This is a genomic window from Lentzea nigeriaca (assembly GCF_016907955.1).
Lineage (GTDB): Bacteria > Actinomycetota > Actinomycetes > Mycobacteriales > Pseudonocardiaceae > Lentzea > Lentzea nigeriaca.
This window is the reverse complement of record NZ_JAFBCX010000024.1, coordinates 1-96,804: the sequence shown is the minus strand read 5'-3', so window position 1 is coordinate 96,804 and position 96,804 is coordinate 1. Positions and strand designations below refer to the sequence as shown.

Annotated in this window: 93 protein-coding genes and 3 pseudogenes; 53 read left to right on the top strand and 43 right to left on the bottom strand. The window is 68.6% G+C overall.

What is annotated here, in order from left to right:
• Positions 1-484: 484 nt before the first annotated feature.
• The 6 genes from JOD27_RS41595 to JOD27_RS41570 all read right to left on the bottom strand — a co-directional run bounded on the left by JOD27_RS41595 (position 485) and on the right by JOD27_RS41570 (position 8,771).
• The gene (locus JOD27_RS41595; protein WP_204767887.1) at positions 485-1,381 is read right to left on the bottom strand and encodes a hypothetical protein; all 897 of its coding nucleotides are present in this window, start codon (positions 1,379-1,381) and stop codon (positions 485-487) included.
• 685 nt (positions 1,382-2,066) lie between these two features.
• Complete coding sequence (locus JOD27_RS41590; RefSeq protein ID WP_204767886.1) at positions 2,067-2,930, bottom strand: immunity 49 family protein; 864 nt, start codon at positions 2,928-2,930, stop codon at positions 2,067-2,069.
• Positions 2,927-7,378 (bottom strand): DUF8616 domain-containing protein, encoded by a 4,452-nt coding sequence (locus tag JOD27_RS41585; protein WP_204767885.1) that lies wholly within the window; start codon positions 7,376-7,378, stop codon positions 2,927-2,929. The genes JOD27_RS41590 and JOD27_RS41585 overlap by 4 nt, the downstream gene beginning before the upstream one ends.
• The gene (locus JOD27_RS41580) at positions 7,378-7,683 is read right to left on the bottom strand and encodes a type VII secretion target (RefSeq protein WP_204767884.1); all 306 of its coding nucleotides are present in this window, start codon (positions 7,681-7,683) and stop codon (positions 7,378-7,380) included. Before JOD27_RS41580 ends, JOD27_RS41585 begins: the two co-directional genes overlap by 1 nt.
• Positions 7,684-7,718: 35 nt before the next feature.
• Entirely contained in the window at positions 7,719-8,252 is a 534-nt protein-coding gene (locus JOD27_RS41575) for a YbaB/EbfC family nucleoid-associated protein (RefSeq protein ID WP_204767883.1), read from the bottom strand.
• A 144-nt stretch (positions 8,253-8,396) separates the two neighbouring features.
• The gene (locus tag JOD27_RS41570; RefSeq protein WP_204767882.1) at positions 8,397-8,771 is read right to left on the bottom strand and encodes an FKBP-type peptidyl-prolyl cis-trans isomerase; all 375 of its coding nucleotides are present in this window, start codon (positions 8,769-8,771) and stop codon (positions 8,397-8,399) included.
• A 171-nt stretch (positions 8,772-8,942) separates the two neighbouring features.
• On the opposite strand from JOD27_RS41570, the gene JOD27_RS41565 reads away from it, so the two are divergent.
• On the top strand, positions 8,943-9,749 hold the full coding sequence (locus JOD27_RS41565) for a S1 family peptidase (protein WP_204767881.1): 807 nt from the start codon (positions 8,943-8,945) through the stop codon (positions 9,747-9,749).
• A 63-nt stretch (positions 9,750-9,812) separates the two neighbouring features.
• On the top strand, positions 9,813-11,765 hold the full coding sequence (locus JOD27_RS41560; protein WP_204767880.1) for a beta-propeller domain-containing protein: 1,953 nt from the start codon (positions 9,813-9,815) through the stop codon (positions 11,763-11,765).
• Here the strand turns inward: JOD27_RS41560 and JOD27_RS41555 are convergent.
• Positions 11,762-12,526, bottom strand: a complete 765-nt coding sequence (locus JOD27_RS41555; RefSeq protein WP_204767879.1) for an EI24 domain-containing protein — start codon at positions 12,524-12,526, stop codon at positions 11,762-11,764. The genes JOD27_RS41560 and JOD27_RS41555 overlap by 4 nt on opposite strands.
• A gap of 154 nt (positions 12,527-12,680) precedes the next feature.
• On the opposite strand from JOD27_RS41555, the gene JOD27_RS41550 reads away from it, so the two are divergent.
• The 3 genes from JOD27_RS41550 to JOD27_RS41540 all read left to right on the top strand — a co-directional run bounded on the left by JOD27_RS41550 (position 12,681) and on the right by JOD27_RS41540 (position 14,513).
• Positions 12,681-14,009 carry a helix-turn-helix domain-containing protein gene (locus JOD27_RS41550; protein WP_204767878.1) on the top strand — a complete coding sequence of 443 codons (1,329 nt, stop codon included), beginning with the start codon at positions 12,681-12,683 and terminating at the stop codon, positions 14,007-14,009.
• An 82-nt stretch (positions 14,010-14,091) separates the two neighbouring features.
• A complete protein-coding gene (locus tag JOD27_RS41545; protein ID WP_204767877.1) occupies positions 14,092-14,250 on the top strand; it encodes a hypothetical protein in 159 nt (52 codons plus the stop codon).
• Positions 14,247-14,513 carry a hypothetical protein gene (locus tag JOD27_RS41540; RefSeq protein ID WP_239571359.1) on the top strand — a complete coding sequence of 89 codons (267 nt, stop codon included), beginning with the start codon at positions 14,247-14,249 and terminating at the stop codon, positions 14,511-14,513. Before JOD27_RS41545 ends, JOD27_RS41540 begins: the two co-directional genes overlap by 4 nt.
• Here JOD27_RS41540 and JOD27_RS41535 read toward each other — a convergent pair.
• On the bottom strand, positions 14,496-15,215 hold the full coding sequence (locus tag JOD27_RS41535) for a GNAT family N-acetyltransferase (RefSeq protein ID WP_204767876.1): 720 nt from the start codon (positions 15,213-15,215) through the stop codon (positions 14,496-14,498). The two genes, JOD27_RS41540 and JOD27_RS41535, sit on opposite strands and share 18 nt — an antisense overlap.
• Before the next feature lie 82 nt (positions 15,216-15,297).
• Between JOD27_RS41535 and JOD27_RS41530 the strand changes: the two genes are divergently transcribed.
• Entirely contained in the window at positions 15,298-15,666 is a 369-nt protein-coding gene (locus JOD27_RS41530; RefSeq protein ID WP_204767875.1) for a hypothetical protein, read from the top strand.
• Here JOD27_RS41530 and JOD27_RS41525 read toward each other — a convergent pair.
• On the bottom strand, positions 15,637-16,557 hold the full coding sequence (locus tag JOD27_RS41525) for a YihY/virulence factor BrkB family protein (protein ID WP_204767874.1): 921 nt from the start codon (positions 16,555-16,557) through the stop codon (positions 15,637-15,639). The two genes, JOD27_RS41530 and JOD27_RS41525, sit on opposite strands and share 30 nt — an antisense overlap.
• Positions 16,544-16,729 carry a hypothetical protein gene (locus JOD27_RS41520; protein ID WP_189257397.1) on the bottom strand — a complete coding sequence of 62 codons (186 nt, stop codon included), beginning with the start codon at positions 16,727-16,729 and terminating at the stop codon, positions 16,544-16,546. The genes JOD27_RS41525 and JOD27_RS41520 overlap by 14 nt, the downstream gene beginning before the upstream one ends.
• Positions 16,730-16,822: 93 nt before the next feature.
• Between JOD27_RS41520 and JOD27_RS41515 the strand changes: the two genes are divergently transcribed.
• On the top strand, positions 16,823-18,424 hold the full coding sequence (locus tag JOD27_RS41515; RefSeq protein WP_204767873.1) for a hypothetical protein: 1,602 nt from the start codon (positions 16,823-16,825) through the stop codon (positions 18,422-18,424).
• Here JOD27_RS41515 and JOD27_RS41510 read toward each other — a convergent pair.
• The 3 genes from JOD27_RS41510 to JOD27_RS41500 are packed head-to-tail and all read right to left on the bottom strand — an operon-like array spanning position 18,417 to position 20,830.
• On the bottom strand, positions 18,417-19,559 hold the full coding sequence (locus tag JOD27_RS41510) for a cysteine desulfurase-like protein (protein ID WP_204767872.1): 1,143 nt from the start codon (positions 19,557-19,559) through the stop codon (positions 18,417-18,419). The two genes, JOD27_RS41515 and JOD27_RS41510, sit on opposite strands and share 8 nt — an antisense overlap.
• Positions 19,560-19,563: 4 nt before the next feature.
• Positions 19,564-20,160, bottom strand: coding sequence for a TetR/AcrR family transcriptional regulator (locus JOD27_RS41505; protein ID WP_204767871.1), 597 nt, complete (start codon positions 20,158-20,160; stop codon positions 19,564-19,566).
• A gap of 13 nt (positions 20,161-20,173) precedes the next feature.
• Complete coding sequence (locus JOD27_RS41500) at positions 20,174-20,830, bottom strand: YqeB family protein (RefSeq protein WP_204767870.1); 657 nt, start codon at positions 20,828-20,830, stop codon at positions 20,174-20,176.
• 79 nt (positions 20,831-20,909) lie between these two features.
• Here JOD27_RS41500 and JOD27_RS41495 point away from each other — a divergent pair, with 79 nt between their 5' ends.
• The 3 genes from JOD27_RS41495 to JOD27_RS47340 all read left to right on the top strand — a co-directional run bounded on the left by JOD27_RS41495 (position 20,910) and on the right by JOD27_RS47340 (position 23,612).
• Complete coding sequence (locus JOD27_RS41495; protein ID WP_204767869.1) at positions 20,910-21,413, top strand: DinB family protein; 504 nt, start codon at positions 20,910-20,912, stop codon at positions 21,411-21,413.
• Between the two features lie 79 nt (positions 21,414-21,492).
• A complete protein-coding gene (locus JOD27_RS41490) occupies positions 21,493-22,407 on the top strand; it encodes an NADP-dependent oxidoreductase (RefSeq protein WP_204767868.1) in 915 nt (304 codons plus the stop codon).
• Between the two features lie 71 nt (positions 22,408-22,478).
• The gene (locus JOD27_RS47340) at positions 22,479-23,612 is read left to right on the top strand and encodes an endonuclease (protein WP_204767867.1); all 1,134 of its coding nucleotides are present in this window, start codon (positions 22,479-22,481) and stop codon (positions 23,610-23,612) included.
• Here the strand turns inward: JOD27_RS47340 and JOD27_RS41480 are convergent.
• Positions 23,599-24,045, bottom strand: coding sequence for an NUDIX hydrolase (locus JOD27_RS41480; RefSeq protein ID WP_204767866.1), 447 nt, complete (start codon positions 24,043-24,045; stop codon positions 23,599-23,601). The two genes, JOD27_RS47340 and JOD27_RS41480, sit on opposite strands and share 14 nt — an antisense overlap.
• Before the next feature lie 42 nt (positions 24,046-24,087).
• Between JOD27_RS41480 and JOD27_RS41475 the strand changes: the two genes are divergently transcribed.
• The gene (locus JOD27_RS41475; protein WP_204767865.1) at positions 24,088-25,149 is read left to right on the top strand and encodes a DNA polymerase IV; all 1,062 of its coding nucleotides are present in this window, start codon (positions 24,088-24,090) and stop codon (positions 25,147-25,149) included.
• Positions 25,150-25,177: 28 nt separating this feature from the next.
• Entirely contained in the window at positions 25,178-25,393 is a 216-nt protein-coding gene (locus JOD27_RS41470; RefSeq protein WP_204767864.1) for a hypothetical protein, read from the top strand.
• 1 nt (position 25,394) lies between these two features.
• On the opposite strand, the gene JOD27_RS41465 is transcribed toward JOD27_RS41470, so the two are convergent.
• A complete protein-coding gene (locus tag JOD27_RS41465) occupies positions 25,395-26,123 on the bottom strand; it encodes a class I SAM-dependent methyltransferase (RefSeq protein WP_204767863.1) in 729 nt (242 codons plus the stop codon).
• A gap of 17 nt (positions 26,124-26,140) precedes the next feature.
• On the opposite strand from JOD27_RS41465, the gene JOD27_RS41460 reads away from it, so the two are divergent.
• From JOD27_RS41460 to JOD27_RS41445, 4 genes are all read left to right on the top strand, one after another.
• The gene (locus tag JOD27_RS41460) at positions 26,141-27,025 is read left to right on the top strand and encodes a hypothetical protein (protein ID WP_204767862.1); all 885 of its coding nucleotides are present in this window, start codon (positions 26,141-26,143) and stop codon (positions 27,023-27,025) included.
• Positions 27,026-27,243: 218 nt separating this feature from the next.
• The gene (locus JOD27_RS41455) at positions 27,244-27,441 is read left to right on the top strand and encodes a DUF397 domain-containing protein (protein WP_204767861.1); all 198 of its coding nucleotides are present in this window, start codon (positions 27,244-27,246) and stop codon (positions 27,439-27,441) included.
• A 232-nt stretch (positions 27,442-27,673) separates the two neighbouring features.
• A complete protein-coding gene (locus JOD27_RS41450) occupies positions 27,674-28,528 on the top strand; it encodes a helix-turn-helix domain-containing protein (RefSeq protein WP_307830624.1) in 855 nt (284 codons plus the stop codon).
• A gap of 287 nt (positions 28,529-28,815) precedes the next feature.
• Entirely contained in the window at positions 28,816-30,411 is a 1,596-nt protein-coding gene (locus JOD27_RS41445) for a toll/interleukin-1 receptor domain-containing protein (protein ID WP_204767859.1), read from the top strand.
• 1 nt (position 30,412) lies between these two features.
• On the opposite strand, the gene JOD27_RS41440 is transcribed toward JOD27_RS41445, so the two are convergent.
• Positions 30,413-31,294 carry an SRPBCC domain-containing protein gene (locus tag JOD27_RS41440; protein WP_307830623.1) on the bottom strand — a complete coding sequence of 294 codons (882 nt, stop codon included), beginning with the start codon at positions 31,292-31,294 and terminating at the stop codon, positions 30,413-30,415.
• A 3-nt stretch (positions 31,295-31,297) separates the two neighbouring features.
• Positions 31,298-31,609 (bottom strand): ArsR/SmtB family transcription factor, encoded by a 312-nt coding sequence (locus tag JOD27_RS41435; RefSeq protein WP_204767858.1) that lies wholly within the window; start codon positions 31,607-31,609, stop codon positions 31,298-31,300.
• A gap of 53 nt (positions 31,610-31,662) precedes the next feature.
• Between JOD27_RS41435 and JOD27_RS41430 the strand changes: the two genes are divergently transcribed.
• Complete coding sequence (locus tag JOD27_RS41430) at positions 31,663-31,851, top strand: hypothetical protein (protein WP_204767857.1); 189 nt, start codon at positions 31,663-31,665, stop codon at positions 31,849-31,851.
• 104 nt (positions 31,852-31,955) lie between these two features.
• Positions 31,956-33,092: an aminotransferase-like domain-containing protein gene (locus JOD27_RS41425; RefSeq protein WP_204767856.1), complete on the top strand. Its 1,137-nt coding sequence runs from the start codon at positions 31,956-31,958 to the stop codon at positions 33,090-33,092.
• A 258-nt stretch (positions 33,093-33,350) separates the two neighbouring features.
• On the opposite strand, the gene JOD27_RS41420 is transcribed toward JOD27_RS41425, so the two are convergent.
• Entirely contained in the window at positions 33,351-33,773 is a 423-nt protein-coding gene (locus JOD27_RS41420; RefSeq protein ID WP_204767855.1) for a PPOX class F420-dependent oxidoreductase, read from the bottom strand.
• Positions 33,774-33,875: 102 nt separating this feature from the next.
• Here JOD27_RS41420 and JOD27_RS41415 point away from each other — a divergent pair, with 102 nt between their 5' ends.
• A complete protein-coding gene (locus JOD27_RS41415; protein ID WP_204767854.1) occupies positions 33,876-34,568 on the top strand; it encodes an SDR family NAD(P)-dependent oxidoreductase in 693 nt (230 codons plus the stop codon).
• 8 nt (positions 34,569-34,576) lie between these two features.
• Positions 34,577-35,359: a helix-turn-helix transcriptional regulator gene (locus JOD27_RS41410; protein ID WP_307830622.1), complete on the top strand. Its 783-nt coding sequence runs from the start codon at positions 34,577-34,579 to the stop codon at positions 35,357-35,359.
• Positions 35,360-35,606: 247 nt separating this feature from the next.
• Here the strand turns inward: JOD27_RS41410 and rnhA are convergent.
• The 3 genes and pseudogenes from rnhA to JOD27_RS41395 form a co-directional block, all read right to left on the bottom strand.
• Positions 35,607-36,044: pseudogene (gene rnhA, locus JOD27_RS41405) on the bottom strand (ribonuclease HI); the annotation flags it as partial.
• A gap of 11 nt (positions 36,045-36,055) precedes the next feature.
• Positions 36,056-36,439 (bottom strand): DUF1801 domain-containing protein, encoded by a 384-nt coding sequence (locus JOD27_RS41400; protein ID WP_204767852.1) that lies wholly within the window; start codon positions 36,437-36,439, stop codon positions 36,056-36,058.
• A gap of 4 nt (positions 36,440-36,443) precedes the next feature.
• The gene (locus tag JOD27_RS41395) at positions 36,444-37,034 is read right to left on the bottom strand and encodes a TetR/AcrR family transcriptional regulator (RefSeq protein ID WP_204767851.1); all 591 of its coding nucleotides are present in this window, start codon (positions 37,032-37,034) and stop codon (positions 36,444-36,446) included.
• Positions 37,035-37,096: 62 nt separating this feature from the next.
• Here JOD27_RS41395 and JOD27_RS41390 point away from each other — a divergent pair, with 62 nt between their 5' ends.
• Entirely contained in the window at positions 37,097-37,642 is a 546-nt protein-coding gene (locus JOD27_RS41390) for an NADPH-dependent FMN reductase (protein ID WP_204767850.1), read from the top strand.
• Positions 37,643-37,677: 35 nt separating this feature from the next.
• Here the strand turns inward: JOD27_RS41390 and JOD27_RS47030 are convergent, their stop codons facing one another.
• A complete protein-coding gene (locus tag JOD27_RS47030; protein WP_204767849.1) occupies positions 37,678-38,613 on the bottom strand; it encodes an amidase in 936 nt (311 codons plus the stop codon).
• Positions 38,614-38,623: 10 nt separating this feature from the next.
• Between JOD27_RS47030 and JOD27_RS41380 the strand changes: the two genes are divergently transcribed.
• On the top strand, positions 38,624-39,208 hold the full coding sequence (locus tag JOD27_RS41380; protein ID WP_204767848.1) for a DUF7711 family protein: 585 nt from the start codon (positions 38,624-38,626) through the stop codon (positions 39,206-39,208).
• 32 nt (positions 39,209-39,240) lie between these two features.
• Here the strand turns inward: JOD27_RS41380 and JOD27_RS41375 are convergent, their stop codons facing one another.
• The 3 genes and pseudogenes from JOD27_RS41375 to JOD27_RS41365 all read right to left on the bottom strand — a co-directional run bounded on the left by JOD27_RS41375 (position 39,241) and on the right by JOD27_RS41365 (position 41,931).
• Entirely contained in the window at positions 39,241-40,317 is a 1,077-nt protein-coding gene (locus JOD27_RS41375) for a beta family protein (RefSeq protein ID WP_204767847.1), read from the bottom strand.
• 165 nt (positions 40,318-40,482) lie between these two features.
• A pseudogene (locus JOD27_RS41370) lies at positions 40,483-40,677 on the bottom strand (MBL fold metallo-hydrolase); the annotation flags it as partial.
• Between the two features lie 576 nt (positions 40,678-41,253).
• Positions 41,254-41,931: an MBL fold metallo-hydrolase gene (locus tag JOD27_RS41365; protein WP_204767846.1), complete on the bottom strand. Its 678-nt coding sequence runs from the start codon at positions 41,929-41,931 to the stop codon at positions 41,254-41,256.
• Between the two features lie 138 nt (positions 41,932-42,069).
• Between JOD27_RS41365 and JOD27_RS41360 the strand changes: the two are divergent.
• Positions 42,070-43,029, top strand: a pseudogene (locus JOD27_RS41360) (acyltransferase family protein); the annotation flags it as partial.
• A gap of 47 nt (positions 43,030-43,076) precedes the next feature.
• Here the strand turns inward: JOD27_RS41360 and JOD27_RS41355 are convergent.
• Positions 43,077-43,829, bottom strand: coding sequence for a maleylpyruvate isomerase family mycothiol-dependent enzyme (locus tag JOD27_RS41355; protein WP_204767845.1), 753 nt, complete (start codon positions 43,827-43,829; stop codon positions 43,077-43,079).
• A 281-nt stretch (positions 43,830-44,110) separates the two neighbouring features.
• On the opposite strand from JOD27_RS41355, the gene uvrA reads away from it, so the two are divergent.
• Together uvrA and JOD27_RS41345 are read left to right on the top strand one after the other, a co-directional pair.
• Entirely contained in the window at positions 44,111-46,990 is a 2,880-nt protein-coding gene (gene uvrA, locus JOD27_RS41350) for an excinuclease ABC subunit UvrA (protein ID WP_204767844.1), read from the top strand.
• 107 nt (positions 46,991-47,097) lie between these two features.
• Positions 47,098-47,559: an SRPBCC family protein gene (locus JOD27_RS41345; protein ID WP_204767843.1), complete on the top strand. Its 462-nt coding sequence runs from the start codon at positions 47,098-47,100 to the stop codon at positions 47,557-47,559.
• Between the two features lie 2 nt (positions 47,560-47,561).
• Here the strand turns inward: JOD27_RS41345 and JOD27_RS41340 are convergent, their stop codons facing one another.
• The 3 genes from JOD27_RS41340 to JOD27_RS41330 are packed head-to-tail and all read right to left on the bottom strand — an operon-like array spanning position 47,562 to position 50,547.
• A complete protein-coding gene (locus tag JOD27_RS41340; protein WP_204767842.1) occupies positions 47,562-48,752 on the bottom strand; it encodes a vWA domain-containing protein in 1,191 nt (396 codons plus the stop codon).
• Entirely contained in the window at positions 48,749-49,915 is a 1,167-nt protein-coding gene (locus tag JOD27_RS41335; RefSeq protein WP_204767841.1) for a VWA domain-containing protein, read from the bottom strand. Before JOD27_RS41335 ends, JOD27_RS41340 begins: the two co-directional genes overlap by 4 nt.
• Before the next feature lie 35 nt (positions 49,916-49,950).
• Positions 49,951-50,547, bottom strand: coding sequence for a TetR family transcriptional regulator (locus JOD27_RS41330; RefSeq protein WP_307830621.1), 597 nt, complete (start codon positions 50,545-50,547; stop codon positions 49,951-49,953).
• A 75-nt stretch (positions 50,548-50,622) separates the two neighbouring features.
• Here JOD27_RS41330 and JOD27_RS41325 point away from each other — a divergent pair, with 75 nt between their 5' ends.
• Both JOD27_RS41325 and JOD27_RS41320 read left to right on the top strand, forming a co-directional pair.
• Entirely contained in the window at positions 50,623-51,798 is a 1,176-nt protein-coding gene (locus JOD27_RS41325) for an FAD-dependent oxidoreductase (protein WP_204767839.1), read from the top strand.
• A gap of 68 nt (positions 51,799-51,866) precedes the next feature.
• Positions 51,867-53,018 carry a hypothetical protein gene (locus JOD27_RS41320; protein ID WP_204767838.1) on the top strand — a complete coding sequence of 384 codons (1,152 nt, stop codon included), beginning with the start codon at positions 51,867-51,869 and terminating at the stop codon, positions 53,016-53,018.
• Positions 53,019-53,071: 53 nt separating this feature from the next.
• Here JOD27_RS41320 and JOD27_RS41315 read toward each other — a convergent pair whose 3' ends face one another.
• From JOD27_RS41315 to JOD27_RS41300, 4 genes are all read right to left on the bottom strand, one after another.
• On the bottom strand, positions 53,072-55,159 hold the full coding sequence (locus tag JOD27_RS41315; protein ID WP_204767837.1) for an alpha-galactosidase: 2,088 nt from the start codon (positions 55,157-55,159) through the stop codon (positions 53,072-53,074).
• A gap of 98 nt (positions 55,160-55,257) precedes the next feature.
• A complete protein-coding gene (locus JOD27_RS41310; RefSeq protein ID WP_204767836.1) occupies positions 55,258-56,655 on the bottom strand; it encodes a GntP family permease in 1,398 nt (465 codons plus the stop codon).
• Positions 56,652-58,250, bottom strand: coding sequence for an N-acyl-D-amino-acid deacylase family protein (locus JOD27_RS41305; protein ID WP_204767835.1), 1,599 nt, complete (start codon positions 58,248-58,250; stop codon positions 56,652-56,654). The genes JOD27_RS41310 and JOD27_RS41305 overlap by 4 nt, the downstream gene beginning before the upstream one ends.
• Positions 58,251-58,261: 11 nt before the next feature.
• Positions 58,262-59,542 (bottom strand): amino acid deaminase, encoded by a 1,281-nt coding sequence (locus JOD27_RS41300; protein ID WP_372441797.1) that lies wholly within the window; start codon positions 59,540-59,542, stop codon positions 58,262-58,264.
• A 97-nt stretch (positions 59,543-59,639) separates the two neighbouring features.
• Between JOD27_RS41300 and JOD27_RS41295 the strand changes: the two genes are divergently transcribed.
• From JOD27_RS41295 to JOD27_RS41270, 6 genes are all read left to right on the top strand, one after another.
• The gene (locus JOD27_RS41295; protein ID WP_204767833.1) at positions 59,640-60,605 is read left to right on the top strand and encodes a sugar kinase; all 966 of its coding nucleotides are present in this window, start codon (positions 59,640-59,642) and stop codon (positions 60,603-60,605) included.
• Positions 60,606-61,352 (top strand): IclR family transcriptional regulator, encoded by a 747-nt coding sequence (locus JOD27_RS41290; RefSeq protein WP_204767832.1) that lies wholly within the window; start codon positions 60,606-60,608, stop codon positions 61,350-61,352.
• A 29-nt stretch (positions 61,353-61,381) separates the two neighbouring features.
• Complete coding sequence (locus JOD27_RS41285) at positions 61,382-61,762, top strand: RidA family protein (protein ID WP_204767831.1); 381 nt, start codon at positions 61,382-61,384, stop codon at positions 61,760-61,762.
• Positions 61,763-61,861: 99 nt separating this feature from the next.
• Positions 61,862-62,506 (top strand): hypothetical protein, encoded by a 645-nt coding sequence (locus JOD27_RS41280; RefSeq protein ID WP_204767830.1) that lies wholly within the window; start codon positions 61,862-61,864, stop codon positions 62,504-62,506.
• 61 nt (positions 62,507-62,567) lie between these two features.
• Positions 62,568-63,158, top strand: coding sequence for a hypothetical protein (locus JOD27_RS41275; protein WP_204767829.1), 591 nt, complete (start codon positions 62,568-62,570; stop codon positions 63,156-63,158).
• Entirely contained in the window at positions 63,155-63,811 is a 657-nt protein-coding gene (locus tag JOD27_RS41270) for a hypothetical protein (protein WP_204767828.1), read from the top strand. Before JOD27_RS41275 ends, JOD27_RS41270 begins: the two co-directional genes overlap by 4 nt.
• On the opposite strand, the gene JOD27_RS41265 is transcribed toward JOD27_RS41270, so the two are convergent.
• Positions 63,805-64,146 carry a DUF1844 domain-containing protein gene (locus JOD27_RS41265; RefSeq protein ID WP_112230138.1) on the bottom strand — a complete coding sequence of 114 codons (342 nt, stop codon included), beginning with the start codon at positions 64,144-64,146 and terminating at the stop codon, positions 63,805-63,807. The two genes, JOD27_RS41270 and JOD27_RS41265, sit on opposite strands and share 7 nt — an antisense overlap.
• A gap of 287 nt (positions 64,147-64,433) precedes the next feature.
• On the opposite strand from JOD27_RS41265, the gene infC reads away from it, so the two are divergent.
• The 5 genes from infC (at position 64,434) to JOD27_RS41240 (ending at position 67,507) form a co-directional block, all read left to right on the top strand.
• On the top strand, positions 64,434-65,039 hold the full coding sequence (infC, locus tag JOD27_RS41260) for a translation initiation factor IF-3 (RefSeq protein WP_204767827.1): 606 nt from the start codon (positions 64,434-64,436) through the stop codon (positions 65,037-65,039).
• A 49-nt stretch (positions 65,040-65,088) separates the two neighbouring features.
• Complete coding sequence (gene rpmI, locus JOD27_RS41255; RefSeq protein WP_109640906.1) at positions 65,089-65,283, top strand: 50S ribosomal protein L35; 195 nt, start codon at positions 65,089-65,091, stop codon at positions 65,281-65,283.
• 74 nt (positions 65,284-65,357) lie between these two features.
• Positions 65,358-65,747 carry a 50S ribosomal protein L20 gene (rplT, locus tag JOD27_RS41250; RefSeq protein ID WP_189259280.1) on the top strand — a complete coding sequence of 130 codons (390 nt, stop codon included), beginning with the start codon at positions 65,358-65,360 and terminating at the stop codon, positions 65,745-65,747.
• Positions 65,744-66,583 carry a TrmH family RNA methyltransferase gene (locus JOD27_RS41245; protein WP_204767890.1) on the top strand — a complete coding sequence of 280 codons (840 nt, stop codon included), beginning with the start codon at positions 65,744-65,746 and terminating at the stop codon, positions 66,581-66,583. The genes rplT and JOD27_RS41245 overlap by 4 nt, the downstream gene beginning before the upstream one ends.
• Positions 66,584-66,619: 36 nt before the next feature.
• Complete coding sequence (locus tag JOD27_RS41240) at positions 66,620-67,507, top strand: S41 family peptidase (protein WP_204767826.1); 888 nt, start codon at positions 66,620-66,622, stop codon at positions 67,505-67,507.
• Here JOD27_RS41240 and JOD27_RS41235 read toward each other — a convergent pair whose 3' ends face one another.
• Both JOD27_RS41235 and JOD27_RS41230 read right to left on the bottom strand, forming a co-directional pair.
• Entirely contained in the window at positions 67,508-70,210 is a 2,703-nt protein-coding gene (locus JOD27_RS41235) for a tetratricopeptide repeat protein (RefSeq protein WP_204767825.1), read from the bottom strand.
• Positions 70,211-70,212: 2 nt separating this feature from the next.
• Positions 70,213-71,964: an HSP90 family protein gene (locus JOD27_RS41230; protein WP_204767824.1), complete on the bottom strand. Its 1,752-nt coding sequence runs from the start codon at positions 71,962-71,964 to the stop codon at positions 70,213-70,215.
• A 134-nt stretch (positions 71,965-72,098) separates the two neighbouring features.
• Here JOD27_RS41230 and pheS point away from each other — a divergent pair, with 134 nt between their 5' ends.
• The 3 genes from pheS (at position 72,099) to JOD27_RS41215 (ending at position 76,694) form a co-directional block, all read left to right on the top strand.
• On the top strand, positions 72,099-73,166 hold the full coding sequence (gene pheS, locus JOD27_RS41225; protein ID WP_204767823.1) for a phenylalanine--tRNA ligase subunit alpha: 1,068 nt from the start codon (positions 72,099-72,101) through the stop codon (positions 73,164-73,166).
• Positions 73,167-73,170: 4 nt separating this feature from the next.
• A complete protein-coding gene (gene pheT, locus JOD27_RS41220) occupies positions 73,171-75,648 on the top strand; it encodes a phenylalanine--tRNA ligase subunit beta (RefSeq protein WP_204767822.1) in 2,478 nt (825 codons plus the stop codon).
• A 548-nt stretch (positions 75,649-76,196) separates the two neighbouring features.
• A complete protein-coding gene (locus JOD27_RS41215) occupies positions 76,197-76,694 on the top strand; it encodes a hypothetical protein (RefSeq protein WP_204767821.1) in 498 nt (165 codons plus the stop codon).
• Positions 76,695-76,902: 208 nt separating this feature from the next.
• Here the strand turns inward: JOD27_RS41215 and JOD27_RS41210 are convergent, their stop codons facing one another.
• Positions 76,903-77,562, bottom strand: a complete 660-nt coding sequence (locus JOD27_RS41210; RefSeq protein WP_204767820.1) for a DNA alkylation repair protein — start codon at positions 77,560-77,562, stop codon at positions 76,903-76,905.
• Between the two features lie 146 nt (positions 77,563-77,708).
• Between JOD27_RS41210 and JOD27_RS41205 the strand changes: the two genes are divergently transcribed.
• Entirely contained in the window at positions 77,709-78,713 is a 1,005-nt protein-coding gene (locus tag JOD27_RS41205) for a hypothetical protein (protein ID WP_204767819.1), read from the top strand.
• Here the strand turns inward: JOD27_RS41205 and JOD27_RS41200 are convergent.
• Entirely contained in the window at positions 78,679-79,722 is a 1,044-nt protein-coding gene (locus JOD27_RS41200) for a 2-oxoglutarate and iron-dependent oxygenase domain-containing protein (RefSeq protein WP_204767818.1), read from the bottom strand. The two genes, JOD27_RS41205 and JOD27_RS41200, sit on opposite strands and share 35 nt — an antisense overlap.
• Positions 79,723-79,807: 85 nt before the next feature.
• Between JOD27_RS41200 and sthA the strand changes: the two genes are divergently transcribed.
• Positions 79,808-81,223 (top strand): Si-specific NAD(P)(+) transhydrogenase, encoded by a 1,416-nt coding sequence (gene sthA, locus JOD27_RS41195; protein WP_204767817.1) that lies wholly within the window; start codon positions 79,808-79,810, stop codon positions 81,221-81,223.
• Here the strand turns inward: sthA and JOD27_RS41190 are convergent, their stop codons facing one another.
• The 3 genes from JOD27_RS41190 to JOD27_RS45605 are packed head-to-tail and all read right to left on the bottom strand — an operon-like array spanning position 81,224 to position 84,925.
• Positions 81,224-81,865 (bottom strand): response regulator, encoded by a 642-nt coding sequence (locus JOD27_RS41190; protein WP_204767816.1) that lies wholly within the window; start codon positions 81,863-81,865, stop codon positions 81,224-81,226.
• A gap of 10 nt (positions 81,866-81,875) precedes the next feature.
• Positions 81,876-83,357, bottom strand: a complete 1,482-nt coding sequence (locus JOD27_RS41185; RefSeq protein ID WP_204767815.1) for a sensor histidine kinase — start codon at positions 83,355-83,357, stop codon at positions 81,876-81,878.
• On the bottom strand, positions 83,354-84,925 hold the full coding sequence (locus tag JOD27_RS45605) for a sensor histidine kinase (protein WP_204767814.1): 1,572 nt from the start codon (positions 84,923-84,925) through the stop codon (positions 83,354-83,356). Before JOD27_RS45605 ends, JOD27_RS41185 begins: the two co-directional genes overlap by 4 nt.
• Before the next feature lie 91 nt (positions 84,926-85,016).
• Here JOD27_RS45605 and argC point away from each other — a divergent pair, with 91 nt between their 5' ends.
• Genes argC through JOD27_RS41135 form a run of 9 tightly spaced genes read left to right on the top strand, consistent with a single transcriptional unit; the run spans position 85,017 to position 92,893 of the window.
• On the top strand, positions 85,017-86,030 hold the full coding sequence (gene argC / locus JOD27_RS41175) for an N-acetyl-gamma-glutamyl-phosphate reductase (RefSeq protein WP_204767813.1): 1,014 nt from the start codon (positions 85,017-85,019) through the stop codon (positions 86,028-86,030).
• The gene (gene argJ / locus JOD27_RS41170; RefSeq protein ID WP_204767812.1) at positions 86,027-87,199 is read left to right on the top strand and encodes a bifunctional glutamate N-acetyltransferase/amino-acid acetyltransferase ArgJ; all 1,173 of its coding nucleotides are present in this window, start codon (positions 86,027-86,029) and stop codon (positions 87,197-87,199) included. Before argC ends, argJ begins: the two co-directional genes overlap by 4 nt.
• The gene (gene argB / locus JOD27_RS41165; protein ID WP_204767811.1) at positions 87,196-88,065 is read left to right on the top strand and encodes an acetylglutamate kinase; all 870 of its coding nucleotides are present in this window, start codon (positions 87,196-87,198) and stop codon (positions 88,063-88,065) included. The genes argJ and argB overlap by 4 nt, the downstream gene beginning before the upstream one ends.
• 20 nt (positions 88,066-88,085) lie before the next feature.
• Entirely contained in the window at positions 88,086-89,219 is a 1,134-nt protein-coding gene (locus JOD27_RS41160; RefSeq protein WP_204767889.1) for an acetylornithine transaminase, read from the top strand.
• A complete protein-coding gene (gene argF / locus JOD27_RS41155; protein ID WP_204767810.1) occupies positions 89,216-90,148 on the top strand; it encodes an ornithine carbamoyltransferase in 933 nt (310 codons plus the stop codon). Before JOD27_RS41160 ends, argF begins: the two co-directional genes overlap by 4 nt.
• Complete coding sequence (locus tag JOD27_RS41150) at positions 90,145-90,630, top strand: arginine repressor (RefSeq protein WP_204767809.1); 486 nt, start codon at positions 90,145-90,147, stop codon at positions 90,628-90,630. Before argF ends, JOD27_RS41150 begins: the two co-directional genes overlap by 4 nt.
• Positions 90,623-90,889 carry an argininosuccinate synthase gene (locus JOD27_RS47335; protein ID WP_204767808.1) on the top strand — a complete coding sequence of 89 codons (267 nt, stop codon included), beginning with the start codon at positions 90,623-90,625 and terminating at the stop codon, positions 90,887-90,889. Before JOD27_RS41150 ends, JOD27_RS47335 begins: the two co-directional genes overlap by 8 nt.
• Before the next feature lie 14 nt (positions 90,890-90,903).
• Positions 90,904-92,295: an argininosuccinate lyase gene (gene argH / locus JOD27_RS41140; RefSeq protein ID WP_204767807.1), complete on the top strand. Its 1,392-nt coding sequence runs from the start codon at positions 90,904-90,906 to the stop codon at positions 92,293-92,295.
• Positions 92,285-92,893 (top strand): DNA-3-methyladenine glycosylase, encoded by a 609-nt coding sequence (locus tag JOD27_RS41135; RefSeq protein ID WP_204767806.1) that lies wholly within the window; start codon positions 92,285-92,287, stop codon positions 92,891-92,893. The genes argH and JOD27_RS41135 overlap by 11 nt, the downstream gene beginning before the upstream one ends.
• 331 nt (positions 92,894-93,224) lie before the next feature.
• Here the strand turns inward: JOD27_RS41135 and JOD27_RS41130 are convergent, their stop codons facing one another.
• A complete protein-coding gene (locus JOD27_RS41130) occupies positions 93,225-94,259 on the bottom strand; it encodes a toll/interleukin-1 receptor domain-containing protein (protein WP_204767805.1) in 1,035 nt (344 codons plus the stop codon).
• 237 nt (positions 94,260-94,496) lie between these two features.
• Positions 94,497-94,934, bottom strand: coding sequence for a hypothetical protein (locus JOD27_RS41125; protein WP_239571348.1), 438 nt, complete (start codon positions 94,932-94,934; stop codon positions 94,497-94,499).
• 67 nt (positions 94,935-95,001) lie between these two features.
• On the opposite strand from JOD27_RS41125, the gene tyrS reads away from it, so the two are divergent.
• Positions 95,002-96,276 (top strand): tyrosine--tRNA ligase, encoded by a 1,275-nt coding sequence (tyrS, locus tag JOD27_RS41120; protein WP_204767804.1) that lies wholly within the window; start codon positions 95,002-95,004, stop codon positions 96,274-96,276.
• Positions 96,277-96,804: the final 528 nt, after the last annotated feature.

The window sequence follows — 96,804 nt, the reverse complement described above, 5'->3', positions numbered from 1 at the left end:
TGATGTCTTCGCAAACACCAGTTTCCCTTACAGGACAGGCACTTCCGCGCGTTCAGGGGCGTGTCACCTCAAATCACGCGAAATTCCGAGGCTAGTAGCGTGTCGCAGCTATCTCTTGGGATGTGACAGCGAGGGTGTTTTCGGCAGGCAGCCGCGCTTCGATCATGAAGATCGCGCTCTCATCGCTGCCAACTGCACGGTTGGCAGCCATCTCGGCAGCGACGTGCGTGAGAACGCGACCATCCGGGCTTTCGGAGACGAGCACCAGACCGCCCAGCCCCCTGCCCGACTCAACGGAGCACAACCAAGCCGCGACGCTCTACCAGTGATGTGGCGCGGGATGTTGCCGGGGGAATTTGCGGTCGGACGGGTGCATCGTGGTGCCGCTCCCACGCCGTCGTACTGGTTGTACGGGGGCGTGGGAGCGGTGCCGCGAGAGCGTGAATTACCTCGCCAACGTTCCGGGTCGCACCACGAGGTTGCGTCAGCCCTGGCCGGTGATGATCGAGACCGCGCGGTCCTGCGCCTGGTCGCTGACCTCGCCGATCTGGAAGCCCCGCGCCACCACGTGCGCGACCAGCTCGGGCTCCGGCGGCAGGCCGTACTTGCGCAGGTAGTGCGGCACCGCGCCGGCCCAGATCCAGGTGCCGTCGGTGCGGAAGTTGAGCGGCACGTCCTGCTCACCGCTCTGCGAGAACTCGTCGAGGTCGTAGCTCCGCGCGGCCAGCACGACCGGCGCCGACTCGAGGTAGTTGAGCAGGCCGTCCATCAGCTGCGGGTCGACCGGCTGACGGTTGACGATGATGCGGCCGTCATCGTTCTTGCCGTCGTACACGCGCGCCGTCCGCAGCTCGCCGGACTGCTGCGGCTGGTCCTGCGGCGCCTGGCTCGGCGGCGGAACCTGGTACTCCTGCTGGGGTTCCGGCTCCGGCGCGGGCAGCGGCGGAAGGCCGACGCGCTGCCGCCACCAGTCCGGGATCAGCTGGTCCGGACGCGGGAACGTCTGCAGCTCGTCGCGGAAACCGATGGGCGGCGGCGTGTTGCGCCAGCGCGGCTCGTCCTCGGCGTTGAAGTCGACCGTGAACGCCGCGGGGGCCTCGATCTCGTACAGCGCGCTCAGCCACGTGCCGCGCTCCGGGTGGTACATGCCCGCGCGCAGCTGCCCGAACATCTGCACCACGTCCATCGGCGGACGCACCGGCCGCAGCTGGCCGTCGGGACCCGAGAACGCCAGGTCGACCTCGATGTGCCTGCCCGCCGCGCGGTACTCGGCCCGGATGCGCTGCCAGCCCTGCGGTACGGCCGGCAGCATGGCACGGCCGATCTGCCGCACCAGCTGCTGCTGGTCCTGCTCGCTCAGCGGTGTCGCCGGCTGGCTCATGTGGTCCTCGCCCCTCTCCCCGTGCACAACACGCTGATCTTATCGGGCGGCTGATGTCCGTGCGGGCGGGTCGCGGACCTCCACCGGTTCACCCTGTTCCGAGCGGGTGCGAGGGGACGCGGTCAGTCGCCCAGCCCGCCCAGTCTGGTGCGCAGCACGTCCACCGAACCCGCCCGGCGCAGCTCTTCCCGGTCTGCGGGCCGTCATGGACCGGCGTCGTAGCGCTCGGCCTGAGAAGCCCGGGGGTCGGGCATTGTCGTGGCTCCCGTGCTGGACGACGGGCTGGTCAGAGCGCGGACTCGCGATAGACGTTCAGCAGGTTGTCCTTTTCTCGCGCCAGATGTCGTGCAGCTCAGGACATGTCCAACGGCTGGCCCGACCGTGATCCGTTCGGCGCCCTCATGCCCACGGTTGGTGGAAACATCCAAGCCTGCTGGCGCCAGGGCGTCGTGCCCGAGTTCTCGGATGTCAGGAGCGGGACATGACCACCTTGGGCCCTCGACTTGCTTGATCGCGCCGAGCTTGCCCTCGACGTGTTCGATGAACATGCCTTGTCCCATCGGGCGACCTCAGCCGGCTGCTTTTCGTCGACCCAGGTTGCGTCGAGGAGGTGTTGGGGCAGGTGGTCGGATTCGACGTTGTCGCGAACACCGGAATATCAGTTGTGGATCTGACTTCGGCCGCGTCAGCGGTTCGACCACGTGCCGTTCAGCAGGTTCTCCGGCAGGTAGTCGGACACGACTTCTACGGGGAAACCTTTGTCCTTGCCGCAGATCGCCATGGCGAGCGCGGCGAGCGCGATGTAGCCGTCCGGGTTGTCGGCGAAGTCTGCCTGGTGCCAGTAGTCGCGGTGGGCGGTGGTCGCTTGCATGAGCGCGTCGTTGAACTGCTCCGCCGTGCCACGCAGAACGCGGAACAGGATGTTCGCCGGGGGGTAGGCGACGAACAGCATGAAGTCACGCGTTGCGAACTTGGCCTGTTCCGGGTTGGTCAGGTCGATCACGGACTCGAGCAGCGAGGGTGGTACCTGGTCGCCGGCGAGGTAGCGCTGCAGCGTCTCGACCCAGGGATGCACGTAGTCCTCGACCTGCGCACCGCTGCCGCGCAGCGTGTACTTGCCGACCTTGCACAGCTCGGCGACGCGTTCCTGGCTGCGCGTGATCACGGCGAGGTACGCGGCGGTGATCCAGTCGACCGGGGTGGCGTGGTGGTTCGGGCCGAGCACCGGCAAGGCGTACTCCCGCTCACCCAGCCGGTAGTGGATGTTGTCCTCCGCCTTGGACGTCCGGGCGAACACCGCGCTCGCCGTCTGGGAAGCGAACACAGCCGCCTGCCACGTCTCTTCCTTGCCCGCCGCCGGGTCGAGCGCCGTGAGGTACTCGAACCGCATCAGGGCACGCCTGCGCACGGCACTCAGCGCGTCGGGGTCCGTCTCGACGTCCTCGAGCGCGGACTCGATCAAGCGCTGCAGCGTGTCCACCTGTGTGCGGGCGAACTCCACATTGATCTCGTGCCGGGGAATCTCGTGCATCGTGTTGCCGGTCCTCACCTAGGCATCAATGGCAGACGTGGTTGGTAATCGTAACCCTCGAAAGGACGGTACTTCCATCCGGTCAACTCGTGGCTGGCGCCTGTTTCGTTCGTCTGCGCGCGCACCTCGAGATAGTCGAGCCGGTTGTCCTTCTTCGCTTTTCGCAATTCTTCGGCGAGTTCTGCCTCTGCGCCGCCGCGGCGCTCCATCGCCTGCAGGGTGTCCTCGAAGTACGCGGGGTGCCCCTGCTTGTACACCTTCGGGCCTTCCGCGGTCTGGACGATGCGCTCGCTGGCAGGGCCGCTGGGCGCCTTCGCCTCGTGAATGACGTAGTCCGGCTTCTGCCCGTCCAGGTAGTCGACCTTGTAGACCTGGTCGAAGTTGCTGTTGCCAGGCGTGCCGGGGCGGTGCATCGGCTCGATCTCGGCCAGCACCCTGCCGGTCTTCGCGTCATAGACCTCGAGCACGTCGCGGCTGGTGTGCGACGAGTCGAAGTCGCCGCCACCCTTGGTGCGGAAATCGACCTCGGCATCCGGGAACGCATGGGCGAACTGCGAGTGCACTCGGTCGCGCAGGGCGTGAACGGAGACCTGCTCGCCGAAGTGCTCGGAGGCGGTGGTCTGCGAGCCGATGGCCTCCGAACGCTCCGGAGACCCCTTCGGCGTTTCGTCCATCGCCTTCTGACGCTGCTCCATCGCCTCCTGGCGCTGCCGGGTCTTCTCGTCGATTCGCTGGTCGTCCGCGGCCTTCCAGTCCTGATCCTGCCGGTAATCGTCGGCACGCGGTTCCGGGGAATCCGGGTCGACGTCCGCGCCGTCCCTCGGGATGTCCTTCGAGCGGTTTTCGTCGAATCCGAGTGATTCCGCAGGCGGCCGGTCGGACTTCAATTCCGGCTTGCCGTCCTTGAGGTCGACGGGGGGCGGCGCCATGCCGTCGACGTCGGGACTGCGGTCGGCCCGGACCACCAGTTCCGTGCGCCCGTTGGTCGTGCGCTCGTAGTAGTGGTGCTTGATGTAGTCATCGTCGGCGATCTTTTCGCGTGGCGACATGCCACTCGTCTCGCCGGGCTTGTTGCTCCAGTGTTCGGGGTCGTCGTTCGGGCTGCTGTCGCCGCGGTCGAGCGCGCCGTCGGTGTCGGCGTCCGCATCGGGGTCGTGGTGGTGGGTGTCCGGGGCGTAGCCGTCGTCGCCGGTCCTGGTCTTGGTGCCGTCCGGGTGGTGGGTCTCCCATTCGCCGTTGGGCGGGATCTTGGGCTGGCGGGTGCCGTCGGGGCGGATCTCGGGGTCGCTCGTGAAGACGCGGCCGTGGCTGTCGGTCCAGGCCGGCTTGGTCGGGGCCAGGACCGGGGCGTCGAGGTGCTTGGACAGCTGCTTGGCGAAGTCGTTGCTCGCCGCGTCACAACCGATGAGGCGAACCGGCTTGCTGCCGTCGTAGCCCGAGCGGCGCAGCATGTCGGCGTACTCGGCGGGCGTGTAGTCGTGGCCGCCGATGCGGGCCTTGCCGTCCGGGGTGATGTGGACGTCGGCGGTGAAGTAGCGCGGGTCGTTGGGGACCTTGTGGGGTAGGTCGCCCATGTCCGGGTCGCCGCCGTGGTGGCTCACGCCGGCCGGGGTGGTTTCGGCGTGACGCTGGTGCGCTTCTTCCGGGGACGGGCGGTCCGCGGGTGGGGCGTCCGGGTCGTGGCTGTTCGGGGTGTCGGGTTCGCCGTCGTGTGGCTTGTCCGGGGTGTCGTGCGGCTTGTCTGGTGCGTTGTCGTGCGGCTTGTCCGGCGTGCCGTCGTGGGGCCTGTCGGCGTCCGGACCGTGGTGTGGGGCGCCGGGGCGGTGCGGGGTCGCGGCTTCCGGGTGGGTCGCGTCCGGGGCGCGGTGCGGTGCTTCGGCCGTGCCGGTGCCGCGGGAACGGGGGCCGTCCGGGCTGTGGGGGCGTGAGCCGTCCGGCCTGGCGCCGTCCGGGCGTGGGCCGTCGGGCCTGGTGCCGTCGGGCCTGGTGCCATCGGGACGGTTGCCGGGGCCGTTGCGGTCCGGGCGGGACGGGCTGTCGGGCCGGTGCGGCGCGTCGGGGCGGTGGGGAGCGTCCGGGCGGGACGGCGAGTTGGGGCCGCCGTGTGGTGCGTCCGGACGGGACATCGGCGCGTTCGGCCCGCCGTGCGGAGCGTTGGGTGCGTGCGGGGCGTTCGGGCCGTGGGGCACGTTCGGGGCGTCAGGCCGCGACGGGGCAGACGGGCCGCTGTGGGGCGCGTCCGGACGCGTTGGTGCGTTCGGGCTGTGGGGAGCGTCGGTTCGCGAGGACGGCGTGGTGGTGCTGTTGTGCGGTGCGTCCGGGCGTGACGGCGCGTTGGGTGCGTCGGGACGTGATGGTGCGTTGGGTCCGCCGTGGGGCACGTCGGGGCGCGAGGGGGCAGACGGGCCGCCGTGTGGTGCGCCGGGGCGCGAGGGGCCGCCGTGTGGGCCGTCCGGACGGGACGGGGTGTTGGGGCCGTGAGACGAAGCGCCTGGGCCGTGTGGCGTGAAGGGGCCGGCCTGTGGCGTGTTCGGGCGGGACGGGGCCTGCGGGGCGTCGGTTCGGGCCGAAGGTGTGTGTGGTGCGGTCGGGGCTGGGGACTGCGGGCGCATCGGGGCGTCCGTGCGTGGGGCGCCTGGCGATGGGGTGTTTGGGGCGCCCGCGGAAGGGGCGTGTGGGGCGCCTGCCGGGGGCATGTTCGAGGTGGACGGTGCCGTTGGTGCGTGTGGGGCCGCTGACGAGGGTGCTGTGGCGCGGCTTGGGGGAGTTGCGTCCGGGCGGTTGATGTTCGGGGAGCCTGCGGACGGGCTGCCTGCAGAAGGGGCGTGCGGGGCGCTGCCCGAAGGCATGCCGCTCGACGGGGAGAAAGGTGTCGACGGGGCGGAAGGGGCCGTGGGCATCGAGGTTGGGCGCGCCGGGGCGTCTGCTCGTGAGGCCGAGGTCGACATGTCCGGGGTGCGTGGGGCGGACGGCGCGGCCGGGGCTGGGCTGCCCGGGGTGCCGGTCCAGCCCTGGCCGCCGGTCGAGGGGCGGGCTGCTGCTGGGGACGACGGGGCGTTGCCGGCGGCGTTCGGGGTGCCGCCGCCCATCGGGGCGGCCTGGGGTGGGGTGGACGACGGGGAGCTGTCCGGGGTGCGTGACGGGGCGTGTGGGGCGTCGGCGCGGTGTGGGGCGTCGATCGGGGGTGCCACCGAGGACTGGACGGTTTGGCCCGTGTTGCGCGGCGGAGCCGGAGCGTCCGGAGTGGACGGTGTGTGCGGGGCGCTGGACGACGGGGAGCTGTCCGGCGTGCGTGAAGGCGCGTCGGGGGGTGAGCTGTCCGGCGTTCGGGACGGCGTGTGCGGGGAGTTGGGCGGTGGGGAGCCGTCCGGCGTGCGGGCGGACGAAGGAGAGACGTCCGGGGTATGGGGCGGCGTCGACGGGCTGTCTGGGGTGCGCGGGGAGGAAGGCGCGTCCGGCGTCGACGACGAAGAAGGCGAAGGCGGCGAAGACGGCGACGAAGGCGAACTGTCCGGTGTGGACGGAGAAGACGGCGACGACGGCGAAGAGTCCGGAGTGGGCGAAGAGGACGGCGTGCCGTGTCCACCTGAGGGTGAGAGGTCCGGCGCGTCGGTGTGGTGGAACAGGCCGCCCGGCTTGATGGACTTCGTGGAGATCACGTCGAGACCGGTCACCTTGCCGACCAGCTTGCCGACGACCTTCATGATCTTGGTGAAGATCTCGACCAGACGGCCCAGCAGCGGCGAGACCTTCTTGATGGTCTTGATGAGCTTCTGGATCAGCTCGCCGATCCGCGTCGCCCACTTGGAGATCGCGGTCACGGCCTGCGCGACGATGACCGGTGTGCCGAAGCCCAGCGAGAAGACCGCTTCCAGCACCCACGTGATCAGCTTGGCGACGAGGTCGGCGATCAGGTCGCGCACCATCTCGCGCACGAAGCCGACGACCATGCCCATCACGCCGACGACGGTGCCGACCGAGCCCGCGGTGGAAGCCGCGCCGGACAACGCGTCCAGCTGCTCGCCCGCCGCACCGCGGTAGGCGTCGGCGGCCGCGCCGGTCCACGGTGCGGTCTTGTCGACGGCGGCCTTGTAGTCGGTCGCGATCTTGCCGAGTTCCTGCGAGACGTTGTTCCACGTCGTCGAGTACGACTGGATCACCGGCGGGTCGCCCGCCAGCCAGTCGAGGGCTTCCTTCAACGGCTGCATGTGTTCCATCAGGAACGACGCGGCCGAGGACAGCAGGGTGCCGAACGGGTCGATCGCCATCGAGGCGGCGTCGGCGACCAGGCCGACGACACCGAGGCCGCCCTCGATCCAGCTGCCCTCCGAGATGCCCTTGTAGGCGTCGACCGCGGAGTCGGCGATCGAGAAGCCCGTCGCCCAGCCGTTGTCACCGGTGCCGGCGTTGAAGAAGCCGGACGGTTCCGCGGGAGCCTTCGCCACCAACGGGTTCGGTGTGGACATCAGAGGCCCTTCATGGTCTGAGCGATCTGGTCCTCGACGGCCTGGTAGTGCTTCGCGGTCTCGGTGACGCGTTTCGCCGTGGCGTCCATCGCCTCGGCGGCGCCCTTCAGCGCGTTCAGGCCCCACTGCTCGACCGGGTCGAGCAGCATCCGGAACGGCTGGCAGATGATCCCGTACGCGTCGGTCGGCATCGACACGGTGTTCGCCGCGTCCACTGCTCCCTGCAACCGCCCGTGCAGGCCCTCCAGGGCCTTGGCGTGTGCTTCCAGCACGTCCGAGGTGACGTTGAAACCGCCGGCAGTCATCGAACCCCCTCAAGTTCGAGCAGTGGACAGGAAGATCAGGAGAGCACCGACTCTCCGCCGAAGTCGTCGTCATCCGACGGCGGACGGCGGCGTGCGGGCGGCGGAGTCGAGCGCGGAGGAGGCGGTGGTGCGTCGTCGTCCTCGACCCGGAAGTTGATTTCGTTGTTGTCGTACGGAGAACGCACTGGAGCGTCCTCCGGCGGCGGCGCCGGGAAGTTCTTCTTCGCCTCGTCGAACAGCACGTTGGCCGTCTCGTCCTGCGTGCCGATGGTCTCCGCCATCGCCTCCTGCAGCAGGGCGGGGATCTTCGACTGCGCGCGCTGCAGCAGCTTCATGATCTCGCCGCTGATCTCGGACATCCGGCGACCCGCGGCGGACTCGTTGATCACGAGGTTCTGCAGGATCCCGTTGGAACCGATGGTGAGCTCGACCGCGCCGTCGGAGGACCGCTCGGAGATCGTCATGCCCTGAACTCGCGTCGCCATCTCCTGGTAACGCGCGGCGCGTTCCTGGATGTTCTGGTTCCAGTTCGCGAGCATCTGCTCGGATCCGGCGATGTCCTCGGGCACCAGCGTTCCCTCTCTCCAGCGGCGGCGGACTCAAAGGATGACGCAGCCGTGCGTGATCCAGTTCCCCTGACTTGGCAAATCCACCACACAGACCAGCGGCGTTCCACTGAGCGGACCAGTGGAACGCCGCGAGGTCGGGTGTTCTTACGAAACGCCCAGCAGGTCGACGACGAAGATCAGCGTCTCGTTGGGCTTGATCACGCCACCGGCACCGCGCGAGCCGTAGCCCAGGTGCGGCGGGATGACCAGCTTGCGGCGGCCACCGACCTTCATGCCGGCCACGCCCTGGTCCCAGCCCGCGATGACGCGGCCGCCACCGAGCGGGAACTCGAACGCCTCACCGCGGTCCCAGGACGCGTCGAACTGCTCACCGGTCGAGTGCGAGACACCGACGTAGTGCACCTTGACGCGCTGGCCGGCCTTGGCCTCTTCGCCGTCACCGACCGTGAGGTCCTCGACCAGCAGGTCGGCGGGCGCCGGGCCCTCGTGCGGGTCGACGACGGGCTTCGTGGCAGCCATCACAACTTCCTCTCGGAACGGGATTGTTCGCGCTCGATCCAATCACGCGCGCGCGGAGACGGCCGAATGGCCTACGAAGACCAGCCCTACCCCGTCTCGAAATTGCGTGTTGATCTATATAGAACTCCCGGCCCTGCACCGGGGGTTCACAACAGAAGAAGGAGAATGATCATGGCGGCAACCCTGCACCGCCTCCGGTCATGGCTCGGCGCGGCATTGGCAGCAGCAACGCTGTCAATGGCGTGCGTCAGCGTGGCCGAAGCAGCTCCGACCCCCACGACCGACGGCGAGTTCGGCGCCCAGATCGTCGGCGGCACCCGCGCGAGCACGTCCACCTACCCGTGGGTCGTCTACCTGGCGACCAGCAGCGGGTCCCAGTACTGCGGTGGCACGCTCGTGGCTCCCAACAAGGTCGTCACCGCGGCGCACTGCACCGTGGGTGACTCGGCGTCCGCGGTCCGCGTCGTGGCCGGCCGCGACGACAAGCAGTCCACCGCGGGCACCGTCGCCCGCGTCACGAAGATCTGGATCCACCCGAGCTACACCGACGCGACCAACGGCTACGACGTCTCGGTGCTCACGCTCGACCGCAACCTGTCGCAGACCCCGCTCTCGTTCGCGACGAGTACGGACAGCGGGCTGTACGCGGCGGGCACCAGCTCGACGATCCTCGGCTGGGGCACGACAAGCTCCGGTGGTTCGGCCTCGCGCTACCTGCTCAAGGCCACCGTGCCGCTGACCAGCAGCGCAACGTGTTCGAGCGCCTACGGCAGCGACTTCAACGCCACGGCCATGGTCTGCGCCGGGTACTCACAGGGCGGCACCGACACTTGCCAGGGTGACTCCGGTGGCCCGCTCGTGGCCGGCGGGAAGCTGATCGGCATCACGTCGTGGGGTCAGGGGTGCGCGTCCGCCGGTTACCCCGGCGTCTACACCCGCGTCGCCACCTACGCCGCGCAGATCCGCGCGCAGCTGTAACAACGAGGAACAAGGCCGGGAAGGTCGCGCAACCCTTCCCGGCCCTGTTTCCGTCCTGGTGGCATGAACGGCAGAAAGCTGTTGGCCGGCGCCGCCGTGCTGGCCGTCGCCGGAGTGTGTGTGAGCTCCGCGGTGCGGGACGAAACCTTCGCACCACCACCGATCGTGGACTACGGGCCGGTGCGCCTCGTCGCGTTCGATTCGTGCGACAACGCACTGACCGAACTGCGCCGCGCCATGGCCCCGTACGTCAGCGCGTACGGCCTCGGGGGCAACGACCGTCTCCTCACCATCGAGGGCACGGCGACGGACTCGAGCGCGGGCGTCGCGCAGAAGAGCACTCCCGACGCGCCGGTCGCCGCCACGCCTCCCGCGCAGCAGCAGGAGCACTCGACGACGAACGTCCACGAACAGGGCGTCGACGAGCCGGACATCGTGAAGACGGACGGAAAACGCGTCTTCTCGATCGCCGACGGCAAGCTGCGCGTGATCGACGTCGCGAGCAGGGCCGTGACGGGCACGGTCGACCTCGGTGAGCGTCGTGCGAGCCAGCTGCTCGTCGCCGGTGACCGCGCGCTGGTGGTCGTCGACGGCCCCGGTCAGGTCATGGAGAAGATGTTGCCGCCCGACCGCCCGTACCACCCGCAGACCGGTACCGAGCTGGTTCTCGTGGACCTCAAGGCGCTCAAGCAGATCGGCAGCCTCTCCACCGACGGTTTCTATCTCGACGCCCGCCAGATCGGCGGCACCGTCCGCGTCGTCGTCCGTTCGCAGCCGCGCCTGCCGTGGGTGTACCCGAACGACACGTTCAACGAAGCGGGAGCCTTGCGCCGCAACAAGGAGATCCTGCAGAGCGAGCCGATCACCTCGTGGCTGCCGCGCTACGAGCTCGACCAGAACGGCGCCAAGAGCAGCGGAACCCTCGTCGACTGCGCGAACATCAGCCACCCGGCCGTGCACTCGGCGACGTCGATGCTGACGGTGCTCACGTTCGAGCTGTCCGGTCAGCTCGGCACCGGTCAGCCGGTCTCGATCGTCGCCGACGGTGACACGGTCTACGGCACCGACCGCAGCCTCTACATCGCCGACGACCACCGGCTGCTGCCGGAACTTCCCGGCAAACCACCGGTCCAGCGCCCGATCACCACGGCGATCCACCAGTTCGACATCAGCCAGGCGGGCCCGCCGAAGCACGTCGCGTCCGGTGACGTCAACGGCACCCTGCTGAACCAGTACTCATTGTCCGAACACGACGGTGTTCTGCGCGTCGCCACCACAACGGGCACGGAGACCCGTTGCTGCTGGCGCATCCAGTCCGACGTCGCGCCACGGCAACAGCAACCTCCGCAGTCGGAAAGCTTCGTCACGACGTTGCGCCGCAACGGAAACCAGCTGACGAAGGAGGGCCAGGTCGGCGGGCTCGGCAAGGGCGAGCGCATCTACAGCGTCCGCTTCATCGGCAAGCTCGGCTACGTCGTCACGTTCCGGCAGACCGACCCGCTCTACACGCTGGACCTGAGCGATCCCAAGCAGCCCAAGGTCACGGGCGAGCTGAAGATCACCGGTTACTCCGCCTACCTGCACCCCGCGGGCGACGGGAAGCTGATCGGCGTCGGCCAGGAGGCGAACGGCCAGGGCCGCACCACCGGGACACAGGTGTCGCTGTTCGACGTGAGCAACCCCGCGTCACCGCAACGACTCGCGCAGTACCACCTGCCGGACTCGAACTCCGAGGCCCAGTTCGACCCGCACGCGTTCCTGTACTGGCCGCCCGACGGCACGCTCGTGATCCCGGTGGCGCAGTACAGGACGAACTACGAGGCGTCCTCGCTGGTGCTGAAGGTCGAGGGCAACCAGCTGCGCGAGACCGGCAGGATCGTCGAGCCGTCCAGCCAGAACTACGGCGGTGCCAGGCGGACCATCGTGATCGGCGACCAGCTGTGGTCGGTCTCCGCGGCCGGTGCGCAGATCAACGCGCGCAACGGCCTGGCGCAGCAGGCCTGGCTGCCGTTCTAGCCGTTCTGGGCGACCGGATGGTCGCCGGTGAGCAGGCGGTACGACAACACCGTGCCGCCTGCCATCGCCGCAGGGAGCACGACGATCGCGGCGAGCGGGATCAGGCACAGCAGGTACGCGGGCACGGCGAACCCGAGCACCATCGCCCGCCGCGTCGCGAGGACCTGCCTGCGCTGCTTGAACGACTTGCCGCGCCGCGTGAACGGGATGCCGGTGAGCTCGATGCCCAGCAGGTAGCCGTTGATGCACACGGCCAGAACCGGCACCACGGTCTGCCCGACCACGGGGATGAACCCGCAGAAGAACAACGGGATCGCGAACAGGATCGACATGCCGACCAGCATGATCGTGCTGCGCAGCCCGACTCCGAACCCGCGCCACCAGCCGACCTGCTCCGCACCGGGCACGCCGCCGAGCTCGTCCTCGACCTCCTCGGCGATGTACTCGTAGAACGGTCCGCCGATCATGATCGTGATCGCGGTGAACAGCAGCACGCTCAGGCCGAGCGTCACCGCGATCACCGAAATTCCGACGGCGACCTCGACGACGTCCCGCCAGGTCTCGCTCCACGAGTCCGCGAACCCCGTGAGCCAGTCGGCGATCGAGTCGATGTAGGCGAAGAGCAGCGCCCAGCCGGTGATCATCAGCACAGCGGTGATGACCGCGGGCAACGCCCCGATGAGCACGCGCTTGGGTGAGCTGAAAACCAGCTTGAACCCGCGCAGCAGGAGTGCGATGCCAGCCCCGAAGTCCTTGATCACGCGCGCAGGATAGTCCGTGACGGCCCAATTGAGATGGAGGAAGCGCGAATTCGGCAGGGCGGGCATGATGCGAGACCAGTGCCGCGACAGCCAACCATCGCCGCGTCTTCGACGCTCAGCGGGCCACCTCGCGGCACTTGGGGAGGCGTTGAGGTTGAGCAACCCGGCTAAGAACGCCGTCGTCGTCCCGGACGGGCCGCTGCCTGTGTTGCCGCCCGCCATCTGGGAGTCGAAGGAAGTGCGGGACGCGGTCGCCGCGGAGTCGCCCGGCGCCGTGGTCGCGATCGCGCGGAAGGCACACGGCCTGCGCCAGGACGAGCTCGGCACGCTGGCCGGGTTCTCCCAGTCGGCGATCTCGCGCCTGGAGGCCGGCAGCAACATCGCCTACGACATGCGCGTGCTCAGGACGATGCAGCGGCTGCTCGGCATCCCCGCCCACCTGCTCGGCCTGACCGACCGCACGGTGCCGATGCGGTCCCGCGAGGCCAGGAGCCTGGGCGCCGGAGGGCTGGAGGCCTTGGCGAACGACCTGGTCGTCGGCATGGAGGGCAAGGCGTTGATGGCGTTGTGCGCCTCCGCTGTCTTCGGCACAGGCAACAGCAACGGCGTGATGACCGGCGATGCGGTCAGTCAGCTGCTCGTGCTGCGCCGGATCGTCAACGACGCGCACAACTGGCGTGGCACCGGCGCGCTGATGCCCGCTGTTCGCAACATGTACGACTTCATCGACGTGTTGCGCCGCAACGCGCGCGGGGAGGTCCGTCGGCGGTTGCTCGGCACCGGCGCGATGTACGCGGAGTTCTACGGCTGGCTGCACGAGGAGATCGGAGACCTGCGCGGCGCGGCCGCGTGGACGTCGAGGGCCCTTGAACAGGGTCAGGCCGCGGACGACAGGGACGTCGTCGCGTACTGCTACGTGCGGATGAGCCAGCTCGCCGAGGTCGACGGCGACGACGACCGCGTCATCGGTCTGGCGCGCGCCGCCCAGCGCGAGACCGGGCTGAGTCCGATCGTGCGTGCGATGGCGTTGCGGCAGGAAGCACGTGGTCTCGCGCGTGCGGGTCAGGACGCGTGCATGCCGCGGTTCGACCTCGCGCAGTCGTTGGTGCTCAGCGCGGAACGGCCGCAGACCGACGAGTACTCCATCGGCTACTGCTTCACCGAGCTGCACGTGCAGATGCAGCGCGCCGCCAGCATGGTCGACCTCGCCGACCACGGGCGAGCGATCGACGCGTACGCCGAGCTCATGCCCAGATGGGGCAGCATCTGCCAGTGGGAGCAAGGTGTGCACACGGCCAGGCTGGCCTACGCGCACGCCGCCAACGGTGACGTGGAGCAGGCCGTCGACTTCGGCTTCGCGGCGCTGGATCTCGCTCGGGCGACCGGGTCGCAGCTGATCGTGAACGAACTGGAGCGGCTCGACCCGTGGAGCGCGACGCCGGCTATCGCCGAACTCGCCGCCGAGGTCACCCAGCTGCGGTAACGCGTATGCGAGTTCCGCATACGCCACCCGCAATCCGTCTGCGACCCTCCCCATTTCCCGTGACACCCCGCACGATCTAGGTGTGATCGACCTGACCGAACGAACGCCGCGCTCGGAAGAGGTCAACGAACGGTTCTGCGCGGCGGTGGCAGAGCGGAACTCGGGCCCGTACCGGCTCAGGTTCTACGCGACCACACACGCTGTCGTGTGTGTGGTCGACGACGTCGAGGTGAAGGCATGAGCATTCAGGAACGAACGGAAGCGCGCATGCCCGTGTTGCTGGTCCGCAAGCGTGCGGGTGTCGTGGGGGAGACACAACGCACGTGCCACCTCGTTCCCGTGCCCGACGACGACCGCACGCCGCTCGCGTTGACCGCGTACTGCGGCGAACTGATCCACCGCGGCGAAGCCGAACTGCTGACGCAGCCGTCCGGAATGCCGTGCGTCAGTTGCCTTTTCCGTGTGCCGATGCCCCGTGACGGTGAACTAGCCTACGACTGGTGACGCGATGCAGGCCGTCCCGACGTGCCTGAACCCGACCCGCTCGTAGACACGGGCGATCTCCGGGCTCCCGGCCGACAGGAACACGAGCTTCGCGCCCCGCTCCAGGGCGTCCCGCGCCAGTTCCGCAGTGACCGCACCACCGAGGCCACGTCGCCGTGCCGCCGGCAACGTGCCGATGCCCGCGATCTCCACGACGTCACCCGCCCGTTGCGCGGTGCCTACCGCCAGAACGCCCTCGCCTGGCAGGTCGGCCACCGCGTGCCGGTGCCGGGTGCTCAGCGGAACGGCCTCCGCGAGCGCCGCGTCCCGTTCCGCCACGCCGACCTCGCCCGTCGAGGTGCCCGGCGACGAGAACGCCAGCTGGGCCACCACCGACACCTCGGCCGGCCGCGTGTCGAGCACGCGGACGTGCGGGTGCGGCTCCGGGAGCTTCTCCGGGTCGAGCACCAGCAGCGGCGCCCGCAGCACCTCAAGACCCGCCGCGACCGCCGCGTCGTAGAGGTCCGGCGTGGTCTCGTGGACCCACTCCAGCGCCTCGGGCACGCCGAGCTCCCGTTGCCGCGCGCGCATCTTCACCACGTCCGCGACCGTCGGCCTCCCACCGGGGAAGCGCGGTCGGGCGTAGTACGGATAGCCGTCGCCCGCCTGGAGGAAGAGCACCAGCTCGCCGTGATCCTCGACGCGAGATCCCGGTCGGGGCACAGAGTCGTAAAACTCCTCGAGAACATCCCACACGGACGATCACGTTAGTTAGCTTGGGGCGCATGACGCACGGCATTTCCTCATGAGAGTCGTGGCGGCGCTGGTCGCCCTCCTCGTCGTCCTCGCGGGCTGCGGTGACGACCGCGAGGACAGGTTCGCCCGTCCCGGCGCGCCCAAGACGTCTCCCAGCGGGAAGTTCGTCGCGCACGCCGAGAGCGAGAGCGAGGTGCGGGTCACCGGCCGCGACGGCGGTGAGGTGTTCAGGAAGTCCTACGAGTACGCCACCAGCTACCGCAACGACGGCATCGGTGTGGTGTGGCTGTCCACGAAGGACCAGCTGTGGGTGCTCGTGCCGGGCGGACGCATGAGCGAGCGCATCGAGCCTGGGCCGGACGGGGTCTGGACCGCGGTCGAGGCCGAACTACCCGGGGAGATCACGCGGCTCGGCTGAGGCGTCCTTCTCGCCCTGCGCGAGCCGGCGGCCGCGCTCCAGTTCCGCGTCGAACTCGGCGCCGAGCAGCACCGCGATGTTCGAGATCCACAGCCACACCAGGAAGACGATCACACCGCCGAGCGAGCCGTACGTCTTGTTGTACGAGGCGAAGTTCGCGACGTAGACGGCGAAGCCGACGGTCGCGAGCGCCCACAGCACGATCGCGAGGAGGCTGCCGGGCGTGACCCAGCGGAAGGCCGGTTGCCGCACGTTCGGCGCCGCCCAGTAGAGCACCGCGAACGCGAGCGCCACCAGCAGCAGGATGACCGGCCACTTCACGATGTCCCACACAGTCACGACGGTGTCGCCGAGCCCCAGCAGTCTGCCGGCCGCGTCCGCGACCCCACCGGTCAGCACGAGCGCGCCGAGCGTCAGCGAGATCACCAAGACCGAGCCCAGCGTCAGCAGGAGACGCAACGGCACGGTCTTCCAGAACGGCCTGCCCTCTTCGACGTCGTACACGGCGTTGCATGCGCGCATGAACGCGCCGAGGTAGCCCGAGGCGGTCCAGAAGGCCGTCAGCAGACCGATGATGCCGAGCAGTCCCGCGGCTCCCTGGCCTTTCCGCAGTTCCTCGATGGACGACTTCACCAGGTCACCGGCCTGGCCTGGCGCGATCTGGTCGACGTACTTCATCAGCTCTTGCGTGGTTGTGTCGCCGAGCAGCGCCAGCACGGATGTCAGCACGATGAGCCCAGGAAACAACGACAGCACCGCGTAGTAGGTGAGCGCTGCCGCCCAGTCCGTCAGGTTGTCGTCGTTGAACTCTTTGACCGTCCGTTTGAGAACGCCCCACCAGGCGCCCTTGGGCAGCTTGGTGGGGCGTTCGATTGTTTCACCTGCGGGCACGGCGCCAGCTCCACGACCGCGTGCCGGCTCCGACGCCGGCCATGTGCAGGGCGAGGAGCAGCAGTCCGAGCACCACCAGTGTGTTGGCGGTGATGACGTCACCGAGCGCGGTCTTCGCGAGGTCGAGGATCAGGGCGAGACCGAACGCGACTGCGGCGATGAGGGCCAGCATGTCCACCTCCGAGTTCAAGTGACCTGCGGATACCCGTTTCGTTGCGGGGGAATCGCACCGATCGGAGCAATGGGCGTGCCATGATCGGAGACCATGGACGTCCAGCGGTGGCAAGCGGCCGCGGTTCCGTGGTGGGTGACCAAGGTCGGGCTGGTCGGTGGCTGGGTCGTCGCCTTCTACTTCGCCGCCAGTGCGAACGAGGTGCCGTGCACGACCGCACACCCGTGCGTGCCGGACCCGACGTTTTCGCTGGCCGTAGTGCCGTTGCTGGCCACACCGCTGCTGTTGTTGTTCGGTCGTGTGCTCACTGGCTGCGCGATGGGCGTGGTGTTCGGCGCGCTGGACATCGTCCTCGACGGTTCGGCGGCCGCCAACGTCGCGTTCGGTCTGCACGCGGGTGCGTGCGCGATCGTGGCGGCGTGGACCCTGAGGTCGCGCGCGGACCAGCACGCGGCGGCGGGCGCCACCCTCGTCTCGTTGCCGGACATGCCTCCGCAACGAGGGGTTCTGCGGATCATCGCGGTGTTGCTCGTCATCTTCGGCTTTCTGACGTTCGTGCAGTACGACCTCACGAACGGCGAGATCGAGGGGCACGTCGCGAGGGCCAGCCGGGTCGAGGCCGAGGTGGTCGAGATCAAGAACGGCTACGAGGTGTGGGTGGAGCTGCCGGACCGGCAGCGCACGGGCCTCGAGCCGACCGCACCGGAGACGTACCGGGTCGGCGACACCGTGCCGGTGCTGGAGGACGGCTCGTGGGTGCGCATGGCGAACGAGCCCGAGGACGTCACGTGGTGGCTCACGCTCGGTGGTGCCGCCGTGTTCCTCGCGATCATGCTGGCCGCGCGGGAACGCCGCCGCCGCGCGTTGTGGACGGGCCCGGTGAAGGCGATCCGGCTGCAGGCGCATCCCGTCGGCCCGCGCCGGATCCTGTTGCGGCACAACAAGGCCGACATCGCGACCGTGGCCACGCTCGCCGACCTCGGCCTGGAGGAGCCGCTCTACCACGACACCGACCAGTTCGGCAGGGTGTGGCGCGGCGAGGAGGACCCGCCGGTGCAGCTCGACCCCGCGGAGATCCTCGTCGCGGGCGAGTGGCACCACGGCGGTCAGGTCGCGCTGCTGGTCGAGGGTGAGGTCGTGGCCACCAGCACGCTGTCCCGCGTCCGCCCGCGGCACACCGTCCACAGTGCACACCTGCCGGGCGAACCGGTCACCGCGGGCGCGCCGGTCGACCTGCCGCACGCGATGTGGCCTGGTGACCGGCGGCGCTCCGAGGGCGTGCTGCTGCTGCTCGGCGCGGCCGGAGCGATGATCGCGCTGAAGTACTACCCGGACCTGATCATCCTCGGGTTCGTGGGTGTGCAGTGCGTGTTGTCGGCCGTGAACAGGTTCCAGCCGTTGCTGCGTCTCGACCACCGCGGGGTCTCGCTCTACACGGGCATCTGGACCTACCGCGTGCCGTGGTCGCAGCTGCACGGTGTGCGCCGCTCGGGTCCACAGCTGATGCTCGCGTTCGGTCCGCACGGCGACGTGATCACCACACCGCACCTGCCGGACGGTCAGGCAGGCGAGAAGCTGATGTGGGCGCGGGCGCGGTCCATGATCGCCGACCACGCCGGCGACCGGGTGAGCCGCCGGCTCAACGTCAGCGTGCTCGTCGGGCTCGCCTACGCGTTGCTGTTCCTGCTCATCTGAGCCGTGCCACGGCCTTGAGCAGACGGTCCACATCGGACTCGTCGGTGTACGGCCCGATGCCCGCCCGCACGGCACCCTTGTCGCCGAGGCCGAGCCACCGCGAGCACTCGATCGCGTAGAAATGCCCCGCGGGCGCGTTGACGCCCTCGGCACCGAGCCTGCGGTACACCTCGGCGGGCTCCAGCCCGTCGACCGAGAACAGGACGGTCGGCGTGCGCGAGGCCGCCTTGCTGTAGATCCGCACACCGAGCTCGCGCAGCCCGGCCTCCAGCTGGTCGCGCAGGCCGAACTCGTGCTCCTCCAGCCCGTCCAGGCCGCGCAGGAACTCGACGGCCGCCGTCGTTCCCGCCAGCAGCTCGTACGGCAGCGTGCCCAGCTCGAACCGTTCCGGCACCGCGTTCGTCGACGGCAGCAGCTTGTCCGGCCGCAACGTCTCCAGCAGCTCCGGCGCGGCCGCCAGCACGCCGAGGTGCGGGCCGAGGAACTTGTACGGCGAGCACACGAAGAAGTCCGCGTCCATCGCCTCGACGTCGACCGGCAGGTGCGGCGTGTAGTGCACGCCGTCGACGTACACGAACGCCGCCATCTCGTGCGCCGCCGCCGCGATCGCCGCCACGTCCGGACGGGTGCCGAGCAGGTTCGACGCCGCCGTGATCGCGACGACGCGGGTGCGGTCGGACAGCAGGTTCGTCACCGCCTCGATGGGCAGCTCACCGGTCGTACGGTCGAACGGCGCCCATCGCACCGTGGCTCGTGCCGCCTCGGCTGCCTGCACCCAGGGCCTGATGTTCGCGTCGTGGTCGAGCCTGGTCACGATGATCTCGTCGCCCGGCCGCCAGTTCTTCGACAGCGTGCGGGAGAAGTCGTAGGTCAGCTGGGTCATGCTGCGGCCGAACACGATGCTGCCCGCGTTGAGGAACTCGCCCATCGTGCGGCGCGCGGTCCTGACGATCTCCTCGGCCCTGCGTTCCGAGGCCGTCACGCTGCCGCGGTTCGAGATCGCCGACGTCAGCGCGGCGCTGACCGCCTCGCCGACTACGTCGGGCGTCTGCGAGCCGCCCGGTCCGTCGAAGTGCGCGGCACCCTCGCGCAACGCGGGGAAGTGGGCGCGGACAGCGGCGACGTCGTAGGCCATGCACTCATGGTGCTTGAGCACCCACGAACCGGGAAAGGATCAACCGGAGGGTGCCCACTTCTCCTGGCGCGTCGAAGTCCGGGTCGACGAGCCTGCCGAACAGGCCGTCGACCAGGCCCTGCACCCAGGTCGCGGCCGTTCGCGCGGTCACCGGGAGCGTGATCTGGCCCGCCTCGTGCGCCTGCTGCAGCAGTACGGCCAGCTCGTCTCGCACCACCTGCTCGTTGCGGGCGACCAGGTCCCACAGCTCCGGGTCGCGGCTCGCCTGCGCCACGACCTCCAGCACCAGTCCGGCCACGGACCGGTCGAGCGCGGGCACGCAGAGGTGGTCGACGACCATCAGCACGCCGTCCCACGGGCTGAGGTCCCTGGCCTGCGCGAAGACCTCGGCGTTGTCCCTGCCGTCCTGCTCGAAGATCTCCAGGAAGATGGCCCGCTTGGTGGGGAAGTAGTGGAACAGGCTGCCGGTGCTGATGTCGGCGGCCTTGCAGATGTCCGCGACGGTCGTCCGGTCGAAGCCCTTCTCCGCGAACAAGCCCGCAGCCGTGTCGGTGATGTGTCGCTTCTTCGCGGCGTGCTTGACCGGATCTACAGTTCTCATGGCTTTTTGGTCATCACCTGTAGTACTGCCTCTTCTTCTCGTCCTTGACGCAGACGCCGCGCCTGCGGATCTCCCGCGCCAATTCTGCGGCCTCCTCGCGCTCGTACTTCGCGATGGCCTTCCTCCGGGCCGTGAACAGCGCGTTCACCTCCGCGGGCAGCTCGGGCGCGTGCTCGACCCACATCCTGAACTCGCTCGCGAACGGATCCGCGTCGCGCCACCGGTAACCGTGACCGGTGAAGGCCTGTTCGAGCTTCGCCCTGCTCAGGTCCGACGTCTCTCGGGCCAGCTCGGCGCCGCTGGGCGACAACAGCACGAGCTGCTTGCCGTCGGCGAACGCCGACTCGATCTGGTTGCGGCCGAAGTCGAAGCTCTTGTCGTCCTTCCTGAGCGTGACGCGGTCGTGCGAGACCTCGACCGACATCATCTCCGCCGCCCACAGCAACGCGAGCACACCGCCCGCCAGTGCCCCGAGTGCGAGCGCCGCGATCGTCACCCACGGCTCAGGAATGTCCGTGACCAGCTCGAACACACCTTGGAACGGGAACCATTTCAACGTCGTGATCCACGCGGCCGCCAGCTTGAGCCCCCACACCGCGGCGGCTCCCAGCGCCGGGCACAACACCCAGATGCCGTAGCGGACCACCGCGGTCTCCTGCACAGTCGTCATGGCTTCAATACTAGACCGAGCGCTCGGTTTATTAAGTCCAGGACAGTAGTTGTCCGCAGTCGGTCCTACGGTCGAAGGCATGGACTGGAACAAGCAGTTGACGGACCAGCTCGACTTCCACTGGCGGATGCAGCTGCGGCCGCGGCTGGAGGGGCTGACCGACGACGAGTACTTCTGGCAGCCGGTGCCTGGTGCGTGGACCGTGCACGCGGACGGATCGATCGACTGGGAGTACCCGACTCCGGAACCGGAGCCGGTCACCACGATCGCCTGGCGGATGGCGCACATCATCGTGGGCGTGTTCAACATGCGCATCGCGTCGCACTTCGGCGGCCCGCCGGCCGACTACCAGACCTGGCAGTACGCGACGAGCGCCGACGAGGCGTTGAAGCAGCTGGACGACGCCTACGCGGCATGGACGGACGGCGCGCGCAAGGCGGACCTCTCGTTGGCTGTTGGTCCGGCGGAGGGGCCGTTCGCGGAGGAGCCGATGGCGACGCTGGTGCTGCACATCAACCGGGAGGTGATCCACCACGGTGCGGAGATCGCCCTGCTGCGTGATCTCTACCTTCGGGAGAGTTAGTTACCCGAAAGTGCCTACTTTCTGGAAGTTGGCGCTAACTGCAAGATGGTTCCCGTCGAGAACATCGAAGGGGATCACGATGCGAGTCATCACGCAGAAGACTGTCGGGGGCGCGTCCGTGCTGGAGGTCGCCGAGGTCGAACGGCCGGTGCCCGGTGCCGGTGAGGTGCTGGTCAAGGTGGGTGCGGCCGGGGTCAACCCGGTCGACACGTACATCCGTGCCGGCGCGTTCCCCGCGCTCGGGGAGCCGCCGTTCACGCTGGGCTGGGACGTCGCGGGCACCGTGGAGCAGGTCGGCGAGGGCGTCGAGAAGTTCGCGGCCGGTGACGAGGTGTACGGGCTGCTCACCTTCCCCGGCACGGGCGGTGGCTACGCCGAGTACGTCGTCGCGAACGAGGCCGACCTGGCGCGCAAGCCGTCCCGGTTGACCGTCGAGGAAGCGGGTGCGGTGCCGTTGGTGGCGCTGACGGCGTGGCAGGCGCTCGTCGGGCGAGGCGGTGTCTCCGCAGGTCAGCGCGTGCTGATCCACGCGGCGGCCGGTGGCGTCGGGCACGTGGCGGTGCAGATCGCCAAGGCGCGGGGCGCGTACGTGATCGGCACGGCGTCGGCAGGCAAGCACGACTTCCTGCGCTCGCTCGGCGCGGACGAGGTGATCGACTACCGGCACCAGGACTTCACCGAGATCGAGCCGGTCGACGTGGTGTTCGACCTGATCGGTGGTGAGTACGCCGAGCGGTCCGCCAAGGTGCTGAAGCCCGGTGGCGTGCTCGTGTCGATCATCCCCGGCAACCCGGGTTTTGACGTTGACCGAGCTGTGGACCTCGGCATCCGGTTCGAGCTCTTCGGCAGCGTGTCCGCGTCCGGCGCGGATCTGGAGGCGTTGCCGCAGCTCAAGGTGCAGCTCGACCACGTCGTGCCGCTCGAGGACGCCGCGAAGGCGCACGAGCTCGTCGAGTCGAGGAGGACCACGGGCAAGGTCGTCCTGGTGCCGTGACACTGCGTTTACCGCGCGTTGACCATCTCACCTGATCGTGTGCTCAACATCGACACGATCGAGGAGAGCACATGACGCGGTGGCATCCACTGGCGTTGGTCATCGGTTTATTGGCGGCGGTCGGCCTCTACGGGTCGACCGCCGCTTCCGCGGCAGATCAGCTCACTGTTGCGCAGGCGATCAGCAAGCAGGGCGGGGGGTCGGCCACCGTTCGCGGGTATGTCGTCGGTCAGCCCACGGCCACGAACACGGTCGTCCGTTCGAATTACCCGAGCGACTACGCGCTCGCACTGGCCGACTCGGCGTCCCAGACCAGCACGTCGGACATGATCTACGTGCAGATCCCGACCGCGTTCCGCGCGTCCTGGGGCCTTCGCACCAACCCGTCGTTGCTGGGCAAGCAGATCGACGTGACGGGCACGCTGAGCGCGTATTTCTCGCACCCCGGCCTGACGTCGTCCACGGCGTTCGCGTTCGTCAGCACAACACCGCCGCCCACCACGACAGTGCCTCCGGCCTGCACCGGCTACTACGCGGCGGCCTGCAACAAGACCGGCACGGCGTTGAAGTCGGCGTTGAACACCATCATCGGCAACCAGCGCAAGCTCAGCTACGAGCAGGTCTGGGACGCGCTGAAGAACACCGACCAGGACCCGAACAACACCTCGAACGTGATCCTGTTGTACAGCGGCATGTCGCGCGCGAAGTCGTTGAGCGGCGGCACGAGCGCCAGCTGGAACCGCGAGCACGTCTGGGCGAAGTCGCACGGTGACTTCGGCACCGCCACCGGTCCCGGCACCGACCTACACCACCTGCGGCCGGAGGACGTGGACGTCAACGCCACCCGCGGCAACCTGGACTTCGACGAGGGCGGCTCACCCGTCCCCGAGGCATCCGGCAGTTTCGTCGACAGCGACTCGTTCGAGCCGCGTGACGCCGTGAAGGGCGACGTCGCGCGCATGATCTTCTACATGGCCGTGCGCTACGAAGGCACCGACGGCTTCGCGAACCTGGAGCTCAACAACTCGGTGTCCAACGGCACCGCGCCGTACATGGGCAAGCTCTCGGTCCTGAAGCAGTGGAACGACGACGACCCGCCGGACGCGTTCGAGCAGCGGCGCAACCAGGTGATCTACGACAGCTACCAGCAGAACCGCAACCCGTTCATCGATCACCCGGAGTGGGTCGCGGCTATCTGGCCGTGAGTCGTTCGAGGAAGGGGCGTTGCGCGGAGACGATCTTCGCGCTCGCCTCTTCCACGGTGAACCACTGGACGCGGTCGACCTCGGGGAAGGTCTTCTTCTGCCCCGACTTCGGCGGCCACTCCATCTCGAACGTGCCCGGCGTGACCGTCTCCGGATCGAGGTCGCCCTCCAGCGCCCACACCGTGATGACCTTGCCGGAGCCCTTGGCCTCGCCGAGCGGGATCAGCTCACCCTGCGGTACGGCGAGCCCGAGCTCCTCCGCGAACTCGCGGCGTGCGGCGGCCTCGGGTTCCTCCTCCTCGGTGTACTCGCCCTTCGGCACGGACCACGCGCCGGCGTCCTTGCGAGCCCAGAACGGGCCGCCCATGTGCCCGAGAAGCACCTCCAGCTGCTCGTTTCGCCTGAAGAGCAGGATTCCCGCCGACCGTCTCATGTTGCCCAGTATCTATTCTGGCCAGTATCTATTCTGGCCAGCATGACGGACTGGGTCCTCCACGTGGACCTCGACCAGTTCATCGCGGCGGTGGAGGTCCTCCGCGACCCGTCGTTGCGCGGCAAGCCCGTGGTGGTGGGTGGCAACGGCGACCCGACGGAGCGCGCCGTCGTGGCCACGGCGTCCTACGAGGCACGGGAGTTCGGCGTGCACTCCGGGATGCCGCTGCGGACCGCGTTCAAGAAGCTGCCGGACGCCGTGTTCCTGCCTGCCGACCACGGTTTGTACGAGGCGGCGTCGGCGGACGTGATGGCCGTGCTGCGGTCGTTCCCGGTCGTCGTCGAGGTGATGGGCTGGGACGAGGCGTTCGTCGGGGCGTCCGTCGACGACCCGTTCGAGCTGGCCAGGTCGCTGCAGGCCGCCGTGCTCGAGTCGACGGGACTGCACTGCTCGGTCGGCATCGGCGACAACAAGCTGCGTGCCAAGCTCGCGACCGACTTCGGCAAGCCCGCCGGCGTGTTCCAGCTGACCCGCGCGAACTGGGTCGAGGTGATGGGCCACCGGCCGACATCCGCGCTGTGGGGCATCGGCGCGAAGACCGAGCGCAAACTGGCCGAACTGGGCTTCTCGACGGTGACCGAGCTGGCGTCGGCGTCCCCCGAGGCGCTGGCCACGCGGTTCGGCCCGCGGATGGGTCCGTACTTCCGGACCCTCGCGCTCGGGGCAGGCGACACCGTCGTGAGCGCGACGCCGTGGGTCGTGAAGTCCCGCAGCCACGAGAAGACCTACCAGCAGGACCTCACCTCCTTGGAGGACATCCGCCGCGAGGTCGTGGCGCTGGCCCATCGGGTGGCGCTGGACGTGGTCGCGGAGGGACGGCCCGTCGTGCGCGTGGGCGTGAAGGTGCGCTTCGTGCCGTTCTTCACGAAGGTGCGCCTGATGAAGCTCCCGGCACCGACGTCGTCCGCCGACGACCTGGCCGAGGCCGCGCTGACCGTGCTCGACCGCTTCGAACACGGCCGCGCCGTACGTCTTTTGGGGGTACGCGCGGAATTCTCTGCCGATGACGTCGAACCGAAGCCTTCTTCTTCGACGTATCAGTAAGTAGAAGCTTTACCGCTAGGAGAAGAAGATGACCGTCTCATCGCTGACACACCGCGACCGCGCGGTTCTCAGAGCCGTTGCCGACGGCCGCTGCGAGATCGCCGGAAGCTCACTGCTCGTCGACGGCCTGTGCTGCGCCGACCAGTTCGTCGGACTGCGCCTGACCTCGGCAGGCCTGATCAGCACCCGGCCAGGCCCGGCAGCCCTCACCACGGCCGGCTACGAGGTCCTCGCCGCCGCTTGATTCACATTCTGGGGTTCTTGCGGAAGATTGACATCAGGTACTTGTTCGCGAGCCGATAACCGCCTTCCGCGGTTCGGAACGGTTCGGTCGCGACCCTGATCTTCTCCGCGACACTTTCTTCACCGTCGCTCTCGATGAGTCGTTGGTAGCCGCCTGTGCTCAGGAAGGCGCGCAACATCGTGTCCTCGTCGGGATGTTCCTGGGGAATGTCGATCGTGAGTTCCTCGTGCGGCTCCGGCATCTCCGGGCGCCGGCGGCCGCTGCGTCCCCGCACGGCCCACCCGACGGTGAGGATGTCGCTGGGGTGCTCCGGATGCCAGTCGCACACGACCACGTAGTCCCTGCTGACCCTGGTCGCCTCCGCGAACGCGGCCTCGGGGTCAGGCGCGAAGAACAGCGAGTTGAACGCCGTCACGACGTCGAACGTGCCGTCGTGCCAAGGCAACGGCCCCAGGGCGCGCACGTGGAACTCGGCCGTGGGCGCGGCCTGTCGGGCGAGTTCGATCATCTTGTTCGACGCGTCGATACCCGTCGCTCTCGCGCCCGCTTCCGTTGCCAGGGCGCAGAACTCGCCGCTGCCACAGGCCAGGTCGAGCACCGTGGTGCCGGTTCCGATGTGCGTGCGTTCGATGGCGGTTTTCCACGCGGGCATGGACATCTTCGCGCCGAGGGCGGCGCGTTGTGCGGCACGGCGGCCCCACAGCTCGCCCTCCTGCGTGGCATCGGTCATGGATCGACCCTAGCCGGGTGATCCGCCGGCGCGCCCGCGGAAATCCGCTGGCCGGTCCACGGATCATGGTGGGCATGGGTGCCTTGTCGCGGGTGTTGCGGTCGTTGGGCGGCGAAGAGGTGCTGGAGCGGCTCGCGCGGCTGCCCGGCAGCGACCTCACCACCGTGCTGCTCGCCCTGACGCGGCGGCGGGCCGCCACGTTGACGGGGCCGGACGTGTTGCGGCAGTACCGTTCCGACCGTTTCGTGGCGCCGGCGTCGGTGCCGTTCTCCGTGCTGCGCGCTGCCGAGGACCGCCTGCTGGCCGCGTTGCCGCCGTCGTTCTCCGTGCTGGGCCTCGCTCCCGTGGCGCCGTTGGGAACCTGTTCGGCCGTGGCGGAGATGGACCAGAACAACGTGCTGTCGACCGTTCGCGGCACCGAGGTGGCGGCCGACCCGACCAACGCGCTGGCGCTGGAAGCCGCGGTCCGGCGGCAGGCGGACCCGTCAGACGTGCGGCTCGCGACGGTACAACGCGTGGTGCGGGCGCAACTGTTCGAGGGCGCCGGTCGTTTCGCGCACTTCACGTTGTTCGCCGCGGTGTCCGCCGGTCGTGACCGCGGGTCGCTCGCCTTTGAGCGGCAACACTTTCACGAACACCTGGAGTTCCTGCGTGAGGCGTGCGGGGACGTAGAGGTCCGTGTGACGGTGCTGGATCCCCGGTTCGAGGTGGTGCGCGGTGCCCTGCCCGCGGACCCGTCTCGGCGCACCGGGTACTACAAGGGCTTGTGCTACAAGGTTTTCCTCGACGGCGTGGAGATCGGCGACGGCGGGTTCGTCGACTGGACGCAGACCCTGCTGGGCAACCGGAAGGAGCGGCTGCTGATCACCGGGATCGGTGTCGACAGGCTCGCCACGCTCTGATTCCATGTGATGCCAACAGGTTCACGTGTGCCGTGTCCTTGAAATGGCCCCTTTCTGTCCACTCCGAGGCGCACCTCTGGCGGTGTCGGGAGTTCGCTTCGCCGCCATATTCTGAGCTGTGGCCTCGTCGGGTTGGAGGCGTTCCCTCCGCCGCTCTCCCGGGGTGCACGCGGGTGGGCCGGGCCGAGGACGGTGGGTTCGGTCGGGGACCCCGTGCGATGGGAGCGACGATGGCGGCAGAGCTCAAGTGGATCCGAAGTTCCTACAGCAGCGGTGACAGCGGAACGTGTGTCGAGTTCGCCATCGACCCCAAGGGCTGTGTCCTGGTTCGCGATGCCAAGGATCGGTCAGGTCCATGGCTCGCTTTCTCCTCCTCCGCGTGGTCCGGTTTCGTTGTGCTGGCGTCCTCCTTCTAGGTGCCCACGCCACCTGGAATTTCGACACGATTGGGCGAACCTGTCGAGGCCCTCTCAAGTTTGGCTCCGGGCGGCCGTTCTTGCATCTGGCATGCCGCCATCTGGCGGCATGAGTCATGCCATTTAAGGACGTGCACATTGCTTGTACCCGAAACGCTCGTTTTCAACTTGCCATGTGGCAGAATGGTGGCACGCAGGTGTGTCCTGCGAGAGGTAGAGGGGACGCTGCGCCTTGGCAGGTAAGGAAAGCCCCGTCGCACAGCGACGGCGACTGTTGGGTGAGTTGAAGCAGGCTCGTGAACGCCTGGGGCTCTCCCAAGGTTCCGTCGCGGAGGCGCTCGACTGGTCCCAGTCGAAGGTTCTGCGAATAGAGCAGGGCAAGAGTGGCATATCGGTGACCGATCTGAGAGCTCTGCTCCTTCACTACGGGATCACCGAACTGGGCAAGGTGTCCGAGCTGGTCGACATGGCACGCGCTGCCAAACGGCCTGAGTGGATGGCGAAGTACCGGGGCCTGGTCAAGGAGTTCGCCGAGTTCCTCGAGCTCGAGTCGGTGGCGGTCCGCTGCCGATACGTCCAGACGTCGCTGATTCCCGGCATGTTGCAGACCCGCCGCTATGCGACAGCGATCATGACGGGCGGTGGCGAAGATCTGGAGGAGGTGCGGCGTGGCGTCGACATGCGCATGCACCGCCAGGACCTGCTGGGCCCCGCCGCTCCGGACATGTACTTCATCATCGACGAATCGGCGCTGTACCGGATGGTCGGCGGTACCGACGTGATGCGCGAACAGCTCCTGCGGGTCAAGGAGCTGGCCACGGCCGACCGGATGTCCATCCAGATCGTGCCGTTCAGCGCCGGCCTGCACCCGGCCATGAAAGGTTCCTTCGCGATCATCGAGATCAGCGAGGAAGACGACAGCCGCACGCTGTTCCTGGAAGAGCTGTACCGCCCGTCGCAGCTCAGGGACGACCCGGAAGTGGTGCGCGAGTACCTGAACTACTTCTTCCAGCTCGAGAAGTTCGCCCTGCCCGCCATCGAGACGCCGCACGTCATCGACGAGCGGCTCAAACACCTAGGAGGCTGACCAGTGTGAGCCGGGCGGGTGCCTGCGCCACAGACACCCGTCCGGTGGCAACGCCGCAAACCCACACCCACAGCGCAAAGTGAGGCGAGTGAACAACGCCGTCGTCAGCCTATGACGTTCGACCAGTTCTGACTGCCGCCATCAGGGCCCTTCCGGGGATTGGCCTCGCCTCACCGATCCAGAGTGATCGGTGACCCGCAGGTCACCCCGCCGTTAGGAGCCCGTCATGAGCACCAGACGACCAACCTCGTTCCCCCGCTGGATCGCCGCGTCGCGGGGGAGTTGCCATGAACGGTCTCTTCATTAGCTACAGCCACAGCGACGGTGGTCCTGCCGCCTCCGCGCTGGTGGACGGCTTGCGATCGCGGGGATTCGACGTCTGGTGGGACGGTGACCTGCTGGGCGTCAGGCCGTTGTCGATTCCGTCGTGGATGGAAGAGGGCTTCCGCGACCGCACCGTGCTCGTGGTCGTCTCGCCGGACTACCTGAAAGCGCTGGAGTCCAACGACTTCGTCGAGCGCAAGGGCATCAGGTACGAGGCGAGGCTGTTGCGGCACAAGCTCTACCACCACAGCGAGGCCTACCGGTGCGACGTCGTGCCGGTGGTGCCGCCGGGGTTCGACAAGAACCGGTTGCCGGCGGTGCTGCAGTCGCTGGTGATTCCCACCTTCGACCCCGACACCGGAGCCGGGCTCGAGGTGCTGACGAGGGCGCTCACGAGCGCAGGGGGTGTGGAAGGTGGTGTGACGACGATGAGCGTGGAACCCTCCACCGCGTCGCCGAAGGTCCGGGAAATGCTGCGGGACCTGGAAGATCTCGATCCCGCGGAGCCCGCGGCACACGAGCTGGTGCGGCGGCTGGCCGAGATCGGCGAGGGCGACATCGAGATCGCCAGGTCGTTCGACTCGGTCGTCGGAGCCGCCAAGGCGCACGGCGACGTGGATCTGGTGCGGCGTATCTCGGAGATGTGCCTGCGGACGTTGTCCGCGACCGAACGCCTGCGTGGGGAAGGGGCGCTGGAGGCGAAGATCCTCGTCGAGGGGCAGGCGTGGTACCTGTTGCGCGAGCACCGCTTGGTGCGGGCCGCTGCCGCAGCGGAGGACGGCACGAAGATCGCGGAGAAGTATCGCGACCTCTACACGGCGGCGCGCGGAACCCTTTGTCACGCAACGGTGTTCCTGCGCATGGCCGCCGACGGTGTGCCGTTCGATCGTGACTTCTACCTGCGCAAGAGCGAACTCCTGCTGCTACAGGCGATCGAGCGGTTCTGCACGATCTCCGGCCGTGCGAGCGAGGAGGCGGGGATGTGCGCCACGCTGAGCGCGGAGTGGTGGCTCGCGCGGTTCCAGCTGACCGGCGACCGCACCGCTCTCGCCGTCGCGGTGAAGAAGGCGCGGACCGCCGAGGTCCTGCTGACGCCCGGCGGGGAGTGGTACTCCTGGCTGATGGTGTTGCGGGCACGCCTGTGTCACGCCGCTCGCAAGTACAACGACGGCAAGGAACTCGTCACGGGCGTCATCGAGGCCGATGCATACCCGGAGGTGGTGGCCCGGTCGTACCAGGTCCGTGCCGAACTCTCGCTGGGCAGCCGCGACAAGGCGAGCGCCGTCCGCGATCTCCTGGTGGCCGAGGAGAAGTTCCGCGATCTGGGCTACGACTACGCCGCGGCCACCTGCTGGTGGTCGATCGCCAGGCTCGACCCGGCGAGGATCACCGACGTCAGGCTCACCGCCGCCGACATCGACGTGCTCGAGGACCTGACGCCGGACCCACGGACCCGGCGCCGGGCGGTGATCGAGTACGAGCGGGCGAGCGCGCGGCGGTTCGGGCGCCGGATCTCGCCGGACTGGCGCTTCCTGGTGGACCGCGTGCGGTACGCCTGAGTCATCGCTCGGCGTAGCGCTGGGCGAGTTCCTGCTCGCGGTCGGTGGGCCACGGACAGCGGATCTCGCCTTGGGTGGCCGCGAAGAACAGTTCCAGGTGCACGTGCCAGGCGGCGAGGGCTTCCGGGCCGTGGGCGTCTTCCTGGACCAGCGTGACCGTGGTGCCCTGCAGTGGCACCTGCTCGAACTCCCAGCGCACCACGCCCTTCGGGTGGCCGTCCTGGAGCCACTCGAACTCCAGCAGGCGCGGGGCGTCGGACCGCGTGATCCTGCCCGGCGTGAGGCCGGGATGCGCGGCGCGGGGCGGGACCGCGTCCTCGGTGCCCTCGGTGAGGAGCTGCCAGACCTCGTCCAGGGGCTTCCACACCAGGTCGCGGACGAAGTGCACGCCGTCCGGCCGATCGGTGCCCTCGTCGAGGCCGAACTTCGCGATGTAGTGCTCGATGCGCGGCAGCCAGTCCGTCGGTGGCTCGAACTTCGTGCCGTCGGCGTGGGCGACCAGGGCGTCGAGGCAGGTGGTCCAGCCGGGAGCGTCGCGGCCGATGGACAGCTTGTTCGTGACCACGGCGGTGAAGACCAGCAGGCAGCCGTCCTCGCGCGGCAGGATCTCGAAGCGCAGCACGTCGTTCAGCCAGCGGAACGCGAAGACCTTCGGCGGATCGGACTCGAGCAGTTCGCCTTCGCCGCCGTCGGCGTCGACGGGGGCCGTGTCCGGGAACGTGAAGCGCATCTTGCGGCCGTCGATCTCCACCTCCGCCGGGAACCAGTGCTTCATCTCGGCCGGTTCCGTGACCACCCGCCAGACCTTCTCCGGCGAGTGCCGCAGCCTGCGTTCGAAGCGCAGGACGGGCTTGCCCTCGATCATCCGCAGTTCGGCGTCCACGTGTCAGTCCCCTTCGATCTCGTCGAGTCGCCGTTCGAGCGCGTCCAGGCTCTTCTCCCACATCCGGCGGTAGGGCGCGAGCCAGGCGTCGACCTCGGCGAGCGGGCCGGGGGAGAGCCGGTACCAGCGCCGTTGGGCGTCGGTGCGCACCTCGACCAGACCGGCCTCGCGCAGCACCTTGAGGTGCTTCGAGACGGTCGGCTGGGTGAGCGTCAGCTTCTCGACGAGATCACCGACCGGCCGCTCGCGTTCCCGTAGCAGGTCGAGGATCTCCCGGCGGCTCCGATCGGCCAGCACGGCGAAGGTAGATGCCATATCGGCAATATAGCTCGATCGGCATATAAGCGCGAGTTCAGCTCGTGAGCCGGATGGCCACCTCCGTCGTCCACCTGGCTGGGTCCGGCTCCACCGCGGGGTCGGTGAAGAAGGTCTCCAGCCGGGCGCCCCAGCTCGACGGCGCTCAGCCCTTCCGGACGGCCCTCGTGGAGTTCCACCGCGTACCGGCCGCCGGGGAGCGTGGACGTGAACACCTCACCGTGGCCTTGACCGCGGCGTAGGGCTGGTCTGCACGTGTCTCGATGTCCATGCCGACCACGCTGGCCACGGGCACCGACAGAAAATCCGCGTCCCGCTGGAGGCAGCGCCGATTAACGTGCAGTTCATGCACCGCACCCTCTCCGTGGCCAGCTCACCGGTGCGCGACCTGCTCGCGCTGACCTCCCGTCCCGAGGTGATTTCCTTCGCAGGTGGACTTCCCGCCCCCGAACTGTTCGACCTCGACGGTCTGCGCGCCGCCTACGACCTCGCCCTGCGGGACCGTTCGGTGCTGCAATACGCGCCCACGGAGGGCAATCCGGCTCTGCGTGCGCTCGTTGCCGACCGGTTGACCGGCCGCGGGCTGCCCACTTCGGACGTCCTGATCACCACGGGTTCGCAGCAGGCGCTGACCCTGGTGGCCACCGCGCTGCTGGAGCCCGGCGCCGTCGTGGCGGTGGAGGAGCCGACATACCTGGCCGCGCTGCAGTGTTTCCAGATGGCGGGAGCCCGGATCGTGCCCGTCGCGAGTGACGACGAGGGCCTGGATCCCGCCGCGCTGCGATCCGTTGTGGAGTCCGAACGGCCGGCGATGGTCTACCTGGTGCCGACGTTCGCGAACCCGACCGGCCGGACGCTGTCGGCCTCACGTCGCGCGGAGATCGCCGAGCTGGCCGCGGAACACGACTTCTGGGTCGTCGAGGACGATCCCTACGGGGAGCTGCGGTACCGGGGCTCCGCCGTGGCACCGCTCGCATCCATCAGCGATCGAACCGTCTACCTGGGCAGCTTCTCGAAGATCGGCGCGCCGGGGATGCGGCTCGGGTGGCTGCGCGCACCGGCGGACCTGCTGCGGACGCTGGTGATCGTGAAGCAGGCGGCTGACCTGCACACGTCCACAGTGGACCAGGCCGCCGCCGCGGCTTACCTGACGCACAACGACCTCAACGCGCACGTTGCCAGGTTGTGCGTCGAATACGGGGCACGGCGCGATGCGATGATCGCGGCACTCCCCGCCACGGTTCCTGACGGCACGACGTGGAGCGATCCGGACGGTGGCATGTTCGTGTGGCTGCGGTTGCCGGGCGACGTCGACAGCGCCGTGTTGCTGAAGGAGGCGCTGCGCCACGACGTCGCGTTCGTGCCCGGCGCTCCGTTCTACGCGACCACGCCGGACCGCGCGACGTTCCGGATGTCCTTCACCGCCAACACTCCTGAGGAGATCGCGGAAGGCATGGCACGCCTCGCGAAGGTGCTGCGGTGACCCTGCTGGGCGACGAGAACGAGGCCCGCCCGTCCCGGCTCGAGTGTCGTCGTCGCTCGCGCCCGGTGGTCGGCTGGTGGCGAACTTCGACGTCGCCGGCGTGCGCCGCGCCGACGGCACCCCGTTCGGGCGCACACTGACGAAAGCCTTGCGGGACGCGGGATTCACCTACGACAACCGTAAGCGCCGCATCGGCGACTTCGGGGCTGACGACAGGGCCGGCCCCAACTACACGGGCCGGCCCGCCGTCCACATTTCCTACGAGTTCGAGCCGACCCAGGGGCCGACGCCGGCCACGCGGTCGACCTTGATGCGCGTGACGAAGCCGGGTGGCGGGTTGTCGAACGGCGGGAACTTCACGTCAGGGCCGAGGTAGGTGTGTGCGAGGCGCTGGAGCAGTTCCGGCGCCCCGCCTTCGGTGATGCGGGCGGTGCCGTAGACGACGAGGTACTCCTGCAGGCCCATCTCGTTGATCTTGGGTGTCTCGAGGGAGAGCACCACGCGACCGTCGTTGCGGATGTTGCGGATCTTCTGGTGCTGCACCAGGTGCCCGGAGACGATCTCGTCGCCGTCGAGTCCCACCCAGACGATGGTCACGTGGGGCGAGCCGTCTTTGCCGAGCGTCACGATGTGGGCGAGCGCGTTGGATTCCAGCACTGCCCTGGCGGAGTCGGGAAGCATGCCGGTGACGCTACGCCGGTTCGCCGAGTTCAGCCTGGTCTTCGCAGACCCAGGAAACGGCGGGTCTGGTTGCGGGCCGCGGGGGCCTGGAGTGTGTGAGCCATGAAGACGTTTCTGATCACGGGTGGCGGTAGCGGCATCGGCCTGGCGACGGCGCGGGTGCTGGTAGAGGAGGGCGCGCGGGTCGTCGTGACCGGGCGTTCCGAGGAGCGGTTGGCGGCGGCGCGCGAGGAGCTCGGCGTCGAGACGGTGGTCGCGGACGTGTCTAAGCTGTCCGACGTCGAGGCGTTGATGGACCGGGTCGGTGAGATCGACGGTCTGTTCGCGAACGCCGGGATCGGGGTGTTCACCGAGTTCGAGAAGGTCACCGAGGAGGACGTGGACCGGGTGCTCGCCACGAACTTCAAGGGCGTGTACTTCACGGTGCAGCGGGCGCGGTTGAAGCCCGGCGCGTCGGTGGTGATCAACGCGTCGTGGACGGTCCATCGGGGGCTTGTCGGCGCGTCGCTCTACACGGCCAGCAAGGCGGCGGTGCACAGCCTGGCGCGCACGCTCGGGGCGGAGATGCCGGGAGTCCGGGTCAACACGGTCAGCCCTGGGTTCATCGCGACGGACATGTTCAAGGACAACGTCGTCGACGACGAGCCGTACCGGCGGCAAGTGGTCATGGGGCGGTTGGGCGAGCCGGAGGACGTGGCGCACGTCGTGTCGTTCCTGCTGTCGGACCGCGCGGGGTACGTGACGGGGCAGGACTTCGTCGTGGACGGCGGACTGGTCGGGGCGATCCCGGCATGATAGGGGCCGTGAACGAGTTGGGGGAGTTCCTGAAGGCTCGGCGTGCGGCACTGGACCCTCCCGAGCGGGCCACGCGGCGGCGCGTGCCAGGACTGCGGCGCGAGGAACTGGCGCAGCTGGCAGGGATCAGCGTCGACTACTACACGCGCATGGAGCAGGGGCGCGCCTCCAACGCGTCCGACTCGATCCTGGACGCGTTGGCGCAGGCGCTCGGCCTGGACGCGGCCGAGCGCACGCATCTCTACCGGCTGGCGCGGCCCACTCGGGTGCAAGCGCCGTCGGAGGAGGTGCGGCCCGCGTTGCGCTGGTTGCTCGACGCGCTGCACGGCGTGCCCGCGATGGTCCTCGGGCGCCGGCTCGACGTGCTGGCGTGGAACCCGCTCGCCGCGGCGCTCGTCACGGACTTCCGCGAGCAGCCGAACATGGTGCGGTACATGTTCACCGACCCGGCCGCACAGGAGCTGTTCGTCGGCTGGACGGACTGCGCGCGGGAGAACGTCGGCTACCTGCGCGCGGACTACGGCGTGCACCCCGACGACCCGGCGCTGCTCGCGCTGGTCGAGGAGATGTGCGAAGTGTCGCCGCTGTTCCGCGCGCTGTGGGCGGAGCACCCGGTGCGCGACCGGCAGCCGATGTTCAAGCGCATGAACCACCCGCAGCTCGGACCGCTGGAACTGGCCGCGGAGCCGCTGACCTCGGATGCGGGACAGGTGCTGGTGACCTACGTGGCGGCGCCTGGCAGCCCGTCCCAGGACGCGTTGCGGTTGCTGGCTTCGCTCGCCGTCACGTGAACAGTTCCAGCGCGTCCTGGTGGTACTCGCACCGGCCGCCGCCGGTCGCGATCGTGCAGGGCGTGCCCTTCTTCGTGACGGCACCGCACTGCAACGCCGGGTCGTGCACGTGACACAGTCCGCTCGGCCCTGCGGTGATCGGGCACGGCGTGCCCTTCTTCGTGGGCGCGCCACACGGTTCGCCGGTCAGCTCGCGTGGTTGCTTCGGCTTGGCCTTCTTCGGTTTTGCCTGGGGCTGCGTGATTTCCCGCCCCGTCACCTCCTCCACTCCGCGCACGGCCAGCCTGTCCGCGCGCTCGTTCTCCGGGTGGCCCGCATGGCCCTTGACCCAGTGCCACTCCACCTCGTGCCTGCCGGCGGCTTCTTCCAGGCGGCGCCACAGGTCGGCGTTCTTGACCGGCTCACGTGCCTTCGTGAGCCAGCCGTTCGCCTTCCACCCGTGCACCCATGAGGTGATGCCGTTGCGGACGTACGTGCTGTCCGTGTAGAGCCTCACGGTGGATGGTCGCGTGAGGCTCTCCAACGCCACGATGGGCGCCATCAGTTCCATGCGGTTGTTCGTCGTCGGGCCGATGTCACCGCCGTACATGTCCTTCTCGTGCTCGCCGTAGCGCAACACGGCACCCCAGCCGCCCGGACCGGGATTGGGGCTGCACGCACCGTCGGTGTAGATCTCGACCTCCATGCGGCATGAGGTTACCGACGGGGTCCGACACTCTTCCGCAGGCGGTTGTTGGCGATGATGTGGCGGAACATTTCGACCAGCGCCGGCGCGTTGATCGGCTGGTCGCGGTACACGGAGATCATGCGCGCGGTCTTGTTGCCATGGCCGCTCGTGATGATGTTCTGCGGGTCCGGCACGATCGCCTTGTCGTAGAGCATCACGTTCACGTGGTCCTTGGTGCCGAGCAACGCGCAGATGTTGCCGTCCAGCACGAAGTACGGCCGGTTGGTGAACTTGATCGTCTCCTCGACGCCGGGGTCGGCCTCGTGGACGAGCCGGCGGACCTCGCGGCAGATCTCCTGCTGCCACTCGGGAAGTCCGGCGATGTAGTCGTCAACGCGCGCGTCGGTGTCCATAGCCCTATGTCGTTGCTCGTCGTCGGTTCTCGACATCATGCCCGTGCAGGAAAACACGCACAGCTGCCGCGATGTCGTCCTCGTCCGGCCGCGTGCCTCGGATGCTGGGCTCGCCGGTCAGCGTCAGCACCATGAGGTGGAGGGCAGCGCGCTCGGGGTCCTTGAAGCCGAGCTTCTCCAGCTCCGCCGCCAGCGCTCGTCGAACCTTGCGCGGACCGGTCTCCTGCCACGCCTCGACCGCCTCGGCGGGGATGTGGGTGAGCTCCGCGTTGATCTGCCGCACCAGCGCGAAGTGCTCGGCGTGCCCCTGCTGGGCGGCCATGGCATTGCCGAATGCGACGAGGTCCTGCTCCAGGTCCGTGACCTTGTGGAAGTGCCGCTCGATGAGCGCGATCTGGTCCTGCGCCGCTTTCTCCGAGCTGGCCTGGATGACGTTGCGGAACAGGTCGGCCTTGTCCGCGAAGTGGTTGTAGAGCGTGCGCGTCGAGACCTCGGCCTCCTTGGCGATGGTGTCGACGCTCGCGCGCGAGTAGCCGTCCCTGGCGAACACGCTCAACGCCCCGCGCAGGATCGCCTGCCGCTTGTCCGGTCGCATGGGATTGATCGTAGTACAACGGTCGTTGCACTAAGTACCACGAGCGTTGTACTTTGGCTGCCATGCGAATTGCAGTGATCTTGGGGAGCACGCGTCCGGGCCGCCGATCCGAGGCCGTGGCGCGGTGGGTCCTGGACGTCGCCAACGCGCGCGGCGACGCGTCGTTCGAGCTCATCGACCTGGCGGACGTGAACCTGCCGTTCCTCGACGAACCGGTTCCCGCACTCTTCGGCGAGTACGCGCACGACCACACACGGGCCTGGGCATCGGTCGTGGCGTCCTATGACGGCTTCGTGTTCATCACGCCCGAGTACAACCACTCGTTCCCGGCTGTGCTGAAGAACGCCCTGGACTACCTGTACGCGGAGTGGAACGACAAGGCCGCCGGGTTCGTGAGCCTGGGCGGAGGTGGTGGCCTTCGCGCTGTCGAGCAACTGCGCCTTGTGCTGGCGGAGCTGAAGGTGGCGACCGTGCGCACGCAGGTCGCGTTGGGGCGTGGCTCGCTGCAGGGAGGGTTGCAGCAGCACGACGAGGAGCTCCACGCCATGCTCGGCGAGCTCGTGGCGTGGGCGTCGGCCCTGAGGTCGGTCCGGGCGATCGCGGCCTAGCGCGGAGTCGCGGTGACCGACGAGGTGGATTGGGGTCAAACCACCCGATTGGACGTCAGAACGGCACGGGCGGCGGCAACCAGATCCGCCTCCCGTCCGTGCCGCGCCACGGCCTGCAGACCGACCGGCAGGCCCTCGGAGTCGAACCCCGCCGGGATGCTGATCGCCGGGTGTCCGCTCAGGTTGAACGCCCAGGTGAGCGCGGTGTTGATCCGCGAGCCCGGCCCGTCGTGCCCGTGCGGCGGGCCAGGAGTCGTCGGGGTGAGCAACAGGTCCGCCGTCTCGAACAGTTCGTCCAGCACCGGGTTCGGGCCGCAGCGGTTCGCGAACCAGTCCCCGGCGGGATCCGGCAGCACCAGGTCGACCGGCCGCGGCCGCAACGGTGCCGCTGCTCGCCAGGCGATCTCCAGCTGCTCGTCGTCCACCTCGGCGAATCCCAGGTTCGGCGACCAGACCGCTGTGGGAGAGCTGACCTCCGACGTGCCGAGGTAGACCGCGAGCAGGTCGGGATCACGGGTGAAGACCCCGACCGCGGCGCGTTCGGCCGACGTGGTCTTGAGGCCGAGCACGCCGCACCACGCGGCAGGAATGCGGATCGAGCCCGCCCCGTCGACGCCCGTGGCCAGCGGCACGACGCCCGAAGCGACGGCGACCGCCGACCCGGCCGACGACCCGCCGGGTGTGCGGTCGAGGTTCCACGGATTCCGTGTGACGCCACGAGAGTTGCGGCCCCACGTCTGCCATGGGGTGCTGCCATCGGGGGTGGTGGTCAGACCGATGGGCACGCAGCCGAGGGCCATCAACCATTCGCGGTGGCTGCGGCGCTCGCCCTGCTTCACCGCGATGGGCATGCCCGCGAGAGGCAGGGACGGGTCGACCGGCCTGAACGACTCGTAGACCGTGTGGAAGGCGCAGAGCACCGGCTCCACGCGGTCGAGCCGGGCCAAGGCCTCGCGAACCAGGTCAGGCATGATCCACCCCGTGAAATGGACTCGTGCTGTGCACCACCTGGCCGAGCTCGCCGAGAAGTGCGGCGAGCTGCCTGCCTCGTTCTTCCGGTTCCAGGTGGTCGAGCTGTGGGTCTTCGGCGAGCTGCTCGACGTGCCGAAGGACGTCGAGGTGATCGAGGTCGCGCTGGTCACGGACCTGCCGGTGGAGGAGGTGCCGTGGCTGACCGAACCTAGTGGCGCCGAGCACTGGGCCAACTCCACGCGGCTGTCGCGCAACCCGTTTCAGGCGTTCTGGCGATCCAAGGACGCGCCCGTGTGGAATCACCGCATCGAGCGACCCGCGTTGATCTGGAGCGCCGCCGACGGCATCAACGAGGAAGCGCTGGTCGCCGTGAGCGACGGCGCGGGTGAACTGGTCAGGGCGCCGGCGCCGGCGCCGGAGGAGCTCGGCGAGCGGGTCGACGACGAGCTCGCGGTGAGTCTGCGGGCGTTGCGGCGAGCCAACCGCGACTACACCGACCGCCGCTGGAGTCCCGGCAAGCTCACCCCGTACTCGGACGCGCTGTGGCGCACGACCACCGGCTACCTCGACCTGCTGGACGTGCGCGCCGGATGACGGACTCGACGTGTGGTTCTTCGGTGCGGTTGTCACAGCTCCGACGGCCCTCGCTGGGCGAGATGCTCCAGATGGTGCGACATGGCGATCGCGACCCAGCGTGAAACCCTGTTCGCGGTCCGCCCGCCTCCTCGTCGGCATCCCAACAGTTCACGATCGCCCCACGAGTAACCGCTGCCGGCGAACTCCGGCCGCGCCACGAGTTCGTCAGCCAGGTCCGTGAAGGCCTCGCCGGCCGCGCCCTTCGCGACCTTGCCGTCCTCCTTGCGGAGTTGCCGGCGCATCGCGATCACGGAGTTGGGCACCGTGTAGTACAGGTACGGGTTGATGGTGCGTGGTCCTGGGGGACCTGGTGCCGGGGGATTGGGGTGCACCACCCCGTAGTCGCCGTAGTTGATCTCTGCTCCGCTCACTCCTCGCGCGACCTCGCGCCACAGGAGGACTTCGGGCCGGTCTCGGACAGCCGTCACGAAACCGTGCCTGTCGGCAGGTATCGAACCGGCGAGAAGAGTCGTCGAAGCCGGGCCGAGTCGATCGGTCAGCATCCTGGCGAGCGCCAGCGTCAGGGTCAGCCGGCGTGGGTGAACGGTTTCCACGTGGCCCAGGTCGATGACCGCATGCACCGGATTGTCGTCGACTCGCGCCCCGCCGGCGATGCGTCGCAGGTGGTCGTCGAGCCGGCGTTCGGAGAACTGGAGTTCCTGAAACCGAATCACGATCGGTCGTGGCCGGTGCTCCTGGAGCAGTGCGATCCCTCTGAGTTGGTCGTCTGACGCTGATGCGGAGATGACGGGGATGAAGGCCGGGACATCCGGAGCGAACAGGCCGAGCTTGTCGAACAGCGTGGCTTCGATTCGATTGTCGAGGTGTTCGAAAGGTCCGCCTGGATACCGCGAGATCGCAGCCGCAGGGCTCAGCAGGTGTGTGTCAATCCATACAGGTTGGCGGCGCATTGCCATCTGCACGGCGGCTTCGACCAGTGCGTGCAGGAGTTGCCCGCGACCTTCTGGCTGAACGGAGTCGAGCAGTTCAATGATGACTCGCGGTGTGGAGTCTGCTCGATCGGTGAGGTGCCGGAGAGATTCGAATTCGCCCATCTTGCTCTTCATCGCGACCAAAGGCCTGAAGGACATTCCCCGCCCTTTCCGCAGTGGCATCGCGGACGACTTCGATCATGCGGGGCGGTGAACCGGCGTGTGGCCCGCCGGACGAGTGAATTCGACTGGTGTGGCCCCCGGCAGCACCTGGTCAGGGAGCCACACCGCGTTCAGGGGTCACCAGCCGCGGGCGCGCCACTCCGCCAACGAGGGGCGCTCCTTGCCGAGCGTCGAGTCGTCGCCGTGGCCGGGGTAGAACCAGGTGTCGTCGGGCAGGACGGCGAACAGGCGGTCCTCCACGTCGTTGATCAGCGAGACGAAGTTGTCCGGCGACGTGGTCTTTCCCGCACACCCCGGAAAGAGTGAATCATGCGAGTAGCGTGTCGCAGCTATCGCTTGGGATGTGACAGTGAGAGTGATGCCGGCAGGCAGCCGCGCTTCGATCATGAAGATCGCGCTCTCATGGCTGCCGACTGCACGGTTGGCAGCAGCTGGGGTGATCAGCAAACGTTTGCGTCGGCATTTCTCTACCGCCATCTCGGCAGCGACGTGCATGAGAGCGCGACCATCCGGGCTTTCGGTGACGAGCCCCAGACCGCCCAGCCCCCTGCCCGACTCAACGGAGCACAACCAAGCCGCGACGCTCTACTGGCGGTGAACATCTGCATCACCGCACCTGCTCCTGAACCAGTGTGCCGTACAAGCAAGATCAGTGGTCATCTGGACGGTATCTGCGTGGTCATCTGGTCGACAGGGTGATGGCGAGTGGGACGCTTGCTCGGCGGAACCTTCCCGTAGTGCAAGCGCACCACATTTCATGTTCGACGACATGAATCCACCTGCGGAAGCACGCCATGTCCGAGGGCATCAACGTTCAGCTCTCGGCGCCATCCGCTTCAACCCCGGATTGGCCGTTGGATCGCGGGCGTGTGCGTGGACATGTTCAGCTCACCAGCCGCGGGCGCGCCATTCCGCGAGCGAGGGGCGTTCCTTGCCCAGCGTCGAGTCGTCGCCGTGGCCGGGGTAGAACCAGGTGTCGTCGGGCAGGACGGCGAACAGGCGGTCCTCCACGTCGTTGATCAGCGAGGCGAAGTTGTCCGGCGACGTGGTCTTTCCCACACCCCCCGGAAAGAGTGAATCTCCGGTGAAGAGGTGCGGGTGGCCCTCCGGGTCGTCGTAGAGGACGGCGATGGAGCCCGGGGTGTGGCCGCGCAGGTGGATGATCGAGAGCGGGACTTCTCCCACGTTGATGGTGTCGCCGTGGTCCACCAGGACGTCCGGTGGGACGGGCAGGACGGCGGCGTCGAGTTCGTGGGCGACGGTGTTCGAGCCGTGGGCGCCGGCCAGGGCTCCCAGCGCCTGCCAGTGATCGGCGTGCTGGTGCGTTGTCACGATCGTGCGCAGCCGGGGGCGGTTCGGGATGTGACCGAGCAGGTCGGACAGGCGCTCGTAGTCGTTGGCTGCGTCGATGAGCAACGCCTCGTTCGTGGACCGACAAACGAGCAGGTAGGCGTTGTTGTCCATCGGTCCGACGGAGATCTTCGTGATGGTCAGCGCGGCCAGGGTGCGGCGGGCCGCGGGGCCGTTCGGCTCAACGTGTCCGGTGTAGTTCTCGAGTACGTCCACGGTGGCAGACGGTAGTCGCTCGAAGGTGCGCAACGCACACCTTCAGGTTGCATACAGGTCTCACTCATAGGGTAAGTAAGGATCAAGCTCCGACCCCCGAGTACGCCGAAAGAACCAACGAACAGGTCCCCACCTCTCGTGATTCCAGCGCAACGACAAAAGCCCCGGACTGCCCGCAGGGTCAGCTGGGACGTCCTCCGGGTCGTCGCCATCGGGTGCGTGTTGCTCCACCACGCCACGCTCACGAGCGTCAGCAGCCACCCCGATCTCGGGCCGCTGCCGTTCCACTTCCCGATGTCGATGGGCGCCAGCACGTTGATGGTCATCTCGGCCTTCTTCGCCTGCGCCTCGCTCAACAGCGGCACGCCGGGGCGATTCCTGTGGAGAAGACTCGCGCGCCTGTTGCCGGCGTACATGGCGGCCGTGCTGCTGACATACGCCGTGCAGCGGTGGATCGCGCCTGAGGGGTGGAGTCAGCTCGACGGCAGAGATGTCGTCTACAACCTGCTGCTGGTCAACCAGTGGTTCCCCGACGTCAACATCGTCGACTTCGCGTACTGGACCGTGCCGGTGCAGATCGCGGCGTTCATCGCCGCTGCCGTGCTCGTCAAGCGGATGCGGGGCAGGAAGCTCCGGGTCTTCCTGTGGGCGCTCATCGTCACACCGCTGCTGCTGCGGCCGTTGCTGGACCACTCGCACACGCTTTTCGTGGTCTACAACGGTTTCGCGCTGCACAGGGCGCAGCTGTTCGCCGCCGGCATCGCGATCTGGTTGTGGCACAAGCAGCGGATGAGCACCCCGCACCTCACCGCGCTGCTCGTCGCCACACTGATGGCCCAGGCGATTCACACCACCGAGTACGGTTCTACGCTCGGCTTCGGCGTGCTGCTCCTCCTGGTGTGCGCCGCGGCCGCTGGACCCGATTGGGTGTTTTTCGCGCCGATCGCCAAACCGGTCACGTGGCTCGCGGGCATCTCGTACGGGGTGTACCTCGTGCACCAGCAGATCGGCACCGTGGTGATGGACCGCATGCACGCCTTTGGGCTGCGGTCCTGGTGGCTGATCGCCGGTTTCCTCGCCTCGGCGCTGGTGCTGGGCTGGCTGATGACGAAGTTCGTCGAACGGCCCGCGTACCGGTTGCTCACTCAGATCCAGTCGGGCAGTTCGGGCAGCTCACCGCGCAGGCCGGCACCGCCGGTCCTGCCGGTCAGCCAGCCCAGGACGGCGCTGGCGGATCCGCTCACCGAGTTGCGGCTGGCGGGGCCGTTGACGGTCCAGATGCGCTGACTGCCGTCGGGCAGGGTCACCTCGACGCTGAACGGGTCGACCCTGCCCTCGAACTGCTTCACGGCGTCGTCGAGGAACTCGTCGACGAAGTCGCTCGGCAGGTCCTCGAACCCGATGCCGTGGTCGAGGTCGATGAGGTGGATCCACACCTCGCGCAGGCGGAACAGCGGCACCTGGGACGCCGGGATCGGCTGGCCCTTCGGCGCCGTGACCTCGGAGCGCCACGAATGCGCCGGCATCTCGCGGCACGCGGTGTCGAACCGCACGCACGCGGCGTCGAGGTCGGCGCGCATCAGCTGCAGGTGGCGGCGCGAACCCTCCTCGATGTCGGCGTCGCGATCGGCGCGCGACGCGTACGCCTGGTGCTCGACCCCGGTGCGCGCCCAGGTGAGTAGGTTCACCAGCGCGTCCGCGTTGCGCGCGAGGTGGGTGATGACGTGTCCGCGGGTCCAGCCGGGCAGCAGGCTCGGACCGCGCACGGCGGCCTGGTCCAGCTCCTCGACGACCTCGTACAGCACGTCCGTCGCCTGGCGCACCGCGTTGATGTGCCGGTCGGGCACTCCGCGCGGTGCCGGTACGGAGGTGTGCTGCGTGGACGGCGTGTAGGTCATGTGCTGCCTCTCCCCGACGTTGAGGCTTGAGATCGAAGTGACCAGCCTAGGAGTAAACCCAGCTCAGGGGAATGCGCCAGCGACCAGAACCGTTTTTGTCAGGGGTCGGCCCTATGGTGCACCGCGTGGGGCTCGGCTATCGCGGACACGGCCCCACGCAGCGCGCCCTAGCATGGTTGGCGGGTCGGTCGCAGACTCCGAATTGATGCTAGTACGCTTCGAACGCTTGTTCGGAAGAGTGTGGCGTGAGTGACCCGCCGATCGCAGCCGAAGGGACCCCAGTGGCAGACCGTCTTGTCGTTCGCGGCGCCCGCGAGCACAACCTGCGCAGCGTGGATCTCGACCTGCCGCGGGACAGCCTCATCGTCTTCACGGGGCTGTCCGGCTCCGGCAAGTCGAGCCTCGCGTTCGACACGATCTTCGCCGAAGGTCAGCGCCGCTACGTCGAGTCGCTCTCCGCGTACGCGCGTCAGTTCCTCGGGCAGATGGACAAACCGGACGTCGACTTCATCGAGGGCCTGTCGCCCGCGGTGTCGATCGACCAGAAGTCGACCTCCCGCAACCCGCGGTCGACGGTCGGCACCATCACCGAGGTCTACGACTACCTGCGCCTGCTCTACGCGCGCGCCGGCAAGCCGCACTGTCCGCAGTGCGGTGAGGCGATCGGCAAGCAGACGCCGCAGGAGATCGTCGACCAGGTGCTCGCGATGGAGCAGGGCACCAAGTTCCAGGTCCTCGCGCCGGTCATCCGCGGGCGCAAGGGCGAGTACCTCGACCTCTTCCAGAACCTGCAGGGCCAGGGCTACTCGCGCGCGAAGGTCGACGGTGTCGTCTACGCGCTCGCCGACGTGCCAAAGCTCAAGAAGCAGGAGAAGCACCACATCGCGGTGGTGATCGACCGGCTCACGGTGAAGGCGTCGTCGAAGCAGCGCCTCACGGACTCGGTCGAGACCGCGCTGCGGCTCGCGGACGGCCTGGTCGAGCTCGAGTTCGTCGACCTGCCGGAGACCGACCCGAAGCGGATCAGGGGCTTCTCCGAGAACCTGGCGTGTCCGAACGGGCACCCGCTCGCGATCGAGGACCTGGAGCCGCGGTCGTTCTCCTTCAACTCGCCGTACGGCGCGTGCACGGTCTGCACGGGCATCGGCGTGCGTAAGGAGGTCGACCCTGAGCTCGTGGTCCCGGACGACGAGCTGAGCCTCGAAGAGGGCGCCATCGCGCCGTGGGCCGGCGGGCAGACCGCCGAGTACTTCACGCGTCTGCTGCAGTCGCTCGGCGAGACCATCGGCTTCCGCATGGACCAGCAGTGGCGGCTGCTGCCCGCCAAGGCGCAGAAGGCGATCCTGCACGGCATCGATGAGCAGGTGCACGTCCGCTACCGCAACCGCTACGGCCGCGAGCGCTCCTACTACGCCAACTACGAGGGCGTGATCCCGTTCCTCGAGCGGCGCCAGGAGCAGACCGAGTCCGAGTACATGCGGGAGAAGTACGAGGGCTACATGCGCGAGGTCCCGTGCCCCGCGTGTGCCGGCACGCGGCTGAAGCCCGAGATCCTCGCGGTCACGCTGCACCACGGCAAGAAGGGCGACAAGTCCATCGCCGAGGTCTGTGCGATGAGCGTCGGGGAGTGCTCGGAGTTCCTCGACGGGCTCAAGCTCGGCAAGCGAGAGTCGATGATCGCGGGCGCGGTGCTCAAGGAGATCCAGGCCCGCCTGCACTTCCTGCTCGACGTGGGCCTCGACTACCTGTCGCTCGACCGCGCGTCCGGCACGCTGTCCGGCGGTGAGGCGCAGCGCATCCGGCTCGCCACCCAGATCGGCAGTGGTCTGGTTGGCGTGCTGTACGTGCTCGACGAGCCGTCGATCGGCCTGCACCAGCGCGACAACCACCGGCTGATCGAGACGCTGACCAGGCTGCGCGACCTGGGCAACACGCTGATCGTCGTCGAGCACGACGAGGACACCATCCGCACGTCGGACTGGGTCGTCGACATCGGCCCCGGCGCCGGTGAGCACGGCGGCAAGGTCGTGCACAGCGGCCCGTACAAGAAGCTGCTGACGAACAAGGACTCGATCACCGGCGCCTACCTGTCGGGCCGCAAGCAGATCCCGATGCCGGCCAAGCGCCGCAAGATCGACAAGAAGCGCCAGCTGACCGTCGTCGGCGCCCGCGAGCACAACCTGCGCGGCATCGACGTGTCGTTCCCGCTCGGCACGCTCACCTCCGTCACGGGCGTGTCCGGTTCCGGCAAGTCGACGCTGGTCAACGACATCCTCGCCACGGTCCTCGCGAACAAGCTCAACGGCGCGCGCCAGGTGCCCGGCAGGCACACCCGGATCAAGGGCCTCGACCAGGTCGACAAGCTGGTGCAGGTCGACCAGTCGCCGATCGGCCGCACCCCGCGGTCGAACCCCGCCACCTACACCGGCGTGTTCGACCACATCCGCAAGCTCTTCGCGGCCACGACCGAGGCGAAGGTCCGCGGCTACCAGCCGGGCCGCTTCTCGTTCAACGTCAAGGGCGGCCGCTGCGAGGCGTGCGCGGGCGACGGCACCATCAAGATCGAGATGAACTTCCTCCCGGACGTCTACGTCCCCTGCGAGGTGTGCAAGGGCGCGCGGTACAACCGCGAGACGCTCGAGGTGCACTACAAGGGCAAGACGATCTCCGAGGTCCTCGACATGCCGATCGAGGAAGCGGCCACGTTCTTCGAGCCGATCAACGCCATCCACCGCCACCTGCGCACGCTGGTGGACGTCGGCCTCGGCTACGTCCGGCTGGGCCAGCCCGCGCCGACGCTGTCCGGTGGTGAGGCGCAGCGTGTGAAGCTCGCGTCGGAGCTGCAGAAGCGGTCGACCGGCAAGACGGTCTACATCCTCGACGAGCCCACGACCGGTCTGCACTTCGAGGACATCCGCAAGCTGCTGGGTGTCATCAACGGCCTGGTCGACAAGGGCAACACGGTCATCGTCATCGAGCACAACCTCGACGTGATCAAGACCTCCGACTGGATCGTCGACATGGGCCCCGAAGGCGGTTCCGGCGGCGGCATGGTCGTCGCGGAGGGCACTCCCGAACAGGTCTCCGAGGTCGAGAACAGCTACACGGGTCAGTTCCTGCAGCAGGTGCTCGGCGACGAGGAGGTGTCCGTGGCGGGGTGAGCCCGCTGAGACGCTCGACCGTATGACATGTCGTCAAGAATTGGCGATGGTGTGAGTTTTCGCCGAGAACCTGTCACTCGAACGAGCTATCCGGGATGATGTCGCCCGTGTCACTCCACCGGTACCGATTCCGCAGCGTATGGCACGTCTGCGCATCTCCGGCGGTCGTGTACGACGTGCTGTCCGACATCGCCAACTACCCGAAGTGGTGGCCGGGGGTGCGGTCGGCGACGAGGATCGACGACGAGTCCGGCGTGCTCAGATGTCGTTCGTTCCTGCCGTTCGATCTCGTCGTGCAGGTGCGGCACAGCATCGCGAACCAGCAGGCAGGTCTCCTGCGCGCGTCGCTGACCGGTGACCTCGAAGGCTTCGCCAGCTGGGAGATCATCGGCCGCGACGGCGGTACCGAGCTCGTGTTCGACCAGGATGTCGTGGTCAACAAGCCCTTGTTGCGGCGGCTGGTGCTGATCGCCAAGCCGTTCTTCCGAGGCAACCACGACCTGATGATGCGGGGCGGTCTGAAGGGGCTGAAGCAGGTACTCGCCGACCGCGCGGCCAGCGAGTCCTGACCTCACGAGATCTGAACGATCAACCGGTCGTCGCCGGCCTGGGCACATCTGTGCGGTGCTTCGAAGTGGGCGCCGCGCTCCTCGTAGGGCCATGAGCAGGACCAGTCACCGGACTCCCAGAACTGGCCCTGCCCCTGGGTCTGACCGGCCGTGATCGCAGTCCGGTAGCGGCTCGCGATGTCCACGGCCGCCTCGCAGCCGATCCACCCGCCGCTGAGGTCCATCACCCGCGGGTTGTCTTCGCGGCAGACGACCAGCGGAGCGTCGACGCAGAAGAAGTCCAGCTTCTTCCACACCTCCATGGGCACTCCATCGCAAGGCATGTCCGTCTGCGCCTTCACGAACCGCCACGCGCCGTCCTTGTACTCGAAGAGGACGGGCATGTCGTTGGACTCGATCGTGGTCGTGCGCAGCTTCCCGAACGCCCACCGGTCCTGCGCGCACTTGACGTCGGCGTAGACCAGGCCGGGCTCCGGCATGTGCAGTGCCTTGAGGGAATCCGGCGTCACCGCGTCGCACGGAGCCACCTTGACCTCCTTGACCGCCAGGTCGGCCGGGATCGAGACCTCCTTCATCGTGGTGACGAGCTCGTCGGAAGTCTTGGTGAGGCGCGGTTCCCGCGCGTCGGTCGCGGCCGCGAGCTCGGTGAGGACCTTGGCCTGCTCCGGGGTCAGCCGGTGGCCGACGAACCGGAAGTCGATCTTCACGCCGGCTTTCTCGGTGCGTTCCTTGATGATCGCGCGCACCTCGTCCGCGCTCTTGCCGCACGCGTCGGCGCCGTTGCGCGCGACCACCACCACTCGGTTCGTCTTGTCACCGCGGAACGGATACGTGCGCGAGAAGTCGTCGATCGCGGCGAGGATCCCGCTGAGCAGCGTGGCCTTGCCACTGGGCGTGATCGCTCGGACCTCGTCACCGATCTTGGCGGCCTGCCCGGTGCCGGGGGAGACGAGCTCCGCGGTGTTCGCGCCGTCGCAGGCACCACCGAAACGGCGCAGTGCCAAGGAATCGTCGGCGGACATGTTCGACGCCGCAGTGCCGACGGCGTCGGCCACCTCGCGGAAGTCGGCCGACTCCGACGAGTCGATCAGGAACGTCGTGCGGTGATCAGGCGGTAGGAAGACCCACAGGCCCCCGGCGACGAGCCCCAGCACCACGACGACAGCGCCTGTTATCAGCAACCAGCGTTTCACGACGTTCCCCCTGGACCCTTCGACCGCAGCGACGACAGCTCGCCCGTCATCTCCTGCGCCTTGGCGTTGTACGCCTCGGCGGCCTTGGAGTAGACGGCGAGCGGCTCCGTCAGGTTCCGTCCCGAACGAGCCGCGTCGAGCAACGTGCCGGCGGCCTCGATCACCGCTGCCTGAAGGGTGCGCAGGCTTACTGCCATGTCCCGCAACAGAATCGCGTGAGTCGAGCTGGTGCGGCCGTCGAGGTCCTTGATCTCGACGTCGACGACGGCATTGCGCGCCGCGGTCACCGCATTCTCCGCCAGGTCGAACCGGCCGTCCTTGAGCGCGGCGGTGGCGGTGTTGAGCTTCTCCACGGTGGGGTTCAGGACGTTGACGACCGACTGCGACGACCTCAGCACCGGCTCGATGGTGGTGTACCAGTCGAGCACGCTCTTCAGCGCGTCCGGCGATTCGGTGAAGGTCGGCTCCTGGGCCTTGAGCTGAGTGGTCAGCTTCGTCAGGCGGTCGTGGTCGTCGCGGTCGACCTGGTAGCCGATGAACCGGAACTCGATGGTCAGGCCGGCGGCCGCGACCCGGTCCCGGATCTGGGTCTGCACGAACTCGTCGTCCGGGTCGCACGCGTCCTTGCCGTGCCGCGTCACGACGATGATCCTGTTGACCTGCTTGGCGTTCTGCGACCACCCCGAGGTGAAGTCGCCGACCGCCTCGACGATTCCGCGCTGCAGCGTGGCTTTCGTGCCCGGTCGCACCGTGCGGGCGGCTTCGGCGATCTCCTTGCGGTTGCCCGTGCCGAAATCGACCAGCTGCCTCGTGTTGTCGTCCGTGCCGCACTCGCCGCCGAAGCTGCGCAACGACTGGGAATCGCGCTCACCCGAGTTGCCGACGACGGTGGTGAGCGCGTCGGTCACGCTCGTGAGATCGCCCGCGGCCGAGTCGATCAGGAACGTCGTCTTGTAGACGGGCGCGAACATCGGCCGAACCCAGCGGAAGCCGACGAACACGCCCGCGGCGACCAGGACGACGACGAGCAGGATGATCAGGGCCCGGTTCCGTCTGCGCCGCGCCGCCGGTCCGCCGATTTTGTCGTGGGTCTGCTCGATCGCGGACGACGCCGCCGACGACAGCTGGTCTGCCGCGCTGACGGACAGCCGGATCTTGTCCATGAACGCAAAGGTAGCGAGTTCGGGCGCGAAAGAAGTCAGGTTCGGCCGGACAGGTGCCGCACCAGCAGCGCCAGCTGAGCCGCGTACTTCTCGGCGAACTCCGGTGTCGCGGGATCCTCACCGGTGATCTGGCCGGCGGTGTGCCGCAGGGTCAGCGGCGCGGCCGCGGCAGCCATCAGTGCCAGCAGCAACAGACCGGGGTCCAAGTCTGCGGGCAGCTCGCCGGCGGCCTGGCGTTCGCGCAACTGGTCAACTTGGGCACGCAGGAACGCCTCATCGGTCGGCGGGCTGTCCCCGGCCAGGTTCGACCACGCCCACACCCGGCCCTGGTCGGTGAGCGTGGTCGCCACGAAGCTCGCCAGCACCTGGTCGAGCGGCTGGTCCTGGTGCGCCATCTCGGCCGCGGTGCCGTGCCAGCTCGTGGCGAGTTCCTTGTACAGGCCTTCTTTGCCGCCGAAGTAGTACGAGATCAGCTGCTTGTTCACGCCCGCGCGCGCCGCGATGTCCGTCGTGCGCGTGGCCGCGTAGCCCTTCGCACCGAACTCCGCAGCGGCCGCCTCGATGATGCGGGCCCGCGTGCGTTCCGGGTCGCGTTTGCGCTCCGAGGCGCTGGGAGAGCGGCGTTGATCCACCGCCACACGGTAGCCGACAGCCGAGTTTCAACCAACGGGTTGACTTAATCAACCGTGCGGTTGAAACTGGGTCGCATGAGGATCGCAGTGGTTGGTGGAGGAATCGGCGGGCTGTGCCTGGCCCACGGATTGCGCAAGGCCGGTGTGGACGTGGCGGTGTACGAGCGCGATCTGTCGCGCACGGATCGCCTGCAGGGTTATCGGGTGCACATCAACCCGCACGGGGCCGCGGCGCTGCGGGAGTGTCTGCCCGCGGCGAACTGGGAGCGGTTCGAGCGGAGTGCCGGCCACAGCGGCAACGGGTTCGGGTTCCTGACCGAGCAGCTCAGGCCGTTGCTGCTGCTCGATCCGGAGCAGGAGCAGCACTACTCGGCCAGCCGGATCACGCTCCGGCAAGTCCTGCTCGACGGGCTGGACGTGCGGTTCGGCAAGCGGTTCGAGCGGTACGAGCAGGGCGACGACATCACGCTGCACTTCGAGGACGGCACCACCGCGTCGTGCGACGTGCTGGTCGGCGCGGACGGGATCCGGTCTCGGGTGCGCAAGCAGTACCTGCCGCACGCGGGCACGGAGGACGTCGGCGTCACGGCGATTGCGGGGAAGCTGTTCCTCGACGAGAACCCCTGGGTGCCGTCGGAGCTGGTCGTGCGCGCGAACTCGATCATCCCGACTGGCCGGGCCGGGATGTTCCTGGCCGCGCACGACGGCTTGGGCCTGACCGACAACCCCGACGACCCGCTGTTCGACAACGTGCGGCCTTACCTGATGTGGGCGTACGCGGCGGCGGACCTGACGGTCCACGATGGACTGGATCTGCAACGCGAGGTGCTCACCCGGATCTCGCGGTGGAGCCCTGAGCTGCAACGGATCGTGGCGGCGTCACCGCAGGAGTCGATCAGTGAGTGGCGCATCCGCTCGTCCAAGCCGATCGAGCGCTGGCAGCCCACCAACGTCACGTTGCTCGGCGACGCCATCCACGCGATGACGCCGATGAGAGGCGTCGGGGCGAATATCGCGTTGAGGGACGCGCAGCTGCTCGCGCGGTGCATCGCGGAGGGTGGTGACTCGATCGCCAGGTACGAGAGGGAGATGTACGACTACGGGTTCGCCGCGGTCCGCGACTCGCTGCGGGCGGCGAGGCAGTTCGCGGACGGCAGCCCGGTGGCGCGGACGATCTTCAAAACCGTGCTGCGGACCGCGAGTGCCGTCCCCGCGTTGAAGCGCGCGATGTTTACCTCTCAGGGGGAATGAAAGAAGTTTGAACCGACCTGGTGTCCCGTACGTGTGGCTGGCGTTGGAGGGTACGAGCCAGGAGGTTCATGATGATCCCCAAGAGCGTTGCGGTCGTCGCGCTGGGGTTGATCTCGCTGACCGCCTGCACCGTCACGCCGGCGAGCAAGCCGGTCGCGCAGCAGCAGAAGAGCGTTGTGGCGCTGAAGGTTGCCGAGATCGACGACCTCGGGCCCGTCGTCACCGACGACAAGGGTTTCACGCTCTACCGGTTCGACGGCGACAAGCCGAACGAGTCCACTTGCGACGGTGAGTGCGCCGCTGCCTGGCCACCCGCGACCGTCGCCGGCGAGAACTTCACGGCGGAGGGTGTGGGCAAGGTCGGCAGCATCGTCCGCAAGGACGGCAGCCGTCAGCTGACCGTCGACGGCATACCGCAGTACCGGTTCGCCAAGGACGGCAAGCCCGGCGAGACCAAGGGGCAGGGCCTGCAGGGCAAGTGGTTCGTCACCGGCCGCAACGGCGAGCGCACCCGGCTGGCCGCCCGCACCGGCGTGGTCGCCGGCCTCGGCGCGGTGCTGACCAACGACGCGGGCCTCACCCTCTACCGGTTCGACGGCGACAAGCCCGGTGAGTCCACTTGCGACGGTGGGTGTGCCGAGGGCTGGCCGCCGGTCTACGTGGAGGGCGAGCAGCCGCGGGTGAAGGGCGTCGACCCGAAGCTGCTCGGGACGATCACCCGCGAGGACGGCAGGAAGCAGCTCACCGTCGCGAACTGGGCGCAGTACACGTTCAAGAACGACACCAAGCCCGGCGAGGCCAGGGGCGTGACGGTGCCGAAGTGGTTCGCCACCGCGACCGACGGCAAGAAAGCCCAGCAGAACAAGGCGATCGCGCTCACGAGTGCGACCGTCAAGGACCTCGGCGTCGTCGCCACCGACTCCGGCGGCATGACGCTCTACCGGTTCGACAACGACTCCGCGAACCCGCCGACGAGCAACTGCTCCGGCGAGTGCGCGGTGCAATGGCCGCCCGCTCTCGTCGACGAGGGTTTCCAGGTGCAGGGCGTGGATCCCTCGCTCGTCGGCACGATCGAGCGGGACGGGAGGAAACAGCTCACCATCGCAGGATCACCGCAGTACCTCTTCTCGGGTGACAAGGTCTGCGGTGATGCCAACGGGCAGGGCGTTGGCGGCAAGTGGTGGGCTACCAGGGCCGACGGAAGTCGCGCCGGCCGATAACGATGAAGGGAACCTTCATCCACGTGAGGTGGACGAAGGTTCCCTTCATCGCTTTAACGGAGGCGCATCAGGACGGCCTGTTCGGGTTCCAGCACCGGCAGCTGGATGCCGACGTCACCGAGCATCGAGCCGGGCAACGAGACCGGTTCCCACTTCTTGTCGTCCCGCCCGATCAGTCTCGGCAGGCCGGCGGGTGCGTCGAACGTCAGCTGGTACGTCCGCGAGCGGTCGAGGCCGGGGAAGCGCACGCGCGCCGGCTTGTGCTGCACCGAAGTCGCGATCTGGGCGTAGCAGAACAGCGCCTCGGACTGATCGGCGGCGACCACGCCGTGCACCCACGCTGCCGGGTCCGGGTGGTCGGAGTGCACCGAGACACCGCTGTGCACCAACGAACGCACGTCCTTGTAGTACTCGATCGCGGCCTGCAGTCCCGCGCGCTCGGCGTCGGTCGCCGAGTTGATGTCCCACTCGATGCCGAAGTGCCCGAACATCGCGGTCGCCACCCGGAACGACAGATCGTGCGTGCGGCCCGTGGTGTGCGAGTGGGTGGGGCCGACGTGCGCGCCCATCAGCTCCGGCGGCAGGAAAACGCCGGTCCACCGCTGGATCAGCTGGCGTTCCAGGGCGTCGTTGCAGTCGGAGGTCCACACGCGGTCGGTGCGGGAGAGCACGCCGAGGTCGATCCGGGACCCGCCGGACGAGCAGCTCTCGATCTCCACGTGCGGATGCCGCAGCCGCAGCTCGTCCAGCAGCCGGTAGAACGCCTCGGTCTGGTCGTGCACGCGCGCGCCGATCAGGTCGCGGTTGTGGTCCCACTTCACGAACGCGATGTCGTTGTCCGACAACACAGACGAGACTCGGTCGAGGATGTACGCGTAGGCGTCGGGGTGCGCGATGTTCAGCACCTGCTGGTTGCGCCACGACGGCGGCAGCACGCCGGGACGCGGACCCAGCACCCAGTCGGGGTGGGCGCGGTAGAGATCCGAGTCGGTGTTGATCATTTCCGGCTCGAACCACAGGCCGAACTCCATGCCCAGCGAACGGACGTGGTCGATCAGCGGGGTGAGACCGTCTGGCCACACGGTCTCGTCCACGTACCAGTCGCCGAGGCCCGCGGTGTCGTCGCGGCGGTGGCGGAACCAGCCGTCGTCGAGCACGAAGCGTTCGACGCCCAGAGCGGCGGCGGTGTCGGCCAGGGACTTCAGCCGCGCGAGGTCGTGATCGAAGTAGACGGCCTCCCACGTGTTGAGCACGACGGGCCTCGGGCGGAGCGTTCGCTCGCGCAGCTGACGGTGGAAAGCCGCGCTGATGCCGTCGATGCCCTCGGAGGAGTAGGCCGCGTACAGCCACGGCGACTCGTAGGTCTCGCCGGGTGCCAGCATGATCTCGCCCGGCAGCAGCAGTTCGCCGCCGCCCAGGACGGGCGTCGAGTCGGGAAAGCTCTCCGCGTACGTCACGTGGTTGCCGCTCCACGCGACGTGCACCGCCCACACCTCGCCGGAGCGGAACGAGAAGCCCGGCGTCCCGGCGAGCAACCCGATGGTCGCGTCGGGCCCGGTGCGGCCGCGGCGGTTCTCGCGGACCCAGGAGCCGTAGTTGAACGGGTGGCGCTGCGGAGAGCGTTCGCGGGCCCACCGGCCGGTGAAGTCGAGCAGTTCGCCTGCGTGGGCAGGCGCCGGAAGCGCGGTCTCCAGACCTTCCAGCCAGTACGGCGTCGAGCCGTCGTTGCGGACGGTGTGGCGCAGTCGGAGCATGCCGGACGGTGCCAGTTCCACCACGCCGGTCACGGTCAGCTCCGCCGCCGAATCCTCGGCCACGTAACGGAAGATCGAGTCCTCCACGGAGAACGAGGTCACCGCGAGCGACGGCGCGAAGTGCTCACCGCCGCGGTGCCCGCGCAGACCGGGACGGCCCGAGTGCCCGGCGCCGGCCTCCGGCAGCAGCGCGACCGTGACCGCGTGGTCGGGCGAGCTGTTCGGAATGGTTCCCGTCAGCACGTCGGCCAGGGCGCGCAGTGCGTCCTGGCCGACGTCGCCGAGCGTGCGCCCCCAGTGGGTCACGACCGGGAGTCCGGCTCCCCGGACGTCGATCACCACGCTGGAGGTGGCGTCGTGCAGGTGCACGACCTCCGAGTTGTTCATGCGGGCCCCGTCCACATCAAACACAAATGAACATTGCGCCGATCCTGTGATGCGGGGCTCGCGTTGTCAAGCGTTCGAACTTGTTGGGTTGTGTCTGATTAGACGACCAGGCTGAGCAGGGCGGCAACCACGAAACCGACCACCGAGAGAATGGTCTCCAGCACCGTCCACGACTGCAGCGTTTCCTTCACCGAAAGGCCGAAGTAGCGGGAGACGATCCAGAACCCTCCGTCGTTGACGTGCGAGGCGATGATCGAACCGGACGCGATCGCCATGACGATCAGGGCGAGCTGCGGCTGCGAGTAGTTCAGGTCCGCCAGTACCGGTGCCACGATGCCCGCGGTCGTCACGATCGCGACGGTCGCCGAGCCCTGCGCGATCCGGATGACGCAGCTGATCACGTACGACAGCGCGATCACCGGCAGACCGAGGTCGGACAGCTCGCCCGCCAGGGTCTTGCCGATGCCGGTCGCGGCCAGCACGGCGCCGAAGAAGCCACCGGCACCGACGACGAGCAGGATCATCGCGACCGGCCGCAGCGACGCGCCCGCCATCTCCGCGACCTTCTCGCGCGTCATGCCGCGCCGGAAACCCAGCAGCCAGAACGCGAGCAGCACGGCGATCGTCAGCGCCACGGCGGGAGTGCCGAAGAACGTGGCGATCGAGTACGGCCGGGACCCCTTCTGCAGCAGGATCGAGCCGAACGTGCCGGCGAGGATCAGCACCAGCGGCAGGCCGATGATCGAGAGCACCAGCCAGAGCGAGGGCGGTTCGCGGTCACCGTTCTCCTCTTTGGCCTGCTCGGCCGCGACCAGCATCTCCTCCGGCACCGGCACGTTGATGCGCTTGCCGATCCAGTACGAGTACAGGACACCGCCGACGAACCAGGACGGGATCGCCACCGCGAGTCCCATGATGATGATCCAGCCCAGGCCGACCTTCAGCAGACCGGCCGCGGCGACCGGGCCGGGGTGCGGCGGCATGAACGCGTGCATGACCGACAGGCCCGCGAGCAGCGGCATGCTGAACAGCACGATCGACTTGCCGCTGCGCTTCGCCGCGACGTAGACCAGCGGCGCCAGCACGAAGATGCCGATGTCGAAGAAGACCGGCACACCGAAGATGAGACCGGCCAGACCGATCGCGACCGGCGCGCGCTTCTCACCGAACGCGCTCATCAGCTTGTCCATCAGCACCTGCGCGCCACCGGACGCCTCGAGGATCGCGCCCAGCAACGTACCGAGACCGATGATCGCCGTGATGTGGCCGAGGATGCCGCCGAAACCCTTTTCCAGCAACGAGTCCGAGGCCTTCTGCGCCGACCCGACCAGCGTCTCCGTCGGGACGCCGGCCGCCAGCGCGACGAGCAGTGCCACGACGAGCAACGCGATGAACGGCTCGACCTTGAACCTGATGATGAGGAGCAGCAGCACCGCGATGCTGACTACCGCGAGGGTCAGCAGACCCGGTGTCGTGTGTTGCAACCAGTCGATCACGGGCGGCTCCTGAGTGAATGGCCTGGCAATGCGCCGGTGGGGGTTCCGTCGTCGATCACCGTCACCCCGTTGACGAACACGTACGGGATGCCGGCGGCCTGCTGCCGAGGCTGGTCGAACGTCGCCGTGTCGGCGATCGTCGAGGCGTCGAACAGCACCAGGTCGGCCGCGTAGCCCTCGCGGACCAGACCCCGGTCGGTGAGCCGCAAACGCTGGGCGGCACGGCCGGTGAGGTGCTCGACGCACTCCTCCAGGCTCAGCACACCGAGTTCGCGGACGTAGCGCGCGAAGTAGCGGGGGAACGTGCCCCATGCGCGCGGATGCGGGCGGTCGCCGACGAGCAGCCCGTCGCTGCCGCCGGTGTGCGCCGGATGTCTCATGATCGCCTGCACGTTCTCCTCGTGGCCCACGTGCATCAGGCAGGAGGTGCCGAGGCGTTCGTCGACCAGCACGTCGAAGTACAGGTCGGCCGGATCGCGCCCCAGCCGTGCGGCGGACTGGAGAACGCTCGCGCCGACCAGATGCGCGTTGTGCTCGTTGCGGACGCCGTTGATCTCGATGGAGTCCCAGTCGACCGGCACGCCGTGGCACCCGTCCGAGCCGATCTCCTCGATCTCCTCGCGGATCCGCTCACGGGTGTCCACATCGGACAGCCGAGCCAGCGCTCGCTCCGGCCCGCCTTCCGTGGCCCACGACGGGAGCAGCGCACTCAGGTACGTCGCGCCCGGCAGGTACGGATAGGTGTCGAGGCTGATGTCCGCACCTGAGGCGATCGCGTCGTCCAGCAACGCCAGCAGCTCCGGTGCGCGGCCTTTGTTGACCGGGAAGTTCATCGTGGCGTGTGCGAGGTGCAACGGGCAGCCGGATCGCTTGGAGACGTCCACCATCTCGGCGTAGGCCTCCAGCGCGCCCGCACCGTAGCTGCGGTGGTGCGGGCTGTAGTACCCGCCGTACTTCCCGACGACCTCGCAGAGCTGCACCAGCTCGGACGTGTCCGCGTACATGCCGGGCGTGTAGGTCAGCCCGGACGACATGCCGAAAGCGCCCTCCACCAACGACTTCGCCAGCTTGTTCTTCATGACGAGCATCTCGGCCTCGGTCGCCGGCCGGTCCTCCCAGCCGACGGCGAGCATCCTGAGCGTCCCCTGCGGCACCAGGTAGGCGGCGTTCACCGCGATGCCCTGGTCGAGCCGGTCGAGGTACTGGCCGACCGAGCGCCAGTTCCAGTCGAAGCCCGGCGGATCGTCGTTCCACCCGGCGAGCTGGCTTCTCAGCGTCGCGAGCACCTCGTCGTTCACCGGTGCGTACGACAGGCCGTCCTGACCGAGCACCTCGGTCGTGACGCCCTGCGAGACCTTCGCCAGGTGGTCCGGCTCGGCGAGGATCTGCAGGTCGGAGTGCGAGTGCATGTCGATGAACCCCGGCGCGAGCACGAGCCCGTCCGCGTCGATCGACCTGGTGCCCGTGAGGCTGCGACGATCATTTTGGGTGCCGATCTGCGAGATGACGCCGTCCTTGATCGCCACATCCGCGCGATACGTGGGTGCGCCCGTGCCGTCTGCGATCAGTGGACCGCGCAGGACGACGTCCTCCATCGCAGCACTCCTCAGAAATAGGTGCGAATCAGGTCGACCACGGTCGTGCCCTCGACGACCGGGATGAGGTGCCACTTGTCGAACACCGTGCAGGGGTGGGAAAGCCCGAGCCCGACCCAGTCGCCGACCCGGACCGTGGCCTCGGCGCCCAGGGACAGGAACGCGTGCTGGTCGTTCAGCGCGGTGACCTTCGCCTGCGTCAGCGGGGCGATCGCGCCGTCCCTGCGGCGCACCAGCTGCGGTTCCGGCAGGCCCAGGTCGTACGACGCGTCGCGCTTGCCGAGCGTCAGCAACGCCAGGTCGCGCTGCGGCCGTGACGTCACCTGGGCCCAAGCCCTGAACGCCGGGCGGAACGATTCCACGCCCTCGATCCGCGAGAACGGCGAAAGTTCGCGGTAGAAGCCGTCGTCGTGCGTGATGTACGCGCCACTGCGCAGCACCGGCGTCACCGGCACCGGCCACGGCTGCGTCAACGTCGCCGCCACCTGGTCGAAGTACTGGCTGCCGCCCGCGGTGACGATCACCTCGTCCAGCTCGTCGAGCATCCCGGCGTCGGCCACGCGCAGCACCAGCGTCCGCAGGTCGGTCAGGTAGCGGTCCACAATGGACTGCGACGACTCGGACGCGTCGTGCGCCAGAGCGCCTTCGTAGCCGCTGATCCCCGCCAGTCGCAGCACCGGGCTCTGGTCCACGGCACGTGCGACGGCCAGCGCGGTGTCCTGATCGCGCGCACCGGTACGTCCGCCGGGTGCGCCGAGCTCGACCAGCACGTCGACCGGCCGCGACGGCTGCAGCTCCTGCAGCGTCTCGCTCAGCAGTGCGACCCCGGCCTCGGAGTCGGCCCAGCAGGTGAACTCGAAGCGCGGGTCGTGGTCGAGCTCGTTCACCAGCCAGCGCAGCGCGGCGGGGTCGAGCAGCTGGTTCGCGAGCAGGATCCGGCTGACGCCGAACGCCCGGTAGACGCGCAGCTGCGACGCGTTGGCCGCGGTGATGCCCCAGATGCCGTGCTCGATCTGCCGCTGGAACAGCTGCGGTGCCATCGTCGTCTTGCCGTGCGGAGCCAGCTTGACGCCGTGGTTGTCACACCACTTGGACATCGTCGTCAGGTTGTGCGTCAACGCGTCCGCGTCCAGCACGACGAGCGGGCCGACGAACTCGTCGGCGAAGAGGTCCAGCCGCCGGTCGGCGACCTCGCCGATGGTCGAGCCGAACGTGCTCGACGGCATGCCCTTGAACCGCCAGCTGACCCGTTCGGAACGGATGTCGGCGACGGCGGAAAGATCGATCTCCATCAGTTGTTGCATAATTTGCAACTCCCATTGCGCGATGTGATGCTGGAGTGTGTAGCATTCGGGTGCGCCGCCGTCAACGAACACCTCTGGAGCACGCATGCGGTTCGAACACGTCGGCGGTGTCGTGTGTCTCGGCGAGACCATGGTGATGATGGTTCCGGCAGAACCCGGTCCCGTGCATCTGGTACGCACGTGGCATCGCACCGTCGGGGGCGCCGAGTCCAACGTCGCCATCCACCTGGCACGACTCGGCGTCAGCTCGTCGTGGGTGAGCGCTGTCGGCGACGACTCGTTCGGGCTGGCGGTGCTCGACGCGGTCGGCGGCTTCGGCGTCGACACCTCGCGGGTGCGGATCGACGCGACCCGCCCGACCGGCCTCTACGTCAAGGAGGCCTCACCGCACGGCAGTCCGGTGCGCTACTACCGGCGCGGCTCCGCGGCATCGGGCATGGGCCTGGAGATGATCGACCGGCTGGGCTTGGGCGAGGTGAAGCTGGTGCACATCAGCGGAATCACGGCCGCCTTGTCCGATTCGTGCCTCGCGTTGCTGCGCGAGTTGCTACACAGGCCGCGGCACGGGTTCAAGATCTCGTTCGACCTGAACTGGCGTCCCGCGCTCTGGGCGGACCGCGATCCGCGCGTGCTGCGTGAGCTGGCGGACCTGGCCGACATCGTGCTCGCGGGTTCCGACGAGGCGGAACTGGTGTGGGGAACCGGTGATCCACACAGGCTGCGGGCGTTGCTGCCCGTCCCGTCCTCGCTGGTCGTGAAGCAGGGGGCGGACGGTGCGACACTGCTGGAAGCCGGTTCGTCGTACTTCGAACCGGCGCTGAAGGTCGAGGTCGTGGAGCCGGTCGGCGCCGGTGACGCGTTCGCGGCAGGCTTCCTCGCGGCGACGCTCGCGGGCGAGACGCCGTCGGTCCGGCTGCGCGCCGGGCACCTGCAGGCGGCCACCGCTTTGCTCACCGCCGAGGACGTCGGAGATCCTTTGCCGGACGACGTGACAGATCCGCTGCTGCACGCCGACCCGCAGACCTGGGCGTCCGCCCGCCTGGAGGTGTGAATGAGCCAGAGCCTCGACCGCGCGCTCACCCTGGTGAGCCAGCTCGCGACGGGCCCGAAGACGCTGGACGAGCTGTCCGGCGTGATCGGCGTGCACAAGTCGACGACGCTCCGGCTCCTGCGCACGCTGGAGTCGCACCGGTTCGTGCAGCGCGACGGCGTGCACCACTACCGCCTCGGCACGGCGCTCTTCGACCTCGCCAACAGAGCCCTGGAGGAACGCGACGTCCGCCGCGCCGCCGAACCCGCGCTGCGCGACCTCAACTCCCGCCTGGGCTACACGATCCACCTCGCGTCCTATGAGGACGGTGAGGTGATCTACATCGACAAGTACGAGTCGAGCCACCCGATGCGGATGTACTCGCGCATCGGCCGGCGCGCACCGTTGCACTGCACGGCCGTGGCGAAGGTCCTGCTCGCCGACCTGCCCGCCGCGTCGCTGCAGAAAGTGCTGTCGACGATGGAGTTCCCGCGCCTGACTGCGAACACCATCATCGGCCCGACGGCCTACCTCGCCGAACTGGAACGCGTGCGCGCCAACGGTTACGCCGTCGACAACGCCGAGCACGAGGACTTCATCCACTGCATCGCCGCCCCGATCCGCGGTTCGCGCGGCGAGGTGCTCGCCGCCGTGTCGATGTCGGTGCCCAAGGTGCTGCTCGACTTCGACGGCCTCCTGTCCCACCTGCCGGACCTGCTCGCCACCGCAGAGGCTGCCTCGGTCGAATGCGGTTACGTTCCCAAATAGGATTCCGCACAGCTGAAGGGGAAGATCCGTTGTCCAAGGTTGAGATCAAGACCGCCGACGCGCCGCAGCCGGTGGCCCGTTTCTCGCAGGGTGTGCGCAAGGGGAACATCCTGCAGGTGGCCGGCCAGGTCGCGTTCGACCCGAAGTCCGGCGAGATCGTCGGCACCACCGTGGCCGAGCAGACCCGCCAGACGTTCGCGAACCTCAACGCGGTGCTGGCCGCCGGCGGCGCCTCCATCGACGACGTGGTGATGATCCGCGTGTATCTCACCGACACCGCGCACTTCGCCGAGCTGAACGAGGTGTACGGCGAGTTCGTGACGGACCCGGCGCCTGCACGGACGACCGTCTACGTGGGACTGCCCGCCGGGTTGCTGGTGGAGATCGACGCGCTCGCGGTCGTGGACTGATCTGCTGGGCGGAACTCGACGCGCGAACCACGATCGACTGGTGCTTTGCTGTGGCGTGCCTCCATCCGGAGGCGCGCCATCGGCAGCTGGAGGTCAGGGTTGATCTCGGAGAAGGCCAACATCCGCATGCGAGCGGCACTGCACGCGATCAGGCCCGGCGAAGCACTCCTGCCGCCCTCCCTCGCCGTCATCGTCGCCAAGGGCTGGGTCGAGCACGAGTCCGGCGCGTACCTGCTGCGCGAGATGTCCGAAAGCAAGCCGGACGGCGACCTGCGCGCCGACGAGGCCGAGATCAACAGCCAGGACATCCCTCGCGGAGACGACCTGACCGAACTGCTGGGTGTGTCTCTGGCCTACGCACGCGCATGCCTCCGCCAAGCCCAAAGGCCGGTCACCGCGCTGTTCTCCATCTCGGAGCCCCACGACGACGTCATCCCGGTGACGACGAACGTGACGTTCTGGACAGCAGAACGCACACTGCCCGGCTTCGAGGACGACATCCGGCCGCTGATGTTGCTGAGCAACGCGAAGACCGACTTCCTGTACTCCTCCACCGACGAGCAGAAGAAGGTCATGGCCGACACCGTCCAAGCCCTCACCGACCTGGGCTGGGACCGCGACGAGTCGGTGCGGAAGGTCAACGAGTTCTGGGGTTTGCCGAGCCGTCGGTGGGCGTTGCTCTACGGCGACTGGATCGGGCGGCAGCCCGGCGAGCACTGGGCGAAACTCATCACCACGGCGTAGTGCGTTCTGCCTGACGGGCGACAGAGAACCGCGGTTTGTTGTTTGTGAAACCATCCGCTTCATGAAGTGGTACGCGGACAGACCTGTCAGGCTCACGCGTCAGCTGATCGCCGACCTCCTCGCGGTGGGTTGGGTGGCGCTGTGGATCTGGGTGGCCACCACCGCTCACGACTGGGTGCTCCAACTGAGAGCGCCGGGGGACGGGCTGGTCAACGCGGGCGGTGACATCCGCGACGTCTTCACCAACGCCGCCAACAAGGCCAGGGGTGTGCCGTTCGTCGGCGACGACCTGTCGGGGGCGCTGGGCAACGGCAGCAAGGCCGGCGAGACGCTCATCGGGGTGGGCAACACGCAGATCGGCGTGGTCGAGGACACCGCGTTCTGGCTGGCAACCGCTCTCATCGTGATCCCGGTGCTGTTCCTGCTGATCACCTGGTTGCCGTTGCGGCTGCGGTACGCCTTCAGGGCGGCTCACATCGTGAAGCTCAGGGACATGCCGGACCTGCTCGCCCTGAGAGCGCTTACCAGCTTGAAGCCGAAGGAACTCGCGAGGTTCCCGCACGACCCGGCCGCGAAGTGGCGCACCGGGGACACGGACACCATCGAGGAGCTGGCCAGAAGGCAGCTCGCGGCACTGGGGGTGCGGGCATGATCGCGTTGGCCGTGATCGCCGCCATCGTGGCGATGTGTTCGATGGCGGTGGCGCTGTGGCAGGCACGTGAGGCGAAGAACGCTCAGGACGCCGCCACCGCGGGGCAGGCGGCCGCCACCACGGCGCAGGCAGCCGCGACCAAGGCGCAGGAAGAGGCGCAGGCCGCGCGCAAGGCCGTCGAGCAGGCCGCGACGAGTGCGTTGCAGGCCAAGACGGCGGCGGAGGAGAGCAAGAAGGCCGCGGCGCAGGCGCAGGAGGCGGCCACGGCGTCGCGGATGCTGGCCGACGAGGCGCAACTCACAGCCCAGCAGGCCACGCAGCAGGTGAGCGAGCTCACCGAGATGCTCTCCGCCGAACGCAGCAGGCGGGGCATGCCGACGTTCGCCATCACGCCCGGCGCGCCCGACGAGTTCCGGCTCAGCTACTTCGGTGGGCCCGCGGTGATCGAGCAGCTCACGGTGTCCGTGGTGCCCGGCAGCAGGGTGCTCGGGCTGTCGCAGCACGACGAGCCCCCTGCCGAGCACCTGGAGATCGGGCCGCTGCACAACGGCAGCGCGATCACGTTCCGTGCGGCCACCGGGCAGCGGGCCAGTGCGGTGTTCCAGATCAGGGCCGAGCCCTGGGAGCCCGTCGTGGTGCGAGCGGATCAGTAGACCGGGCCGGTGTACTTCTCGCCGGGGCCCTGGCCGGGCTCGTCGGGCACGACGGAGGCCTCGCGGAACGCGCGCTGCACCGACTGCAGGCCGTCCTTCAGCGGCGCGGCGTGCGGGCCGAGGTACTCGGAGGAGGCGGTGACCAGGCCGGCGAGGGCGGTGATCAGGCGGCGGGCCTCGTCCAGGTCGCGGCGCGGGGAGTTGTCCGGGTCCGGGTCGGCGAGGCCCAGGCGCTCCGCGGCGGCGGACAGCAGCATCACGGCCGCGCGGCTGATGACCTCGATGCTGGGGACGTCCCCGAGGTCACGGATGCTGTCTTCAAGGGGCTCAGTCACGCCTCACATTCAAGCAAGGCGCTCCGGCGGGCCCGCGATTCGGGGGTTGACATCGGCGTCTGCTACTATTTCCGACGCGACCAGCTCTCGTTAGTGCGAGAGCGGCAAGTGGAGCCCCGCTCCCACCCGCGTTCACCGCCTCAAGAGGTGGCCGGGTCCGGTCCTCCTGACACAGGGCACATGGGTGTCCCGGCGTTCAGGTTTGCGATCGGTCGGAAGCGGGCCCTGTCGTCGACGTAGACGACGGGGCTCTTGTTTTTGGCGCAAACGAGTCGCAAAGGACGTGAATGACAAGTCCCTCGAACCGAGGTGCTCCCGCGAGCACCGAGCCGCGCATCAACGACCGCATCCGCGTGCCTGAGGTCCGTCTGGTCGGGCCGAACGGCGAGCAGGTCGGGATCGTTCGCATCGAGGACGCACTCCGACTCGCGCAGGAAGCGGATCTGGACCTCGTCGAGGTCGCCGCGCAGGCTCGACCTCCGGTCTGCAAGCTCATGGACTACGGCAAGTTCAAGTACGAGACCGCTCAGAAGGCTCGTGAGTCCCGCCGTAACCAGCAGCTGACGGTCATCAAGGAGCAGAAGCTCCGGCCGAAGATCGACCCGCACGACTACCAGACGAAGAAGGGCCACGTGGCCCGCTTCCTCTCGCACGGGAACAAGGTCAAGGTGACCATCATGTTCCGCGGACGAGAGCAGTCGCGCCCCGAGCTCGGCTACCGGTTGCTGCAGAAGCTGGCGGAGGACGTCGCGGAGCTGGGCTTCGTCGAGTCCAACCCCAAGCAGGACGGCCGCAACATGATCATGGTGTTGGCGCCGCACAAGAACATCAAGGCTCGTCCGGTCAAGCAGGACCAGGACGACGTCGTCCAAGGCGACGAAGCCGCCGAATAGGACGCATGCCCGCCCCCGACCCGGTGGGTAGCACGAGACGAGGACGGAAATGCCGAAGAACAAGACGCACAGCGGGACCTCGAAGCGGTTCAAGGTCACCGGCAGCGGCAAGATCGTCCGGGAGAAGGCCGGCAAGCGCCACATCCTGGAGAAGAAGTCGAGCCGCGTCACCCGTCGCATGAGCGGCACCGCGGTCGTGTCGGAGAACGACGCGCCGCGCATCAAGAAGCTGCTCGGTCTCTGACCCGCTTCGACACCCCTTAGCAACTCGGGGGAGGGCCCCGACCCCTCCCCCCATGAGATCGACAGGATGGACCCGTGGCACGCGTCAAGCGGGCTGTGAACGCCCAGAAGAAGCGTCGTACCACCCTTGAGCTGGCGAGCGGTTACCGCGGCCAGCGCTCGAGGCTGTACCGCAAGGCCAAGGAGCAGGTGCTCCACTCGCTCAACTACGCGTACCGCGACCGTCGTGCGCGCAAGGGCGACTTCCGCAAGCTCTGGATCCAGCGCATCAACGCCGGTGCGCGCCAGAACGGCATCACCTACAACCGCTTCATCCAGGGCCTGAAGCTCGCGGGTGTCGAGGTCGACCGCAAGATCCTCGCGGACCTCGCCGTCACCGACGCGACCGCCTTCACCGCTCTCGTCGAGATCGCCCGCAACGCGCTCCCGACCGACGTGAACGCCCCGGCCGAGGACAAGGCCTGAGCCAGCACGCTCGCGGACAACGACCCGAGGCAGCTCCGTTCACCGAACGGACGCCTCGGGTCGTTGCTGCTCGCCACCTGACCCGCCGCCAGGGCCGTGACAAAGCCGGTCGCTTCCTCGTCGAGGGCGCCCAGGCCGTGCGCGAGGCACTCGCCTGGCAGAACGGCCAGGTCCACGAACTCTTCGTCACGGCGACGGCCGCGGAACGCAACCCCGAGCTGCTGCAGACAGCGCGGGCACAAGGCATCCGGATCAGCGAGGTCACCGACAAGGCGGCCGCGTCGCTGTCGGAAACCGTGACGCCCCAAGGCCTCGTCGCCGTGTGCGACGCCGTCCCGCAACCGCTCGACCAGGCGCTGCAGGGCACTCCGCGGCTCGTCGCCGTGCTCTACGGCGTCTCGGACCCCGGTAACGCGGGCACCGTCACGCGCGTGGCGGACGCGGCGGGAGCCGACGCGGTGATCTTCGCGGGCGACACGGTCGACCCGCACAACGGCAAGTGCGTGCGCGCCTCCACGGGCTCGCTCTTCCACCTGCCGATCGCGCGATCCCGTGACGCGGCAGAGGTTTTCGCCGCCTGCCGCTCCGCCGGTCTGCGTCTCGTCGCCGCCGACGGCTACGCGAAGTCCGACCTCGTCGAGGCCTCGCGCCAGGGCGACCTCGAACAGCCCACGGCGTGGGTGTTCGGCAGCGAGGCCCACGGCCTGCCCGACGACGTCGTCGCCCAGCTCGACACGTCGCTGAAGGTGCCGCTGTACGGCGCCGCCGAGAGCCTCAACCTCGCGACGGCCGCCGCGGTGTGCCTCTACGCCTCCGCCCGCGACCAACGCAATTGAGCTGACGCGAGCAGGGCGCGCGGCTACTGTGCGCGCGTGCGTGAAACAGAGATCGAAATCCTGTGCTCCCAGCTCGCCTCCTACTACGTCTTCCCGGACGTGGCGGAAGACATCGCGAAGGTCTTGCGCACCCGCCTCGCCGAAGGCGCCTACGCGGACGCCACTGACGACGAGGACTTCGCGGCACGGGTCACCGCGGACCTCCAGTCGGTCAACGGCGACAAGCACCTCCGCCTGCTGTACAGCGAAGACGAGCTCCTGGAAACCGGCGAGGACTCGGCGTGGGACCCGGTGGCCTACCGGAAGGAAGCCGAGCGGGACGCGTTCGGCATCCGGAAGGTCGAGCGCCTCGAAGGCAACATCGGCCTGCTCGATCTCACCGTGCTGCACGACGCCGAGATCGCCACCCCCGCCGTCACCGCCGCCATGAACCTCATCGCGCACACGAGCGCGTTGATCCTCGACCTGCGCGACAACCGCGGCGGCGACCCGCACACGGTCGCGTTGATCTGCAGCTACCTCTTCGACGAAGCGGTGCACCTCAACGACATCTACAACCGCCCGGAGGACTCAACCCGGCAGTTCTGGACTCTGCCGCACGTGCCGGGCCCGAAGTTCGGCGGCCAGAAGCCGATCTACGTTCTCACCAGCGGCCGCACCTTCTCCGGCGGCGAGGAACTGAGCTACGACCTGCAGCAGAACAAGCGCGCCACCCTCATCGGCGAGACCACCAAGGGCGGCGCCCATCCCGGCGACCGCTACCGCGTCGGCCCGCACCTGAAGTCCGCGGTCCCCAACGGCCGCGCGATCAACCCGATCTCCGGCACCAACTGGGAGGGCGTGGGCGTGGTCCCCGACATCGAGGTTCCGGCGGACCAGGCGTTCGAGGTCGCCTACGCCAAGGCGACCTCGAACACCGAGTGATCAGTCCAGCCGGGCGGTGAGCTCTCGGACCAGCGGGTCGGTGCCGGCAGGCTTGTTCTGGCGCCGCAACGCCTCCGAGAGCACCGCCACGACGTTCCCGGCCTGGTTGTCGTCGGGCAGCAGCGATGCCGCCCGGCGCGCCTCGGCCTCAGCGCCCTCGGGGTCGTCGGCGTTCAGCAGCACGTGCGCCGCCCGCAGGATGACGAAGACCCGCCAGCCCTCGTCGCCCAGCGACACCACCAGCGCCTCGGCGTCGCGGTAGTGCTTCATCGCCAGGGCGAACTCGCCGGCCTGGCCGTGCACCCACGCGCGGATCGCGACGATCTCGGCCTGCCGCCGGGTGACCTCGGTCGGGTCGTCCAGCGTCGGCAGCAGTGACTCGGCCTCGTCGACGGCGGCGCGGGTCTCGACGACCTCGTCGTCGGGCAGGTTCGAGGCCAGCTCGATCAGCGAGCCGATCGCCTCCGAGACGTTGCCCTCCTGCTGCCACAACGCCGCTGCCGCACGCCAGGAAGCCGTTGCCTCGTCGTGCTTGTCCATGCGGCCCTGCACCGAGGCCAGCGCGTCCAGCAGGAACGCCCTGCGCGCCACCTCCTCGGGCGGCAGCAGCTCGGACGCCTCGCGCAGGTACCGCTCGGCCGCCGGCAGTTCGCCGAGCTTGCGGCACACCTGCCCGAGCCGGAACACCACCTGAAGCCGCAGGTCGTCCTGGCCCTCCTGCAGCAGCCGCAACGACTCCTCGAGCACCTCGGCGGCCTCGACGAACCTGTCCGTCTGCACGTACCCGCCGCTCAGCGCGAAGCAGAAGTGCGCGGTGTGGCCGGGGGAGAGGTGCACGCGCGAGATCGCCACGGCCTCCCGCAGGTCGGACAGGCACGCGGCTTCCTGGTCCAGCTCCTGGATCGCGGCCACCTGGTACCAGCGGGCTTCGGCGGATTCGGGCAGCGGGAACGCCGCCACGAACTCCCGCGCCGTCGCCATCGCCTCCGCCACGCGGCCCAGCACCGTCTCCAGCCGCAACCGCAGCCGGAAGCCCTCGAACCGCGCGCTCGGCGGCAGGTCTCCGGCCATGGCAGCCACGACGTCCGCATACGCGCCGTCGAGATCCTGTTGCCGCGCACGGTGTTCCGCAGCCTCGACCAGCACCCGGCCGCGCAGTTCCGGAACGTCCAAAGAGGACGCGAGGGCGAGCATCTCGGAGGCGCGGTCGTGCGAGTGCGCGTCGTCGAGCAGCTCGGCCAGCGTCAACGCCGCGACCGACCGCGTGAAGTCGGTCTCGGCCTCTGCCAGGCACCGCTCGGCGAGCTCCAGGCCGTCCTCCAGCCCCATCGCCATCCGCGCCTGGTACCGCAACGCGTAGTCGTGGGGCAGCTGGGTCAGCAGCTCCTCGAACACCGCGGGATCGAACGGCACGAGCCCCGTCGTCATCCGCCGGATGCCCGCGTGCGCCGCGAGATCGGGCGGCAGCAACGAGTCCATGTCCGCGGGCAGCGAGTCGAGCATCCGCCGCGCCTTCACGAAGTCGCCCTGCTCGTACAGCGTCACCATGGCCTCGGCGATCTCCACCGGATCGCCGAACACGACGGGCTCCTCGGCGGGAGCGGCCACCTGTGCGGCCGGCACCGCCAGCTCGACGTGCGCGTAGTCGGCCTGCTCCAACGACTTCGACACCCGTTCGATCCACGCCGAGGTGCCGTTGCGCGCGTCGAACGCCTTGGCCAGCTCGATCGCTCGCGCCGACAGCCGGTCGAGCAGCGCGTGAGCGGTCAACGACCCCACCGACGGCACCTCGAACACCGTGTCGGCCGGAATCCGTTGCAGCAGAACGGAAGCGCACTCGGCGAACGACATCTCGTCGGCAGGCAGCTGCGTGGCGGTCACCTTGTGCAGCGACCGGCGCAGGATCTCCTCGCCGCGGGACACGTTGCCCGTCAACGCGCAGAACCGGATGTGCTCGTGCACGTACGAGGTGATCTCGTCGTCCTTGATCAACCGGTACGCGGTCGTGTGCGCGTGCGCCGCCCGTTCGGCGTCACCGATCTCCAGCAACGGCCACAGCAGCGCCGACAGGATGCCCTGCGGCTGCGTCGCGCAGTTCGTGTTGCCGGACAAGCCTTCCCAGCCGTGCGCGGCGGCCTCCTGGTGCCTGCCGAGCCGCGTCAGCATCCAGACCTGCTCCTCGACCACGCACGCGTCACAGTCCGCCATCGGACCCGACTCGGTGGCCAGGTACTTCCCGAGGTGCTCTGCCAGGCCCGTCAGGTCGCCGACGTGGTAGGCCAGCTCGGCACGCGCGCCGTGCACCGGCTGCACCGAGAACCCGAGCCGCCCGTAGCGGTCGGCGAGCTGCCCGATCACGGCTTCCAGCTGCGCCAGCGAGAACCGGGGATCACGCCGCAGACCCGTCGCGATCCACTTGTGCGACCAGTTCAGCGAGTGGATCTCGTAGTCGTTGAACGCCTCCGGATCCTTCTCCTCGGCGGCTCGGGCCCACGCGAACGGCGCCAGCATCAGGTCGTAGCGCGACAGGTAGTAGGCCGAGTCGATCAACGCGATCCGGCACGACACCCCGAGCGGCAGATGCCCGAGCGAGTCGGCCATGCGCGCGGCCCGTTCCAGCGCCTCGTGCTTCGGCATGCCCGTGGGCATGTTGTACGCCTCGATGAACGCTCTTTCGGCGTCCTCTGCGGTGAAGTCGGTCATGGTCATCGTCCCCCAACGGCGCGGTCCAGCAGTTCCAGGAACGAACGGTTGAGCGCCGCCGTGTCCTTCGGTCGCATCGCCCGCCGCGCCTGCAGCACGGCGTGCACGTACAGAGACTCCAGGGTCAGTTCCACCAGAGCGGGGTCGGTCAGCCGCGCCAGCCGCTGCACGAGCGGGTTGCGGCAGTTCAGCACCAGCTGCTCCGGCCGCGCGGAACCCGAGTCGGCGGTCAGCTGGCCCAGCAGCTCCGCCCACAACGGATCGACGACCTCCTCGGCCGTCTGCTCGGTGTCGAGCTTGCGCTGCTGCTCGGCGTTGCTGATCAGCAAGGCGGGCAACGAGACCGGGTCGAAGTCGCGGATCACCGCGTCGCAGTCGTGCCGGTCGAGCGCCGCCGCGCCCTCGGACAGCCGCAGCCGCAACGCCGTCTCGATGTCCGGTTCCGGATCGGCCAGCGCGGCCAGCAGCTCCGTGGGCGCCACCCGGCGCGCGACCGACGGGCCGTCCAGCGCGCTCAGCCGGTTCAGCAGCTCCAGGTCGTAGGCGTAGCCGGCGTTGACGAGCCCGAGGCCCTGCGCGGCCGCGACCGGCGCGAGCTGGTGGAACTCGTCGACGTCCGGGATGTAGAGGATCGCGCCGTGCTTGCGCCGGAACTGCCGCAGCGGGATCGGGCCGTCCGTCGTCTCGAACGGCAGCCAGCGCTCGACCAGCCGCAGCATCTCGTCGTCCGACCTGGCCAGCGACTTGATCCCCAGGTGGTGCGCTGCCAGCAGCTCACCGGCTCGGCGCGGCTCGATCGCGTCGAGCCTGATCAGCCAGTCGCGGATCTGTTCGCCCAGCTCCTCGCGCACCGCGAGCAGCATCTCGTCCTGGTACAGCGACTCGCGCGACGCCGTCGGCCGGATCGCGGACGCGTCGACCACGCACCGCACGAAGTACGCCCAGTCCGGCAGCAGGCCCTCGACGTTGTCGCCGACCAGCATCCGCTTCAGGTACACCCGGTGCGTCTGCCGCGTGCCCGGATGCACGCCGGACGGCAGCACGAACGCGACCCCGGTCAGCCCCGCGGCCTCGACCTCGATCGGGATCGCCTCGAACGGCGTGAACCCGAAGATCTGCTCGCAGTACCCGGAAAGGTCCGCGTCCTCGTCGTCCCACGGGCGAAGACCGCGCGTCACGGCGTCGCCGTCCAGCGTCACCACCGCCGGGAGCAGATCGCCGTAGTCGCTCACCAACGGCCGCACGACGTCGGCTTCGAGCCAGTGCTCGTTGCCGCGCGACGCCGTCAGCACGACCGTGGTGCCGACAGGAACGTCACCGTCCACAACAGAAACCGTGTAGTTGCCCGAGGAATCCGCTTCCCAGCGCACGCCCGAACCGCCGCGGGCGGACCGGGTGATGACCGTCACCGAAGAAGCGACCAGGAAGCACGACAGCATGCCGACGCCGAACTGCCCGAGGAAGCCTTCGCGGGCGAACCCCAGGTCATCGCGCTTCGAGGTGCGGCCGAGCGTCGACAGCAGCTCGTGCACCTCGTCCTCGGTGAGGCCCACGCCGGTGTCGGTGATCCGGAGCTCGGCGCCGCAGGTGATCGTGACCTCTGCCGGGCAGGACGGGTCGAGCTCACGCCTCGCCGTGATCGCGTCGACGGCGTTCTGCAGCAGTTCACGCACGTAGACGCGGGGACTGCTGTACAGGTGGTGGCTGAGCAGGTCGATGATGCCGCGCAGGTCGACGCGGAAGGTGTGCGACATGATGCCGCCCATCCTAGGGACGGACCAGGGGCCAGTGCCGCTCTTTAATGGAACGTCCGGAAGCGGTCAAGAGCGGACCCACTAGGATCGACCTGTTGTTACCTGATGTCCGCGACGGGAGCTGTCCTTCAACCATGTCCGGAGCCAACGACCCGTACGACCCCAAGGAGGTCGCGGCGCTGTCGGCCGAGAACCTCGACGCGGCCGTGCAGAAGGCGCGCGAGGCGTTCGCCGGAGCTGCCGACCTCGAGGCCCTGGCGGCGGTCAAGCCGGGCCACCTGGGTGACCGGTCGCCCGTGCTGCTGGCCCGCCGCGAGATCGGTGCCCTGCCCCCCAAGGCGAAGGCCGAGGCCGGCAAGCGGGTGAACGAGGCGCAGTCCGCGATCAAGACCGCGTTCGACGAGCGCCACGCCGTGCTCCAGGTCGAGCGCGACGAGCGGGTGCTGCGCGAGGAGTCCGTCGACGTCACGCTGCCCTGGGACCGCTTCCCGCGCGGCGCGCGCCACCCGATCACCACCCTCGCCGAGCGCATCGGCGACGTCTTCGTGGCCATGGGCTACGAGATCGCCGAGGGCCCGGAGCTCGAGACCGAGTGGTTCAACTTCGACGCGCTGAACTTCGGCAAGGACCACCCTGCCCGTTCGATGCAGGACACGTTCTACATCGCGCCGAACGACTCGTCGCTCGTCCTGCGCACGCACACCTCGCCCGTGCAGGCCCGCACGCTGCTGGAGCGCGACCTGCCGGTGTACGTCGTGTGCCCCGGCCGCACGTTCCGCACCGACGAGCTCGACGCGACCCACACCCCGGTGTTCCACCAGGTCGAGGGCCTCGCGGTCGACAAGGGCCTGACCATGGGCCACCTCAAGGGCACGCTCGACGCGTTCGCCCGCGCCATGTTCGGCGAGGACTCGAAGACCCGCCTGCGCCCGAGCTTCTTCCCCTTCACCGAGCCGTCGGCCGAGGTCGACGTGTGGTTCCCGGAGAAGAAGGGCGGCGCCGGCTGGGTCGAGTGGGGCGGCTGCGGCATGGTCAACCCCAACGTGCTGCGCGCCTGCGGCGTCGACCCGGACGTCTACTCCGGTTTCGCGTTCGGCATGGGCCTGGAGCGGACGCTGCAGTTCCGCAACGGCCTGCCCGACATGCGCGACATGGTCGAGGGCGACGTCCGCTTCACCCAGCCTTTCGGAACGGAGGCCTGATCCGGTGCGCATCCCGGTCAGCTGGCTGGTCGAACACCTCGGTTTCGACGAAGTCCCCACGCCCGACGAGCTCGCCGAGGCGTTCACCCGCATCGGCATCGAGGTCGAGGAGGTGAGCCCGCTCGGTCCCGTGACCGGCCCGATCGTCGCCGGTCGCGTCGTCGCGATCGAGGAGCTCACCGAGTTCAAGAAGCCGATCCGCTACTGCCAGGTCGAGGTCGGGCCCGAGCAGGTCAACAACATCATCTGCGGCGCCACGAACTTCGTCGAGGGCGACTCGGTCGTCGTCGCGCTGCCCGGCGCCGTCCTGCCGGGCGACTTCACGATCTCCGAGCGCAAGACGTACGGCCGCGTGTCGCAGGGCATGATCTGCGCCGCCGACGAGCTCGGCATCGGCGACGACCACTCCGGCATCCTCGTGCTGCCCACCGGCACCGCGCAGCCGGGCGACGACGCGATGGAGCTGCTCGGCCTGACCGACAGCGTCATCGAGGTCGCGCCGACCCCGGACCGCGGCTACGCGTTCTCGGTCCGCGGCCTGGCCCGCGAGATCGCCTGCGCGCTCGACGTGCCGTTCGGCGACCCCGGCGTCGTCGAGATCCCCGAGGCCGAGGGCGAGGTGTGGCCGGTCCACATCGAGGACCGCACCGGCTGCTCGCGCTTCGTCGCGCGCCGCGTCACCGGTGTCGACCCGACCGCGCCCACGCCGTGGTGGATGCGCCGCCGCCTGATGCTCGCCGGCATGCGCTCGATCTCGCTGCCGGTCGACGTCACGAACTACGTGATGCTCGAGCTCGGCCAGCCGCTGCACGCGTTCGACGCGGCTTCTCTCTCGGGTGCGCTGACCGTGCGTCGCGCTCACGCGGGCGAGAAGCTCACGACGCTGGACGACTCGGTGCGCGCGCTGGACCCCGACGACATCGTGATCGCCGACGACTCCGGCGTGATCTCGCTCGCCGGTGTCATGGGTGGTGCGTCCACGGAGGTCCGCGACAACTCGTCGGACATCCTGCTGGAGGCCGCGAACTGGGACCCGGCGTCGATCGCGCGCACGGTCCGCCGCCACAAGCTGCCGTCCGAGGCCGCCAAGCGTTTCGAGCGCACGGTGGACCCGGCCTTGGCGCCGGTCGCGTTGGAGCGGGCCGCGAAGCTGCTCAACCACTACGCCGAGGGCCAGATCAAGCCGGGCCGCACCGACGTGGGCGTGCCCGAGCTGCCCGCACCCGTGTCGATGCCGATCGACCTGCCGGACCGCATCGCGGGCGTCCGCTACGCGCGGGGCGTCACGGCGCGCCGCCTGGGCCAGATCGGCTGCCAGGTCTCCGTGACGACGTCCGACGACGGCCAGACGATCGTCACGGCCGTGCCGCCGACGTGGCGTGCCGACCTCGTGCAGCCCGCCGACCTGGTGGAGGAGGTGCTGCGGCTGGAGGGCTACGACACGATTCCCTCGGTTCTGCCGCCCGCACCCGCCGGCCGTGGCCTGACCGAGCAGCAGCGCCGCCGCCGCACGGTGTGGCGCACGCTCGCCGAGGACGGCTTCGTCGAGGTGAAGCCGTTCCCGTTCATCGACCCGTCGGTGTTCGACGCGTTCGGTCTCTCCGAGGACGACGTCCGCCGCAACACCGTCGGCGTGCTGAACCCGTTGGAGGCGGACAAGAACGTCCTCGCCACCACGCTGCTGCCCGGGCTCTTGGAGACGCTCCAACGGAACCTGGCCCGTGGTGCGCGCGATGTCGCGCTGTACAACATCGCCCAGGTGACTTTGCCGCGCGCGCAACAGGTTCCGGTGCCCGCGCTGGGCGTCGACCGCCGCCCGACCGAGGCCGAGGTCGCCTCGATGCTGGCCGCGCTGCCGCAGCAGCCGCTGCACGTCGCCGGTGTGCTCACGGGCCACCGCGAGCTGGCCGGCTGGTGGGGCAAGGGCCGCATGGCCGACTGGGCGGACGCCGTCGAGGCCGCCCGCCGCGTCGGCCAGGCGTACGGGGTCACCCTGCGCGTCGTGGCGTCGGACCTGCTGCCGTGGCACCCCGGCCGCTGCGCCGAGCTGCGCGTGGGCGACTGGCCCGTCGGCCACGCCGGCGAGCTCCACCCGAAGGTGATCGAGGCGCTGGGCCTGCCCAAGCGGACCGTGGCGTTCGAGCTCGACCTCGACGCCCTCCCGCTGGACGACCACCGCCCGGCCCCGATGGTGTCGGCATACCCGCCGGTGCTGCTGGACGTGGCGCTCGTCGTCGACGCCGGCGTGCCGGTGCAGTCGGTGTCGGAGGTGCTGGGCGCGTCCGCGGGCGACCTGCTGGAGGACATCCGCCTGTTCGACGTCTACACGGGCGAGCAGGTGGGCGAGGGCAAGAAGTCGCTCGCGTACTCGTTGCGGTTCCGCGCGCCGGACCGCACGCTGACCGTCGAAGAAGCGACGAACGCTCGCGATGCCGCCGTGGCGGCCGCCGGCGAGCGTTTGGGTGCAGCACTGCGCGCCTAGTCGGTCACGCTCGGTGAGGCCCGGGATTCGCCGAGAATCCCGGGCCTTTCCGCGTAATGAGGCCGTCGACCTGGAGTCCGCGTGTCGCATTTCCCGTGTCGTGTGCACGATGTCTTCGCGGTCATAACGGCAGCTCTGGGCAGGGTCGCCCGCGCGGCGGGAGTCGTCATCACCCGCCGCAGGCCGCCGATATGTACACAGTATTGTGGCAACAGGGAAAGAGTCCGAACCGCTCCGTGTAGCGGGGTTCGGAAAGATTGTCCGTCAAAGTTCGCTCGATCGGTCGAATCCCGAAAGTCGGGATTTGGGATCAAACCAGCAGGTGGTAGCCCTGCGTAGCTGTCAAGGTGCCGAAGGTCCCTCATTACAAGGGGCAATCGGCGCCCGTCCGCCGCTTGCGCAGTGCGTGTTGCTTCTCCAAGATTGTCAACGCGGCCCGCTGGGCCGAGGGGCGAAGCGATGAACCACCGGGCGAGTCTGGTCGCCGGTCCGGTGGGGAGCTAGAGGCGAACCCACCGCCTGGAGCAACAACTCTGGAGAGTTGCGCCATGCGTAGTCTGGGTCCGCGCCTTGAGATCGCCGTGTCATTGACGATTCTCATGCTCGGCGCGGCCGTCGTGGCGGCCATGCACCTCACGTGGCCCAAGCCGACATCGCCCGCCATGGCGTATTCGGTGAGCAGCGGCGAGTCCGGAATGCAGCAGCTGAAGCCATTTGAAATCAACGACATCTCGGGCGCGGCCGTGGAACTCACACCGGGCGCCGTGGGCGAGCGCAAGGTGCGGTTGTCCAACCCGAACTCCGTCGACATCATCGTCGAAAGCCTGTCCGCGGTGCCCGGTCAGCCGCTCGACGCCACCCAGCAGCGCGTCGAGGGGTGCCCTGCTGGAGTGCTGACCGTCGTGCCGCTCAAGGAGGTCGTGGAGATCCCGGCCGGTGGAGCGGTCGAGGTCGCCATGAAGGTCCAGGTCGCGAAGGACGTCCCCGCCGCGTGTAGCGAGCTGGTCTTCCCGCTCACCTACTCGGGTCGCGCGAAACACGGCTGATCGGCAGCTCGGCCTCGGCTGCTCGTGCCACGAGGTAGCGGTACTAGGGCCTGTATCGAAGTCCATGTCCGCGATAGCCGGGCCTGACGCGGCCCCTGGCGGCACGGCCGGACGGCCCACATACAACACCGGTATGCGGGCCGTTCGGCCGCACCACCAGGAACCACCTCAGGCGCGACTCTCATCGAACGGGACTTCGATACAGGCCCTAAAGGTGTTTGAGCGCCTCCCGCCGTGACAACGGCGACAACCGGGGCCGCGCTTGCACGAACGCCCGCACCCACCCCGGCTCGGTCTTCGCGAACTCCCGCAGCGCCCAGCCGATCCCCTTGCGCAGGAAGAAGTCCGGGTCGTCCACGTTGGCGTCGACGCACGCCTCCAGCAGCTCCACGTCGGTGTTCGCCTTGGCCCCGAGCTGGCAGATGATCGACGTCCGCCGCCGCCACCTGTCCGCGTCGACGGACCACTTCAGCATCAACGGCCGCACGACGTCCGGCGCGGACCGCAGCAACGGCCCGATCCGTTTCGACGCGATCTCGTCGACGTAGTCCCACCATGCGCCGGTCACGATCATCTCGTCGAACCACGGCAGCAGCTCGACCGACTGGAAGCGACGGTCGCCGCTCAACGCGAGCGCCACGTACCGCTCCTCGCGATAGGTCGCCTCGCGCCACAGCGTCTGCACGACGTGGAGCCACTCGTCCCGCGAGTCGATCCGCGGCAGCGACTTCAGCAACGCCACCCGTCCCGGCTTCTGTACGCCCAGGAACGGCATGTCGGACTTCATGTACGCCTGCATCTCCGGGGCTTTCCCCGGATCCGCGCGTTCCTCCAGTCCTGCTCGGACCGCCTCGATGAACGAATCCACCCCCGAACCGTATAGGCAGAAGGAGTAGGGCGTTGAGATCGTTGGCCCCACTGCCGTCCGGAAGTGCTAACGAACCGGCAAAGCATCACTTGTCCAGGCACGACTGTGAACGGAATCGCCGCTTCCGGCCACTACCATTCGCATTCATGCGTGTGCTCATGGTTGTGGCGGCGCTCGTGCTCACCAGCATGGGCGCCACCAAGGCGGACACGGTGGACTACCTGGATCTGCCGCTGTCCAACGGAAACGGCGAGCAGCGGGGCAGCGTTCACCCCGATCTGCCGTACGACAGGGCCACGCTCGAGGCCGCGCTGAACCGCCACCGCGGCAAGCGCATCCCACCGGCCCAGTTCAAGGCGCTGCTGTGGCACTACTGGATCGTCCGCGCCGCCGAGGACGCCGGCGTGAACCTGTCCGACTGGGACCCGCAGCGTGGCGCCGAGGCCAACAAGGCCATCATCTTCGCCGTCTACGACTTCTACGCGCGGCTCTACCTGGAGCACCCGGACACGTTGCGGTGGATGGGGTTCGCGAACATCGGTGCGCCCGCGTTCGCCGCCGGCATGCTCGATCTCGGCACGTTGCCGGAATTCCGGTTCTTCTCGTCGATGCTGATGTCGATGCAGAAGCACATCTTCATGGACCTGGGCGCGATGCACGCCGCCTACCTGCACGGTGGGATCAAGGCCGTGGAGGAGATGCGCGACGCGGGGATCATCGACGCGGAGACCACCGCCGCGTGGGCGGATCCGGCGCACGCGGTCATGGCGTTCTCGTCGCGCGAGCAGAACCTCGTGATCCCCGACCAGTTCGACCGGATGCGGTCACGGTTGCTGCCGCCCGGCGAGGTCGTCACGTACGCGATCACGGTCGCCGGGCCGATGCCGGTGCCGGGCGGGAAGACGCCCGCGCTGTACCGGCCGTTGCTCGGCGGTCCGTTGCCCGCGTTCAACTACGCGGACCGCGAGTCGCGCTGGGACTTCCTCAGCCACGACACGGTTCCGGCGTACGAGCGGATGTCGGAGGAGGCCGTGCGGAAGATCGTGCAAAGGCCGTTCGCGGACCGTGTCGCGGAGTACCGTGCCACGGCCCGCCTGCTCGACCTGATCCTGCCGTTCAGGAGTGACGAACCCCAGACCGGAGTTCGCTGAGCACCGTCAGCCGGTCCTCGTCGAGGATCCGCCGCGTGGTGACGCGGTCGGGGTAGCAGCGCATGAACATGTTGGTGAAGTGCGTTCCGTAGTGAATGACGTCGTCGCCGTGCGGATCGTCCAACGGCCTGATGACGGCCTCGAAGTTCGGTTCGTGGAAGTACGCCATGGTGAACCGCTCGCGTGTGTTCAGCAGGACCTTGTGCGGTGTGGACAGCAGCGCGCCGCCCGTCAGGAACTGCAGGATGTCGCCGGGGAACACGGTGAAGACGTGCTGGACCGGTTCGACGAAGGTCCAGCCCTCGGCGTCCTGGAAACAGCCGGCCGCCGACTCGTCGGGCAGCCAGTTGCGCGGCCGTTCCTCACCCTCGATCGGCGGGCGCACGTAGAGGCCGCCGACCTCGTCCTGTGCGGCGAGGACGAGCATGCCGTAGTCGGTGTGGGCGCCGATGCCGCGGTCGACGGTCTCCGACCTGGTGGGGAAGCGCAGCACCCGCATGTGGTGCCAGCCGTCGGCGGTGAGCCGGGTGAACGTGTCGAGGTCGAGCCCGAAGCCCAGCGCGGTGAGCTTGAGGATCTTCTCTCCGGCCTCGCCGAGCATCGCCATGAACTCCCGCATGGCGTCGCGGTAGTCGTTGTCGGGCCACGGCACGGGTCCGTGACACGGCCACTTGTCGACGACGCGGGAGTCGTCGAGCGGAACGTCCTTGCAGACGGTGAAGATCTCCGAGTAGTCGGCGATGCCGTCGGTGACCTCCTCTCCGGACGCGATGTAACCCGCGTAGGTCAGGTCGCTCACCAGCTGTGACTTCTCTTCGAGCGACAAGCCGTGGAAGAACCTTCTGCTGGCGGCCATGGCCTCTTCGGTCTTGCGGTCCTGCACAGCGTCGGTCGCGATCTGCAGAATCCCGTCGGCCTGCCACGCTGCGATGAGCCGCCGGCCGAGTTCGACGTCGTCGTCCGAACCGGTGACGGTCTCGGGCAGACGGAAGGTGCGTAGTTCGGTCATGGTCCAACGAACGGCCGGTTCCGTTCAGCGGGTTCATTTTTCTTTCAGGGGTGGAATCGGATCCGTCTTAGTAGGCTGCACAACCATGACGTCGTACGACTACGACCTGATCGTCATCGGCTCCGGTCCTGGTGGCCAGAAGGCGGCGATCGCGGGTGCGAAACTGGGCAAGCGCGTGGCCGTCATCGACAAGCAGGAGATGGTCGGCGGCGTCTGCGTCAACACGGGCACCATCCCGTCCAAGACGCTGCGGGAAGCCGTCCTGTACCTGACGGGCATGAGCCAGCGCGAGCTGTACGGCGCGAGCTATCGCGTCAAGCACGACATCACGATCAGCGATCTGATGGCCCGCACGCAGCACGTGATCGGCCGCGAGGTCCAGGTCGTGCGCGCGCAGCTGCACCGCAACGGCATCGACCTCCTGAACGGCTTCGGCCGCTTCGTCGATTCGCACACCATTGCGGTGGAAGGAAGTCATCGCGGCGACCGGACGACCATCACCGGCGAGTACGTCGTCATCGCGACCGGCACGACGCCGGCCCGTCCGTCCATCGTGGACTTCGACGAGGAGCGGATCCTCGACTCCGACGAGGTCTTCGCCCTCACTGAGATCCCGTCGTCGCTGGTCGTGGTCGGCGCGGGCGTGATCGGCATCGAGTACGCGTCGATGTTCGCCGCGCTCGGCACCCGCGTCACGGTCGTCGAGCAGCGCGAGCGGATGCTGGAGTTCTGCGACCCGGAGATCGTGGAGTCGCTGAAGTTCCACCTGCGCGACCTCGCCGTCACCTTCCGGTTCGACGAGAAGGTCGTGAACGTCGAGGTGTCCGAGGGCGGCACCGTCACGACGCTGGCGTCCGGCAAACGCATCCCGGCCGCCGCGGTCATGTACTCGGCCGGTCGTCAGGGCTGCACGGACAAGCTCGACCTCGCCGCCGCGGGCCTGGAGGCCGACCGGCGCGGCAGGCTCAGCGTCGACGAGCACTACCGCACGCCCGTCCAGCACATCTACGCCGTCGGTGACGTGATCGGCTTCCCGGCGCTGGCCGCGACGTCGATGGACCAGGGCCGCCTGGCCGCGTACCACGCGTTCGGCGAGGCGGTGCACGAGCTGACCGCGTTGCAGCCCATCGGCATCTACACGATCCCGGAGATCTCGTACTGCGGTGCGACCGAGGCCGAGCTGACGTCGTCCGCCGTTCCGTACGAGGTGGGCATCTCCCGGTACCGCGAGCTGGCGCGCGGCCAGATCGTCGGTGACGCGTACGGCATGCTGAAGCTGCTGGTGTCCACTGTGGACCGGAAGATCCTCGGTGTGCACGTGTTCGGCACGGGCGCCACGGATCTGGTGCACATCGGCCAGGCCGTGATGGGCTGCGGCGGCACGGTCGACTACCTCGTCGACACGGTCTTCAACTACCCGACGCTGTCCGAGGCGTACAAGGTCGCCGCCCTCGACGCCACGAACAAGATCCGTGCCCTGGACCGCTTCACAGCCGAATGATCATGATCGCGTGAGCCCGGCCTCGTGGGCCACGATGGCGGCCTGCACGCGGTTGGCGCACTCCAGCTTGGGCAGGATCCGGCTGATGTGCGCCTTCACCGTGCCGGTAGCCAGGTACAGCTGTTCGCCGATCTCGGTGTTGGACAGTCCCTGGCCGACGAGTTCGAGCACGGTGCGTTCGGTGTCGGTGAGCGTGTCGATCTTGCGGCGCGCCTCCGACCCCTTGTCGGGCGCGGTGAGGTGCTTCTCGATGAGGCGCCTGGTGATCTGCGGGGCGAGGATCGGCTCGCCGTTCGCGGCCTTGCGGACGGCGTTGATCAGCTCCTGCGGCGAGGTGTCCTTGAGCAGGAACCCGGTCGCGCCCGCCTTCATCGCCTGCGCCACGTAGGAGTCCTCGCCGAACGTCGTGAGCATGACGACGTTGGTGCGCGAAGCGATCTTCTCGGCGGCCTTGAGGCCGTCGCCGCCCGGCATGCGGATGTCGAGCAACGCGACGTCGACGGAGTGCCGCGAAGCGAGCTCGACGGCCTGCCTGCCGTCGCCCGCCTCGGCCACCACGCTGATCTCCGGGTCGTTCTCCAGGATCAACCGGATCCCGGCACGCATCAGCGTCTCGTCGTCGGCGATGAGAACTCGGATCACGCGAGCCAGCCTACGGGCCCTCCTGCTCCTTCGAGGCGAGCTTGCCGTCGCGGAAGCACAGCTTGTAGTACAGCTCCGCGTTGTGCGACGTCCGGAACCGCGAGCACCCGTCCACCCCGAGCTGTCCGAGGCCGTACTGGTCCATGATCTCCTGCTCGGACGTGTTGCCCACCCGCAGCGAGTCGAAGTACGGCGCGTTCATCTGCGTGGGGTTGAGCAACGCGAAGAGCAGCAGCACGATCAGCGCGCCCGCGATCGGCAGCAACGCCAGCAGCCCGAGGCATCCGCCGCCCACGACCCGCGGCACGGTCAGCACCTCGGCGGCGAGCGGTGGAGGCACCTCGGCGACCTCGGCCGCGGACTGATCGGCCTGGGTCGCCGGGTGCAACGGCACGTCCGCCGCCACCCGGAACCCGCCTTCGGCCGGCGGGCCCGCGCTGAACGAGCCGCCGAGCAGTCCGACGCGTTCCTCCAGGCCGATCAGGCCGCGCCGGGTGCCCTTGCCGGGGGTCGCCGAGGACGGTCCGTTCACCACCTGGATCCGCGCCCGTCCACCCTGGACGGCGACCTGCACCCGCGTGCGGGCCCGCGGGGCGTGCTTGTGGACGTTGGTCAGCGCCTCGCGGACCACCCGGTGCACCGCGCGTCGGGTACGGGGGTCGGCGCCGTGCAGGTCGTCACCCGACCAGTCGAGCGTGACCGTGACTCCCGCGCCCACCGAGCTCTCGACCAGCTTGGCGATGTCGGTCCTCGTGCCGGTGTCCTCGTCGAGCGACTCGGGTTCGGGGTTCGTCCGCAGCACGCCCAGGATCTCTCGCAGCTCGGCCATCGCGAGCGACGACGTGGTGCGGATCAGCTCCGCCTGTTCGTGCAGCTGCGGGGCTTTCCGCGCGGTCGCCAGCTCGAGCGCGCCGGCGTGGATGGAGATCAGGCTGAGCCGGTGTCCGAGCATGTCGTGCATCTCGCCCGCGATGTGCGCGCGTTCCGCGGAACGCGCCGATGCGGCGGTCAGCGCCCGCGCGCGTTCCAGGTACTCGTTGCGTTCCCGCAGCAACCGGACCATCGGCTTGCGGCGGCCGAGCAGCATCCCGGACACGGCGGGGAAGACCACGAAGAACACCGCGCCGACTGTCGCGCCGACGACCGACTCCCAGAGCGGCATGCTCCGGTAGCTCTCCTGCAGCTGGCTGAGCGCGCCCTGCAGCACGGTCGCCAGCCCGAGCAACGCCCACAGCCGCCCGAGCCGGGGGATGTGCCGGGACGCGGTGAAGACCACGAACACGGTCGCGGCCTGCGCCCAGAGGTTGTTGACCGCGAACAGCGGCGCGGTGAGCAGCAGTGCCCACTCGGGTTTGCGCGGGGCCAGCCACACGAGCATCGCGATCCACACCGCGGACGCGATCGTCAGCAACGGGTGCGGGACGGGCGCCAGCGGGGCGATCAGCGGCACCAGGCCGACTCCGAACGCGAGCGACGGCCAGACGAACCTCATCGGGCCAGCTCCTTCTTCGCGGTCAGCACACCGTTGCGGTCGAAGCAGAGCTCGAAGTCACGGCTCTCCTCGTCGCGCGCGTGGTAGCGGAAGCACCCGGTGTTGTCCGACGGCACGCCGAAGCCGTGCGTCTCGGTGACCTCCTCCTCGTGCACGACCGACACCCGGAACGCGTCGAACTCCTGCCTGGTCATCTCGGCGCGGCTGAAGATCGCGACGACGAGCAGGACGAACACCGTACCGAGCGCCGGAACGAGGGCGAGCGTGCCGAGGCAGCCGCCGCCGATCACGCGTGGCACGGTGAGGACCTCTGCGGTGATCGGGGGTGGCGCCTCGGCCACGGCACCTGCCGCGCCCGTCTCCTCCTGCACCACGGGGTGCAGCGGGAGGTCGGCTGCCACCCGGAAGCCGCCGTGGACGGGACCGGCGCTGAACGAGCCGCCGATCAACCCGACGCGTTCCTCCAGCCCGATAAGCCCTCGGCGGGTGCCGCTGCCCCTGGGCTCGCCGCTCGGACCGTTGACCACCTCGACCCGCACTCGTTCGCCGACCTGCACCAAGACACGGGTCTGTGCTGACGGCGCGTGTTTGTGCACGTTCGTGAGTGCTTCGCGCACGACCCGATGCACCGCCCTTCGGAGGCGTGCGTCGGCATCGGCCAGATCGGGGCCTGACCAGTCCAGCAGGACCGAGACGCCCGCCGACGCCGATGCCGCCACGAGCCGTTCGACGTCCGCGCGCGTACCGGCGTTCTCATCGGCGTCGGAGGTTCCGAGCACACCGAGGATCTCACGCAGCTCCTCCATCGCGACCGCGGACGTCCTGCGGATCAGCTCGACCTGTTCGCGCAGCTCAGGGGCTTGCTCGGCGGCCGAGCGCTCGAGCGCTCCGGCGTGCGCGGTCAGCTGCCGGAGCCGGTGGCTGAGCATGTCGTGCATCTCGCTCGCGATGTGCGCGCGCGTCGCGGACCTCGCGGTGTTCGCGGTCAACACACGCGTCTGTTCCAAGTAGTCGTTGCGCTCCATCAGCACCTGAGTCAACGGCTTGCGCCGCCCGACGAGCGCACCGGCGACGGCCGGGAAGAGCAGCAGGAACAGGACGGTGAACGCGGTGCCGAGCAGGTAGTCGGACAGGCTGTCGCCCGCGCGCCACGCGTGCAGGCCGCTGAACGCCGCCTGGAGCACGGCCGTGGCGCCCATCAACGCCCACAGCTGCGGTTGCGAGCGGACGGACCGGGCCGACCGGAAGATCACGAGCGAGGTCGGGGCGATCGCGAGCAGGTTGTTCACCGCATGAAGGGGAGCGGTGAGCAGCATCGCAGCGCGCGGCCGGCGGGCGCCGAACGGCACCAGCGCAGCCGCCCACACGGCGGAGGCCACGATCAGCCACCAGTGCACGGGCCTGCCGAGCGGTGCGACCAGCGTCACCAGCGCCAACAGTAAGGCGCCTGCCGTCCACAGCGCGTCGCGCACCCTCACGTTCACGCTGATCATCATGGTCGCCCCACCCTGGCGGCCCCAGCCCCACCTGGCCTCGATCCCCGGCCACGTGGCCACGCCCGACGGCACGCGGGGCCCTTGCGTACGCCAGGAGAGTACGAAAGCTCCCCGCGTACTGCTCCGGTTGAGTGAGTTTGCACGACCGTGCATAATCATTCGTATGACAGTGAGGATCGCGGTCGCGGGCGCCAGCGGGTACGCGGGTGGCGAGCTGCTCCGCCTGCTACTGAGCCATCCGGACATCGAGATCGGCGCGCTGACGGCCAACAGCAGCGCCGGCGACAAGCTGCTCAAGCACCAGCCGCACCTCCTGCCGCTCGCCGACCGACAGCTACAAGACACCACAGCCGAGACCCTCAAGGGCCACGACGTGGTGTTCCTCGCACTGCCCCACGGTCACTCAGCCGAGCTGGCCGAGCAACTCGGCGACGACACCGTGGTGATCGACTGCGGCGCCGACCACCGGCTGACCAGCGCCGACGACTGGAAGCGGTGGTACGGCGGCGACCACGCGGGCTCCTGGCCGTACGGGCTGCCGGAGCTTCCCAACCAGCGGGAGAAGCTCGTCGGCGCACGTCGCGTCGCCGTTCCCGGCTGCTACCCGACGGTGTCGTCGCTGGCGCTCGCGCCCGCCGTCGACCTGATCGAGGACGAGGTCGTCATCGTCGCCGTGTCCGGCACGTCGGGCGCGGGCAAGTCGCTGAAGCCGAACCTGCTCGGGTCCGAGGTCATGGGCTCGGCCAGCGCGTACGGCGTCGGTGGCGCGCACCGGCACACGCCGGAGATCACGCAGAACCTGAGTGCCGCGGCCGGCCGGCCGATCAAGGTCAGCTTCACGCCCGTGCTGGCGCCGATGTCGCGGGGCATCCTCGCGACCTGCACGGCTCAGCTGAAGGACGCTTCTGGTGTTCGCGAGGCCTACGAGAAGGCGTACGCGAACGAGCCGTTCGTCCACGTTCTGCCCGAAGGTTTCTGGCCGACGACGAACGCCGTTCTCGGCTCGAACGCCGTCCAGATGCAAGTCACCGTCGACGAGGACCTGAACCGGCTCGTGGTCGTGGCCGCCGTCGACAACCTGGCCAAGGGCACCGCGGGTGCCGCTGTCCAGTGCATGAACCTCGCTCTCGGCCTGCCGGAAACGACCGGCCTCTCGACCGTTGGAGTCGCTCCGTGAACCGCAACAAGGGCGTCACCGGACCCCAGGGCTTCCGGGCCGCCGGGATCGCCGCCGGCATCAAACCCTCCGGCGCTCTCGATCTGACGCTCGTCGTGAACGACGGGCCTTCGGACGCCGCCGCGGGCGTCTTCACCACGAACAAGGTGAAGGCCGCGCCGGTGTTGTGGTCGCAGCAGGTGATCCAGTCGCGACGACTCACCGCGGTCGTGCTCAACTCCGGTGGTGCCAACGCGTGCACCGGTCCCGAGGGCTTCCAGGACACGCACGCCACCGCCGAGAAGGTCGCCGAGGTGCTCGGCGTCGGTGCCGTCGACGTCGCGGTCTGCTCCACCGGTCTGATCGGTGAGCGTCTGCCGATGGACAAGGTGCTCGCGGGTGTCGAGCACGTGGCGAAGGAGCTGGACTCGTCCGTCGAGGCCGGGCTCGACGCCGCCACCGGCGTGATGACCACCGACAGCCGTCCCAAGCAGGCGTGGAAGGCATCTGAGCAGGGCTGGTCCGTCGGCGGGTTCGTGAAGGGCGCGGGCATGCTCGCGCCGAACATGGCCACGATGCTGTCGGTCATCACGACCGACGCCAAGATCTCCGGCGACTCGTTGGACAAGGCGCTGCGCTTGGCCACGGGTCGCACGTTCGACCGCCTGGACGTCGACGGTGGCACGTCCACCAACGACACCGTGCTGGTTCTGGCTTCCGGTGCCTCGGCTATCGAGCCCTCGTTCGACGACTTCGTCGCGTTGCTGACCGAGGTCGCAGCCGACCTGGTGAAGCAGCTCCAGGGCGACGCCGAGGGTGTGACGAAGGAAATCAGCATCACCGTCAAGCAGGCCGCCACCGAGGCCGAGGCCGTCCACATCGGACGGACGGTCGCCGAGGACAACCTGGTGAAGACCGCGTTGTTCGGCAGCGACCCGAACTGGGGCCGCATCGCGATGGCGCTGGGCCGCGCCGACGCCGAGATCGACCCGGACGTGCTGCAGATCATCATCAACGGCGTGTCGTTGTACCGCAACGGAACCCGCGACCGCGACCGCAGCGAGGCCGACCTGTCCGGCCGCGAGATCGAGATCGTCATCGACCTCAACGTCGGTGACGCCGAGGCGACCGTCCTGACCACGGACCTGTCCCACGACTACGTCGAAGAGAACAGCGCTTACTCCTCATGAACGCACAAGAGAAGGCGGCGGTCCTCGTCGAGGCACTGCCGTGGTTGCAGCGCTTCCGCGGCGCGATCGTCGTCGTCAAGTACGGCGGCAACGCCATGGTCGACGACGAGCTGAAGAAGGCGTTCGCCGAGGACATGGTGTTCCTGCGGCTGTGCGGTCTGCGTCCGGTCGTCGTGCACGGCGGTGGCCCGCAGATCAAGTCGATGCTGGACAAGCTCGGCATCCACAGCGAGTTCCGCGGCGGTCTGCGCGTCACGACACCGGAAGCCATGGACGTCGTGCGGATGGTGCTCGTCGGTCAGGTCGGACGTGAGCTCGTCGGCCTGATCAACCAGCACGGTCCTTACGCGGTCGGCATCTCCGGTGAGGACGCGCACCTGTTCACCGCCACGCGTCGTGGCGCGATCGTGGACGGCGAAGAGGTCGACATCGGTCTCGTCGGCGACATCACGGAGGTCAATCCGGACTCGGTGCTCGACATCGTGCGTGCGGGCCGGATCCCGGTCGTGTCGTCGGTCGCGCCGGACATCAACGGCGTGCCGCACAACGTGAACGCGGACACGGCGGCCGGAGCGCTGGCGGTGGCGCTGGGTGCGGAGAAGCTCGTGGTGCTGACCGACGTCGAGGGTCTGTACTCGAACTGGCCGGACAAGTCGTCGCTGCTGCACCAGGTCCAGGCGTCCGAGCTCGAGAAGATGTTGCCGGACCTGGAAAGCGGCATGGTGCCGAAGATGGAGGCCTGCCTGCGGGCGGTGCGCGGCGGGGTGCCGCAGGCGCACGTGATCGACGGGCGGCTGGCCCACTCGGTGTTGCTCGAAGTCTTCACCACTGAAGGTGTGGGCACGATGGTTTTGGGGGACAAGTGACAACGCGTTGGCAACAGTCCATGATGGACAACTACGGCACGCCTCAGCTCGCGCTGGAGCGCGGCGAGGGCGCGTACGTCTGGGACACCGACGGCAACCGCTACCTGGACCTGCTGACCGGCATCGCGGTGAACGCGCTGGGCCACGCCCACCCGAAGATCGTCGAGGCCGTCACCACGCAGATCTCGAAGCTCGGCCACACGTCGAACCTCTACGTCAACGAGCCCGCGCTGAAGCTCGCCGAGCGGCTGCTCGACCTCGCGGGGGAGCCCGGCAAGGTCTACTTCTGCAACTCCGGCGCCGAGGCGAACGAGGCGGCGCTGAAGATGTCGCGCCGCACCGGGCGCACCAAGATCGTCGCTACTCTGGGTGGCTTCCACGGCCGCACGATGGGTGCGCTGTCGCTGACGGGCCAGCCCGCGAAGCGCACGCCGTTCGAACCGCTCGTGCCCGGCGTCTCCCACATCCCGTTCGGTGACGTGGCGGCGTTGGAAGCGGCGATCGACGACGACACGGCGGCGTTCGTCGTCGAGCCGATCCAGGGCGAGCAGGGCGTCGTCATGCCGCCCGAGGGCTACCTCCAGGAAGCGCGCCGGATCACGTCCGAGCACGGCGCGTTGTTCATCCTCGACGAGGTGCAGACGGGCGTCGGCAGGCTCGGCACGTGGTTCGCCTTCCAGCAGGCAGGGATCGTGCCGGACGTCATGACCCTCGCCAAGGGCATCGGTGGCGGCCTCCCGCTGGGCGTCACGATCGGGTTCGGCGCGGCCGGCGAGCTGTTCCAGCCCGGACACCACGGCACCACGTTCGGCGGCAACCCCGTGTGCTGCGCGGCCGCCCTCGCGGTGCTCGACACGATCGCCGCGGAAGGCCTGCTGGAGCACGCCTCGTCCGTGGGCAAGGAGATCGCGGCCGGGGTGGAGGCGTTGCACCACCCGGCGATCTCCGGGGTGCGGGGAGCCGGCCTGCTGCTCGGCATCATGCTGCGCGACAAGGTCTCGGCGAAGGCCGCGGCGGCCGCGCAGAAGGCCGGTTACCTGATCAACCCCATCCAGCCCGACGTCATCCGCCTGGCGCCGCCGCTGATCCTGGACGAATCCGACGCGCACGCGTTCGTGGCCGCGATCCCCACTTTCTTCGAGGAGCAGCAGTGACTTTGCGGCACTTCCTGCGCGACGACGACCTGACGCCGGACGAGCAGTCCGCCGTCCTCGACCTCGCGGACACCTACAAGTCGGACCGGTTCACCGCGAAGCCGCTGGCGGGCCCCAAGGCCGTCGCCGTGATCTTCGAGAAGAACTCGACGCGCACGCGGCTGTCGTTCGAGGTCGGCATCGCGCAGCTCGGCGGCAACCCGGTGATCATCGACGGCCGCTCGATGCAGCTGGGCCGCGAGGAGACGATCGAGGACACGTCCCGGATCCTGTCCGGATATGTCGACGCCGTGGTGTGGCGGACGTTCGCCCAGGCGCGCATCGAAGCGATGGCCAGCGTCTCGCGGGTTCCCGTGGTCAACGCGCTGACCGACGAGTTCCACCCGTGCCAGGTGCTCGCGGACCTGCAGACGATCCGCCGCCGTTACGGCAAGTTGGCCGGACTCACGCTGACGTACTTGGGCGACGGCGCCAACAACATGTCGCACTCGCTGCTGCTCGGTGGCGCCACGGCGGGTATGCACGTCCGCATCGGCGCGCCCGCGGGCTTCGTGCCGAACCCGCAGTTCCTGGAGGACGCCAAGAAGCGTGCCGCCGAGACCGGTGGTTCGGTGTCCTTGATCAGCGACCCGCGCGAGTCGGTCGACGGCGCGGACGTGCTGGTGACGGACACGTGGACGTCCATGGGCCAGGAGAACGACGGCAAGGACCGCGTCGGCCCGTTCCGTCCGTACCAGGTGAACGCCTCGCTGCTGGAGGCGACCGGGAAGCCCGACTCGACGGTGCTGCACTGCCTGCCCGCCCACCGCGGCTGGGAGATCACCGACGACGTGCTCGACGGACCGCAGTCGCTGGTGTGGCAGGAGGCCGAGAACCGTCTGCACGCGCAGAAGGCGTTGCTCGTGTGGTTGCTGGAGCAGTCGTCATGACTCGTACCGCCCGTCAGGGCCGCATCGTCGAGATGGTGTCGCAGCGAGCCGTCCGCAGCCAGTCCGAGCTCGCGAAACTCCTTGCGGCGGAAGGCATCGAGGTCACGCAGGCCACGTTGTCGCGCGACCTGGACGAGCTCGGCGCGGTGAAGCTGCGCGGCCCTGACGGCGGTGCGCCGGTCTACGTGATCCCGGAGGACGGCAGCCCGGTGCGCGGCGTCCAGGGCGGCACCACGCGGCTCGTGCGCGTGCTGGGCGAGCTGCTGGTCTCGACCGACTTCTCCGGCAACCTCGCCGTGCTGCGGACTCCGCCCGGCGCCGCGCAGTTCCTCGCGTCGGCGCTGGACCGCGCCGCGTTGCACGAGGTCGTCGGCACGATCGCGGGCGACGACACGATCCTGGTCGTGGCCCGCGAACCGATGACCGGTGCCGAGCTCGCCGACCGGATCACAGCGCTGGCCTCGGGTTCCATCGATGAATGACCCCGTGCACGCCGTGCTGACGTTCGACGCCGGGGTGCCGGTGGCGGTCGACGGCGAGACCGTGTCGGTAGCCGAGGCGATCCGCGAGCTGAACTTCCGCGCCGGCGTGGTGAAGTCCAGCCTGGGCTCGGTCGCGGTGCGGGTGGCGAGGATGGCCTTGTCGTCGGGCTCGGGAGAGGTCGACATCGCGCTGTACGAGGGGCGCGTGGTCGGGCTCGTGGCCCGTTCGGAAGAATCACTTTACGACTTCGCTAGCTGAGAGTTGCGTGTGCAATGAGTTCTTTGTGGGGTGGCCGGTTCGAGTCGGGACCGGCAGAGGCGATGGCCCGCCTGTCGCTGTCGACGCACTTCGACTGGCGGCTGGCGCCGTACGACATCGCCGGCTCGCGCGCACACGCCCGCGTGCTGCACGCGGCGGGCCTGCTGACGGACGAAGAGCTCGCCGGCATGCAGAAGGCGTTGGACGAGCTGCTGGCCGACGTCGAGTCCGGCGCCTTCACCCCGGTGCTGGAGGACGAGGACGTCCACACCGCCCTGGAGCGCGGCCTGATCGACCGCGCGGGCACCGAACTGGGCGGCAAGCTCCGCGCGGGCCGTTCCCGCAACGACCAGGTCGCGACGCTCTTCCGCATGTGGCTGCGCGACGCGGCTCGGCGGATTTCCGCCGGTGTGCTGGACGTCGTGGACGCCCTGGCCGCCCAGTCCGAGACGCACTTCGGCGCCGTGATGCCGGGCCGCACGCACCTGCAGTCCGCACAGCCCGTGCTGCTGTCGCACCACCTCCTGGCCCACGCGCACGCGTTGCTGCGTGACGTCGAGCGCCTGCACGACTGGGACAAGCGCGCCGCGTTCTCCCCGTACGGCTCGGGCGCCCTGGCCGGTTCGTCGTTGGGCCTGGACCCCGCCAAGGTGGCCGCCGACCTCGGCTTCTACGCCCCGGTCGAGAACTCCATCGACGGCACCGCCTCCCGCGACTTCGCCGCCGAGATCGCGTTCGTGCTGGCGATGATCAGCGTGAACCTCTCGCGCATCGCCGAGGAGGTCATCATCTGGACCACCGCCGAGTTCCGCTTCGCGGTGCTGGACGACGCCTGGTCCACCGGCAGCTCGATCATGCCGCAGAAGAAGAACCCGGACGTCGCCGAACTCGCGCGCGGCAAGTCGGGCCGCCTGATCGGCAACCTCGCCGGCCTTCTGGCGACGCTGAAGGCACAGCCGCTCGCCTACAACCGCGACCTGCAGGAGGACAAGGAACCGCTGTTCGACTCGGTCGAGCAGCTGGAACTCCTGCTCCCGGCGTTCGCGGGCATGGTGGCGACTCTCCGCTTCGACGTTGCTCGGATGGCCTCGTTGGCCCCGGCCGGCTTCACCCTGGCCACCGACATCGCGGAATGGCTGGTGCGCCAAGGAGTTCCGTTCCGCGTGGCGCACGAGGCCGCCGGTGCCTGTGTCCGCGCCGCCGAATCCCGTGGCGTGGGCCTGGAAGAACTGACCGACGAGGAGTTCGCCGCGATCTCGCCGGCCCTGACGCCCGAGGTCCGTTCGGTGCTGACCGTCGAGGGCTCGATCGCCTCCCGCAACGCCCACGGCGGCACGGCTCCTTCCCGAGTCCGCGAGCAGCTGGACGCGCTGGTGGCCAAGGCTGCGGCGGCGCGTGAGTTCTAGGCAGCTGACCAGGGAGGAGCTGGCCATCGACCCGGTCGATGCGGCCCAGCTCCTCCTGGGGTCTTTTCTGGAAGCGGGCGACGTGCGCGTGCGCATCGTCGAGGTCGAGGCCTACCGGGGCGGCGACGACCCGGCCTCCCACTGCTACCGCGGCAAAACCCCGCGCAACGAGGTGATGTTCGGCCCGGCCGGCCACCTCTACGTTTACTTCGTCTACGGCATGCACTTCTGCGCCAACGTCGTATCTCTGGTCGACGGCGTGCCCGGCGCCGTGCTGCTGCGCGCCGGCGAAGTGGTTGATGGTGAGGACGTCGCGTTCTCCCGCCGCCCGGCCTCGCGTTCGGCCGCGGAACTGGCCAAGGGACCGGCCAGGCTGTGCAAGGTGCTGGGCCTGGACCGCACGTCCAACGGCCTGGACCTGACTTCCGCTTCCTCGCCGGTGCGGCTGTACGCGGGTGATTCGGTCGGGGAAGTGCGGTCCGGACCTCGCGTCGGTGTGGCCGTGGCGATGGACGTGCCGTGGCGGTTCTGGATCGACTCTCCCGCCGTGTCGACGTACAAGAGGGGCGGCAAGCGCCGCCCGACCAACGTCGTTTGACCTGCTCGACGGCTGCGTCCAGCGCGGCACGACGTTCTCGCCTGCGGTGAGTCGTCGCACCAGCGTGTCGGCGGGCGGTCTGGACGACGTCATCGGGATTCAGGTTCTGCGTGTTGCCGGCGCGTTCCGAAACTCACGCGGCTCGTCTCCGGCGTGAGGCTCTTCTCCAGCGAGTCGATGATCTCGGCCAGAACGGTACGGCCAGGCAGGTGGCCGGGCCGCCAGCAGCGCTCTGACCTCGTCCGGCGTACGAGGGGCCTTGGTGCTGGAGGCCCGCCCAGCCGCGGTCTCTCGCGTCAGGTTGTTCAGCACATCCTGCACCACGTCGTTCTCACAACCGATCAAGAGCCGCCCGGAACTCCTTCTCCAGCTGGGGATCCACCTCGAACACCAACGGCACCGTCATGTTGATCTGCTCGCCGGCCGTCAACCGCTCGACCAGCGTGTCCGCCACGTCCCGCAGATCCCGCGCCACCGCGTGCATCGCCCGAAGCTGTTGATCCGCGAACTGCGCCTGGATCCGAGCCGCGACCCGCGCCTGCTCATGCGCATAGCTCGTCGCGTGAATTCCCCGAGCCCACTCCAGAATCTCGTCGAACGTCCGCACGAACAGCTCGCCGAGGTGGACGATCCGCGACGGATCCCCGGCCTCCCCCGGCGCCCCGAACGCGGCCTCCTGAGTGTCGCCCGTGAACAGCGTCTCCACCGCGACCTTGATGATCTCGCTCAGCAGTACGTTCCGGTCGCGGATCAGCTCGATCCCGGTGCCGTGCTCGACGGCACCGTTGCGCGGCGCATAGCGGAGGAAGTGTTCCCAGTACTTCGACTCCAGCTCCGCGAGTCCTTGCGACACAACGGTCACGTACAGCAGGTACTCCCAGCCGCGCGGCTTCTCCCGCACGAGCGCCGCCACCGACTGCGGTGTGATCGGCGTAGTAGGAGTGAACGACGCACGGTGTTGTGCCAGCTTCTGCACAACGGCCTGTGCGATGACCTCGTCACTGTGCCTGCGCATGTCGAGGTAGGCGATCGTGGGCAAGAGGCCGGGCACGGGTGTGTCGTCGATCCGGATCGGCAGCACGTACTCGGTGTTCTCCTCCAACGAGCGCGCCATCGCCGCACGGCTCTGCAGGCGCGTCCACTTCGAGACGTAATGCTCCGAGCTGAACAGCAGCACGAACCTCGCACGGTGGCTGAACGTCTCGGTGAAGTACTCGACGCGGTCGCGCCCCCACATCTCGACCTCGCGGTCCCTGTCGTAGAAGACCTCGACACCCAGCGCCTTCAGCCGGTCGACGATCGGCAGCACCCGATCGCGATCCTCCTCGGCGAACGACGGGGCGACGTCGAACTGATACTCGGCCACGGGATCCAAAGTACGGCCCTCGACATCCTGGGGGATGACATCGAGAAGGCACTGGCCGCCGAGCTCGTCACAATCGCCAAGCCCGAGGCCGACGTCCCCGCGCTGGAACGTCTGGCCTCTCCCACGGTCAGCGGTGCGCGCGTTGACCTGCCGCCGTGACGCTCACCGGAGAACGATCACTGGCCCAGGCTCTCGACTGGGCCGAGAGCCTGGGCGTGGTGTTGCCGCGCCGCGTCGTCAGCGGACGGGCATGGACCGGCGGTACCAGGCGCGCCGGTGGTCGACCGGCAGCGCCAGTCGCGTGATCAGGTTCGTCAGCAGTGCCCCGATGAGCAGCCACAGGACCGCGGCCAGGCCCTCGTTGAAGAGGACCGCGATCTTGGGGCTGTCCGGCGTGAAGAGGCCGTCGAGGCCGAGGGTGATCCCGTTCGCCCAACCCGCGACGAACTGGAAGAACCCGTTGGCCGCGTTCGCGTCTGCCACCACCAGGAAGATGTGCACCAACAGCACGATGGCGAACGTCCAACACACGATGTCTATGACTGCGCAGACGGTGTGCACCGTCCGCACCTTGCGGTAGGTGTCGTCGCGTTCGACGACCTCCTCCACCACCGGTTCGTTCACGCGCGGCATGCGCTCAGTGGGCCGCCGTAACTCGTCACGTGGCTCCGTCATGCCCGGCGGTTACCCGTGCGCGCACCGGGTGGAAACCCGTTCGACCTGGTGGGCGACAATGAGGGACGTGAGCGAGCACATCCTTGACGAACTGTCCTGGCGCGGCCTGATCGCGACGTCCACCGACCTCGACGCACTCCGGAAGGACCTGGACGCCGGCCCGCTCACGCTCTATTGCGGCTTCGACCCGACGGCGCCGTCGCTGCACGCCGGCAACCTGGTCCCGCTGCTGATGCTCAAGCGCTTCCAGATGGCGGGCCACCGGCCGATCGTGCTGGCCGGCGGTGCCACGGGCATGATCGGCGACCCGCGCGACACCGGTGAACGCACGCTGAACTCGCTGGACACCGTCGCCGAGTGGGCCGACCGGATCCGCGGCCAGCTGGAGCGGTTCGTGCACTTCGACGACTCGCCCACGGGTGCGATCGTCGAGAACAACCTGAACTGGACGGGCCAGGTCAGCGCGCTCGAGTTCCTGCGCGACGTCGGCAAGCACTTCTCGGTCAACGTGATGCTGTCGCGCGAGACCGTGAAGCGACGCCTCGAGACCGACGGCATGTCGTACACCGAGTTCAGCTACGTGCTGCTGCAGTCGAACGACTACCTGGAGCTCAACCGGCGCTACGGCACCGCGCTGCAGATCGGCGGCTCGGACCAGTGGGGCAACATCGTGAGCGGTGTCGACCTGGTGCGCCGGGTCGAGGGCAAGCAGGTGCACGCGCTGACGGCGCCGCTGGTCACCGATGCCGAGGGCCGCAAGTTCGGGAAGTCCACCGGTGGCGGGCGCGTGTGGCTCGACCCGGAGATGACCTCGCCGTACGCCTGGTACCAGTACTTCGTGAACGTCGACGACGTCACGGTGCTCAACTACCTGCGCCTGTTCACCTTCCTCTCGCGGGAGGAGCTGGACGAGCTGGAGAAGCAGACGGCGGAGGCGCCGCACCTGCGCACCGCGCAGAAGCGTCTCGCGCAGGAGTTCACCGACCTGGTCCACGGCGAGCGCGCGACGCAGCAGGTGCAGCTGGCGTCCCAGGCGTTGTTCGGCCGGGGCGAGCTCCGTGACCTCGACGCGTCGGTGCTCGAAGCGGCGCTGGCCGAGGCTCCGACCGGCAAGGTCCGGCTGGCCGACGAGCCCACGATCGTCGACCTGCTGGTGGTGTCCGGGCTGGCCGACAGCCGGGGTGCCGCGCGGCGCACGGTCAAGGAGGGCGGTGCCTACGTGAACAACGCCAAGGTGACCGACGAGGAGTGGAAGCCGGCGCCGTCGGACCTCCTCCACGACAAGTGGCTGGTGCTCCGCCGCGGCAAGCGCAACAACGCCGGCGTGCACGTGGAGCTCTGACCTGGTGTTTCAGGTCCTCGAAGGCCGTCGATCCCACTGCGGATCGGCGGCCTTCGATCTTTCTTGACGTGACGGCGGTCACACTGTGCACGGCATCGGGGCTGCGATAGCTTGTTCGTGGGTCCTGTATGGGGCTGTTGACCTGCGGTTTCTTAATCGCAGGCGACTGGGTTGCCCCCGATTTGACCCCGAGTTGGCGTGCGTGTAACTTTCTCTCTGCCAGCGCGGAACGGGCCGGGAACACCGGAACGGAGTGCGGCGAGGGTCACGAACCAAGCTTCCACTGAGTGTGGTAGAGTGGGTGACCGCGAAACGATGAAGACCCAGCCGGTAGCTCGTCTGAGCTCAGAGGCCAAGGGCGTCGGAAGTTTCAAACACAAGCTTATGTACGACACAGCCTCGGATCGAGTCGCCGTGTGGCGGATCGTGATGATGAGCGCGTGTTCTTTGAGAACTCAACAGCGTGCCGAAACACAGCCAGTAATATGAATACTCCTCGTCAGGAGTATTCCTTTGAGTAGTTTTACC

What these genes read in the sequence shown, in the direction of transcription:
- JOD27_RS41455 (WP_204767861.1), top strand. Translation starts at nt 27,244, where the DNA reads ATGGGAGCGACGATGGCGGCAGAGCTCAAGTGGATCCGAAGTTCCTAC.
- JOD27_RS41595 (WP_204767887.1), bottom strand. Translation starts at nt 1,381, where the DNA reads ATGAGCCAGCCGGCGACACCGCTGAGCGAGCAGGACCAGCAGCAGCTG.
- JOD27_RS41510 (WP_204767872.1), bottom strand. Translation starts at nt 19,559, where the DNA reads ATGGCCTACGACGTCGCCGCTGTCCGCGCCCACTTCCCCGCGTTGCGC.
- argC (WP_204767813.1), top strand. Translation starts at nt 85,017, where the DNA reads ATGACAGTGAGGATCGCGGTCGCGGGCGCCAGCGGGTACGCGGGTGGC.
- JOD27_RS41270 (WP_204767828.1), top strand. Translation starts at nt 63,155, where the DNA reads ATGATCGCGTTGGCCGTGATCGCCGCCATCGTGGCGATGTGTTCGATG.
- JOD27_RS47030 (WP_204767849.1), bottom strand. Translation starts at nt 38,613, where the DNA reads ATGCCTGACCTGGTTCGCGAGGCCTTGGCCCGGCTCGACCGCGTGGAG.
- JOD27_RS41415 (WP_204767854.1), top strand. Translation starts at nt 33,876, where the DNA reads ATGAAGACGTTTCTGATCACGGGTGGCGGTAGCGGCATCGGCCTGGCG.
- JOD27_RS41125 (WP_239571348.1), bottom strand. Translation starts at nt 94,934, where the DNA reads ATGACGGAGCCACGTGACGAGTTACGGCGGCCCACTGAGCGCATGCCG.
- JOD27_RS41480 (WP_204767866.1), bottom strand. Translation starts at nt 24,045, where the DNA reads ATGAGACGGTCGGCGGGAATCCTGCTCTTCAGGCGAAACGAGCAGCTG.
- JOD27_RS41520 (WP_189257397.1), bottom strand. Translation starts at nt 16,729, where the DNA reads ATGCTGGCCCTCATCGCCGCAGTCGCGTTCGGTCTCGCCCTGATCCTC.
- JOD27_RS41580 (WP_204767884.1), bottom strand. Translation starts at nt 7,683, where the DNA reads ATGACTGCCGGCGGTTTCAACGTCACCTCGGACGTGCTGGAAGCACAC.
- JOD27_RS41300 (WP_372441797.1), bottom strand. Translation starts at nt 59,542, where the DNA reads ATGGAGATCGATCTTTCCGCCGTCGCCGACATCCGTTCCGAACGGGTC.
- JOD27_RS41400 (WP_204767852.1), bottom strand. Translation starts at nt 36,439, where the DNA reads ATGGACACCGACGCGCGCGTTGACGACTACATCGCCGGACTTCCCGAG.
- JOD27_RS41515 (WP_204767873.1), top strand. Translation starts at nt 16,823, where the DNA reads ATGGACGTCCAGCGGTGGCAAGCGGCCGCGGTTCCGTGGTGGGTGACC.
- JOD27_RS41305 (WP_204767835.1), bottom strand. Translation starts at nt 58,250, where the DNA reads ATGGAGGACGTCGTCCTGCGCGGTCCACTGATCGCAGACGGCACGGGC.
- JOD27_RS41445 (WP_204767859.1), top strand. Translation starts at nt 28,816, where the DNA reads ATGAACGGTCTCTTCATTAGCTACAGCCACAGCGACGGTGGTCCTGCC.
- JOD27_RS41435 (WP_204767858.1), bottom strand. Translation starts at nt 31,609, where the DNA reads ATGGCATCTACCTTCGCCGTGCTGGCCGATCGGAGCCGCCGGGAGATC.
- JOD27_RS41290 (WP_204767832.1), top strand. Translation starts at nt 60,606, where the DNA reads ATGAGCCAGAGCCTCGACCGCGCGCTCACCCTGGTGAGCCAGCTCGCG.
- JOD27_RS41465 (WP_204767863.1), bottom strand. Translation starts at nt 26,123, where the DNA reads ATGACCGATGCCACGCAGGAGGGCGAGCTGTGGGGCCGCCGTGCCGCA.
- JOD27_RS41570 (WP_204767882.1), bottom strand. Translation starts at nt 8,771, where the DNA reads ATGGCTGCCACGAAGCCCGTCGTCGACCCGCACGAGGGCCCGGCGCCC.
- JOD27_RS41205 (WP_204767819.1), top strand. Translation starts at nt 77,709, where the DNA reads ATGCGTGTGCTCATGGTTGTGGCGGCGCTCGTGCTCACCAGCATGGGC.
- JOD27_RS41150 (WP_204767809.1), top strand. Translation starts at nt 90,145, where the DNA reads ATGACTCGTACCGCCCGTCAGGGCCGCATCGTCGAGATGGTGTCGCAG.
- rpmI (WP_109640906.1), top strand. Translation starts at nt 65,089, where the DNA reads ATGCCGAAGAACAAGACGCACAGCGGGACCTCGAAGCGGTTCAAGGTC.
- JOD27_RS41470 (WP_204767864.1), top strand. Translation starts at nt 25,178, where the DNA reads ATGACCGTCTCATCGCTGACACACCGCGACCGCGCGGTTCTCAGAGCC.
- JOD27_RS41475 (WP_204767865.1), top strand. Translation starts at nt 24,088, where the DNA reads ATGACGGACTGGGTCCTCCACGTGGACCTCGACCAGTTCATCGCGGCG.
- sthA (WP_204767817.1), top strand. Translation starts at nt 79,808, where the DNA reads ATGACGTCGTACGACTACGACCTGATCGTCATCGGCTCCGGTCCTGGT.
- pheS (WP_204767823.1), top strand. Translation starts at nt 72,099, where the DNA reads ATGTCCGGAGCCAACGACCCGTACGACCCCAAGGAGGTCGCGGCGCTG.
- JOD27_RS41335 (WP_204767841.1), bottom strand. Translation starts at nt 49,915, where the DNA reads ATGGACAAGATCCGGCTGTCCGTCAGCGCGGCAGACCAGCTGTCGTCG.
- JOD27_RS41505 (WP_204767871.1), bottom strand. Translation starts at nt 20,160, where the DNA reads ATGAGAACTGTAGATCCGGTCAAGCACGCCGCGAAGAAGCGACACATC.
- JOD27_RS41585 (WP_204767885.1), bottom strand. Translation starts at nt 7,378, where the DNA reads ATGTCCACACCGAACCCGTTGGTGGCGAAGGCTCCCGCGGAACCGTCC.
- JOD27_RS41160 (WP_204767889.1), top strand. Translation starts at nt 88,086, where the DNA reads ATGATGGACAACTACGGCACGCCTCAGCTCGCGCTGGAGCGCGGCGAG.
- argB (WP_204767811.1), top strand. Translation starts at nt 87,196, where the DNA reads ATGAACGCACAAGAGAAGGCGGCGGTCCTCGTCGAGGCACTGCCGTGG.
- JOD27_RS41495 (WP_204767869.1), top strand. Translation starts at nt 20,910, where the DNA reads ATGGACTGGAACAAGCAGTTGACGGACCAGCTCGACTTCCACTGGCGG.
- JOD27_RS41375 (WP_204767847.1), bottom strand. Translation starts at nt 40,317, where the DNA reads ATGAAGAGCAAGATGGGCGAATTCGAATCTCTCCGGCACCTCACCGAT.
- JOD27_RS41420 (WP_204767855.1), bottom strand. Translation starts at nt 33,773, where the DNA reads ATGCTTCCCGACTCCGCCAGGGCAGTGCTGGAATCCAACGCGCTCGCC.
- JOD27_RS47335 (WP_204767808.1), top strand. Translation starts at nt 90,623, where the DNA reads ATGAATGACCCCGTGCACGCCGTGCTGACGTTCGACGCCGGGGTGCCG.
- JOD27_RS47340 (WP_204767867.1), top strand. Translation starts at nt 22,479, where the DNA reads ATGACGCGGTGGCATCCACTGGCGTTGGTCATCGGTTTATTGGCGGCG.
- JOD27_RS41295 (WP_204767833.1), top strand. Translation starts at nt 59,640, where the DNA reads ATGCGGTTCGAACACGTCGGCGGTGTCGTGTGTCTCGGCGAGACCATG.
- JOD27_RS41500 (WP_204767870.1), bottom strand. Translation starts at nt 20,830, where the DNA reads ATGACGACTGTGCAGGAGACCGCGGTGGTCCGCTACGGCATCTGGGTG.
- JOD27_RS41320 (WP_204767838.1), top strand. Translation starts at nt 51,867, where the DNA reads ATGATGATCCCCAAGAGCGTTGCGGTCGTCGCGCTGGGGTTGATCTCG.
- JOD27_RS41530 (WP_204767875.1), top strand. Translation starts at nt 15,298, where the DNA reads ATGAGAGTCGTGGCGGCGCTGGTCGCCCTCCTCGTCGTCCTCGCGGGC.
- JOD27_RS41355 (WP_204767845.1), bottom strand. Translation starts at nt 43,829, where the DNA reads ATGACCTACACGCCGTCCACGCAGCACACCTCCGTACCGGCACCGCGC.
- JOD27_RS41425 (WP_204767856.1), top strand. Translation starts at nt 31,956, where the DNA reads ATGCACCGCACCCTCTCCGTGGCCAGCTCACCGGTGCGCGACCTGCTC.
- JOD27_RS41390 (WP_204767850.1), top strand. Translation starts at nt 37,097, where the DNA reads ATGCGAATTGCAGTGATCTTGGGGAGCACGCGTCCGGGCCGCCGATCC.
- JOD27_RS41185 (WP_204767815.1), bottom strand. Translation starts at nt 83,357, where the DNA reads ATGAGGTTCGTCTGGCCGTCGCTCGCGTTCGGAGTCGGCCTGGTGCCG.
- JOD27_RS41230 (WP_204767824.1), bottom strand. Translation starts at nt 71,964, where the DNA reads ATGTCGCACACCTTCCGCGTCGACCTGCGCGGCATCATCGACCTGCTC.
- JOD27_RS41565 (WP_204767881.1), top strand. Translation starts at nt 8,943, where the DNA reads ATGGCGGCAACCCTGCACCGCCTCCGGTCATGGCTCGGCGCGGCATTG.
- JOD27_RS41490 (WP_204767868.1), top strand. Translation starts at nt 21,493, where the DNA reads ATGCGAGTCATCACGCAGAAGACTGTCGGGGGCGCGTCCGTGCTGGAG.
- JOD27_RS41540 (WP_239571359.1), top strand. Translation starts at nt 14,247, where the DNA reads ATGAGCATTCAGGAACGAACGGAAGCGCGCATGCCCGTGTTGCTGGTC.
- JOD27_RS41215 (WP_204767821.1), top strand. Translation starts at nt 76,197, where the DNA reads ATGCGTAGTCTGGGTCCGCGCCTTGAGATCGCCGTGTCATTGACGATT.
- JOD27_RS41560 (WP_204767880.1), top strand. Translation starts at nt 9,813, where the DNA reads ATGAACGGCAGAAAGCTGTTGGCCGGCGCCGCCGTGCTGGCCGTCGCC.
- JOD27_RS41325 (WP_204767839.1), top strand. Translation starts at nt 50,623, where the DNA reads ATGAGGATCGCAGTGGTTGGTGGAGGAATCGGCGGGCTGTGCCTGGCC.
- infC (WP_204767827.1), top strand. Translation starts at nt 64,434, where the DNA reads ATGACAAGTCCCTCGAACCGAGGTGCTCCCGCGAGCACCGAGCCGCGC.
- argH (WP_204767807.1), top strand. Translation starts at nt 90,904, where the DNA reads ATGAGTTCTTTGTGGGGTGGCCGGTTCGAGTCGGGACCGGCAGAGGCG.
- JOD27_RS41315 (WP_204767837.1), bottom strand. Translation starts at nt 55,159, where the DNA reads ATGAACAACTCGGAGGTCGTGCACCTGCACGACGCCACCTCCAGCGTG.
- JOD27_RS41235 (WP_204767825.1), bottom strand. Translation starts at nt 70,210, where the DNA reads ATGACCGACTTCACCGCAGAGGACGCCGAAAGAGCGTTCATCGAGGCG.
- JOD27_RS41200 (WP_204767818.1), bottom strand. Translation starts at nt 79,722, where the DNA reads ATGACCGAACTACGCACCTTCCGTCTGCCCGAGACCGTCACCGGTTCG.
- JOD27_RS41275 (WP_204767829.1), top strand. Translation starts at nt 62,568, where the DNA reads ATGAAGTGGTACGCGGACAGACCTGTCAGGCTCACGCGTCAGCTGATC.
- JOD27_RS41395 (WP_204767851.1), bottom strand. Translation starts at nt 37,034, where the DNA reads ATGCGACCGGACAAGCGGCAGGCGATCCTGCGCGGGGCGTTGAGCGTG.
- JOD27_RS41430 (WP_204767857.1), top strand. Translation starts at nt 31,663, where the DNA reads ATGGCCACCTCCGTCGTCCACCTGGCTGGGTCCGGCTCCACCGCGGGG.